This window comes from Sphingopyxis sp. GW821-FHT10B01 (genome assembly GCF_059415685.1).
In genome coordinates this window covers 57672-142207 of record NZ_JBWKNS010000001.1, presented here as the reverse complement: position 1 = coordinate 142207, position 84536 = coordinate 57672, and the positions used below count along the sequence as shown (strand labels likewise).

Here is an 84536-nt window from a genome sequence, read left to right as displayed (position 1 = left end):
GGTCGATACCGACCAGAGCCCCAATACGATCAGCTTCAATGTCGCGCCGGTCAACGACGCGCCGGTGCTCGATCTGGATGGCGCGACGGCTGGCAACAATTACGCTGCCAATTATGTCGAGGACGGCGCGCCGGTTGCGATCGCGACGGCTACCGCGAGCGTGACCGACATCGACAGCGCGAACATGCAGTCGGCGACGTTCGTCATCGCGAACGGTTCGGCCGGCGATATCCTGTCCATCGCGGGCGCGCTGCCGGCCGGAATTACCGCAAACTATAATCCGGCAACCTATACGCTGACATTGTCCGGCGCCGCGTCATCCGCCGCCTATGCGACCGCGATCGGACAGATCCGGTACGCGACCTCGTCCGATACACCCTCGACCGCCGCGCGGACGATCAACGGCACGGTCACCGACGCATCGGGGCTCGCCTCGGCGGTCGCGACGGCGACCGTCAATGTCACGGCCGCCAATGACCCGATCGTCAATACCAGCCGCAGCTATGTGGTTGCGGAAGATGGCGCGCTGACGCTGTCGGGCCTGTCGGTCGGCGATCCCGATGCGGGAAGCGGATCGATTTCGGTGACCTTGTCGGTTCCGGCCGGCGCCGGAACGATCAGCGCGAGCGCGGGCGGCAATGTCTCGGTCGCCGGATCGGGTACGAACAGCGTTGTCCTGAGCGGCACGCTCGCCGAGATCAACGCCTATCTGGCCAATGCTGCGACCCAGCCGGTTTTCCGCCAGACGGTCGGCGACTTCAACGGCACCGTCCAGCTGACCATGGTGTCGAACGACAACGGCAATACGGGAACGGGCGGGGCGAGCAGCGACAGCGATACGACGACCATCACGATCACCGCGGTCGCCGACATCGTCGCCGACACGGCGAGCACCAACGAAGACACGGCCATTACCATCTCGCCGCTGGCCAACGACAGTTTCGAAAATGCCTCGCCGCAGATTACCGCGGTTGCGGGGCAGGCCATCGCGCCCGGCGCAACGGTCAATGTTCCGAACGGCACGGTCATGCTCAATGCGTCGAACCAGCTGGTGTTCGCGCCCGCCGCGAACTTCAACGGCACCTCGACCTTCAGCTATACCGTTACCTCGGGCGGGGTGACCGAAACGGCGAATGTCACCGTTACGGTCAATGCGGTCAACGATATGCCGACGCTGACGGTGCCGGCGAATATTGCGACGAACGAGGATGCGCCGGTGGCGCTGACCGGAATCACATTCGGTGACATCGACGCGGGCAGCGGCGCGGTGCGCGTGACGCTCAGCGTACCTGCGGGCGTCCTCATCTGGACGACGGTGGCGGGGATCGGGGTCAGTGGCAACGGTACCGGAACCGTCACGCTAACGGGCACGATTTCGGCGATCAACGCGGCGATCGCGGGATCGGCGCTTACCTACACGCCCGCCGCCAACGCCAATGGCTCGGTGACGCTGACGACGACGATCAACGATCAGGGCAATAGCGGCATCGACCCTGGAACGTCGGGCGATACGGGTAGCGAGGAAGCGTCGGCAACGACGCTCATCACGATCGCGCCCGTCAACGATGCGCCGGTTGCGGTTAGCGACAGCTTTGCGACGACTGAAAATGCGGCCGTCACTTTCGCCGTGCTGGGAAATGACAGCGACATCGATTCGCCGGTCCTGACCATCACGCAGATCAACGGCACCGCGATCGCGGTCGGGGGCAGCGTAGCGGTCACTGGCGGCAGCGTGCGCCTCAATGCCGACGCCACGCTCACCTTTACCCCGACCACCGGTTTCAGCGGTACACCATCCTTCACCTATACGATATCCGACGGCGCGCTGACCTCGACCGCGACCGTCTTTGGCGCCATCGGTGCGATCAATCATGCGCCGGGCGGTACCGATGCGGTCCTGACACTGACCGAAGATTCCACTCACGTCTTCACCACGGGCAATTTCGGCTTCAGCGACGCGCTCGACGGCAACAACTTTACCGGCGTTGTGATCACGACGCTTCCCGCGGGCGGGACGATGCTGTTGAGCGGCGCTTCGGTCACCGCGGGCACATTCGTGACCGCAGCGCAACTTGCGGCCGGTCAGCTGACCTTCACCCCCGCCGCCAACGCCAATGGCAGCGGGCTTGGCGGCTTCACTTTCCAGGTTCGCGACGACGGCGGGACCGCGAATGGCGGGGTCGACACCGACCAGAGCCCGAACAGGATCAGCTTCACCATCACACCGGTGAACGATGCGCCGGGTGGCACCGATGCGGTGCTGGGCGCGACCGAAGACACGCCCTTTGTCTTCACCGCGGGCAATTTCGGGTTCAGCGATCCCGCGGACGGGAACGGCTTTGCCGGCGTGACGATATCGACGCTGCCGGCGAACGGGACGCTGACGCTGAACGGCGCCGCGGTTGCCGCGAACAGCTTTGTCACCGCAGCGCAGATCGCAGCCGGCCAGCTCGTCTGGACCCCCGCCGCGAACGCCAATGGCAGCGGGCTCGGCAGCTTCACCTTCCAGGTCCGCGACGACGGCGGGACGGCGAATGGCGGGGTCGACACCGATCAGAGCCCGAACATGATCAGTTTCAACGTCGCAGCGGTGAACGACGCGCCGGTGGCGGTCGACGACAGCTTTATCGTCGCCGAAGATACACCCGCGACGATCGAGGTGCGCGCCAACGACAGCGATGTCGACGCGGGTGCCGTGCTGACCGTTACCGCGGTCAACGGGGCGGCGATCAGCGCGGGCGGCCCCGGGGTCGCGGTTACCGGCGGCACTGTGACGCTCGATGGCGCCGGACGTCTCGTCTTCACGCCGGCGGCCAACTACAACGGTCCGACCTCGTTCAGCTACACCGTGCGCGATGAAAATGGTGCGACCGCGACCGCCAGTGTCAGCGGGACGGTCACGCCGGTGGCCGACCCGGTGGTCAACACGGTGCCGGCGTCGGCGACGGGTGCCGAAGATACAGCGATCCTGTTCAGCGCGGCCAACGGACAAATCATTGCGGTCACCGATCCCGACAACGGCGTTCTGACGGTCACGCTGACCGGCACCCGCGGCCTGCTGTCGCTGTCGACCGTAGCCGGGCTGACCTTTACGGGCGGCGACGGCATCTCCGATACGACCATGACGTTCAGCGGATCGACTGCCGCGATCAACGCCGCGCTCGATGGCCTGCGCTTCCAGCCCGATTCCGACTATAATGGTCCCGCGCAGATCAGCATCACGACCATCCGCGCGCCCGACGGGGCCAGCGACACCGACATCATCGCGCTAACCATCGCGCCCGTCGCCGACATCGTGGCCGATACGGTGACCACGTCCGAAGACACACCGGTCAGCTTCAATGTGCTGACAGGATCGAACGGCGCGTCGGCCGACAATTTCGAGGATGCGGGCCGTACGGTCACGGCCGTGACACAACCGCCAGCGGGGCAGGGTAGCGTGACGTTCGCCGCCAATGGCGCCCTGGTCTTTACACCCGCACCCGATTTCAATGGCACCACCAGCTTCACCTATACCGTCACCGCGGGCGGGGTGACCGAAACGGCGACGGTGACGGTCAATGTAACGCCGGTAAATGACGCGCCGGTGCTCGACCTTGACGGTAGTGCAGGCGGAACGGGCTATACGGCAACATATACCGAGAATGGCCCGGGGGTCGCGATCATTGCCGCCGACGGCGTCGTTGCCGATATCGACAGTCCGGCGCTGACCGGGGCGACGGTGACAATCGCCAATGGATCGGCGGGCGATATCCTGTCGGTCGCGGGTGGTTTGCCGCCGGGAATCACGGCCAGCTACGATGCGGCAAGCTTTACCTTGACCCTGTCGGGCGCGGCGTCACCGGCCGCTTACAAGACGGCGCTCGATGCCGTGCGCTATGCCTCGACGTCGGACAATCCCGCGACGGCTCCACGTGCAATCGATGTTACCGTCAGCGATGGCACGTCGAGTTCGGCGCCCGCTCGCGCGACCATTTCGATTGTCCCGGTCAATGATGCACCGGCGGGCACCGACGCGGTGCTGAACGCGACCGAAGATACGCCCTATGTCTTCACCGCGGGCAATTTCGGCTTCAGCGACGCTGCAGAGGGCGATGCCTTCGCGGGTGTGGTGATCTCGACGCTGCCCGCGAACGGGACGCTGACGCTGAACGGCGCTGCGGTTACGGCGAGCAGCTTCGTCACGGCGGCGCAGATCGCGGCGGGGCAGCTCGTCTGGACGCCCGCGGCCAACGCCAATGGCGGCGGACTTGGCAGCTTCACCTTCCAGGTCCGCGACACCGGCGGGACAGCGAATGGCGGCATCGACACCGACCAGAGCCCCAATCTGCTCAGCTTTACTGTCGCGAACGTCAACGATCCGCCCGTCTCGAGCGACCTTGCGGAAACCATCGCCGAGGACGGTGTGCTGACGGGGGCGCTGCCGGGATATAGCGATGCCGACGGCGATATTGCGACCTATCGCGCCGGCACGACCCCAGCGGCCCACGGCACAGTCACGATCAATTCCGATGGCAGTTACAGCTATACACCGGCGCCAGACTTCAACGGCACCGATATTTTCTCGTTCATCGTCGACGACGGCAACGGAGGGACGGTCGAGCAATATGTCACCATTACCGTGACGCCGGTCAACGACGCGCCGGTTGTGACGAGCCCGATCCCGGATCGCGCGCAACCGGACGGCGCCAGTGTCAGCTTCGATACGTCGACCTATTTTGCCGATGCGGCGGATGGAGATCCGCTCAGCTTCAGCGTCTCGGGCCTGCCCGCAGGCCTGACAATGGGGGCCAATGGCCTGATCAGCGGCACGATCGACCGGGCAGCCAGCCAGGGCGGAACCGGGGGTGTCTATACCGTCACGGTCACCGCGAGCGACGGTAAGGGCGGCACGGTCAGCGACAGTTTCACGTTCACGATTACCAACCCGGCCCCTGTCGCGGTGAACGATGCGGTGACGATCGCCGAAGATACACCCGTCACGCTCAATCTGCTCGACGGGACCGCCAGCGGGGGTACGCCCGACAGCGATCCCGATGGCGACCCGCTTGCGATCATAGCGGCCAGCGCAGGCAATGGCGCGGTCACGATCGGCGCCGGCGGCGTAATTACCTATACGCCAAATGCCAATTTCAACGGCACCGACACGATCGTCTACACCATTTCCGACGGCAATGGTGGCACCGCGCAAGCGGTGGTCAGCGTGACCGTGACACCGGTCAACGACGCGCCGGCGACGACGCCGATTCCCGATCGGCTTCGCAATGACGGCGACAGCGTTTCGTTGAACGCTGCGACCTTCTTCAACGATGTCGATGGCGACGCATTGACCTATACGGCAACCGGATTGCCTCCGGGGCTAACGATCGACCAGACGACCGGGGTGATATCGGGGACGATCGCACCGGGGGCTTCGGGGCCGACCGGAACGACCGTCTATACGATCACGGTAACCGCCGACGACGGCAAGGGCGGCCAGTCGTCGATCACCTATCGCAACACGGTGGTGAACATCGCGCCCAACGCCAACGATGACAGCGCGACCACCAACGAGGATACCCCGGTCGACATCGCGGTTCTGGCCAACGACAGCGACCCCGACGGTGACATGAACTTCATCGTGCGCGTTAACAATCAGGTGCTGACGGTTGGTGGACCCGCGGTCGATACGGCGAACGGCCGTGTCCAGCTTGTCGACGTCGGCGGGGTGACGATGCTCCGCTTTACGCCCGACGCGAACTATAACGGCACCGAATCCTTTACCTATACGATCGACGACGGAAACAGCGGCATCAACACCGCGATCGTCACGGTCACCGTCAATCCGGTCAACGATACGCCGATCGCAACGCCTGCGGTTCCCGACCGGGTGCGCGCCGACGGGCAGACCTTCACCTATGACATGGGCGATTTTTTCAGCGATCCCGATGGCGATGCGCTGAACTATGTCATCACGGGCCTGCCCCTCGGGCTGAGCTATAATCCGGCAACGGGTGTCATTTCGGGAACGATCGACCGGAATGCGAGTCAGGGCGGGCCGGCGGGTGACGGAATCTATGCCGTTACCGTCACCGCCTATGACCGTGCGGGCGCCACCGGACTCTCGCAAACACGCAGCTTCGCGCTAACGACGACAAACCCCGGTCCGACGGCGAACAACGATACGGCGACCGTCGCGGAGGATGGCAGCGTCACCTTCAATCCGGTCACCGGCGCGGGCACGACGAGCGGTGCGGCGGGGGTCGATGTCGATCCCGACAGCGATCCGCTGATCATCACCGCGGCGGCGGCCGGGCATGGTGCGGTCACCATCAACGGCGACGGGACATTGTCCTATATTCCCGATCCCGATTTCAACGGCACCGACACGATCATCTACACGATCGACGACGGCAATGGCGGGACGTCGAGCGCATCGGTGACGGTCACCGTCACCGCCGTGAACGATGCGCCCGTCGTAACCCCGATTCCGGCGATCCTGACCACCGACGACGCGGCCATCGATTTCGACGTGGGCAGTTATTTCGACGATGTCGATGCCGGCACCGACCTGACCTTCTCGTTCACCGGCCCGTTGCCGCCGGGACTGAGTTTTGATCCGGCAACCGGAAAAATCACCGGAACGCTGACCAACGATGCGTCGGCGAACACGCCTTATGTCATGACGATCACCGCCGACGACGGCAATGGTGGCACGGTTTCGACGACGCTGACGTGGAACATCCAGAACCTGCCGCCGCACGCCTTTGCCGATACGCTGCGGCTATTCGAGGATGCGGGGCCGACGAGCGGTACCAATGTGCTCGACAATGATGTCGATCCCGACAACGACGGGAAGGTCGTGTCGGCGATCAACGGCGATCCTGCGCGCGTCGGCCAGCCGGTAACGGGGTCGGCGGGCGGCACGTTCGTCGTCAATGCCGACGGGACCTACACCTTCGACCCGGGCACCGCCTTCGACGATCTTCAGGTGGGTGAATCGCGCACGACCGTGATCACCTATCTGCTCGATGACACCGACGGCGGTTTCGACACGGGCTTCATCACCGTCACCGTCGACGGGACAAACGATGCGCCCGTCGCCGCAGTGATCCCCAACTATTCGGGCGCCGACGGCCAGTCGATCACCGCCAACCCGATCGATGTTTCGGGCTTCTTCACTGATGCCGAGGGCGATACGCTGACGTTCTCGGTGGTAGCTAACAGCTTGCCGCCGGGGTTGAGCATGGATGCCTCCGGCCGCATCACCGGCACGATCGCTGCCAATGCCTCGGTGGGCGGTCCCTATACCGTCGTGGTCGAGGTTAGCGACGGCCGCACGACGACGCAGCAGAGCTTCCGGTTCGATGTTTCCAATCCCGCCCCGACGGCGGTGGACGACAATGCCTCGACGATCGAGGATCAGGCGATCGATATCAACGTCCTTGGAAATGACACCGACCCCGACGGCGATACGCTGACGATCGATCCCGCCTTTCCCCCGCAGGCGGCGAACGGCACCGTGACCGTCAACGCCAATGGCACGCTGAACTATGTGCCCAACCCCGACTATAACGGTGTCGACACGATTATCTATCGCGTCACCGACGGGCAGGGCGGCTTCAGCACTGCGGTCGTCAACGTCGATGTCGGTGTTGTCAACGATGCGCCGGTGGGTACCCCGATCCCCGACACCGAACGCAACGACGGCGCGTCGGTTTCGCTCAATGTTTCGGGCTATTTTTCCGACGTTGACGGCGACACACTGACCTATTCCGTCACGGGTTTGCCCGCGGGGCTGTCAATCGATCCGGGGACCGGGGTCATTTCCGGCACGATTGCGTCGGGCGCCTCGGGCCCGACGGGGCGTGCGGACTACAACGTCCAGGTCACCGCGAACGATCGCAGCGGTAGCGGCGGTCTGAGCGCAACCGTCTCTTTCAAGCTGACCGCAATCAACATTGCCCCAGTGGCGAATGCAGACAATGCGAATACGAACGAGGACACGGCGGTCAATATTGGGGTGCTGACCAACGACATCGATGCCGACGGGGACGCCGTGGCGGTGATCAAGGTCAACAATGTAACGCTGACGGTTGGCGGCGCGCCCGTAACCGTCACCGACGGCACGGTGCAACTCGTCGATGTTGGCGGGGTGCAGATGCTCCGCTTCACGCCCAGGCCCGATTTCAACGGCGCCACCACATTCAGTTACAGCATCGGCGATGGCAACGGCGGGTTCGACGATGCGGTCGTGAGCATCAATGTCGCCGCGGTCAACGATACGCCCGTTGCGACGAGTCAGGTTCCCGACCGGTCGCGCCCCGACGGTGCCAGCGTCAGTTTCGATATTTCATCCTATTTCAGCGATGTCGATGGCGACGATCTCGACTATATCGTCAGCGGATTGCCGCCCGGCCTGATTTACGATCCCGAAACGGGCCTGATCAGCGGCACACTTGCCTCGAACGCAAGCCAGGGCGGCGTCGGCGGCGTCTATAGCGTCGCGATCATAGCGCGCGATCCGTTCGGTGCCGAAGTTACGCAGAGCTTTGATTTCACGATCACCAATCCGCCGCCGGTCGCGGCAAACGATCTGGTGACCGTGGCCGAGGACGGGAGCGTGACCTTCAACCCGATCACCGGCGCGGGAACGGTCAGCGGCGCTGCGGGGGCGGATGTCGATCCCGATGGCGACACGTTGCGCGTGGTCACGGTCGCGGGCGGTCAGCCGATCGCGCCGGGCTCGCCGGTCGCCTTGTCGTCGGGCCTGTTGTCGATGAACGCCGACGGCACGCTGACCTTCGCGCCCGTCGCCGATTTCAACGGGCCGGTGACGATCACCTACACGATTTCCGACGGCAATGGCGGAACGGCGCAGGCGGTCATCACGATCAACGTGACGGCGGTCAACGATCCGCCGACGATCGATCTGAATGGTGCGGGTACGGGCGTCGACAATGCCGCCAGCTTTGTCGAGGGCGATGCACCCGTCCTGATCGTCGCTGCCGACGGTGCCGCATTCGATGTCGAGGACGGGATCGTCGGCCTCGACATCGCGCTCGCCGGCTTCGCCGATGCGGGGCAGGAAATCATCCACCTCAACGGCCGGATCGATTTTGTGGCCGGCGTGGCGTCTTCGGGTACCATCGGCTTCGGTACCACGACGTTCCGCTACAGCTATGATGGCGCGGCTGCGCTCCATGTCGAAAACGCGGCCGGACCGGGCACGCCGATGTCGCGCGATGCGGTCACCGCGCTGATCCGCGCGCTGCAATATGAAAATCGCAGCGACGATCCGATCGCCGGCGACCGGAGCCTGAGCTTTACGGTGACCGACGCGCAGGGGGCCACATCGGCGGCGGCAGTCGCGACCATCGCCGTGTCGCCCGTCAACGACGCGCCGACCTCGACCCCGATTACCAACCGTGCAGCGAATGACGCCGACCCGGTCACGCTGGACGTTTCGGGCAATTTTGCCGATGTCGACGGTACGCTGACCTTTGCCGTGACGGGCTTGCCGCCGGGACTGTCGATCGACCCGGTGACGGGCGTGATCTCGGGTACGATCGACCGGTCGGCCAGCATTGGCGGCCCGTATAATGTCACTGTCACCGCAACCGACGACGGGGGCGCTTCCACGCAGCAGGCCTTTGTCTGGACGGTTGCCAACCCGGGGCCGACGGCGATCAACGACGCTTTGACGGTCGGGCAGAACGCTATGGGCAGCGGCGACGTGTCGCCTGGAACCGCCGGACAGGACAGCGACCCTGATGGCGATCCGCTGATTGTCAGCGCGGTCAACGGTGCTGCGACGAATGTCGGCGCGGCGGTGAGCGGGTCCGCCGGCGGCAGCTTTACGATCGCGGCGGACGGAAGCTACAGCTTCGCCCCCGGCGGGGCCTTCGACGATCTGGGAGCCGGCCAGACGCGCGTCACGACCGCGACCTATACGATCAGCGACGGGCAGGGCGGAACCAGCACCGCGACCGTAACCGTAACTGTCACGGGCGCCAATGATGCGCCCGTTGGCGTTACGCTGCCGGCCCGGACGGCGAATGACGGCGACGCGGTCCGGATCGACACCGCGGCCGCGTTCAGCGACAGGGACAATGGAGATACGCTGAGTTTCAGCGCGACCGGCCTGCCGCCCGGGCTGTCGATCGATCCGGTGACCGGAGAGATACTCGGGACGTTGACGAGCGACGCCAGCCAGGCGGGCCCCTATTCGATCGTCGTGACAGCAACCGATTCCGGAGGGCTTGCCGCTTCGGCCGGTTTCACGCTCGCGGTTGCCAATCTTCCGCCGGTTGCCGTCGACGACAGGGCCTCCACGGCCGAAGATACTGTGCTTGCGGGCTCCGTCGCGACCAACGACAGCGATACGGGACCCGATGGCGACCCGCTCGGCTACAGCGTGGTGAGCCCCCCCGCGCACGGCACGCTGACCTTGCTCGCCGACGGGCGCTATACCTATGTTCCCGATCCGGATTTCAACGGGACCGACCGTTTCACCTATCGGGTCGACGACGGAAATGGCGGTACCGCAGAGGCGATCGTTACACTGACCGTGACGCCGGTCAACGACTGGCCGGTGGCGGCGAACGACAATTTCGTGACCGTCGAAGACACGCCCGTCACCTTCGATGTACGGGCCAATGATCTGGACGCCGACGGCCCGGCGTTGACCGTCACGGCTATCGACGGAACGGCAATTGCAGTGAATCAAAGCGTCGCCGTAATCGGTGGCAGCGTTGCGCTCAATCCGGACGGCACGCTGACGTTTACGCCCAATGCCGATTATAATGGCGCGCCGCAGTTCACCTACACCGTGTCCGACGGCATGTTCTCCGACACCGCGACGGTGCTGGGTATTGTGACGCCGGTCAATGACGCCCCACAGGCAAGTGCGCCACCGATTGTGACGAACGAGGATGTGCCGGCGATCGGGCAAGTGGCGTCGACCGACGTCGATGGCGATACGCTGACTTACACGCTGACCGAAGCGCCAGCCCACGGTACGCTGACGATCAACCCCGACGGCAGCTATAATTATACGCCCGATCCGGACTTTAACGGAGACGACAGCTTCATCGTGCTGGTCAGCGATGGCAATGGCCGCTCGGCTCTGGTGACGATCCCGGTTCAGGTTCTTCCGGTGAACGACGTGCCCGTGGCATCGGCACCGCCGGTCGCGACCGACGAGGATATGTCGGTAATCGGACGGGTGACGGCATCCGACGTGGACGGCGATCCGCTGACATACGCCGTTGCCGCACCGCCCGCCAATGGCACCGTTACCGTCAATACTGACGGCAGCTATACCTATACCCCCAACCCGAACTTCAACGGGACCGACCGTTTCACCATACTGGTTAGCGACGGCAAGGGGGGGAGCGTGCCGGTTACGATCCCCGTAGTCGTCAGGCCGGTGAACGATCCGCCGGTGGCGTCGGCGCAACCGCCGACGACTGACAAAGATACGCCGGTCAGCGGGCAGATCGTGGCGTCGGACGTGGACGGCGATCGGCTGACCTTTGCGGTTGCGACGCCACCAGCCAATGGCACGGTCACGGTGAGTGCGGATGGCAGCTATATATACACGCCGGCGCTCGGGTTCGTCGGCTCCGACAGCTTTACCGTGCTCGTCAGCGACGGCAATGGCGGCTCGGTAACGGTCACGATCCCGGTGACGATCCTTTCCGTCACTGATCTCGACATGAACGCGCTGCTCGATTCCGGCGACCCGTTCGGCCGCGATGCCGACCGTATCGATGCGGCGCCGCGCGCCGATCCGTCCGATTTCGGGGCGCCGCTTGTTGTTCTGGATGCGATCAATGGCGTGCGATCGCTGAACGGGACGCCGGGTCTCGACACGAATATTCCGGTGCTGACCGCGGTCAATGGCATCGACCGGCTAAACGGCACCGACGCGCTGTCCGATGTCGCGCATCCGGTCAACGCCGTGGTGCGCGCACTCGATCGTTTCACGATCTTCAAGTCTGACGTCGATCGCCTGTTCGACAATCGTTTCGACCCGTCGCAGGTGCAGGGAATCGAGGGCTTCTCGGCCCGCACGGTCGGCGGCGCGGATCGGCAACTGGTCGTGGAATCGATCGTTCGCGGCAATGTGATCTATCTTGAACTGCGCGACGAGGGCGCCGGGGATACGCCTGCGATCGTTGAATATCAGCTACGTACCCGCGACGGAAAACCGCTTCCCGACTGGATCCGGTTCGATGCGCGCGGGCTGGCTATTATCGAAAGACCGGTCGATGCCGAGCAACTGCGCCTGGTCGCGATCGGCATCCGCGCCGACGGAAGCCGTGTCGAAATACCGGTGATCGTGCAGGGGGCAACGGGGGAAATACAGCTCGACGCGCCGATTGACAGGCGGGAGAGCCGAGCCGCCGCGCCACTGGGAGCCATAATGGCCAGTGCTGGTGCATCAAGTTCTTCGGAAACCGCGCAGCTTTTGGGAGCATTCGGGAATTAGATGGAACGCGCCATCAGGATTTGGGTTTGTAACTTCGTTGATAGTTTGAGGTGGGAGCGGCGATGAAGATCAAATTTCTCCTCGGGGGGAGCTCGATGGCGGTTCTGCTGGCCGGGTGTACGGTCACACCGAAGCCGCTGACGGCAAACGAGATCGCGGCCACGGCCGATCGGAACATTCAGGCCGTCGATGCCGACCAGGAACCCGTCTCGGGCCCGATCGACCTTTATGAAGCGATGGCGCGAGCGCTGAAATACAACCTCGATTACAAGGTGGAGATGGCCCAGGAGGCGCTGCGGGGCCGCGAGCTCGATTCCGCGCGTTTCGACATGCTGCCGCAACTCGTGGCAAGCTCCGGATATGCCAGCCGCAGCAATTATTCGGGTGCCAGTTCGCTGTCGCTCCTGTCCGGCCGGCAATCGCTCGAACCGTCTACGTCATCGGAGAAGAATGTCTTTACCGCCGATCTTGGCCTCAGTTGGGATGTGCTCGATTTCGGTCTTTCCTATGTCCGGGCGCAGCAGAAGGCCGACGAAGTCCTGATTTCGATGGAGGCGCGCCGCAAGGTTGCCAATCGCATCATCGAAGATGTGCGGACGTCCTATTGGCGGGCGGTAAGTGCCGAACGTCTGCTGACGAAACTCGGTCAGCTCGAAACCTCGGTGACCACGACATTGGGCAATTCCGAGCGATTGGCCGAGCGGCGACTGTCCGCGCCTTTGACGGCGCTTACCTATCAGCGCGAGCTGGTCGACATCCAGATCCAGATCCGCCAGCTCCAGCGCGAACTGGTGATCGCGAAGGCGCAGCTGGCGGCGCTCATGAACCTGAAGCCGGGGACTGCGTTCACGCTGGTTCTGCCCGACCGTTCGGAAAAGTTGCCGGAGATCAGGCTCAGCGGTGAAGACATGATGATGACCGCGCTTCGCAACCGCTCCGAATTGCGCGAAGTGAGCTACCGCCAGCGTATCACGGCCAAGGAACTCGACGCCGTGCTGTTACAGGCCTTGCCGAACTTCAAGGCGGTGCTTGGCGTCAACTATGATTCGAACGATTTCCTCTATAACAACGACTGGCTGAACGTCGGCGCACGGGCGAGCTGGAACGTGCTGAACCTGTTCAAGATGCCGGCGCAGAAAAAGGCCGTGCAGGCGCAGCAGGAGTTGCTGCAACAGCGCGAACTGGCCTTGACGATGGCGGTGATCACCCAGGTCAATGTGTCGCGGGCGCGCTTTGGTCATCTTTCGGCCGAGCTTGAGTCCGCCGACCGTCAGTATCAGGTACAGGACAAGATCATGTATCAGATACGCTCGGGCTACAAGGCGGGCGCGATCAGTCAGCAGACCCTGTTGCGCGAAGAGATGAACTCGCTCGTCAGCGAGGTCAAATATGACATCGCTTATGCGGCCGCCCAAAACGCCTATGCAAATCTCTACGGCTCGATGGGTATCGACGATTTCGGTCCCGATGTCAGCGGTCGTGACGATGTCGCCACGCTTGCCGCGTCGCTCAAGCGGCTTTGGCAGGACCGTCAAACCGCCCTCAAACTCGACTGAAGGGTGATCGAATGACCGACGACAGCGAACAACCGGAGCCGGGTGGGGCGGGGAAGCGTTTGCCCTATGTCGCGGGCGGCGTGGCGATCCTCGTAGCGGCGATCGCCGTGGCACAAAGTGGCGTGCTGGACGGGCGGGTGCAATGGTCGGACGATCATCGCGCCGTCGAAGCGCCGTCGGTCCGCGTGACAGCGTCCCCGGCTCCTGCCGCCAGACAGCCGGATCCGGTCGGCGAGGTGCGCGGCATCGTCAAAGCCAAGCAGGAAGCGACGATCGCCTCGCGCATCACCGCGCGCATCACCGCAATGCCTTACGGCGAAGGCAAATCATTCGGAAAGGGCGTCTTGCTCGCCAGCTTCGACTGCTCGCAGACCCGGGCCCAGCTGAATGCGGCAAATGCCGCCGCCGCCGCCTATCGCAAAACCTATGAAACCAATGCCGAACTCGACCAGTATGAAGCCGTCGGCAAGAATGAGGTGGCGGTCTCGCATGCCAATCTCAACAAGGCAGTGGCCGAAGCCGCGGCGGTTTCGGCGCAGTTGAACGACTGTGCCGTCTATGCTCCCTTTGCCGGAACCGTGGTCGAAGAGATCGCGCATGTGCGCGAGGTTGCCGCCAGCGGCCAGCCGCTATTGAAGATTCAGAGCGGCGGAAGCCTCGAGATCGAGTTGATCGTTCCCAGCCGCTGGCTGACCTGGCTCAAGCCCGGGACACCCTTCCGGTTCAGGATCGACGAAACCGGCCAGGAAGCGGGCGGCGTTGTCACGCGCTTTGGCGCGGCGGTCGATGCGGTCAGCAAGACGATCCGCGTCACCGCCGATATCACCGAACAGGCGGGCATGGTCCTGCCCGGCATGAGTGGATCGGCCCTGTTTCCCGAGGCTGGCGCCGGCGCAGCAACCGCCCCGCCCAAGGCGCCGAATGACAAGTCGTCCTGAGCCCCGCGCACCGCCCACGATTCATCGCGCGATCCCGCCCGATCAGGGCAGTCTGGCAGCCTTGTTGCAGTTCGAGGCCGAGCTGCGTCGCTGGCCGACCATTGCGGAACTCGTATATCATATTGCGAATGAGACACGGCGTATCATTGCCTATGACCAGATGTTCGTTCTGCGCCATGCCCGCATCGGGGAAGGGTTTCAGGTCATCGCCGCATCGAGTGTGGCCACTGTAGATCGCAATGCGCCGCTGATCCAGGCGGTCGAACGGACGGTTGCGGTGCTGGCTGCGGATACGACACTCGACCAGCCCCGCGAATTTGACGCCGATGCGCTGCATGAAGACCCATCGCTCGCCGACTATCCTTTCAAGACATGGCGCTGGCAGCCGCTGCTCGATACCGAAGGCTCGGCGTTTGCGGGGTTGCTGATCGCCCGCGCCGAACCGATGCGCGAGGGCGAAACGATCCGGCTCGACCGTATCGGCGAGACGGCGGCGCACGCCTGGCGTGCGTTGGCGGGGGGTGTTCCGGTTCGCCGTATCCGGAAAATGACTGCGCGCGAACGCAGGGGATTGGGTGTTCTGTTGGCCGGCATCGTGCTTTTTCCTGTGCAAATGACGGCGCTGGCACCAGTCGAAGTGGTCTCGGCGCGCCCCTTTGTCGTCGCCGCGCCTTTCTCTGGTGTGATCGAAAGGATCGAGGTCGCTCCCAATGCAGCGGTCAAAGCCGGACAGCCTGTCCTGACGCTTGACGATACCAAGGTCCGCAATGAGCTGGAGCAGGCAACCGAGAAGCTAGAGGTCGCGCGCGCGCGCGTCGAACGGTCGACCAGCGCGGCCTTCGAGCCGGGTGACGAAACCCGGGACATCACGATCATGCGCGCGGAACTCGAGGTCGCGCAGGCCGACTATGCCTATGCCCGCGACCTGCTGTCCCGATCGCGCATCGTCGCGCCGCGGACGGGCATCGCGCTCTACAGCGATCGCCGCGACTGGGAGGGGCGTGCGGTCAGTGTCGGAGACCCCGTTCTGCAGATCGTCGATCCCGGGGATGTCGAGTTGCGCGTCGATCTGCCGACCAGGGAACAGATGGAGCTGGCGCCGGGCAATCGGGTCAAGGTCTGGCTCGATGCCCAGCCTTTGTGGTCGATCGACGCGCGGCTGGAAAATGTCAGCTATCAGTCGCGGCAGACTGCGAGCGGCGTTCTGGCTTTTACTGTGACCGCAAAGCCTCTCGGCGCCGCGCCGCGCATCGGCTCGCGCGGAACGGCCAAGGTCTATGGCCGCTGGGCACCGCTCGGCTATGCGTTGTTGCGACGCCCGATCTCCAGCCTGCGCCAGTATCTCGGCATATGATCGCCGCGGCCGTCCCCGCGCCCGCTTCGGTAACGATTCCGCCGCTTCGTCAGGAATTGCGGATCGAGCCCGGGCCACCGCTGGTCACCGGCGCGCCGAGCTGGACCTTGTTCGATCCGGTCAAACATGCCTTTTTTCAGCTCGGCAGGACGGAGTTCGCCATATTGTCCGCGTGGGCAAACGGAGCGCTCGATGGCATTCGCGACCAGCTGGCGAACGATGGGGTGGGCCCGGAAGAGGCGGGTGAGGCGGTCGGCCGCGTTGTCGAATTCTCGCTCGCGAACAACCTGACCGTGATGCCGATGGGTGATACCGTCGCCAGCTTCGCCAGCGCGCGCGCCGCCCAGCGCAAGGCTTGGTGGAAATGGATGGTCGACAATTACCTGTTCTTCCGCCTCCCGCTCGTCCGGCCCGCCGCATTTCTGGAGCGCACGCTTCCGCGCGTCGCCTCCCTGTGGTCGTTGCCGGTGCTCTGGGGCTTTGCATTGCTCGCCGCTGCAGGTCTCGTCCTCGTGTCGCGTCAATGGGACGCGTTCATGGCTTCCTTCCTCTATTTCTTCAGTTGGCAGGGGGTGATTGCCTATGGCATCGGCCTTTCGGCGGTAAAGGTCCTCCACGAACTGGGTCACGCCTACACCGCGACGCGCTTCGGATGCCGCGTGCCGTCGATGGGCGTAAGTTTTCTCGTGATGATGCCGGTCCTCTACACCGACACCACCGCCGCCTGGCGCCTAACGTCGCGGCGGCAGCGCCTGCTGATCGACTGCGCCGGGGTCGGTGCCGAATTGATGGTTGCCAGCGTCGCGACGATGCTTTGGGTCCTGCTGCCCGACGGCAGCCTGCGCAGCGTTGCGTTCATCACCGCGACGAGCAGCTGGGTGCTGAGTCTCGGCCTCAACCTCAACCCGTTCATGCGTTTCGACGGCTATTACATCCTGTCGGACCTGCTCGGCGTGCCCAATTTGCAGCCGCGCGCGTTCGCGCTCGGTCGCTGGCGATTGCGCGAGTTGTTATTCGACCTGGGCGAGCCGGTGCCCGAACAGGTGCCGACCTCGCTTCGTCGCCTGCTCATTCTCTATGCATGGGCGACATGGCTGTACCGGCTGGTGCTGTTCATCGGCATCGCGCTGCTTGTCTATCACATGTTTTTCAAACTGCTCGGGGTCATCCTGTTCGTTGTCGAAATGGGCGTGTTCGTCCTGCGCCCGGTGCTTGCCGAGCTGAAGCAATGGAACCTGCGGCGTACCGCAATCTTCCGCTCCGCGCGGGGCCGGATGCTGATCGGCAGTGCCGGTCTGTTGGCCGTTCTTGCAATCCTCCCGCTCGACCGGCACGTCACCGCGCCCGCGGTGCTTGCGCCGATCGGAGCCACTCCGATCGTCGCCGGCGATCCGGCGCGTGTGGAACATGTCTTCGTGAAGAACGGAGATCGCGTGAAGAAAGGCGTGGTGCTGGTCGAACTCACCGCGCCCGATCTGGTCAGCGCCGCGGCGGAAAGCCGGGTGCGTATTGCGCAGCTTCAGGCGCAGCTCGATCGCGGTGGCGCCGACGAAAAGGACCTGTCCGATCGCGCGGTAATCGAACGCCAGCTTGCAACCGAGCGCAACGCGCTGCGGGGACTGGAACGCCGACAGGCGCGATTGCAGTTGCGCGCGCCCTTTGCCGGAATTGTCGCTGATCTCGAAAATGATGTCCACCCGGGCCGCTGGCTGGGAGGTGCGGAGACGATCGCGCGCGTCGTCACGCCCGACAGCTATGACGTGCAGGCCTTTGTCGCCGAAGACGATATCGGCCGCGTCGTCGACGGAGCGCTGGCGCGTTTCATTCCGGACGATCCGCTCATGGCATCGCGCCCGGCCAAGCTTGTCGAGCGGTCTGCAAGCGCCGTGCAATGGATGGACCAGCCGATTCTCGCCTCTACCCAGGGCGGCCCGATCGCGGTCGATGAAGATCCGTCGCGAGCGCTGAAGCCGCACGAGGCACTTTACCGCATTCGCCTGATTGCAGCGCAGGGTGCGGGGCCGATGCAGCCCGTCGCGGGCAAGGTGCGGATCGATGCCGAGGGGCAAAGTCTCGCCGGCCGGTTCCTTGGCTATATGGCGCGTATCTTTCGGTCGGAAGCTTCACTGACGGGGTGAGGCGGTCACCCATTCCACCTTTGGATCGTTGAAATCGACGACGTCGGCGAGTTCGTGGATGTTGGGATAGCCATAGCCGACGAGGTTGATGAAGGTCTGGATATTGAGCGCGAGCGGGGCCGATTTACGCGGCACGGGGAAGCGGTTGTTCGAGAAATTATTGTTGCAATAGATAAGGATAGCGCGGTCGGGATTGGCACCGATGACCGCGGCAAGGCTCTCGGCGGTGAAGTCGGTGAGCGGCAGGTTGACCGCACCCTTGATGTGGCCACGCGCGAAGGCATCCTTTGAACGGGCGTCGAGGAGCAGGACCTCGGGTTTCGCGGCTTCGGCCTTGAAGGTGTCGAAGGCGATCAGGCGCGTCACGCGTTCGGGCGCGACCCGGGCGGTGAGCGCCTGGAACGCGGGATAGTCGATTTGCGGATTGGCTTGCGCCAGCGCGGGGGTGGCGGTGAAGGCAAGAGCAAGAAGCACGGTGCGGCGCATGAGAATCCTCCCTTGAAAGATGGGAAGATTATGCTGCGCGTGCTGGCTGGGCGATGAACCGAAAATGTCGCCGGACCGCGAGGCATGTCGCGGTCCGGCGTAGTGCAGGGGGCTTGAATCTCCATTTCGTCATTCCGGCGAAGGCCGGAATCTCGCCCTGGCGGAATGACGGAACGGAGAGATCCCGGCCTCCGCCAAGATGACAATGGAGGAAATGTTGGCGACAGGCTTCAGGCGGCTTCGCTCGCGTCGTCGTCTTCGTCCCACGGTTCGAAAACCTCGTCCTCGATCAGATTGTCGATCGCGTGAACGCGGACGGCGATGCACCAATCCTGTAGCGGGCCTTCCCATGCGGCCTCGACCTCGGTCAGCGCGTTGGCGCTGGCGTCGGAAGGGCGGTCGCCGACGAGATCGAAATCCTGCACGCCGTCTTCGGGCGGAGTAATATAGACATGCGGATCGAGCCGGACATTGGCCCAGCCGGCGGTGGGGGTGAGGCCCTCGGCCTCGACGATCAGCAGCGGATTTTCCTCGTCGCCGTCGATCGAGGCATTCACTTCGACAATTTCGCGTACCAGTTCGCTCATCACACGCGCTCCTGCGAAAAGGGGCGGAACCCGCGAAGGTCCCGCCCCTTTCTTACGCGGAGCGTGTGACAGATTGGCGCGTGCTTACTGCTTTTCGAACGCCGCGTGGATTTCGAGCTCGACGGCATCGCTGACATAGGGAATGCCCATATTGATGCCGAAATCGCTGCGCTTGATCGTGGTTTCGGCCTGGAAACCGATGGTTTCCTTCTTGTTCATGCCGACGCCCGCGCCGTGGAAATCGACGTCGAGGGTCACCGGCTTGGTCACGCCATTCAGCGTCAGATTGCCAGTGACCTTTGCCTCGTCGCCGTCGTCATCGAGGACGACCGAGGTCGAGACGAATTTGGCGTCGGCGGGCGCGGCGCCGAAGAAATCGGCCTTGCCGCCGTCCTTGCCGGCGCGGAGCAGGTGGCTGGTGAGGCCTGCGCTGGCGGTCGTGACCTTCGACACGGGGATCGTTACGTCGACCTTCGCTGCGGCGAGATTCTTGGGGTCGATGACGAGCGTGCCGGTCACGTCGCCGAAAATGCCGGTATATTTGCTGAAGCCGAGGTGATCGACTTCCCACACGACCATCGTGTGGCCCGCGTCGGCGGCGTATGTGCCTGCGGTCACGCGCGATTTGTCGGGGGCGCCAGGGGCACCGGCGCCCTGCGCGAGGACGATGGGAGTCGCCATGATGGCAAGTGCAAGAGCGGCGAGGGGGACGATGCGACGCATGGGGAAGTCTCCTGTTGGGGAAAGATCAGGCTAGGCGAGGGGGCAGGGCCGCGTCAATAAGCGCCGGAGAAACGCACTGTTTCGCTTTCCTGTTCGCCTCAGGGCGTGCGGCGTTCCTCAAACCAGTTGCGGAGCGCGGCGGCGGCGCAGCCGGTGAAACCGTAAGAGCCGACGGGTGAGCAACTGCCCGGGCGGGTGGCGCGAGCGACATTGTCATAGCCTTCGACCGCCGAGGCCCAGCTGCCGCCGCCGACGGGGGTGTCGTCTTTCAGCTCTTCGCGCAGTTCCTTGGGCACGCGATAACGTTCGGATTCGGGTTGCTGTGCGCAGACGACTATCTCGTCGCCCACAGGTTTGGGGCAGGGCTCGTCGCCATAGGTGTACAGCACCGAGGTGCGCTGTGGCGGGGTGCCCGACTGCGCAAGCGAGCTATCGTTCTGCGCGAGCGCGGGGGCGGCGAAAGCGACGAGCAGCGGGAACAGGAAGAGGGTCGGCCGTATCAAAATCGCATTCCTCCGCGCCAGCCCCTGTCATTCTGTCTATGCCGCGAAGATGAACCTCAGCCGAATGATGCGTCAAGCGAAGCCGATATCACGGTCCAGACCGCAGCGAGATCGTCACCGGTAATGCAATAGGGCGGCATGACATAGATGGTGTTGCCGAGCGGGCGTAGCAAGACCCCGTTATCGCGGTAAAAAGCGATCAGGCATGGGGCGAGGTTCGAAAGATAGCCTGCGTCCTTCACAACGATGTCGAGCGCGGCGATGGTGCCGAGACGGCGGGGGTTGGAAACGCGACTGTCGTGGCTGAGCATCGACAGGTGCGCAGCCTGCGCGTCGGCGAGCGCGTCGATACGCTGTTGCACCGGCTCGTCGCGCCAGATGGCGAGATTGGCGTTGGCGGCGGCGCAGGCGATCGGGTTCGCGGTGTAGCTGCTCGAGTGATAAAAGGTTTTGCTGCGGTCGGTCGAATAATGCGCGGCGAAGATCGGCTCGATGCACAGGGTGACCGCGAGCGGCAGGGCGCCGCCGGTCAGGCCTTTCGACAGGCAGACGATGTCGGGGATGACGCCCGCCTGATCGCAGGCGAAGCGCTTGCCGGTGCGGCCCCAGCCGGTCATCACCTCGTCGGCGATGAAGAGGACGCCGTGGCGCGCGCAGATGCTGCGCATTTCGGCGAGCACCCATGCCGGATAGATGAGCATGCCGCCCGCGCCGAGGATGAGCGGTTCGACGATGAAGGCGGCAGGGCGTTGTGCACAGGCGGCTTCGAGCGCGTCGAGTGTTTGCTGTTCGCGGCCTTCGGCAGGGAAGGGGATGGTGCCGACATCGAAGAGAAAAGGTTCATAGGGCTTGTTGAATACGCCGCGTTCGCCGACAGACATCGCGCCGATCGTGTCGCCATGATAGCTGTGTTCGAGGACGAGAATACGGCTGCGCGGCTCGCCGATATTGGCGAAATAGCCGAGCGCCATCTTCAGCGCGACCTCGACGCTGGTGGAACCCGAGTCCGAAAAGAAGACGCGGGTGAGCGGGGCGGCGGTGATGCGGATCAGCTCGGCAGCGAGGGTTTCGGCGGGCTCGTGCGTCCATCCGGCGAAGATGAGCTGGTCGAGCTTTTCCGACTGATCGCGGATTGCGGTCATGATGCGCGGGTGCGAATGGCCATGGGTGGTGACCCACCAGCTGGAGATCGCGTCGATCCAGTGACGGCCCTGTGCGTCGGTGAGGCGCGCGCCTTCGCCGCGCACGATCAGTGGAACGGGATCGCCGAGCCCGTGCTGGGTGAAGGGGTGCCAGACGGGGGATTCAGCCATATTTCTTTTCCGTTCGTGCTGAGCTTGTCGAAGCACTGCTTTTCTTTGGCGGCGGATAAGAGAAGGACGGCCCTTCGACAAGCTCAGGGCGAACGGTGCTGGACCTAAGCGAAGTCGGCGATTTGGAAGTTCGCTTTGAACGCGGCGGCGAGGGTTTCGTTCGTTAGTGGATCGACGATCGGCAGGCGGCCGAGGCGACGAACGCCCGAGATCCTGGAAATGATTGCCTCGCTGTCGGGCACGGCGTCGCCGAGGAAGGCGAGACCGTGGATCGGGACGCCGCGCGACTTGAGTGACTCGATCGTGAGCAGGCTGTGGTTGATCGTGCCGAGCGCAGTGCGTGCGCAGAGGATGACGGGAAGCTGCCAGCGCGCGAAGAGGTCGGCGTAGAGGGTGGTGCGCGTTACCGGGACGAGCGCGCCGCCGGCGCCTTCGACGATCAGCTTGCCACGCGGTGGAATGAGCAAATCGGGGTCGATGTTAACGCCGTCAATTTCGGCGGCCAAATGCGGCGAGGCGGGGGTGACAAGGCGGTGGGCTTCGGGGAAGATCGGCACGCCCGCGAGGCGTGCGACGACCTCACTGTCGGTCTCCTCTTCGAGCCCCGACTGGATCGGCTTCCAGTAAGGCGCCGCGGTCGCCTGCGCTAAGCCCGCAGAAAATATGGTTTTTCCGATACCCGTATCGGTTCCGGTTACGACGAAGCGCGTCACGCGGCCGCCATCGCATCGGCGAGCGCGTCGGCCATCGCGTCGATGTTATCTTCGTCAACATTGAGCGTGATGGCGATGCGCAGGCGCGCGGTCCCCTGCGCCACGGTCGGCGGGCGAATACCGCGGATGTCGAAGCCGGCGTCGCGCAGGCTGCCTGCGATGCGCATCGTGCGTTCGTTGTCGCCAATGATCACGGGCAGGATCTGGGTGCCGCTGGCTGGGATGCCGAGCGGCACAAGGCGTTCGGCGGCGTGGCGCACGACCGCGTGGAGGTGCGCCTGCCGTTCTGGCTCGTTCGCGACGATCTCGATCGCCTGACGGACGAGCCACGCCATCAGCGGCGACGGCGCGGTCGAGAAGATGAAAGGGCGTCCGCGGTTGACGATGAAGTCGGTGGCGATCGCGGGGGCGCAAAGCAGCGCGCCTTCGGCGCCGAGTGCCTTGCCGCAGGTGTGAAGCGTGACGAGATTGTCGCGGCGCGCAAGGCTGTGCGCGAGCCCGGCGCCGCCCGCGCCGAAAACCCCCGTCGCGTGCGCTTCGTCGACGACGAGTATGGCGTCGTGGCGGTCGGCGATGGCGGCGAGATCGGCGAGCGGGGCGCGGTCGCCGTCCATGCTGTAGACGCTTTCGACCGCAATCCACGGCGTTCCTGCGCCGCCGCCGGCGCGCCAGCGTGCGATGATGTCCTCGAACGCCTGCGCGTCGTTATGCGCCGCGGCGATGGAGCCGGCGCGGCCGAGCTTCATGCCGTCGTGCGCGCTCGCGTGGATCAGCGCGTCATGGACGACGAGGTCGCCGCGCTGGGGCAGCGCCGCGAACAGCGCGGCGTTGGCGGCGAAGCCGGTGGGGAAGAAGAGCGCGCTTTCGCTGCCATAATGGCGTGCGGCGTGCGCTTCGAGTGCCTCATGCTCCGCGTGATTGCCGCGCAGCAGGCGCGAGCCGCCCGAGCCTGCGGGCAGGCCGCGTTCGATGCCCGCGGTGAGCGCGGAGCGCAGCGCATCGGAATCGGCGAGGCCGAGATAGTCGTTCGAGGCGAAATCGCGACCGGCGCGCGGCGCGAGGGTGCGGCGGCGGCTGTCGTGCGCGAGCGCCGCGAGGTCGGCGTGGTGAGCGGAGAAGGGAGGTTTCGCCATGATGTCTTTTCAGCTTAGGGCGTCGGGCCAGTCGGGTTGCGATTGAGCGTTCGCCGTTCCTCGTCTGTCAGCCGGTGCGGGGTGGCGATCGGTTCGAATGTCTTTGCGTCGAAGAGCGCCGCTCGCCGCCGATCGCCCGAGACGATGTCCTTGATCGCGCGCATGAAAAAGCGCCGCATCAGCGTGACCATGCTCAATTTGGGCAGACCGCTCGTATCACCGGCGGCGTCCTGCGTGAAGATGTGGCCGCGCGGCGGACCGAGGAGCCGTTCGCGCGCCGCTGCATCGCACGCGCCGAGCTGGACCGTGATCAGGGGGAGCTTGCCGTTCGCATAGGTGTTGAACAGCGGTACGCGGCAGCAGGTGGCATACCAGCGCAGCGTCGGCGCGTCGGTCAGATGGATGCAGGCGAGCCGCTCGCGGCCGGTGTCGAGCCGCATGCGGGCGCAGCGCGTCTGATAAAGCGCGGTGCCGCCGTGCGCGTCGAGCAGGCGTTCGGCGTGGCCGAGATAATGCGTCAGATCCTGGCAATCGCTGCAATGGCATATCAGATGATCGCCACGCACCGGGCCGACGCCGAGCATCGCCCCCGAAACGGTCCCGCAGTCGCAGGCAAAGGAAAGGTCGGATGTCATCGCCCCGCCCTAGCTCCTTGCCCGCGATTGCGAAAGGCCGTCAGTTCTTCGCCTTGTCGACCAGCTGGTTCTTGGCGATCCACGGCATCATTGCGCGCAGTTCGGCGCCGGTCTTTTCGATCTGATGCGCGGCGGCGGCCTTGCGGCTCGCCTTCAGTTCGGGCTGACCGGCCTGGTTGTCGAGCACGAAGTCCTTGACGAAGCGGCCCGACTGGATGTCGGCGAGGACGCGCTTCATTTCCTTCTTCGTTTCGTCGGTGATGATGCGCGGGCCGGTCTTGATGTCGCCATATTCGGCGGTGTTCGAGATCGAATAGCGCATGTTCGCGATGCCGCCTTCATAGAGGAGGTCGACGATCAGCTTGGTTTCGTGGAGGCACTCGAAATAGGCCATTTCGGGGGCGTAGCCCGCCTCGACCAAGGTTTCGAAACCCGCCTGGATCAGGTGGGTGATGCCGCCGCAGAGCACGGCCTGTTCGCCGAAGAGGTCGGTTTCGCACTCTTCCTTGAAGGTGGTTTCAATGACGCCGCTGCGCCCGCCGCCGACCGCCGAGGCGTAGGAGAGCGCGAGCGCCTTGGCATAGCCGTTGCCGCTGTTGCCGCTGGCTTCCTGCGCGACCGCGATCAGGCAGGGGACGCCGCCGCCCTTCTGATATTCGCTGCGCACCGTGTGGCCGGGGCCCTTGGGCGCGACCATGAAGACGTCGATGTCGGGGCGCGCGTCGATCAGGCCGAAGTGGATGTTGAGGCCGTGCGCGAACGCGAGCGCGGCGCCGGGCTTCATGTGGGGGCCGAGATCGTCAGCATAGATTTTTGCCTGATGCTCGTCGGGCGCGGCGACCATGATGACGTCGGCCCATTCGGCGGCTTCCTTGTTCGACAGCACCTTGAAGCCGGCGGCTTCGGCCTTTTTTGCGGTGGCCGAGCCGGGGCGAAGCGCGATCGCGACGTCGGTGACGCCGCTGTCGCGGAGGTTCTGCGCGTGCGCGTGGCCCTGGCTGCCATAGCCGACGACGGCGACCTTCTTGCCCTTGATCAGATCCTGGTCGGCGTCGCGATCGTAATAAACCTGCATGTCATTCTTCCCCATCGGTTTTTCGTCATGCCGGCCTTGATCCGGCATCCATGGACCCCGGATCAAGTCCGGGGTGACGAGCGTTGAAACGTCATTCTGTAATTCTAAACCGCCTCCGGCCCGCGGGCGATGGCGACGACGCCGGTGCGGCCGACTTCGACGAGGCCGCATTCGCGCATCAGCGCGATAAAGCGGTCGACCTTTTCGCTGGCGCCGGTGATCTCGAAGATGAAGCTGGTCAGCGTCGTGTCGACGACCTTGGCGCGAAAGACGTCGGCAAGGCGCAGCGCCTCGATGCGTTTTTCGCCGCTGCCCGCGACCTTCACCAGCGCGATCTCGCGTTCGACATGCGCGCCCTGATCGGCAAGGTCGATGACCTTGTGCACGGGAACGAGGCGGTCGAGCTGCGCGATGATCTGGTCGATGATCGCGGGCGAGCCCGAGGTGACGATGGTGATGCGGCTGAGCGCGTGGTCGGAGCTGATGTCCGCGACGGTCAGGCTTTCGATATTATAGCCGCGCGCGGTGAACAGCCCGGTGATCTTCGCGAGCACCCCGGCCTCGTTATCGACGGTGATGGCGAGCACATGGCGCTCGCCGGCTTCGGTTTTGATTTTCATAGGATTACACCAGTGCCTTGGCTTCGTCGTCCATCGTGCCGGTAACGTCGCTCGGCTGGAGGAGCATTTCGGTGTGCGCGGCGCCCGACGGGATCATCGGGAAGCAATTGGCGAGCTGCGCGACGCGGCAGTCGACGATCACCGGTCCGGGGGTGTTGATCATCGTCTGGATGCCGTCCTCGAGCTCGCCGAGCGTGTCGATGCGCAGGCCCGTCCAGCCATAGGCATCGGCGAGCTTCACGAAATCGGGCAGGCTGTCCGAATAGCTGTTCGAATAGCGGCTTTCGTAGGTCAGTTCCTGCCACTGGCGGACCATCCCCATCCATTCATTGTTGAGGATGAAGATCTTCACCGGCAGGCGGTACTGGCTGACCGTGCCCATTTCCTGGATGTTCATCTGGAGCGAAGCTTCGCCCGCGATGCAGATGACGAGGCGGTCGGGGTGCGCGATCTGCGCGCCCACCGAGGCGGGGAAGCCATAACCCATCGTGCCGAGCCCGCCGCTGGTGAGCCAGCGGTTGGGGGCCGCGAAGCCGAAGTGCTGCGCCGCCCACATCTGGTGCTGGCCGACCTCGGTCGTGATGATCGGGTCCATGCCGCGGGTCGCGTCGAACAGCGCCTTGACCGCGCGCTGCGGCATGATTTCGGCACCGGCTTCCTTCTTTTCGGGGAAGTCGAGGCAACGCGTCGCGCGCCAGCCGTCGACGCGGCGCCACCATTCGCCAAGGTCGCGTCCCTTGTGGCCCGCGTCCTGCCAGCCTGCGATGATCGCATCGAGCGCACGCCCGGCGTCGCCGACGATCGCGAGGTCGACGGGCACGATCTTGTTGATCGAGCTGCGGTCGATATCGATGTGGATCTTTTTGGAATCGGGCGAGAAGGCGTCGAGGCGTCCGGTCACGCGATCGTCGAAGCGCGCACCGACCGCGATGATCAGGTCGGCGCGGTTCATCGCCATATTGGCTTCGTACGTGCCGTGCATGCCGAGCATGCCGAGCCATTTCTCGTCGTCCGACGGGAAGGCGCCGAGCCCCATCAGGGTCGAGGTGACCGGAGCGCCGGTGAGCGCGACGAGCTGGCGCAAAGCCGCGCTGGCATCGGGGCCGGCGTTGATCACGCCGCCGCCGGTGTAGAAGATCGGCCGCTCGGACGCGGCGATCATCGCGACCGCCTGTGCGATGGCATCGGCGTCGGGATCGACCTGCGGACGATAGCTTTTGTGCGCGATCTTTTCGGGGATCTCGTACCGGCCGGTCGCGACCTGCACATTCTTCGGGATGTCGATCACGACCGGGCCGGGGCGGCCGTGCGTCGCGATATGGAAGGCCTCGTGCAGGATCGGGCCGAGGCGATCGGGGTCCATCACGAGATAATTATGCTTGGTGCAGTGGCGTGTGATGCCGACCGTATCGCATTCCTGGAATGCGTCGGTACCGATCAGCGCGGTCGACACCTGCCCGGTCAGCACGACCATCGGAATGGAGTCGAGCAGCGCGTCGGTGATGCCGGTGACGGCGTTGGTCGCGCCGGGGCCAGAGGTGACGAGCACGACGCCAGGCTTGCCGGTCGAGCGTGCATAGCCCTCTGCCGCATGCGTTGCCGCCTGCTCGTGGCGGACGAGAATGTGCTGAATCGTCGGATGCTTGTAGAGCGCATCGTAAATCGGAAGGACTGCACCGCCGGGATATCCGAACACCGTATCGACCCCGAGGTCGACCAGTGCCTGAACCACCATGTCGGCACCACTCATTTCCGTCACGACAAAACTCCTTTCCGCAAAAATCGCGGCGCTTGTGCGCTGCAACAGGGCTGCGGGCAATAGGTGTATGATTCTATCTTGTCAACAGCTTATCACGTAATATTATTGCTAAATCATCGATAAAATCGATGTTTAATGACTCTTCGTGGCGTGACCAGTCGGCCGGCAGTTGGTGGCGGAACCACGTAAACTGGCGCTTTGCGTATTGGCGGGTGGCGGCCTGGGCGAGGTCGAGCGCCGCGGCGCGGTCGACCTCGCCCGAAAGGAAGGCCGCGATCTGCGGGACGCCGATGGCGCGCATGGCGGGAAGATCGGGATCGAGATGGCGCGCGAGCAGCGCCTCGGCCTCTTCGATGCCGCCGGACGCGAACATCCGGACGAGGCGCTGGTCGCAGCGGTCGCGCAGCCAGTCGCGCGGCGGCAGCAGGATCATCGGAGCGAGGGCGATCGTGTCGGCAATGCCGCCCTCGCGTGCCTCCTGCCATTGGGCAAGAGTGCGGCCGGTCGAACGGACGACCTCGAGCGCACGGGCGACGCGCGTAGTGTCGGCAGCATGGAGGCGCGCGGCGGCGTCGGGATCGGCTGTCGTCAGCGCGGCGTGGGCGTCGGCGACGGGCATGGCGCGCACCGCCTCGCGGATCGCTGGATCGATTTCGGGGACGGGGGCGATGCCGTAGAGCAAGGTCCGCATATAGAGGCCGGTGCCGCCGACAAGGATCGGCACGTCGCCGGCGTCGTGCGCCGCGGCGATGACGGCGCGGGCTTCGTCGGCCCAGCGTGCGGCGTTGTGCGCCTCGGCGCCGTTGACATGGCCGAAGAGATGGTGGGGGACGCCGTCCATCTCGTCCGCGTCCGGGCGCGCCGAGAGGACCCTGAGGTCGGCATAGACCTGACTGGCGTCGGCGTTGATGACGATCCCGTTTTCGAGCGTTTTTGCAAGCGCGACCGCCAAAGCGCTCTTGCCGCTGGCGGTGGGTCCGGCAATAAGCGCGAGAGGCGGCTTGTGCGCCGAAGAGATAAAAGGAGATGTCATGTTCGTCGCGACGCTGATAGCAGCCGGAAAGCTGACCGACGAGGTGGTTCGCGAAGGAATCGACCGGCTCGCGGCGACGGGGCACGATGTCGGCGCGCCGCACTGGCTCGACGAGCATGACGCGGCGGACATCGTCTTTCACGGCAGTCTGGTCAGCGCGCGCAAGGAGCTGGCGCTGATGGACCATGGCGCGCTCGACATCGTCGTCCAGCCCTTGGGCGACAGGACCAAGAAGCTGATCATCGCCGACATGGATTCGACGATGATCACGGTCGAATGCATCGACGAACTGGCCGACTATGCCGGGCTGAAGCCCGAGATTGCGGCGATCACCGAGCGCGCGATGCGCGGCGAGCTCGATTTCCGGGCGGCGCTGGAGGAGCGCGTCGGGCTGCTCGCGGGCATGCCCGAATCGACGCTGGCCGATTGCCGGATGGAGCGGGTGCGCCTGACCCGCGGCGCGCGGACGCTGGTGCAGACGATGAAGGCGCATGGCGCTTTTTCGATCCTGATCTCGGGCGGCTTCATGCCCTTTGCCGGGCCGGTCGGCGAGGCGATCGGGTTCGACAGGATCATCGCGAACGAGCTGGAGATTGCGGGCGGCAAGCTGACCGGCAAGGTGATCGAGCCGATCGTCGACAGCAAGGCCAAGCTGGAGACGCTGAAGGCCGAGGCGGCCAAGCATGGCCTGCCGCTCGCCGACACGCTGGCGGTCGGCGACGGCGCGAACGACATTCCGATGATCACCGCGGCGGGGCTGGGGATCGGCTATTATCCGCATCCCGCGGCAGCCGAAGCGGCGGCGGCGGTGATCCGTCATCACGATCTGACCGCGCTTTTGTGGGCACAGGGTTATCCGCGGCGGAGCTGGGTGCTGGGGTGAACAGGGACGTGGCCGTTTGGCGAAGGTAAGCAACATCCTGTTCGTGTGCAGCCAGAACAAGCTGCGCAGCCCGACCGCCGAGCAGATATTCGCTGGCCATCCGGGGCTCGAAACGGCTTCGGCGGGGACCAACAATGATGCGGAAAATCCGCTGACGTCCGAACTTGTGCGTTGGGCGGATATCATTTTCGTGATGGAAAAGGCCCATCGCAACAAGCTTCAGCGGCGATATCGGGCGGCGCTGAAAGACGCGCGAATTGTCTGTCTCGACATCCCCGACGATTATGAGTTCATGGACGAAGCGCTGGTGCAGCTTTTGAGGGTCAAGGTGTCCCGATACCTGCCGATGTAATGTGAGTGATGCCTTTGCGAATATCAGCGAGCGGAGCATGGCGCCGCCGCGGACAGCGGACGGCGGTCGCGATCCGGGGAACAGGGAGGATTTGAATGCCGGGCGAACCAATCCCCACCATCAGCACCGCGCGTCTGACGCTGCGCGCGCAGACAATCGACGATTTTGCGGCCTATTTCGACTTTCTGGCCTCGCCGCGCGCCGCGGGCATGGGCGGGCCGTTTGACGAGCATGGGGCTTGGGGGATGTTCTGCCACGATGCGGCCCAGTGGCAGTTTTTCGGGCATGGCGCGCTGATGATCGACCTTGCGGATACCGGCCTGTGCGTCGGACAGGTCGGCATCAACCATGGTCCGCTCTTTCCGGAAAAGGAGCTGGGCTGGCTCATCTATGACGGGCATGAGGGCAAGGGATATGCGAGCGAGGCCGCCGCCGGAATGCGCGACTGGGCGTTCGGCACATTGGGGCTCGCGTCGCTCGTCAGCTATATTGCTCCGGGAAATATGCGGTCGATCGCCGTTGCCGAGCGGATCGGCGGCGTTCGCGATCCGGCGGCGCGCGGTGGCGACCCCACGGATAGTGTTTATCGCCACATCCCACCGCCGGAATGAACAGCCGGTGCCTAGTGCCCGGGATAGAATTCGACGTAGAACGGTAGTCGAGGAAGTGGGCAGAGGCTCGCCGGCGACCCTTGTACGGCAGGTCGTGTTAACAGTGGTAACTTTTGGGCCGCGCGGCCACAATCTATGTTTACGACGTAAACACCGGGACGGTTTATCTGGCTGGAAACGCAGGTCGGTGCCCTGGATGGCAGCCAGACGCCGGACGTCAGTCCTTTGCCTTGACCTTCACCCACACATGCACCGTCGCGGCGAATTTTCCCGGGGCGGGCGGGGTGACGTCGATCCGCTCGCTGGTAACGAGCTCGCCGGTTTCGAGATTGAAGCTGGCCCATGGTTTCGGCATGCGGCCGAAGGTCATTTTCTGGATCGGCTGGCCGGTGGCGATGTTCATGATTGTTGCTGTGATACCCATGGGGCGCCGGTAGCGGCGGGGCGGTGATTCTGTCCAGTGCGAAGCGGCGCGGCGTGTCGGTTTTCGAGCTGTGCCCACCGATCGCTCAGCCCGCCGCCATCTCTTCGACGAGCCAGTCCCTGAAGCGTTGCATCGCGTCGCTTTCGGGGCGCGACATCAGGCGGGTGAGCCAATAGCGGCCGGCGTCGATCGTCGTGGCGAACGGCTGGACGAGCAGTTCGGCGGCGAGTTCGCGGGTGAACATCGCGGGCGGCGCGAGCGCGACGCCAAGCCCCGCGGCGGCGGCCGAGGCCATCAGCGCCGAGCTGTCGAAGATGGGGCCGCGCAATATGGGCGCGGGGACGCCTGCGGCGTCGAACCAGAGCGCCCATTCGTCGGCGCGATACGAACGGAGCAGGCGCTCTTGGACAAGGTCGGCGGGGGTTTTGAGGCGCGCGGCGACCGCGGGTGCGCAGACGGGCGCCATCGGCGCCGCCATTAGCGGTTCGGCGTGGGTGCCGTGCCAGGCGCCGTCCCCGAAACGGATCGCGTAATCGAGCGCTTCGCCGGCGAGGTCGACGCGGTTGTTGTTGGTCGAGATGCGCAGGTCGATCGAAGGGTGGGCGCGCGCGAAGGTGTCGAGGCGGGGGAGCAGCCAGCCGGTCGCGAAGGTGCCGACGACGCCGACCTTCAGCGCTTCGCGGAAGCGGCCGTCGGCATATTGGTCGAGCGTCGCGGCGACGCGGTCGAAGGCATCGGCGATGACGGGGACGAGCGCATGCCCCTCGTCGGTGAGCGCGAGTCCGCGCGGGAGGCGGTGGAAGAGCCGCGTGCCGAGGCGGCGTTCGAGCTGCGCGACCTGATGGCTGACCGCGCCCTGGCTGACGCAAAGCTCGATCGCGGCGCGAGTGAAATTAAGGTGGCGCGCTGCGGCTTCGAAGGCGCGAAGGGCATTCAGGGGGAGTTGGGCGCGGTCCATAGCGCGACATGAAATATTCTCATGGCTTTGTCGAGAAATCATGGCTTTTCGCGCGCGGCGTCGATGGGCATCCGGGCGCCGAAGGGAGAATGATATGATCGCAATGATGACAATCGCCGCCTGGCTGGCGGGTGTGAACCACGTTCCGCTGCCGCTCGTCGAGGCGGCGAGCGGGCAGGCGGCCGCGGGTGCCGTGGCGCCGGTGGCCGACGACCCGTTGACGCGGCCGATGGCGGTCGAGCGAGCCAAAGAGTGGCTCGCGCCGCGCCCGCCCGAGGCGATTTTCGGGACGAGTTATCTGGTCGGTTTCGGCGGGTTGAGTGTCGCGCTGATCGATACGGGCGCGGGGCTGGTGCTGGTCGACGGGGCTTTGCCGCAGGCCGCGCCCGCGATTCTGGCGAATGTCCGCGAGCTGGGGTTCGACCCGAAAGACATCAAATTTATTCTGAGCACCGAGCCGCATTGGGACCATGGCGGCGGGTTTGCCGCGCTGGCGCGCGACACTGGCGCCGCGGTGGTGGCGAGCGCGCGCGGCGCCGAAGGGCTGCGCGCGGGGGCGCTGGCGAAGGACGACCCGCAATTCAGCTATGGCGGGAGCTGGCCGGCGGTGACGCGGCTGCGCGTGATGAAGGACGGTGAGGTTCTGAAGCTTGGCCGCACGGCGATCACCGCCCACGCGACGCCGGGGCATACGATGGGCAGCATGAGCTGGAGCTGGCAAGCGTGTGAGGCCAAGGCGTGCAAGGCGATCGTCTTCGCGTCGAGCCTCAATCCGGTGTCGGGCGACGACTATCGCTATACCGCGGCGTCGAGCGCGCCGATCGTGAAGGGATTCGAGGCGAGCTACAAGCTGATGGACCGGCTGGCATGCGATGTCCTGATCTCGGCGCACCCCGACAATGCGGGCGAGGGGCGCTATAATGACAAGCCCGGTGCGTGCCGCGCCTATGCCGACCGCTCGCGCAAATTGCTCGCAAAGCGGCTTGCCGACGAGCGCGCGGGGATGAAATAGCCTTCCAATATTGTTGCTTTTCAACCTTGTAAGGCCCCGCAATCGCGCTAGTCTGGCTTGCGAAATTGCGGGGTCATTCACTATGGCGATATCGGGTTTTGGTGCGCTTCTTCTATCCGCTGCGGCATCGGCTGCCTGGGTTCCGCCGGTCGGCGGGGCGCAATCGGTTCAGCTGCTGTCGTGGAGTCCCGGCGAGGTCCGCTGCGACGGGGTTGCGGTTCCGGGCGGGGCGCTGCAGCGCCCCGCGGTCGAATTGGCGACGATGGACCCGCAACGGTTGAAGGCGACGACCTATCGCTTTGCGATCGATGCGACGGGGCGGACGCGCTCGATCGTCCGCGACGCCCATCCTTTTGGGCAGGATATCGGCCCGGCGCTGGCAGCGAGCCGCTTTCCTCCGGGCACGAAGCGCGAGAATTGCGAAATAGGCTATATGCCCAAGATTGATCCGTTGGCGAGCGCGCCGATTGCCGACCTGATCGCCTATTCGATCCATCCCACCGGCCAAAAGCTGCCGCAGGCGGGGTGGGACCGCTTTAGCACCGTCGGCGATTGCCGCGACAAGCCGCGGCCGGCGACGTTGGTGCGCGCCTATCCCGATTTTTCGAAGGTGACACCAACGCCGGGGAGCCGGGACTGGTCGCTAGTCGCATATGATACCGACGATAGGGGCCGACCGATCAACGCACGGATCGCGCACAGCACGGGCAGCGCCGAACTGGACGCCGCGGCGGTGGACGCGGTGCGCGCATCGGGTTTCACCGGCGGGGCGCGGACGGGGTGCCTCTATCCCTATTGGCGCGCGGCGACGAAGCTCACTCCGCCCAAGCGACCTGCGGAGGGGCAGAAGCGTCCCGCGAATGCCGTCTGTCCGGCGAAGGTCGAATGGGCGGTCTCGCCGACGACCCATTATCCCCCCGCTTATCGCAAGCGTGCGATCGAGGGGTGGGCGATCGTTTCCTTCGACGTCGCGCCCTGGGGCGAGATCGGCAATGTGAAGGTGCTTGACGCGCAGCCGTCGACCGATTTCGGGCAGCAGGCGACCTTCATCGTGCGCAGCGGCCGTGTCGTTCCCTCGCCGCAAGGCGCTTCGGGCTGTGTTAAAACGGTCAATTTCATGATGCCGGCCGACGATTTTTCCGTGGATGAAGAGTCGCCCGCGACCGATTGAGCCCCCGGGTTTTTATGAGGCGTGGGCAACAAGGGTGCGGACAGTCGAATGGTGTCGAAACTCATCTCTCCAACTGGCCGCAACGGGCGACTGAGGGCGGCCTTCGGTGCGTTGTTGATCGGCGCTGCGGCCTTGCCAGTGTCGGCGATACCACCACCGTCCGACCTGCCGATAGAACCGGATCGCCTTGCCGCAGCGGAGGATCTGTGGGCGACGCGGCCACTGTACGGCCCGTCTGTCGACTGGGCGCTCATAACAGCGGCTTCCGAACTGAGCTTTGCCCGGCTGGCCGCCTTCGAAAAACGCCGCGCCTATCCCAAAATGAGTGAGGCGTTGTTTGGGCGCATCCTCAAACGGGGGAGAGAGGGAAAGAAAGAGCTGGAGGAACGAGCGCGGCAATGCATGGCAAGAAGAATGGCGGCAGCATTGACCGTCCAGCAAATCCGGGACCTCCACGGTTTTGCCGAAACGCCGAGCGGCCAAGCCGTCTGGGATAATTATCTGGCCGGGATCAACGACAAAGGCCTCGACATTTGCGTGAAGGAAGGACTCGGATTCCTCACGCTGGGCCATCTGGCGCAGGATACGAACGACGTGCTGAGAATGCGTTGATCCGCGCCGCGGCTTTTGCTGGGATGCTCTGCGCTATTTATCGACCACGAGGCAGGCCTGACCGGCTTTGCTGACCGCGGCGCAGAATGCTTCGGCTTCCCCCTTGTTCGCAAAGCCGCCGGCCTGAAGGCGGGTGAGCTTGCCGCTCTTGACGAGATAGGGCTGACGGTCGGCGAAGGCGGGGTTTTTCTTTTCGAGCGACGCCCAGAGATTGCGGGCGTTGGCTTCGACCCCGAAAGCCCCGAGCTGGGCGCGCCAAGGGCTGGTGGTGGCGCTGTGGACGCGGACGGGAGTCGGGATCGCTTTGACGGGAGCGGTCGCGACCTTGACTGGGGTGGCCGCCGGCTTGGCGGGAACCGGAGCGACCTTCACAGGCTTCGCCGGTGTGTTGGCAGGCGGCAGCTGTCCGCTTTCGGGCGGTGCGGTATAGGTCGTGCCCGGCTGCGTCGTCGCGGCCACAGCCTCGGCGGTGGCTTCGGCCGCTGCAGTCGCTGCGGCGGTGGCGACGGGCGAGGCGGGCAGATCGACGCTGCGGATCGGCTGGGGGACGGTCAGCGACGGCCCCGGTGGCGGCGGCGGCAAGTGGTTGGGCCCGTGCGGCGGCGGCGGTATATTGTTGGGCACGCGCACCGGCGGCGGCGAATAGGTGGCGCCGGGGACCGAGACGGGCAGGCTGGCGGTTTTGATGGGCGAGGCGGGCGCGGGCTTGGCGGCGGCGGGCGGCGCGGCGGCATTCACCGCGGTGAGGCGCGCCTGCTGTTCGCCGCGTTCGATTTCGGGAAGCATCGCAAGGCCGCGCTGGCGCTGGTCGAGCGGGATCAAGCTGTCGAGTTGGGACAGACGGGCCGAGGCGATGCCGAGCCCGGCGTCGCTGGCACGCTTGGTCAGTGCATAAGCGCGCGGCCAATCCTGCGGCGCGAGATCGCCGTTGAAGTGCGCGGTACCGAGGACATATTGCGCGCGCGGTTCGCCGCGCGCAGCCGAAGCCACGATGAACGGCATGGCTTCGCCGCGGCGGTTTGCGGTGAAGAGGATGAGGCCAAGATTGTCCTCGGCCTGCAGATGCCCCTGTTTCGCGGCGCGGCGATACCAGCCTTCAGCCTGGACCAGATCGGTGGGGACGCCGCGGCCAAGCTTGTACGCCTGACCGAGGTTGAACTGGGCATCGGCGTCGCCGGCAAGCGCCAGCGGGCGCCATTCGGCAACCGCGGCCGGATAATCGCCGCGTTGCCATGCATCGACCCCGTCCTTGACGTCGGCAAAGGCGGGCGTTGTCAGCATCGATGCCGCGACGAGCGGCAGGACCAGCGAAACGGCGGTGCGGAATATACGCATCTTCTTCTCCAATGACTTCCGCCGGTCGAACGGCTGCAGTCCCCGGGCATCCCTTAGCGCGAAATGGCTAACACGACGTTAGCGATATGCGCGAGCCGTCAAAGCTGGTCCGTTATGGGACAAGTTGGCCTTAGGGGCTCGTTTACCATAATCGCGAGCAAGGCGTTCACCTTCTTTTTATCATCGTTAACTCAATTTTAGCGCCCCCCATGGCATTTCACCGCCAATTCGTGGTTTTTCAGGGGGACAGTCGTGCGCGTTCTGGCATTGGCTTCACAAAAAGGCGGGTCGGGTAAAACCACCCTTTCGGGGCATCTTGCGGTGCAGGCGCAGCTCGCGGGTGCAGGACCCGTCGTCCTGATCGACATCGATCCGCAGGGCTCGCTCGCCGACTGGTGGAACGAGCGCGAAACCGATCTTCCGGCCTTTGCACAGACCACGGTTGCACGGCTGGCTTCCGACCTCGAAATCCTGCGCCAGCAGGGCTTTAAGCTGGCGGTCATCGATACGCCCCCCGCGATTACCATGGCGATCCAGAGCGTGATTTCGGTCGCCGAACTGATCGTCGTCCCGACCCGGCCGAGCCCGCACGATCTGCGCGCGGTCGGCGCCACCGTCGACCTGTGCGAACGCGCCGGCAAGCCGCTGGTGTTCGTCGTCAACGGCGCGACGCCGAAGGCTAAGATCACCAGCGAAGCCGCGGTCGCGCTGTCGCAGCACGGCACCGTCGCCCCGATTACCCTGCACCACCGGACCGATTATGCCGCGTCGATGATCGACGGCCGCACGGTGATGGAAGTCGACCCCAAGGGCCGGTCGGCCGACGAGATCCGCCAGCTGTGGACCTATATGAACGACCGCCTCGAAAAGAATTTCCGCCGCACCGTCTTTGCTGCGCCGTTGCCGACGCAGGGCAATTATGGCGCGGTCCGCCCGATGGGTGGTGGCTTTGGCCGCCGCATCGCTGGCCAGTGACGGGAGGTATCGGAACCATGGGCGAACCCAAACCCCTCGCATCGCTGAGCGCCGGACTTCTTGCCCGCAAGGGTGGAGCGCGTCCCGCCATGCGTCGCCAACCGCTCGGCAGCGGCCCCGCACCCCTCAACCCCGGTGGCTATGACGACCTGGGCTGGAACGACATGGGTTATGATGTCGATCCCGACCAGTCGGGCGAACCCGCGCGGATGGTCGATCTGAAGCCGTTAATGACCGGATCGGTCCTCGCGCATAACATCGAGGCCGAACATGCGGTCGACGATGGCGCCGGCTACGCGCCGGCTCTGCAACCGACCGGCGAAATCACCGGGCTGACCGATGATTATGGTGCCGACCAGTTCGAAGCCGAAGCGCCGGAAGTCCCCGAAATCGTTCGCCAGCAGGAATCGCTGATCGAACGCGTCGCCGCGGTGGCGCGCAAGGTCGAGGCGCGTCCCGCGCCCAAGCCGAAGGTCGAAAGGGTGCCGCGTGCACTGCGGGCCCGCGAAAAGGCCGCGTTCACGCTGCGCCTCGACGCCGAGCGCCACCTGCGCCTGCGGCTCGCGAGCGCCGTGACGAACCGGTCGTCGCAGGTGATCCTGACCGATCTGCTCGACGAATATCTGTCCTCGCTGCCCGAAATCGACGCGATGGCGAGCCGTCTGCCTGCGGCGCGCCCGCCGCGCCGCGTACAGCGCTGAACGAAGCTTAGGGGAGGGACCCAGTCATGAACCGCAAGATGCTGATGAACTTGGCCGTTTCGGGATTTATCCTGAGCGTTGCCACGGGCTGCAGTGGCATGGGCAAGATGGCCGACGCGCCGTCGCGCGCCGCCGGCAAGCCCGCGCTCGCCGCCAAGTCCGCCGATCAGGCTCGCACCGCGCTTGCGGCGGGTAAGGTCAGCAAGGCCGTCGGCCTAGCCGAAGCGGCGGTTGCGGGAAGCCCGCGCGAGGCAAGCTATCGCGCGCTGCTGGGGCAGGCCTATCTGAACGACGGCCGCTTTGCATCGGCGACCGCGGCGTTGACCGAGGCGATGGAACTTGGCGCGACCGACGGCAACACGATCCTGTCGCTGGCGCTGTCGCAGATCGCGCAGGGCAAGAATCTCGACGCGGTCGCGCTGCTGACGCGGCACCGCGACACCGTGCAGGCGTCGGACATCGGACTGGCGCTGGCGCTCGCCGGCGACAGTGAAGGCGCAATCTATGTGCTGAGCGAAGCCGCCCGGGCCGAAGGCGCCGACGCGCGCACGCGCCAGAATCTGGCACTGGCCTTTGCCCTGTCGGGCCGCTGGGCGCAGGCGCGTATGCTCGCTTCGCAAGACCTGTCGCTCGCCAAGCTCGAGGCGCGGATGGCCGAATGGTCGAAACTGGCCGAACAGCCGGACGCACAGATCCGCGTCGCGAGCCTGATCGGCACCAAGGCGCAGCAGGATGCCGGCATGCCGGTCCGCCTTGCACTCGGCAATTTCAGCGACACGCAGATGGCCGCGGCCGAGCCCGCGGTTCAGCTGGCGAGCGCCGATCCGGCACCGGTCGCGGCCTATGCCCCGTCGCCGCCGGTCGTGCTGGCCGATGCGGGGGGCAGCATTCGCAGCGTCGAACTGCCGATGCCCGAACGCAATGCCGACGGTGCCGTGCCGGTGACCGAGTTGCCGCAGCCCAAGGCTGCGGGCGAAGTGATCCTTGCCGAAGCGGCACCCTATCGCGCCGCGCCGCGCGTCGCCGACGAAGGGCGTATCCGTCCGGTGCAGAAGCAGGCGCTGGAACTTGCGACCGTGCTGGTACCGAAAGCGATGGCGTTCGACAGCAAGAAGCCGACTGGCTGGGCCGTGCAACTTGGCGCCTATAACAGCCTGGGCATTGCCAGAGAAAAATGGAGCAGCCTGAAACAGCGCAATGGCGCACTGGCGGCTTTTCCGGCGTCAAGCCATACCGCGACGGTCAACGGCCGCACTTACTATCGCCTGACGGTGAACGGTCTTGCGTCGCAGGCCGACGCGATGAGCCTGTGCAACCAGTTGAAGGCGCAGGGTCAGACCTGCTTCATCCGCACGATGGGCGGTGGCGAGAACATCCAGTGGGCGTCGAAAGCCGAGCCATTGCGGCTCGCCTCGCGCTAAGCGGCCCCAATCCCAACACAAAGGGGCGTGGCCGCGAGGCCGCGCCCCTTTGTGTTGGGTAGCGGGTAATGGCAGGTTCATTTTCCCGATGGTCTAGCAGGTGGCGATGGAAAATCTTGTAGACTTGTACCGCCCGCTGAGTTCGGCTCTGGGCGAGAGCACCGGGGCTTCGGACAGCCTGCTCCATGTGCACGGCGGCATGGTCATCTTGTTTCTTGCCCGTATTGTGACCCGGCGTTCGCTCGCGACCTGGACACCGTTTCTGTTCGTTTTGGCGGCGGCGCTCGCGAAAGAAGGGGCCGATCGTATCGCCCACGGAGCATGGCGGATGCCGGACAGCGGATTTGATATCCTCAACACGATATTCTGGCCCTTCGTCCTGATGGTCGGGCTGCGGTGGCGCCGGGCGCGGCCTGACAATCGGTAGTCGTTCATTGTCGATGGGGCTTGTGACCGATTGCGCCCCACTCGTTTATGGTTGTCCGCGTTTACCCCAAAGCTGCCAACTGCGTCGCGACTTGCTCGCCTGCCGAAAGAGAACGTTCACAATATCGCTTGCCCGGCTCCGGTCTGGGAGATAGCCATACCGCCATGGATTTTTTCGACGACCTGTTCTGCTTCCTGCTGATGCCGGTGCTTTGCTGGCGGCTGGTGCGCGGGGCGGTGCCGATGGCGGTTCTGCCGATCCTGACCGGGCTCGCGGTTGCGATCGCGGCCGACCGGTTCGGTTTCGACAAGGCGGTGCTCGGCCCTTCAGCGTGGGGCGAGACGATCGGGTGGCTGGGCGTGCTCGCGCTGGCGTTCAGCGCCGGGCTGGAGACGCGCGTCACCGCCGATCACGCCCCGAAACTTGGTGGGCGGATAGTCGGGACGGCGCTGGCGGCGCTGGCCTTGCCGTTTGTGACTGGCTTCGCGGTTGTGCTGTCGGGGACCATGGATAGCGTGCTGGCGCGGCCGGAAGGTGTGTCGCCTTTGCTGTCGGCGGGGGCGATCGGGCTTTGTCTGGCGGTCAGTGCGCTGCCGGTGCTTGTCGGCATCGTGCGCGAACTGCCGATGGCGGACCGGCCGCTCGGCAATCTGTCGCTGCGGATCGCTGCGCTCGACGATGCAATCTTGTGGATCGGGCTGGCGGCGCTGCTGTTCCTGCACAAGGGCGAAGGCGGTGCGATGTTTTCGGGCGGTCTGGCGCAGATCGGCGCGGTGGGCGTCTTTGCGCTGATGATCGGGCTGCGCGGACGGCTGGTCCGGCCTTTGCCCGATCATATCGCGGTCACCGCAGGGCTGGGCATCGCCTGGCTGGCGGCGGGGGCGTGGGCGACGAGCGTGCTGGGCCTGCACGAATTGCTGGGTGCCTATTTCGCCGGGTTTCTGACGCCGAAACTGCTCGCCGAACGGCTGAGGCCGGAGATGCTGGGCAAGGTTGCGCTGTTCGGCCTGTCGCCTTTGTTCTTTGCGCATCGCGGGTTGAGCATCGACGGCGCGGTCGTGACGGCCGGGGCGCTCGGCGCGTCGCTGTTGCTGCTGGTCCTTGCGGGCGTTTCCAAACTCGCGGCGGTGCAGTTGGTGCCGCCCGAACCCGATATGCCCGCCGCCGAGCGCACGCGGCTGGGCCTGCTCCTCCAGTGCAAGGGGCTGATGGAGATTGTGGCGGCAACGATCCTGGTGCAGGCGGGGCTGATCACGCCAACGGTGTTTGCCGTGCTCGTGACGCTCGCGCTCGTGTCGACGACACTGACCGTGCCGCTGTTCCGTTTTGCCTCGCGCGCCAGAGCGGCGCGGCGCGGGCGGACTCCGGCGGGCGGTTAAGCCGCACCCGGCGCGGGCAGGCGCGCAAGCAGCGCGACGAGCTGCGCCTGACTGGTTGCGCCGGTCTTGCGGAAAATACCCTTCAGCAGAAAGCGGACCGCGTTCAGGCTGACCGCGCGCAGGGCGGCATAATCGCGCAGCGTGTCGCCCGCGGCGAGTGCGACGGCAAGGCGGGCCTCGGCCGGGGTCAGCCCGAACCATTGCGCGACGCGGTCGATCTCCAACACCGGGGTTTCGCCCGGTGCGCTGCCGAGCGTCACGATCAGCGAGGCGCCGAGGCGGACTCCGCCGAGTTGCTGCGCCGACTGGCGGGTGATGCGCGCGACGAGCACGGGGCATTCGTTGTCGGACGCGCCGACCGTCTGGAACGCGAGACCGGCGGGGTCGGGGCTTTTGACGAGATCGAGCAGCCGCTTCTGGCTGGCAGGATGGGCGAAGGCGAAGCGGTCGTGCGCGGTGCGGATGAAGCCTGCCTTTTCATAGCGCGCGGCGCGGCTGTTCGCGGCGAGGATATTGAGCTGATCGTCGAGGGTGAAGATCGCGAAAGGCGCGGCGTCGGCGGCTGCACGTGCGGCGCCGGCGGCAAGGTCGAGCATCGCGATGCGGTCGCTGATCCGCATCGCGCGCTGGATATGCGGGGCGAGCACGCGCAGGCCGCGCTTCAATCGCTGGACATCGCGGTCGCCAGGGCCTGGGATCATTAGCCCGAGCCGTTCGCCGCCGCGCTGGTCGAGCAGCACCGCGATCATCCGGTCGATTCCCCAAGGGGCCAGGAAGTTGCGGAAGAATTCGGTCTCGGCGAACTCCTCGCGCGTCATGATGTCGTTGCTGTCGACGACGCTGCCGTTGCCGTAGCGCATCAGTTTGCGCGACCAGGGATGGTTGCCGGCATAAACTGCGGCGTAGATTTCCTGCACTCCGGCGGCGAGGCCGGTGGCGGCGACAAAGCGCGCGGAAGGCGGGCTGATACCCTCCCACAGGATGAACGCCGCTTCCCAGCTGAGCGGGCACAGGGTGCCAGTAATCCGGGCGAGCGTTTCGTTCCAGCTTTCGGGATGGAGTACCGAGTCGTAGATTTGGCCAATCAGCGCGTTGAGTACATCCCATTCGGCCGGCGCATTATGGTCGGACGCAAAGGTCGGGACATTATCCGTCTGCATACACTTCCCCCCAGAAGTTCGGCAGTTATGGCATTTGATAGAAGAGAAATCGCGATGGCAAGCGCTATGCGACAAAGCGAAAAAAACGTGGGCGCTACCCAAGTGGGTAGCGAAACCGTTCGCCGAATCGGCCATTAAGTGGGTGCGACCCGAGTGGGGTGGTCCCAAGGCCATCTTGCTTTCTTGAAGTCCGTCGGCATGCCGGCGGACTTCATTTTTATGCGCGGCGGCTTTGGGGGCCGTCCGATCCCGGCAGGGGGGGGGCGGCGACTATTCCGTTTTGAGATAGACTTCGTGCCACAACGTCACGAGCCCGTCCGCATTGAAGGCGAGCAGCAACATCGCTTCAAAATGTTCGACGCTGTCGTCGATACGGCGGATCGTGGCGGTCATCGCGAGCACCGTCGAAGCCTGTTCGGTAACGGTCCGGTGAATGGCATAGTCGATGGCGGCAATGGTCGCGCGAAACCCGTTGAGAAATTCGAGGTAATTGGCGTGCGTTGCGGGGTGGACCCGGCCGTTCGCGCAGACCGTGAAGGCTGGGGCGAATTTTTCGCCGATCGCTGCTTCGCTGAGCGCCGCGTCGTGCAGCAGATGGCGCCTGTTCCAGTCGAGAAGGTCGCGGGCGAGTCGATCGCTGTTCATGGGGAGCAAAATACGGTTTCCTTGATCGGGCGGCGGCGGCACGGAGGCTAGCGGATACGCTGGCCGCCCTTCCACATCATCGTCGCGCGGCCCTGCACCGGCATGCCGTCGAAGGGGGTGTTGCCGGCCCAGGCCGCCATCTTCTTGGCGTCGACCTGCCACGGCGTGCCTTCGTCGACGAGGATGAGGTCGGCTTCCTTGCCCACCGCGAGCTTCCCCGCGTCGACGCCGAGCAGGCAGGCGGGGGTGGCCGCGAGCAGTTCGAACAGGCGGCCCGGCGAGATATGGCCGTCGCGGACGAGATTGAGGCCGAGCGCGAGCAGGGTTTCGGCGCCTGCCATGCCGGGCAAGGCCTCGGCGAAGGGCAGGCGCTTGTCCTCGGGGCCGCGCGGGTCGTGGCCCGAGGCGAGAATGTCGATCGTGCCGTCGGCGATTGCGGCGAGGCACGCGTAACGATCATCCTCCGAGCGGAGCGGCGGTGACAGGCGTGCGAAGGTGCGGAAATCGCCGATCGCGGTGTCGGAAAGCAAAAGGTGTGCGGGGGTGATGCCGCAGAGGACGGGCAGGCCCTTTGCCTTGGCGGCGCGGATCAGGTCGAGCCCGCGCGCGGTGGTCACCTGCCGGAAATGGACGGGCGCGCCGGTGTCCTCGACGAGCGCGAGGTCGCGCGCGATCGCGATAGCCTCGGCGATGGCGGGGGCGGAGGCGAGGCCGAGGCGTGTTGCCATCTCGCCATCGGTCGCGACCGCGCCCGCGGTCAGCCCTTCGTCCTCGGCATGGATGATCGTGACGAGGTCGAGCGAGGCGGCATAGGCGAGGACGCGGCGCATCACGCCGCTGTCGGCGATGCGCGCGCGGCCGGTGGCGATGGCGCGCGCGCCCGCCTGTTTCATTAGGCCAATCTCGGCGAGTTCCTTGCCTTCGAGCCGCTTGGTTGCGGCGGCGAGGGGGTGGACCCAGAGGTCGGGCTTGCCGCCTTTCGCGGCGCGCTCGACGAGCCCGGCGCCGTCGAGCGGGCCGTTGTCGGGCATCAGCGCGGCGCGGGTGATGCCGCCGAAGTGGAAGGCGGGCTTGTCGGTCGCGAAGACGCCGAGGTCGATGATGCCCGGGGCGAGCCACTGGCCCTTAGCGTCAATTGTCTCGGTGCCGTCGGGGGTTTCGGTCGGATCGAGCGCGGCGATGCGGCCGTCGACGATCAGCAAGCTGCCCGGTCGCGGTGTGTCGCCATCGATCAGCTGCGCGCCGGTGATGAGGAGCGGTTTCAGTTCCATCCGGCGACTCCCCGCTTGCGGCGCGTCAGGATGTCGAGGCAGGCCATGCGGACGGCGACCCCCATTTCGACCTGCTCGGTGATCGTCGAGCGCACCGGATCGTCGGCGACGCTGCTGTCGATCTCGACCCCGCGGTTCATCGGGCCGGGGTGCATGACGATCGCATCGGGCTTGGCCTTTTCGAGCCGTTTGGGGGTGAGGCCATAGAGCGCGTGATATTCGCGCGCGCTGGGCAAATAGGCGCCGTCCATGCGCTCGTTCTGGAGGCGGAGCATCATCACGACGTCGGCATCCTTGATGCCTTCGTCCATGTCGGTGAAGGTGGTGACGTGCATCCGCTCCATCGCGGGCGGGGTCAGCGTCGGCGGCGCGACGACGCGCACCTCGTTGCCGAGCAAAGTGAGCGCGAGGATGTTCGAGCGCGCGACGCGGCTGTGGAGGACATCGCCGCAGATCGCGATGGTGAGCCCCTCGACCTTGCCTTTGCGGCGGCGGATCGTGAGCGCGTCGAGCAAAGCTTGCGTCGGATGTTCGTGGCGGCCGTCGCCCGCGTTGAGCACGGGACAGTCGACCTTGTCGGCGATGAGCTGGACCGCGCCCGAGCTGCCGTGCCGGATCACCATCGCGTCGGCGCGCATTGCATTGAGCGTCATCGCGGTGTCGATCAGCGTCTCACCCTTCTTCACGCTCGACTGCGCAGCGTGCATGTTGACGACGTCGGCGCCGAGGCGTTTTCCGGCGATCTCGAACGACAGCAGGGTGCGCGTCGAATTTTCGAAAAAGGCGTTGATGATCGTGAGGCCCGCGAGCTGGTCGTCATGCTTGGCGGCGCTCGCCCGGTTCAGGTCGACCCATTGTTCGGCGGCGTCGAGGACGTAGCTGATCTCCCAGGGAGTCAGCTGGGCGATACCGATCAGGTGGCGATGGCGAAAGGCATCGCCGCCGGGCGGATAGTCGCTGGCGGGTCGGATTGTTGTGCTTGTCATTAAAGCCGAGCGTCTACGCAGGAGCGGTGAAAATCGCAAGTGCCGCAGTGATCAGCGGTTGTAAAATTCCGAGCGCCCAGAGTGCGAGCAGAATGAGTTCGAGGATCAGCATCGTCGCCATCTGCGCAGCGAAGGGCTGTTTGCGCGTCTTGTGGCGGACGAGGCGCGAGGCGGCGAAGGTGCCGATGGCGCCGCCGACGACGGCCCAGCCGAGCAGGGCGCTTTCGGAAATGCGCCGAGCGCCGCTTTCGGCGAATTTCTTGTCGAGGATCATCAGCGCGAACGCGATCAGGTTCGTGATGCCAAGCCAGATCAGGATATGTGGGCTCAACCGCGCGTCATCGCGTCGATCGCGCCTTGCAGGATGAACGCTGCTGCGGCGCTGTCGACGCGTTCGGCGCGTTTTGCGCGGCTGACGTCGGCGGCGATCATCGCGCGCTCGACCGCGGCGGTCGACCAGCGCTCGTCCCAGAGCAGCAAGGGGAGGGCGAGCGGTGCGAGGTTGCGCGCGAAGGCGCGGGTGCTCTGGGTGCGGGGGCTGTCGGTGCCGTCCATGTTGAGCGGCAGGCCGACGACAAGACCGACGACCGATTGCGCCGCGACGAGCGTTTTCAGCGTTTCGAGGTCGGCGGAGAATTTCTTGCGGATGATCGTCTTGTCGGGGGTCGCGAAGCTCCAGTCCACGTCGCAGAAGGCGACCCCGATCATCTTCGTGCCGACATCGAGGCCAGCGAGGCGGCCGCCGTGCGGGAAGAGGGCGGCGAATTCGGGGGTGGCGGTGGTGATCATGCTCCGGCCCTTATCCCCTAAATTCGTCATGCTGAACTTGTTTCAGCATCCATGGTCCGGTGCCGCGATGTCGGGCCATGGATCCCGGATCAAGTCCGGGATGACGAAGGTGGGGGAGCGGGTGCGGCCGGAGGAGGCGTCGGCGCCGCCGCCGGCGGTACCGGCGACGGCTTGCCCTCGTAGGTCGCGAGGCGGCGGAGCGCGTCGGCGCGGACGTTCGCCCAGAACAGCGTGATGTCGTAGACATGATAATTGTTGCCGGGAAGGACATAGCCCGCGACGACGTAATTCTTCGCGATCGCGGCGTCGCCGATCATCAGGAAACCGCGCGTGTCGTCGCATCGGGCGCCGATCTTGCCGGCGATCAGCGACCCGCTCTTGAACCCTTCGGTCGGCTTCAGCGTGCCGAGATTGGCCGCGGGCGCGGCTTCGGTGTCGGGGATGCCGGTGAGCGGGTTGGTGCAGAGCATCCGCGTTTCGGCGCGCGGGCGGCCGTCGAAGCCGATCGTGCCGTCATAGGCGGCGGTGACCATTGCGGGATCGGCGGGATCGGCGAAGGTTGCCCAGCCGAGGATGCAGCCCTTTTGCTCGGGGGTCTGGCACGCGGGCAGCCCGAGCCCGGCGATGTCGGTGTCGAGGCTGATCGGCCAGCCGATCACATAGGCCGCGACGATGCGCTTCGCGAGCGGGGTGCCCGCGATCCGGGTCTTGAGCAGGGTGGTGAGATGGAGCGCGCCCTGGCTGTGGCCCGCGAGGATGATTGGCTTGTTCTTCGGCTGTGCGGCAAGGAAAGCGTCGAACGCTTCCTCGACGTCGCGATAGGCAGAATCGATTGCCTTGCCCGCGGTTACCCGGTCTTCGGCGAGGAAAGCGCCGAGCGTTGCCTGCCGATAGCGCGGCGCCCAGATTTCGCCGGCATCGGCAAAGGCGCTCGCCATGCCCTGGACGAAGAGATTGGCGCGGTGGTCGGAATCGCGGTCCTCGAGCGGGGCGTTCCAGCTCGAGCGGCTGTAATAGCTGGTCGGGTGGACGAAGAAGACCGCGGCGTCGCCCTTGGGCGTCGCGGGGGTGGTTGCATTGGCGGGCGGAATGAGTTGGTCGCCGGTTGGCGCAACGGCGGCCTCTGTGCCGGGGGTTTCGCTGCCGTCGGCGGCAGGACGCCAGGCCGACGGATCCTTGTCCATGCCAGGCCGCGCGAACCACATCTTCGGATCGCCATAGGCGTTGGGCGCGACGGCGGCTTGCGGCTTGAATTCGGCGCTGGGGACAAAAGCGGTGCGCGCGATCCAACCGGGGAAGAGCTGGTAGACAACCCCGGCGGCAAGGATGAGGATGATGATCGCGGCGATGAAATAAAGAAATTTACGGGCCATTGGGGCTCCATGGGGGGAGATGGATTTTGCGTCTCTTTAGCGGCTAGCAAGCGTCCCGACAAACGACTCGTCGTGCCGGACTTGTTTCAGCGTCATGGCCTTAACTCGCGCCCATCGGCCTTGGATCCTGAAACAGGTTCAGGATGACGAAAATTGCGGTTAGGCCTGGGCCATGACCGAAATTGCCGCAACCGGCGCCGCCGCCGATTCGCCCCGGGTTTCTGCCCGTCTCGACGACAATGATCTGCCCTGGCCGCTGCGGCCGTGGATCATGGCGGCGATCTGCGCCGTTGCCGGTTTCGTCGTTCACATGCTCATCGACCGCGAATATGTCGCCGAACCGGCACCGTTGCTCGACGCGCTTGCGGCGTTCGTGGCGATTGCGACCGTCGTCTTCGTGCTGGGCGTCGAGCTGCGCCGATGGCTCTGGGCGCTGGGCTTTGCGCTTCTGTGGGGCGCGGTGATGGGGCTGATCACCTGGCATTCGGCGGGCTATAATATCGGCGGATCGCCGGTCGAATGGCCCTTCTGGTCGGGGCTGCTCGCCGTGCTCGTCGCGACGCCGCTGTTCCAGACGCGCCGCGACGTCGCCCCCGACTGGCGGTTCTGGAAGCTGTGGCAGATGCCGTACGAGCGATTGCACAGCCATGCGTGGACCGATGCGGTGATCGGCGCGGCGAGCCTCGCGTTCGTCGGGATTACCTTCCTGCTGATCGTGCTGATCGGGCAGATGTTCAAACTGATCGGGATCAATCTGATTCAGGATCTGCTCAACGACGAATGGTTCGGCTGGATGCTCGCGGGCGCAGCGTTCGGCGGTGCAGTCGGCCTGCTGCGCGAACGCGACAGGCTGGTGTCGACCTTGCAGCGACTGGTGATGATCGTGCTCGCGGTGCTGGCGCCGGTGCTCGCGGTCGCACTGGTGCTGTTCCTGCTCTCGCTGGCGGGGACGGGGCTGCAAAAGCTGTGGGACTCGGGTTTTTCGACCGCGGGGCTGATGATGGCGGCGGCCGCCTTTGCGGTGTTGCTCGCCAATGCAGTGATCGGCAATGGCAGCGATGATCGCGCGACGAACCCGATGCTGCGCTGGGCGGCGCCGGTGCTCGCGGTTGCGGTGCTTCCGCTGGCCGGGATCGCCTTTTATTCGATGCATTTGCGGGTGATCCAATATGGCTGGACCCCCGAGCGTATATGGGGCGTCCTCGCTGCGATCATCGCGCTTGCCTATGGCATTGCCGGCGTGTGGGCGGTGGTAAGGGGGCGGCGCGATTTCGACGATATGGTGCGGCCACTTCAGCAGAAGCTCGCGATCGGGCTGGCGCTGCTCGCGCTGTTCCTCGCGCTGCCGATCCTCGATTTCGGAGCGATCTCGACGCGCGACCAGCTCGCGCGGTTGAAATCGGGGGCGACGCCGGTCGAGAAGTTCGACTGGGCGGCGATGGCCTATGATTTCGGGCCGAGCGGGCGGGCGGCGTTGAAGGAGCTGGAGCGATCGCCGCAAAAGGTGCGCGCCGATGCGGCGAAAGCGGCGCTGGCGGCGAAGAATCGATGGGATTTGACGGGCCCCGAGGGACCGACGTTGCTGAAACCCTTCGCCGAACGCTTACGCACCCTTCCAGCCGGGCGTGCGCTGCCCGCCGAGGCGCTCGACCGGATTTCCGGCAGTTATATGTGCAGTCGCGCGGAGGCGTGCGTCGCGGTGTGGCTCGACGACAAAAGGATCGGGGTGCTGGGGCAGAATGCGCCGGGCGAGTCGCTCAATTTCGATTTCGTGACGCAGAATGATGCGGGGCAGTGGGTGCAGGGCGATTGGGCCAAGGCCTCGCCCGCGCAGAAGCCCGAGGTCGATCTGTCGAAAGCGCGGATCGAGGTCGAGACGGTTCAGCAACGCCGTATATTGGTCGATGGCGTGCCGGAATCGGGGGCTTTCGAATAGGCACGGCTTGAAGCGCACGGGGCGGGATGCTAGCGGCGCAGCTTCTCCCGCAAAGGCGACAAATATGGCAATCGATCAGGCAACAGTAAGGAAAATCGCGTCGCTGGCGCGCATCGCGATCAGCGATGCCGAAGCCGCCGCGATGGAAGGTGAATTGAACGGCATTTTGGGCTGGGTCGAGCAACTCGGCGAGGTCGATGTGACCGGGGTCGAGCCGATGACCGCGGTGATCCCGAATGTGCTGCGGCTGCGCGACGATGTGATCGACGCCGACCCGCTGACCGGCGGCAACCGCCGCGATGATGTGCTGGCGAACGCGCCGGCGGCAATGCACGGCTTCTTTGGCGTGCCCAAGGTGATCGAATAATGACTGAGTTGACCAACCTGACCGTCGCCGGCATCCGCGACGGGCATCGCGCGGGCGATTTTTCCGCCGTCGAAGTGGCGGAGGCGTTCAGCGCCAATGTCGCGGGCGCAAAGGCGCTCAATGCCTTTATCGTCGAGACGCCCGAGCATGCGCTTGCGGCGGCGAAGGCGGCCGATGCCGATCGCGCCGCGGGGACGCTGAAGCCGCTATCGGGCGTGCCGATCGGGATGAAGGATCTGTTCGCGACCAACGGCATCCAGACGACCGCCGCGAGCCACATGCTCGAAGGCTTTGTGCCGCGTTATGAATCGACTGTGTCGGCGAAGCTGTGGGACGCGGGCGCGGGGATGCTGGGCAAGCTGAACCTCGACCAGTTCGCGATGGGGTCGTCGAACGAGACGAGCTATTTCGGCAATGTGATTTCTCCCTGGCGGCGAAAGGATGGCGGCAATGCCGCGCTCGCGCCGGGTGGTTCGTCGGGCGGTTCGTCGACCGCGATCGCGGCGCGGCTGTGCCCCGCAGCGACGGGAACCGACACCGGCGGATCGATCCGCCAGCCGGCAGCCTTTGTCGGTATTTCGGGGATCAAGCCGACCTATGGCCGCTGCTCGCGCTGGGGCATTGTGGCGTTCGCGAGCTCGCTCGATCAGGCAGGGCCGATGGCGCGCGACGTCAAGGATTGCGCGATCATGCTCGAGAATATGGCGGGCTTCGATCCGAAGGACGCGACGAGCCTGAACCTGCCGGTACCCAATTGGGAAGCGGCTTTATCGAGCGATCTCAAGGGCAAAAAGGTCGGTATTCCCAAGGAGTATCGACTGGAGGGCATCGATCCCGACATCGACGCGATGTGGGATGCGGGCATTGCGATGCTGAAGGATGCAGGGGCCGAGGTCGTCGAGATCAGCCTGCCGCACACCAAATATGCGCTGCCCGCCTATTATATCATCGCGCCCGCCGAGGCGTCGTCGAACCTCGCGCGTTATGACGGCGTGCGGTACGGTTTGCGCGACCTGCCCGATGGAGCGGGGTTGCAGGACATGTACGCCGCGACGCGTGCCGACGGCTTCGGGCCCGAGGTCAAGCGCCGCATCATGATCGGCACCTATGTGCTGTCGGCGGGCTTCTATGACGCCTATTACACGCAGGCGCAGAAGGTGCGGACGCTGATCGCGCGCGATTTCGAGGCGGCGTTCGGGATATGCGACGTGATCCTGGCGCCGACCGCACCGTCGGCGGCGTTCGGGCTCGGCGAAAAGACCGCCGATCCGCTGGCGATGTACCTCAACGACGTGTTCGCGGTGCCCGCGAGCCTCGCGGGGCTGCCCGCGATGTCGGTGCCCGCGGCGCTGAACCGCGAAGGGCTGCCGCTGGGGCTGCAGATCATCGGCAAGGCGTTCGACGAGCAGGGCGTGCTGAACGCCGGGCTGGCAATTGAAGAGCGGGCGGGCTTTACCGCCCGCGCCGGGAAGTGGTGGTAAAATGAGCGATTATCGCATCAAGGGCGAAACCGGTGAGTGGGAGGTCGTGATCGGCCTCGAGGTCCACGCGCAGATCACGACCAACGCCAAGCTGTTTTCGGGCGCCGCGACGGCGTTCGGGGCCGAGCCCAATACGCAGGTGTCGCTGATCGACGCCGCGATGCCGGGCATGCTGCCGGTGCCGAACCGCGAGTGCATCCGCCAGGCGGTGCGCACGGGCATGGCGATCGAGGCGGAGATCAACAAATGGTCGCGGTTCGACCGCAAGAATTATTTCTACGCCGACCTGCCGCAGGGTTACCAGATTTCGCAGCTTTATCATCCGCTTGTCGGCGAAGGTTCGCTAACGATCGAGGTCGATGAAAAGGCCGGATTGCCCGAAGCCAAGGTAATCGGGGTCGAGCGTATCCATGTCGAACAGGACGCCGGCAAGCTGATGCACGACCAGCATCCGACGATGTCGTACGTCGACCTCAACCGCTCGGGCGTCGCGCTGATGGAGATCGTCTCGCGCCCCGACATGCGCTCGCCGGCGGAAGCTGGCGCCTATGTGCGCAAGCTGCGCTCGATCCTGCGCTATGTCGGCTCGTGCGACGGCAATATGGAAGAGGGCTCGATGCGCGCCGACGTCAACGTCAGCGTGCGCAAGCCCGGCGACGAATTCGGGACGCGCACCGAGACGAAGAACGTTAATTCGGTGCGCTTCGTGATGGCGGTGATCGAGGGTGAGGCAAAGCGCCAGGTCGAGCTGATCGAAAGCGGCGGCACTGTGGTGCAGGAAACGCGGCTGTACGATCCCGACCGCAACGAAACGCGCTCGATGCGGTCGAAGGAAGATGCGCATGATTACCGCTACTTCCCCGATCCCGATTTGCTGCCGCTGATCCTCGACGATGACTTCCTCGCCGAATGTCGCGACAGCTTGCCCGAACTGCCCGATGCCAAGCGCGCGCGCTATCTCGCGGCCGGGATTTCGCCGTATAACGCCGATGTTCTAACCGCCGAGGTCGAGGCGGCGCGCTGGTTCGACACGCTGCTCGACGCGGGCGTGAAGCCCGTTGCCGCGGCGAACTGGGTCACGAGCGAATTGTTCGGTGCGCTCAACCGACTGGGCCGCGATATTTCGGACTCGCCGGTCAGCCCGGCGCAGGCGGCGGAATTGCTCGGCCTGGTCGCCGACGGCACGATTTCAGGCACCATCGCCAAGGCTGTGTTCGAAAAGATGCTGGAAAGCGGTGATGCCGCAGGCGCGATCGTCGAGCGCGACGGGCTGAAGCAGACGAGCGACACCGGCGCGATCGAAGCCGAAATCGCCAAGATCCTCGCCGCCAATGCCGACAAGGTCGAGCAGTATAAGGGCGGCAAGGAAGCGCTGTTCGGCTTCTTCGTCGGACAGACGATGAAGGCGATGCAGGGCAAGGCAAACCCGCAGATCGTCAACGAACTGCTGAAAAAGGCGCTCGGCTGACGGTGTGTGAGTGATCCAATTCACAGAGAATTCAGAAGCTTCGGTGGCATAGGCACATTCATCAGTGCTTATGTGATGACGAAGGACAGGATGATGATGAAGCGGACTTTGGGTTTGGTTGGTGGTGCGCTCGTGCTGGCGCTGAGTGGCGCCGCGAACGCTGCGCCTGCAGTGAACGACGGCTATGACTGGGTGATGCGCGTCAATGACGAGGAGCGTTCGCAGAGCGCGATCCTTGCCTATGAAGTCGCCGACACCGACGACCAGCCGCTGAACTTCAGCTGCGAGGAAGGCGGCAATCGCATCTTCGCCGGGATTTCGGGTAATTCGCCCGATCTCACGGTGATCAATCTGGCAAGTGGCGATCAGAAACTGCGCCTGACCGGCACAACTGAAGCCGAAGATATTCCCTATTTCTCGTCGGAGGAAATCGCCGGCGGATCGCCCTTTATCCGCGCCTTTGCCGCGAACGGCTGGTTGCGGATGACCGCCAACGGCGCGACGAAGGACATGGCCGGAACCGCAAGCGGCAAGCAGGCGATCGCGCGCTTCGTCAAATTCTGCGCTGGCTGACGCGGCGCGCTACCGGCTGCCCTGAAGCTTTCGGCAAGCGGCCGGAATCGAGGCGTAATCCCGCTTGCGAAATTGCACGGCGCGGCGCATTCAGGGGCGGGTAAGGTTCCGGGGGGCGCCGATGAAATTGCTGTTGTGCATCGCTGCACCGATCGCTGCGCTGGTGCTGGCTTCGCCGGCGGCCGCGCGCGACTATTATTATTTCAACAAGCCCGGGGTCGACCGGCAGGCCTATCTGGATGACCGGCTGGCGTGCGATGCGCTGGCGGGCGGGGTCGCGCGTGTATCGACCAACACCGTCGCGATCGACCAGCAGATCTGGAACAACCGCAATTTGACAATGGGGCAGTCGGCCGCTGCGGCGGGGATCGCAACGCTGATGATCGCGTTGCTCGATGGCGGCGCGAACCGGGCCTTGCAATGGCAGGTCGAGCGCATCTGCCTCGCCGACAAGGGCTATCGCCGGTTCGAAATGGACAAGGCCGACTGGAAGGCGATCGACAAGACCGACGATGTCGCGGCGCGCATCGACAAATGGTTCGCGCTGGCGTCGAGCGAAGCGCCAAAAGGCAAGGAAATGTACGAATGACGGGGATGCGCTTGCCGCTGGCCGCGGCGTTGCTGACGATCGCGCCGGCGGTCGATGCCAAGATCGAGTCGGCGGAGGAAATGCAGGCGGCGAAGGCCTATCTTCTGGTGCAGGTCGATCCGGTCGAGATGAAGCTGCTCGGTACCAACAAGATTACCACGGGTATCCTGTTCGCGCCCTATGACCCGGCGACGAAGCAGGTGCGCGCGGGCGTGATGGCGCTGAAGGACCCGGTCGCAAAGGACGAGAAAAGGCGCCTCTATCTGATCGAGATCGATCCGGGAACGTGGGTGATCGCGGGAACGGGGGCGAGCGGCGCGTCCCTGGGATCGGCCGACACGAGCTTTTCGCTCGGCAGCTATCATTTCGAGGCGAAGGCCGGAGACCTCGTCGACCTTGGCGTTTTTGAGCCGAAGCGCGAGGAATCGGACAACCCCGATACCAAGATGAACGCCGTAAAGCTCTTCGGAGGTCCGCTCTTCGGTGGGCGGGTGGAGCCCGTGCCGAACCGGCTGGCGATCCGGCCGCGGGGCGACGGTGACGTGCCCGTGCCGGGCTGGCTGGCGGCGAAGCCGCTGGTCCATCCGGCGTTCGTCTATGGCGGGACGTTCGGCAACAGTCTGGGCGGGCTCGTCAACCGCGTGGACGGGAAGAATGGGCGAGGGCGGGCCCCGGGCGAGGCGGCCTATCTGTCGAAGCCGGGCCAGCCGCCTGCAACGGCGGCAGCGGACGAAACGGTCAAGGAGCCACCCGCGATGCCGTCTTCGCTTCCCTGATCGCGGGCAGCCGGTCCCGTCAGAAGCGTCGCTGTCCCGCGCCCCAGTCGCCGCTGTCGCACTGGCCGGAGAAGTTGGTGATCGCATTGATTGTAATGCGACCCGACCGGCGATCGACCGTCAGTTTGGGCTTGTTCAGGCCGTTGATCCGGTAGCTCGCGGTGATGCGATCGGGGGTGACTACCAGATTGTCGAGATCCCACCAGCCATGATCGTCGCCGCTGTGGATCGGCGCCACGAGCTTCGGCCCCAGGTGGATGCGGCCCTGATCGCCGTAAAGTTCGATCTGGACATCGCTGGTGAAGCCTTGCGCGCTATTGCCGACCTCGTTGCTCCATTCCCATTTATGATCCCAGGGATTCCATCTGTAGGTCGGCTTGACGTCGACGGTCGGCCGCGTGCCCGCGCCGTAGCAGACGAGGACCAGCGAACCGGGGTCGCGGTATCCCGGCTCGCTGCGCGGAACATCATGGTCGGCGGGCCGGGCATCATCCCGCACATCGGGACCGTTCTCGCAATTGGCGGCGGGAACGGCGGTGATCGCCGAATAGCGGCCGTCCGTCGTCGCGACCGAGATGCAACGGCCGGTGCGGGCGTTCCACCAGAAGACGAAGCGCGTCTCGCCCACCAGGTTCGACATGCGGCTTTCATAGCCGCGCGCTAGCAATTGCGTTTCGCCGCCCGCGCCGCGGGCGCCGACCAGATCGGCAACATCGGGCGCCGACTGCGCGGCAGCACCCAGCGGCAACGCGGCGGCGGCGAGGGCGAGAATGAGGACGGTCGAACGCATGGCGGCGGCTCCTGTTGACGGGCAGACGCCCCGATTAACAGCGAAAAGCTGGAGCCGGAAGCGCGATCTTGCCGCATCTGCGCAAGGCGATGGCTATGGTTTCGGTCGCCAGGCCGAACGCCCCTCTTTGATCGTTTCGAGGACCTTGATGCCCCTGATATTGCCGACGGGCGTCGTCAGCGGATTTTTGTCGAGGATCACGAAGTCGGCGAGCAGGCCAGCCTTGATCCGGCCTTTACGATCCTCCTCGAAGATTTGCCAGGCGGGACCGGTGGTGAGTGCCTGAAGTGCTTCATAGGCGTTCAGGCGTTCGTCGGAGCCGCTGACGGCACCGGTCGGCGAGACGCGCGCCATCGACGTCCAGAGCATGAAGCGCGTGTCGAGCGGGGTGACGCTGTAGTCGCTGTGGTTCGACGGGGTGAGTCCCGTCGCGCGCGCCGAGCGGAACGGGCTGATGAAATCGACGACCTCTGTGGGGAAGTTTGTGCGGTGGACGTCGCCCCAATACCAGCTGTGGTTCGAGAAATAGGCGGGGCCGACGCCGATACGGACATAGTCGGCGAGTTGGTCGCGGCGCTGGAACTGCGAGTGGATGACGATCGGGCGGCGATTGTCGGCGGCCTTGATACCCAGCGCGTCGAAGCCCCGGATCGCCATGTCGATCGCAGCGTCGCCGTTGGCGTGGACGAACAACTGCCAGCCGCGGTCATGGACCTTCTTCGCCTGTGCGATGAATTCGTCTTCGGAAAGCACGGGTTCGCCGTGCCAGGGGTGGTGGCCTTCGGGGCTGCCGCGTTTGTAGTCACGAGTGAAATAGCCGGTGCGGCCCTGCACCGATCCGTCGAGGACAAATTTGATTCCCTGCAGTTTGACGTGGCCCTGATAGCTGCCGAACGTCAGGCCGGGATTGGCGAGCAGCGCGTCGAGACCGGTCGAGAAGGGGAGGAGCGCGAGGTCGATTTTGAGCCGTTCGCGCGCGGGCGCGCTGGTCAGGAAAGCGACGTCGGGGGGCAGGGTGGCACCGTCCTGCGCATGGGTATAGCCCTCGGCAAAATAGGCATTCTGCGCGGCGTCGAGCGCGGCCAGTTTCTGCTCCGCGGTCGGCTGCGGCATTTTTGCGAGCATCAGGAACATCGCCTTTTCGAGCAGCACGCCGTTGAGATCGCCGGCGTCGTGGCGGAGGATCATGCCGCCGGGCGGAACAGGGGTGCTTTCGTCGATGCCCGCGGCTTTGAGTGCGGCGCTGTTCGCGACCGCGCCGTGGAGCGAGACGTGCAGCACGACGAGCGGGCGGTCGGGCGCGACGGCGTCGAGTTCGGCGCGGGTGATGTAGCGTTTCTCGGCAAGATTCTCCTGATCGAATTGCCAGACGGTCGTCCAGCTGCCGGGCTTGGCCGGCGCGCGCGCAATCTGGTCGCGGATGACAGCCTGAACGCCGGGGATATCGGTAACCGGGCCAAGCGATTTGTCGCGCAGGTCGATCCCGCCCGCGCTCATCGTGGCGACCGTGAAGTGCGAATGCGCGTCGATGAAGCCCGGGAGCAGGGTGGCGCCCCCCAGGTCGCGGATCGTGGCGTCCTTGCCCGCGGCCTTGCGCGCCTGTTTTTCGGTACCGGCAAAGGCGATGCGGCCGTCGCGGGTGGCGACCGCTTCGACGGTTTGCGGCGCGTCGCCGTCCATCGTGATGATCGGGCCGCCGCGATAGAGGGTGGCATCCTGAGCTATGGCGGGTGCGGTCGTTGCCAAGAGCAGCGCGACGGCGGCGGTCAATCTTTTCATAAAGTCTCTCCCCTGCGGCGCACCGTGCGGAGGGTGTGGGGAGAGGTCAAGTATCCCTGAGTAATCTAATTATCAGCATACCCGTTCTTGTAGGAATGACGATGATCGGCGATCAAACCTGTTGCGGCGGCATTTCGTCGGGGCCGCGGCCGGGCTGGTCGATATCGCCGCCGCCGGGACGGCCGGGGATTTCGCTGGGCTGGCCCGCGGGGTCTTCGAGCGGGGTCGGCTGGGCGGGGTGCTCAGGCGGTGCCATCGGTTCGATCGTGTCGGGCTTGGGCTTGGGAAGCGGGTCGGTGGCGTTGGTCATTGTCTCTCTCCTTATCTTAACCAACGAACGGCGACGGTGCATGTTCCGCCTGCGAAACAGGGGGCTTTGTGCCCTTGCCCTTGGCCGCGCGTCTGCTATAGCCCCGCGCGGCCCGCACGGGCGTGCGCGGCACCCCGCGCCTATCCGTGCACCCGGCCGAAGCTCTGAGCGGGCGTGGCGGAATTGGTAGACGCGCTGGTTTTAGGTACCAGTATCGCAAGATGTGGGGGTTCGAGTCCCTTCGCCCGCACCACCTTCGCGAGCAGCAGGCCGGGATAGGGAACTTCGCCGCAATGGCTGGGTTCGGATACGAGATTTTGAGCAAGGATAAGACCAAGGCAATGAAGACCGTCGAAACGCTGAACGAAGGCCTGAAGCGCGAATATCGCGTGACCATCACCGCCAAGGATATCGACGCACGCGTCGATGACGAAGTGAAGAGCATGGCTCCGACCGTCCGCATGCCCGGCTTCCGCCCCGGCAAGGTGCCGCCGAACCTGATCCGCAAGATGCACGGCCCGGCGCTGTCGGCCGACGCGCTGAACAAGGCGATCGACGCCGGCGTTCGCGACCTGATGGGCAAGGAAAAGCTGCGCCCCGCGCTGCAGCCTGCGGTAACGCTGGCCGAAGATTATGAAGCGGGCAAGGATGCCGAGATCACCGTCTCGCTCGAAGTCCTGCCCGACATCGAGACTCCGTCGATCGAAGGTCTGAAGCTGGAGCGCCTGACCGTTCCCGCCGACGACAAGGCCGTGATGGCCAAGATCGAAGAATTCGCCGCGCAGATGAAGCGTTTCGAAGACGCGCCGAAGACAAAGAAGGCCGCGACCGGCGATCAGGTCATCATCGACTTCGCCGGCAGCGTCGACGGCGTCGCCTTTGACGGCGGCACCGGCGAGGACATGGCGGTCGAAATCGGTTCGGGTCAGCTGATCCCCGGCTTCGAAGACCAGCTTGTCGGCGTCAAGGTCGGCGACGAAAAGACGGTCAAGGTCACCTTCCCCGACGATTATCCGGTCGCCGATCTGAAGGCTGCCAAGGCCGAATTCGCCGTCACGGTGAAGGAAATCAAGATTCCCGCCGAAGCGAAGATCGACGACGAGTTTGCGAAGACGCTCGGCCTCGAAAGCCTCGACAAGCTGAAAGAGCTGATGAAGGGCCAGGTCGAGCAGGAACTGAACGGCCTGACGCGCACCTATATGAAGCGCAAGCTGCTCGATCAACTCGCCGCCGCGCATGATTTCGACGTGCCGCCGACGATGGTCGAGGCCGAGTTCAACCAGATCTGGCAGCAGCTCGAGCATGAAGTCAGCCACGAGGAAGATCCCGAAGCGGCGAAGGCCGAACTCGAGAACGACCGGGACGACTATCACGCGATCGCAGTGCGCCGCGTCCGCCTCGGCCTGCTTCTGTCGGAAATCGGCCAGGCGCATGGCGTGCAGGTCAGCGGGCAGGAAATGCAGCGTCTGGTCTCGCAGGCCGCGCAGCAGTATCGCCCCGAAGATCGCCAGCGCTTCGTCGAATATGTCCAGCAGGACGCGCTCGCCGCTGCGCAGCTCCGCGCGCCGCTGTATGAAGACAAGGTCGTCGACTTCCTGTTCGAAAAGGCCGAGATCAGCGACCGCGAAGTAACGCGTGAAGAGATCGAAGCCGCGATCGAAGCCGACGACGACAGCGGCCATGTCCATGGTCCGGGTTGCGGCCATGACCACGACCACAAGCCGGCGAAGAAGGCCGCGGCGAAAAAGCCCGCAGCCAAAAAGGCCGATGTGACCGAGGACGCCGCCGAGGCTGCTCCTGCCAAGAAGGCGCCGGCGAAGAAGGCTGCTCCGGCGAAGGCCGCCGAGGACGCGCCCGCGGAAAAGAAGGCTCCGGCCAAGAAGGCCGCGGCGAAGAAATAAGCTTCAGCTGACGCACTACAAAAAGGCCGGGTGGAGAATACTCCACCCGGCCTTTTTGTTTTGGGTTGGGAGGAGGGAGCGCCTCCCGCTCTCAAATCACCTCCATATTATAGCAGTGCCAGCTGAAGATCGCTGCAGCGCCACGGTGCGGGCGCCAGGGTTCGGCGAGTTCGCGCGTCAGTTTCTCGCTCGGGCGCACGCCGAGTTGGAGGATGCGGCCGACGGCTTCCTGAACCGCGAGGTCGCCCGCGGGCCAGATGTCGGGGCGGCCTTCGGCAAACAGCAGATAGATTTCAGCCGACCAGCGGCCGATGCCCTTGACCTTGGTGAGCAGCGCGATCGCGTCCTCGTCGTCGATGGGGAGGGCGTCGAATTTCAGCTCGCCGTCGAGGATGAGCTGCGCGAGGCTTTTGGCATAGCCCTGTTTCTGCCCCGACAGGCCGCATGCGCGGAGCGTGTCGAAGTCGGCGGCGGCAACCGTCTCCGCGGGGCAGCCCTCACCGAACTGCGCCTCCAGCTTGTTCCAGATCGAGTTGGCGGCGGCGACGCTGACCTGCTGGCCGACGATGGTGCGCAGGAGGGTGGTATAGCCCGGCGGGCGGATGCGCGGTTCGGGATAACCGACATTGCCCAGCGCGCGCGCGAAGTCGGGATCGCGTGCCGCTAGCGCGTCGATTCCGCCGTTCAGCTGCTGCTGGCTCAGGTCCATCGCATATTCTCCTTTTGTTCCATCGGTAGCCAATAGCAACGCTTGATTTGCCGCGCAACGCGCGACATAGCGCCAGCGACAACGAAGATATGGGGAAGAGCATGGCCAAGCTGATTGTCGTGACGCGCGACGGGACCGAACATGAAATCGAAGGCGACACCAGCCTGACGGTGATGGAAAATATCCGCGACGCCGGGTTTGACGAATTGCTCGCGCTGTGCGGCGGTTGCTGCTCGTGCGCGACCTGCCATGTCCATGTCGAAGCCGGCGCGACCGACCAGCTGCCCGCGATGAGCGAGGACGAGAACGACCTGCTCGATTCGACCACCGACCGCGATGACAGCTCGCGCCTGTCGTGCCAGCTGCCCTTTACCGATGCGCTGGATGGCCTGAAAATCCGGATCGCCGCGGAAGATTGAGGCCGTGGCCCCCGCAAAGGCGGGCCCCGCTGCAGATGTAGTGTAAGGCCAACTGCGACCCCCGCCTTCGCGGGGGCGACGTTCAGCTTTGGGCCGTCGCCACCGCGTAGAGCGCAACGGCTGCAGCATTGGAAATGTTCAGGCTTTCCATGCGCGGCGAGATCGGCAGCTTGGCCAGCACGTCGCAATGTTCCATGACATTGTGGCGCATGCCGTCGCCTTCGGAGCCGAGCACCAGCGCAACCTTGCTGCCGTCGAGCGTTGAGCCGAGCGTCGTCTCGGTGTCGCCCATCAACCCGATGCGCCAATATTGCGCCTCGGCGATTTCTTCGAGCGCGCGCGACAGATTGACGACGCGGATCCACGGTACGATTTCGAGCGCGCCCGATGCCGAGCGCGCAATGACGCCGCTTTCGGGGGGGCTGTGGCGGTCTTGCGTGATGATCGCGGCGGCATCGAACGCGGCGGCCGAACGCAGCACGGCGCCGATATTATGCGGATCGGTGACCTGGTCGAGGACGACGAGCGGGCGCTTGCTGTCCGCGTCGACCTCGGCCTGCAGCAGATCGCCAAGAAACACGTCCTCGAGCGGATCGACTTCGATCACCAGCCCCTGATGCGGCGCGTCGCGGGCGACGAGTCGCGCGAGGTCGGTGACCTCGGCGTAGGAGATGGGAATCACCGGTGGCAGGTCGAGCTGGCCGAGCGCTTCGCGGGTACCCCAGATGCGCTTTACGGTGCGTTCGGGGTTGGCGAGCGCAGCCAGAACGGCGTGGCGACCCCAGAAGCGAATGGCTTGCCCGCGCGAGTTTTGGCTGGCGGGGCGGCGATGACGGGAAAATTGTCTCATAACGCCGCGCCTTTCCCATGACTGGCATTGACAGGCAAGCCTCGTTTCGCCATTGGACCGCTTCCCAAAGCGGACCCCATGGACAGGTGGCCGAGTGGTTAAAGGCAGCAGACTGTAAATCTGCCCGGGTTTCCGTACGCTGGTTCGAATCCAGCCCTGTCCACCATCCTCCCATCCGAGGATGTCCCCCAAACCCCCTAGAAATGGCAGAAAACCTAGCGTATTATCGCTGGGTTCGGTCCTCTGCATCCCATTCCATTTCACTGCAGCTCGGCAAAAACTGTGGGGGGAATGTGGGGGAAGATTTTTTGACCCTCCAGAATCGGCCTCCCAAGTGTGGGGGTAAAAATATGGGGTAACCCTATGAAAAAGCTCACAGCTTTGGCAATTAAGGCAGCTTTGGCGAATCCTGGTACCTATCAGGACGGCGACGGGCTGTTTCTGAAGGTCGACAAGCGAGGCGGCGCCTCTTGGCTGCTGCGCCTGCAACGCGACGGCAAGCGTCAGGACATCGGCTTGGGCAGCGCGAAGTTGCTCCCCCTCGTGGAGGCTCGGCAGAAAGCCTATGAACTTCGCAAGGCCATCAAGATCGACCGTCGCGATGTGCTGGCCGAAAGGAAAGATGAAGCGGCGGCCAAGGTGACGTTCCGCGACGCAGCGCGTCAATATCATGCAGAGAATGCGGGGGGCTGGAAAAGCGCCATTTATGCACGCCAATGGCTTGCCAGCCTCGAAAGCCACGCCTTCCCGAAGCTGGGCGATGTGGCAACCGGAGGAATCGCCGCGGCGGATATCATCGATGTGTTGTTGCCGATTTGGCAGGAGATCCCCGAAACGGCGCGTCAGGTACGCAACCGGATCTGCGTCGTTCTGGACTATGCGCACGCGAAAGGCTGGCGTTCCAGCGAAGCTCCGTCAGGCAATGGCAGCTTGAAGGCGGGGCGCGGATTGCCCCGGCAGGTGAAGTCGCGAGAGAATCGCAAAGCGATGCCTTACACCGCGCTTCCCGCCTTCATCGCCGCTTTGCGACAAAAGCCTGCTTTTGGCCGACTTGCGCTCGAACTGCTCATCCTGACGGGTATACGCAGTCAGGAGGTTCGGCTTGCGACATGGAGCGAGTTTGATTTCGAGGGGCGACTTTGGGTCATTCCTGCCGACCACATGAAGCGGGGTAAGGCACACATGGTCCCGCTGTCCGATGCGGCTCTCGCGGTATTGGCCAAAGCAAACGCGTTTCGGCTTCCGGACACGGATGTCGTTTTTCCGGGCGTGGCTGGAAAACCAATGTCCGACATGACGCTGTTAAAGGTGCTGCGCGATATGAAGCAGCCTTTCCATGTCCATGGCTTTCGTTCCACATTCACCGACTGGGCGGCCAACGAAGAGTTCGCCGACGCCGTGGTAGAGGCCGCGCTGGCTCATAAGACACCCGACGCTGTGCAGGCGGCCTATCGCCGCACAACCTATCTTGGCACGCCAAGCCAGCCCGGCGCACGCGTCAAACTGATGGAGGCGTGGGGGAGCTATTGTGCCGGCGGGCTGCCGGATCAAAAAATATAGTGGGACCAGTGGAAATGAGCACGGCCTAAATTGAGCGCACACTGGCGGCGTCGAACTGCCGCCGGTCGCATCTTTGCACGGTGGACCGCGCCGCGCTCTTGGCCGGAGCAGCGGCCAAGCCCATTTGCGGCGCGCGGGGCTTTGCCATGCTTCATCCTTATGCAGCCGCGCGCGGCAGGTCGGCCACCGTGAAGGTCATCGGGTTGTTCAGCCACAGGGTGACCTCGGACTCGCGCCAGCCGCAGCAGCGTTCAGCGAGCTTGTACTGCGGCGGGAACGTGCCAGCCTGGATTTTCCGGTAGAGCGTTGCCCGGCTTAGGCCCGTGCGATCGAGGACGGTGGTGAGGCGAAGAAAACGGTCGGTCGGTTGCGATGCCATGGCGATATTCTCCATTTTCCGGTGTGTCGTGGCGCTTCCCACGCCAGCCATGCAAAAACCGGCCTTCCGATCAATGTGGTGAGACGAGCGGGCGGCGCTCGCCGCCCTGTGGCGCCTGATCGCGCGCCAAGAGCGTACCCCGACCTTGGGTCGGGGATGCGGTCGCCGCTGCGCGGCGGCGTGCTGCGTTCCGGCCTGGAGCGTGCCGGTGGGCGTCATCCGCCTCTATCCCCGCCCGGACGCGCCGCAACCCGCTACGCGGGTCCTCCATTGCATTGCGGTCCTTGCGGATGCGGCCCGCCCGCTGACGCGGGGCTGCCGGCTCCTTCCTGCCGCCCACCGCCGCCCCTCCCGGGGCCGGGGTGCGGTGTTGGAGGAGGAGAAGGCACATGCAACAGGATCGGCTTCGGCGTCGGCGCATAATGCGCGCGATCCGCCGGATGTGCGGTATCGAGCGCAACATCTTTCTCGCGGTCCGGGTCGACGACATGGGCTATGATGCGATCGCCGCGCGGTTTGGCATCAGCGTCGCCGAGGTCGAGCGCCACTTCGCGGAGAGTCTGGGCACGCTCATACAAGCAATGCAGGAGAAGAATCCATGGTGGTGGCGCTTTTGGCCGTGGTGATCGACCGCTTGCCGGATCACACTTGCCATCCGTCCCAAGCGCTTACAGGGTGAGCAGGATGCGAACCGGTCTCGATCATCTTCCCGAAAGCAAGCGCGCCGAGCTTGCGCGCATCGTCGAAATCCTGTTCGCCGAATTCGAGGATGCGACTGCGCTCGCCACCCAAAAGTGGAAGAAGCAGGGCCGCATCCTCAAAGTCATTCTTTACGGCAGTCACGCGCGGGGCGACTGGGTCGCCGATCCCAAGGGCGGCTATTATTCGGATTATGATATCCTCGTCGTCGTCAACGACGAGCGGCTCACCGACCCGGTCGAATATTGGTACAAGGCCGAGGACCGGTTCCTCCGCGATTATGGCGTGACGAAGAAGCTGTCGGCGCCCGTTGGCCTAATCGTCCACAGCCTGACCGACATGAACCAGCAGCTATCGCGCGGCCGGCCTTTCTTCATCGATATCGTCCGCGACGGGATCGTGCTCTACGAACTGGGCACGCAGGCCTTCGACATGCCGAAGCCGCTGTCGCCCGAAGAGGCGAGGAAAGAAGCTCAGGCCTATTTCGATAAGTGGTTCACCAGCGCTGATGATTTCCTTGAGGCTGGGAAGTTTATGATTTCCCGAGGCTCTAACAGTCTCGCTGCTTTCCAGCTTCATCAGGCGACCGAGCACTTCTATCATACGGTTTTGCTGGTCCTGACACTCTACAGCCCGAAGTCGCACAAGATCAAATTCTTGCGCGACAAGTCGGAAGATATCGCGCGCGACCTGATCCCGATCTGGCCGCGCGACAGCAAGTTCGCGCGGCGCTGTTTCGAGCTTTTGCAACAGGCTTATGTCAATGCGCGCTACTCGCCGCACTACAAGATCACCGGACCCGAACTCGAATGGCTCGTTGAGCGCATCGAACTGCTCCAGGCTGAAGTGAAGGCTATTGCAGAACGCTGCTTGTCCTTACTCTGACAGCTTGCACGGGACGTTTTTTAGCGCGAAGACCTAATTTCCTGACAGCTGCCTGCCCGACATCCGCAGGTAAAAAGGGGTGAGTTATTCGCACGACCCCACGGTTGGGTACAAATTTTGAAATATAGATGTTGACAGAATCACCGGCCGGACCGCACTCCAGCCCGGAGGGCTTCTCCTCACGTATCACCCAAATGACGCAAGCCGAATGGCGCGCAATTTTTTGGCGATGAATCCGTGAGGCGAGAATGCAGAACAAGCCAGTTTCCCCTATCGATGAGCGCGTGCCGATCGATCCCGACGATCGGCCGATGATGAATCAGCACGAGGCCGAGACCGTCCAGTTTCTCGCTTTGCTCGAATTGCGTCGTCCTGTGCTGGCGACGATCCTTGCACTATGCCGCACACCATTTGCTCTTCGCGCGCTTTCGGTCATCGCGGCGATCCTTTTGGTCCTGCTCGACGTTCCCCGGCAATCGATCCGCGCGCTGCTGAGTGTCCTGTAGAATTGGTCGCGCTGGTGGCGGCTGCTGCCAACCAAATTCGCCTCCTAGCTAGACAGGCAGTTCGAACTGGCGTCGACCGCGCCGTCTCCACAGAATGATCTGTTGTTCACGCGCCTCGCCGCGCAGCTTCGCGGCGGCTTCGACGAGCAGTCCGAGGATGACGGCACGATCGTCGTTGGTGATCTCGATCAGATCGGCCTTGGCGATGAGCCCGCCGAGCTCAATCAGCTGGCGCGTGCGTTCGCGGCGCTTCACTTGCCACTCGCGCTTATCATGCCGCGCCGCCTTCGCCTGAAGGCGATTGCGAGCCTGCGTTACTCGCCGGTGCGCCGCTCGCGTTGCGGCCAGCGCCTTTACGAGTGCGGGCGCCGTCGCCACGAAAGAAGGCCACGCCGCTTTTGCGCCACGCCTCCTTCCGACTGGCGTCGGCCTTGACGGCATCGAGCAACGCGCCAGCAAGCTGCTCGATCGACAGGCCGTCGGCGCCGGTCGCGATCACCAACTCGCCGAGCTGGCATTGCTTTCGTGTCTTAAGCGCCTTCGCCTTGTCGGTGAGCGCCTGAAGTTCGGCGTCGAAATCACGAGGTTTGCGCATTGTCTGTCCTTCCTTGTTTGAGGGCCGGACGAACCAGCTATGGCAAGTCTCGCCGCCCGGCAAGGCGCTGAAATCTAACGAGACGCTGCGATCCCGAGCGCGATGAAATCGTGTGAGGGCGCGCTTATACGTCGTGCCGACGTGCCCGTTTTGCCGTAAATGGTACGCCGTCATGGCGATCTACCATTTCTCGGCAAAAGTCATTTCCCGCGCTGTCGGCAGCAGCGCGGTCGCGGCCGCCGCCTATCGCTCGGCCGACCGGCTGCACGATGAGCGGCTCGGTCGTGCCCATGACTTCTCCAACAAGGCGGGCGTCGTGCATAGCGAGGTGCTGCTTCCCGAGGGCGCCGACGAGCAGTGGCGCGATCGCGAACGGCTCTGGAATGATGTCGAGGCGGTGGAGATCCGCAAGGACGCGCAGCTGGCGCGCGAGGTCGAGTTCGCGATCCCCCGCGAGCTGACCGAGGAACAGGGCATCGAGCTGGCACGTGATTTTGTGCAAGCCGAGTTCGTCGACCGGGGCATGATCGCCGACCTCAACGTGCATTGGGACATCGGCGCCGACGGGCTGGCGAAGCCGCACGCGCATGTCATGCTGACGATGCGCGAGATCCGCATTGGCGAAGATGGCAGCGCCGAGTTCGGCGCGAAGGTGCGCGACTGGAACCGCACCGAGCTTCTCACCCATTGGCGCGAAGCCTGGGCAGCCCATGTCAACGAACGGCTTACCGCGCTCGATATCGGCGCGCGTGTCGATCACCGGACTTTGGAAGCGCAGGGCATCGACCTCGAACCGCAGCACAAGATCGGCCCGGCCGCCTCGCGCATGGCGGCGCAGGGGCTCGATTGCGACCGGGCTGGCGAGCATCGCGAGATCGCACGAGCTAACGGCGCGAAGCTGCTCGCCGACCCGGCGATCGCGCTCGACGCGATCACCCATCATCAAGCGACGTTCACGACCCGCGACCTTGCGATGTTCGTACACCGTCACAGCGACGGCAAGGAGCAGTTCGACGCGGTGATGTCGGCGATAAAGGCGTCGCCCGAACTGGTTCCGATCGGCAAGGACGGGCGAGGCGAGGACCGGTTCACATCGCGCGCGATGATCGAGACCGAAGAGCGGCTGGAACGCGCGACGGCCAGGCTCGATGCCCGCCGCAATCATGCCGTCGCCGACCGTCATCGCGGGCTTGCCCTGGACCGCGCGCGACAGCGCGGCCTTGATCTGTCGATCGAGCAGCGCGGCGCGCTCGAACACGTGACCGGCGCGCGCGGGATCAGCAATGTCATCGGCTATGCCGGGACGGGGAAGAGCGCGATGCTCGGCGTCGCGCGCGATGCCTGGGAGGCGGCGGGCTATCGGGTGCAGGGTGCAGCCTTATCGGGTATCGCTGCGGACGGGCTCGAACTGGGTTCGGGCATCGCCTCGCGCACGCTCGCGAGTCTTGAGCATCAATGGGCGAATGATCGCGAACGCCTGACCGACCGGCATATCCTCGTCATCGACGAGGCGGGAATGATCGGGACACGCCAGTTGGAGCGGATCGTCGGCGAAGCCGAGAAGCGCGGCGCCAAGGTCGTGCTCGTCGGCGACCCCGAACAGTTGCAGGCGATCGAGGCGGGCGCAGCGTTCCGTGCGACCGCAGAGCGGCACGGCGCCATCGAGATCATGGACATACGGCGCCAGCACGAAGAATGGCAGCGGCTTGCGACGTGCTGGCTGGCGACCGGACGGACCGATGAAGCGCTCGCGGCTTATGAGCACACCGGCCATGTTCATGCCACGGCCACGCGCGCCGACGCACGCGATGCCCTCATCGACCGGTGGGACCGCGAGCGCATGGCGCGGCCCGGCGATAGCCGCATCATCCTCACCCACACCAATGACGGGGTTCAGGCGCTCAATATGGCGGCGCGCGCGCGAATGCGCGATGCTGGCGCGCTTGGCGCCGACGTCGCGCTCAGAGTCGAGCGCGGCGACCGCATGTTCGCTGCCGGTGACCGCATCATGTTCCTGAAGAACGAGCGCGGCCTTGGCGTGAAGAACGGCTCGCTCGGAACGGTGGGTCAGCTCGATGCGCTTCGTATGTCGGTGCTGCTCGACGACGGTCGCAACGTCGCGTTCGACCTCAAAGATTATACCCATATCGATCATGGTTATGCGGCGACGATCCACAAGGCGCAGGGAATGACGGTCGATCGCACCCATGTGCTCGCGACGCCGGGCCTCGACCGGCATGCGACCTATGTCGCGCTGTCGCGGCATCGGGACCGAGTCGACCTTCACTATGGCCGCGATGATTTTGCCGACCGGTCAAAGCTTGCGCGCGCGCTCGGCCGCGAGCGCGGCAAGGACATGGCGAGCGATCATCGCGAACGCACGGTGCCGGCGCCGCAAACGAAGCGGCGCGACATATTTGCCGGTTTGAAGCTCCGTCCACCTGCCGAGCCGGTGAAGGCGCCGCCGCCGCCGAAAGCAGAACCGAGGCTCGATCCCTCCAGCCCTGTGCTCGGCGCTGCGGTGACGCGCCATGCCGGGATCGTCCGCGAGTTGCTGTTCGCGCAGTCGATCGGCGAGCCGGCGACGCCTGCGCAGAAGGCGTTGCTCGCGGAAAGCCGAAGGGTGCTCGATACGCTGCATCCTCAGGGTGCCGTTCACCTCGAAGGAGCGTTCGGGGCCGATCGCTCGCACATATCCGAGGCGATCAACGGGCGGACGCAGGCGGCGATCCGGGCGATGCAGCTCGAAGCCGACATGGCGAGGGACCCAACGCTTCGGGCCGATGTGTTTGTGCAGCGGTGGCAGGCACTCGATCGCACGCGGCGTAGATTGCTCGCCGACTACGAGGAGAACCGGGCCTACAAGGTCGCTGACCGGATGATCGGGATGGCGAAGAGCCTGGAGCGCGACCCGCAGGTCGAGAGCATCCTGCGCAACCGCAAGCAGCAACTTGGGCTGCCTCCGGTTATCGACCGCAGCGTCGGACAGGCCCTTGCCGAGATGATGGGGCGAGGCCGCAACAGAGAGCTCGGGATCGGGATGTGAACCGGCGGCTTTGCGCCCCATATCGGTCTTTCAATCGTCGTTTTCTAAACTCTAAAAGCAGAAGTTCGTTCTGCCGCTAATAATTTTGCTCGATTGTTGGGGAGGCGAGCCGGTGCCCATTGGGACGCATCGCTCGCAATAGCGCCTGAGCCTTAGCTGGTTTCAAAATCGTCGCTGAAGAACGGGGGCTTGAAGTCCGCTCCTTTTCGTACGGTCACTGGAATATCATCCTGCATCCACACCGAAGAGGGGGCGCTCGGGTTTCTGAATTCCATACAATGCCACCAGTTCTGGGGCATTAAATCTCTTATACGCTGTGCCACTCCACTACGAAAAACGCTAACCGTGACAAAATATGAATCGTAGAGTTTTCTACTTTGACGAAATGCCCCAATGACTTGTAGGTCCGCATAGTAACCGGTCTGCATCTCTCGGATCGCCAGAAGCATTGCGGGGCATGCATGTCGAATGACGGGCCAACTCAGATATTTGCGCAGCAGCGCCCAGAATCTCCTCCGACAGCTGTACTCGACATCATATTCGTCCACGGGCTTGGTGGCGACCGGATCGAGACTTGGCAAAAGACCGAAAGTGCATTCTGGCCACGCTGGCTAGCCGAGCAGTTCCCAAACTGCCGGATTTACATGATGGGCTATGACTCGAACAAGTTCGCTGGCATCCTCGCGGGCGAAGGTGCTTCGGTCCAAGATCTGGCGCTGGCTATGGCCGACCAAGTCGCCAGTCGTGAGGAAGGCGCGCCGCACGCGCTGTTTGTGGCCCATAGTTTAGGCGGTCTTGTCGTCAAACAGATGCTGCGACGGTTTGCGGAAAGCGCGAATCCCGATTTCAATGCCATCGGTCGATCGGTGGCGGGGGTGGCGTTCCTAGGCACACCGCATCAGGGCGCACATGTGGCGACGGCGCTCGATATCTTATTGCGAAGCTTCAAGAGCAAGCAAGTCAAACAGCTAGCATATAGCGACGATTCGCTGATCGATCTGAATGACTTTTTCCGCTCATGGGTGTCGCGCCAAAATGCAATGGTCCGCTCGTTCTATGAAACTGAGAAGACCGGCACTGTGCACATCGTCGATAAAGTCACCGCCAATCCTGGAATTGTGGGCAGCGACCCGGTCGCCGTTCAGGCCAACCACATCGATATCTGTAAGCCCGCCAGTAAAACGGCACCAGTTTACGCCTCAATGTGCGCGATGATCCGCCAGATACTCCAGAAGGTCTCGCGGGTTTCCGGGGCAGGCGTCGGTGGCTCCGGTGGCGAAGTAAACACAGATGGATCTCAAGGTGACGGCATCGACACGGTCGCGGCATCCGATATCGCGCCGGAGGTCCGCGCGGATTTCGAATATTATACAACCATGGCAGAGCATGACCGGCGCGATCTCGCACAGAAGCTGGCCGACGCCGGGCGATCCTACGCAATTGCAGGTGCAAAGCGAAAGAAAGAGCGATTCAATATGGAGCTTCAGCGGCATATTGCGCAGCCGTCCGCAGTGGTACGCTACACACAATTGTTGGCCGACGTTGAGAGCCGATTCCATCGGCATGTGGCGCGCGTCGTCGCGGCCGATGGTAGTGGCGCCGAAATCGATCAGGTGGTGCAGGACCAAGTGATCGGTCCTTGCACGGAGGCCCATTCAACAAGCAAAAACGAGATTACGGCGGGATTGGTAGACGGAGCGCTCTATTATCTCGCCGGCAATTGCCACTTGGCGTGGGACAATGGCTGATTTCCGTGTCTGGTACGCTTCGCGCGACCCCTATCATTGTATCTTTCGTATGATCCGTCTGATGACCGCGAAAGGTGAGCCCATTCCGTTGGAGCAACTTCGCGTCCTGGACATGTTCTTAATGTTTCCGATGCTACTCCACCGATTGTCGCTGCCAGCGGAGATCAAAGAGCGCTTCCGCGCGCTGAAGATTCCGGCGCCAGCCAACTTCTTCGTCCGGCTTCCTGGCACGGCATCGGTCTGGCAGGATCTGCAAATCTATCAATCTACGGCACTGAAGCGCTTAACGGGCCTGGGCCTTCTGAAGCGCGACGCACTCCGCGACCGTTATGCTAGCCTTGAAACGAAGATGATGCCCGAAGAGATCATGAAACAGGCCGTCGTTCAGAATGAGGTCGATAAAGCCCTGATACGGTTCTTGATAGACGACGTCTGTTCGCTGCCGATGACAGGTCGGAATGGCCTAATCAAACGCGCTGGCTTGCCGGCGCGGGGGCCGGTTGTATGAGCGCCTTCTTTCGTATTGAGCGCACGCTCGTCACGCGCGCCACTCATATCCTTTATGACGAAGTGTTTCATCAGGGTGTGAACATCATTCACGGCTCGAATGGATCAGGCAAATCGACGATTGCTGATTTCATATTCTTTGGTCTTGGCGGAGACCTCCGCGATTGGAAGCAGTCGGCTTCACGCGCTGAGCAGGTCTATCTTCAGATCATCACTCCGGCGGGCGTGTTAACTCTGCGGCGGGATATATCGACCGATGGCGGCCGGCCCATGTCGATTTTCTTCGGCACGCTCGACGACGCTCTCTCGTCGCCGGCTGAAGGTTGGCAGACACTTCCGTATCGGCGGCCAGATCATGGTTACAGCTTCAGCCAAGTGTTGTTTAAGGCAATTGGCCTACCAGAATCGATCAGTGATGGCGGTAGCAACATCACTATGCATCAGTTGCTTCGGTTGCTCTATGTTGATCAGCTGACGCCGGTGCAGCGGATTTTTCGGGTAGAGAATTTCGACACTTGGCAGACGCGTCAAGCCGTTGGTGATCTGCTTTCGGGGGTCGGGGGCTACGATCTGTTCGATAAGCAGATAGCGCTTAGAGAGACCGAAAAGCTCTACAATGCGGCGGTCACCGACTACCGTAGCCTCGTCGCAGTCGCGTCCGGCTATGGCGAAAACATTCTCTCCGAACATATCAGTGCAGCGATCACCAAGATGATCGAGGACCGCGGCCGCCTGCTGGCATCGATCGACGAGCTTGTTGGCGCATCTGAGCTGCAGCTCGAGCGCGCAGATCTCAAAAAGATGCGTTCTGATGCCATCAAAGAGTATAATGGCGCACGTAAGACGTTTGTGAATCTCAAGGAAAGCATCGAGGTGCTCGAATATGAAATCTCGGACGCCGAGGATTTCATCAAGCACCTCACCCAGTCGCTCGCAGATTTCGATGACGCCTCGACCACCTTCTTCGCGCTCGGCCATCTAGCCTTCGAATACTGCCCGTCCTGTTTTGCGCCGGTGGCCCCCAAAGAAGCGGCACACTGTCAGCTCTGCGATACTAAACGCGTAGATGGTGGTGACGATAGCCGTACGCTTGCCGTACGCCTCGACCTTCAAATGCAGCTGAAGGAATCCGAAGCACTTCAAGGCGAGCGCAACGCCGAGCTCATACAGATGAAGAGTGCGTTTCGTATCGCAGGCCAAGTGCTGCGGCGCGCGTCATCGACGATTGAGCTCGCTCAATCGGGGACGGTGACCGGGCGCGAGAGCGCGATCGCGGAGCTGAGCCGCAAGGTTGGCTTTATCGACAGCGAGTTGGAAAGCCTCCAGAAGCGGCTCGAACTTGCTAAGCGGATTCAAGCTGCGGCCGATGCCAAGGAAGATCTCAACACGCGCGTTACGCGGCTCAAGGCGGAAATAGACGCAATCCTACGCACCCAAGGAAAGCGCAAGTTGGAAGCCTATACGCTCATCTCTAACGAGACCAAGGTGCTCCTCGACAAAGACCTTCAGGAACATAGTGATTTTGGTGAAGTGACGAACGTCTCTTTCGAGTTCTCGGGCGATTGGGTCGCGATTAACGGCGACAAAAATCGCGCCGGCAGTGCGAGCGGAATGGTCATCCTCAAGAATAGCTTCGCGGCCGGAATTCTAAGTGCCTCACTGCGAGACCAGCGCTTCAACCTGCCGCGTTGGATGCTATTTGACAACGTCGAGGACAAGGGGATGGTCGAGGAGCGGTCGTGGAACTTCCAGCGACTGCTGGTAGCCCTGTCGAAGGCGTCACAGACCCCTCATCAGATAATCTTTACCACCTCCAAGATCGCGCCCGAGCTCGACCTCCCGGAATTGGTCGTTGGTCGGCATTACCACCGCGCGGCACGCTCGTTGAACTAGAGATGCGCTATCATTTACGACTATCGACGAGAAAAAGGGTGGCTCTTGATTTGCGTTCGGCGAGGGGCGTCTCGCTGCCTCGATAGTTTTAGATAGAACCGCGGGAGCTAGTTAGGAGGGGAGCGATTTGGAATCTATATTAATGTTAGAAAGCTCCCGAGCACGCGTTTAGATCCAGCCAAATCGAAATTCACCTCGATCTTGTTTCCATCGACCTCGGAAATTGTGCCGTCACCGAACTTCTCATGGTAAACCCGGACCCCAATCTGAAGATTGGGATCAATGGAGGGTGACAGCGCCTTGCCGATCAGGCGGTCAACATTGTCAGAAGCTACCGATGCGGTGGTTCTCGTTAAAGTTGAAAGGTCCATAGGGGAATTGATGATAGCGAGCCTGCCGTCCAACTTCGCGAGTTTGATATTCATCTCGTCTAGTCGATCAGCAATCGCCTCCTCGCCAGAGATTGTAACGTTTGTAGGCTTTACAGTTTCGAACTCGAAATGCTCTAAGTAGGCATGATATGTGCCGGACAAAGACGATTCCCGCGTGTCCAAAAGGATCTTCGTCAGCTTTTCGACAAAGGCTGCAATGTCCCCATATTTCAGCGTCGGATCGTAGAACTCAGTGTTGATTATGCTCGTGTCGAAGGGCAGCTTCGTGCCTGTTTCAGCAATAATGATGGTCGGCCGCTTCGTGGTCAGACGCATCCCCAATTCGAGCATCACATTTGGGTTTCTGGTGGAAACGTCGCAGACGATAATTTCGTTCTCGAACAAATTACGTAAAATCTTCGCGTGTATCACATCAAAGTCGGCGTTATGCCAGACTGGTTGAGCCGTCATCTCTGCGCGATCGATTGCTTCAGAAATGAAATTAAGAACCGATCTCCAGTGATCTTCCGTATGAGCATCATCTGTGTAGCTGATCGGCATGATAATTCCGCAGGTACACTTTGTTTTCGTCGTCTGATTCATGCCATACACTACCATGCTCTAGCGGGGTTGCGCCATAGGGCAGCGCGAGCACGCCCTAGAACACTTCAACCAAAGCTTTAGACAGGCAACGCTCGGCAATGCGATACAAATTTGCTCCGAATAGACGTGGCGCCTGAACGGGAAAGCGACGTCGCCGGAGCGGCTATCAACTCAATACTCGCACTTGGTTATGTCGCCAGTTGGTCGTCCGCTTTCGCCATTCTCGCGCCAAAAGCCGCATGTCCTGAACCGGCCAGGTCCCGCATTTATATTCTTCCTGCAGACACGCCTGGCGAAATATCTCCTGGGAGGGGCGGTCGGCTTTCCGGGGAGAAAAGCGGTTTCGCTGTCGTTCACTGCCTTCTTTACATTGTGGGACGTACTCGCTTATTGCCAGCGGACTCGCGTGACTGACGCTGAAAGATGGATACCCATCGGGAAGCGCGAGGACGTTTAGTCGCGCGTCTGGGCATCCTTCTCGAAATGGAGAAAGCAGATGCCAGAACTGACCAGCTTGCTCACCTTCGCCGCTATCGCACTGGGCATGGTCCTGACTCCGGGGCCTAACATGGTCTATCTTATTTCGCGGTCGATCTGCCAAGGCAGAACTGCCGGCCTGATCTCGCTCGGCGGGGTCGCGCTTGGCTTCATATTCTACATGCTATGTGCTGCGTTCGGTATTACCGCCCTCGTCCTGGCGGTGCCATACGCCTATGACGCAGTGCGCTTCGCTGGCGCCCTCTACCTGCTGTGGCTCGCATGGCAGGCTGTCCGACCCGGCGGGCGCTCGCCTTTTCAGGTCAAAGACCTCCCGGAGGATAGTCCGCGAAAACTCTTCTTCATGGGGTTCCTAACCAATCTGCTGAATCCGAAAATCGCTGTCATGTACCTGTCCCTGTTGCCGCAGTTCATTGATCCGTCAAACGGTAGCGTGCTGGGGCAGGCTGTTGTTCTCGGAACGGCACAGATCGTCATCAGTCTGTTTGTGAACGCCTTTATCGTAGTTTCTGCAGCGTCGATTGCAGCGCTCCTTGCCCGGCGCCCGACAGTTGCGCTCGTGCAGCGGTGGGTGATGGGGACGGTGCTCGCTGGCATGGCTGTCCGGATGGCGACGGAAGCACGCCGGTAGTTCGGTAAGGACCGCTTCCAGCGCCGCTGCTGTGACCCGCCAACGGCAACAATTGGTCGATGTTGTTGAAAAAGTCGGCCTTCGGAAACGGCTTGAATAATGGTGCGCTCTCGGCGGATGACGGGCACCATCGGTTCACAGTCGCGGGCAGATTTGACCCAAAGATTCATCGCATTGACAGAAAATTACAGGATCCGACTTTTTCAACAGCATCGGTCGATTCCGGTCATTGGATCTAGATCGGCAGCAGATGGTCGGAATGGGGTGGAGAACTGCCCTTCAAACTTCGTCATGCTGAACTTGTTTCAGCATCCATGGTCGGGCCTCTTGTCCAGCGCCGCGCCCAAGGAACCGGCAGGCCGTGGACCCTGAAACAAGTTCAGGGTGACGAAATAGGGATGGTCGGTTTGGGTCGTTTCCGGCCATTGCGGCCAGATCGGCCACAAACGGCGCAAATGGGATGGGAAAGCGGACTGGCGGGTTTGCTGGCGACCGAACGCCAAAGCGGCCAATGACGAATTAGCTGAGCGATTTCTGCAAGGCGGTGCGAGCGAACAATCTGTCAACATACTCAAGCGTTTTGGGATGCGTATCAGTGAGCAGTTGAAGCCACTTCGCTGAACCTAGTGTAAAGCCCATCATGATGTCAGCAGCCGTAAATTCGCTTCCGGCAATATAGGGTTGGGTGACGAGAGCCTTTTCAACCTTGCCAAACACCGTGTTTGCACTGTCACGAACCGCCCCGATGATTTCCTGATGTCTATCTGCATCATCTCGATAGACTGTCAGCCAAACGGTCGTGTTGATGGAGCTAGCGGCTGTGCCTTCCGCAAAGTGCAGCCAGTAGAGATAGGGGGCACGGTCCTTTGTACCGATCGGCGGCTCGAGCTGCCCATTTCCATACCGCTCCAAGATATATTGGACGATTGCCCCTGACTCTGAAAGAGCGATGTCTCCGTCTTCAATGTAGGGATAATTGCCTGAAGGGGTATCCTGCGCGAAGCCCCTGCTTCCGTCCCGATTATATTCTGTGGTTACCAGTTCATATGGAACACCAAGTTCCTCCAACAGCCATCGAACCCTGATAGATCGAGTGAGCGGCGCAAAGTGAAGCTTTATCATCGGTAACCTTCAGGCTTGGTCGATGTCGAAGTATGGCAGCTTCCGAAGGGTGTGCAATTAGGTTTCTCTGGCTGCAACTGGTCGTTCCCGTCATCGATAGTCGTCACATCGGGAAGGTCCGCTATTCCCCATTCGGCGCCCAGAAGCGGTCAGTCTCCTGCCGGCCACAAGCGCCTGGTGGCCTATGATTTGAGTTCCAGGCACAGTGGCGTGCGATTTGGCGTACCCTCGAGCAACCGCTTCATTTGCTATGGTCTCTGCTGCGCGCCTTGAAAGCAGGCTCCAGAGCGGGTGATCGATGTCCGATCCGTGGCTTCAATATTGCACAGTTCTCGGCCGCAACCGGTCGGCTTCCTTCGTGCCCGTGGAAGCGAACCGCAGCCATGTTGAAGGGCATTCATTGCAAAAACTGGATTGCAGCCAGAATCGATCGGATCTGAATATTAACGGGGACATCGAGTGGCAAAGCGGTGAGCGAATTTTGACTTTCAAGTAGACGCAATTGTGTATCGATCGCTCTTTCTGCCGCAGCCTCTGCCGAACGGAGGCGGCGATCGTCGTGGCGGGCGGATACCAGCCGGGCCAAATGTCCCAACATTGCAAAGGGGCGGAGGCTCGCGAGGCGCAGGGTCATGCTCATGCTGGCATGGACGTTGACGGGAAGCGGAACCGACCATGAGGCTTCGCCGGCGCCGAGCGGCTGGTCGCGCTCGAGCGGCGCCTTTTTATGTGCTTCCTCGATCGCGAGGAGTAGCGCCTGTTCGTCGGAGGTCTCGACGAGGCCGCGGAAGAGCGGCAACCATGTATCCAATATCTCCCTGATCCCCGCATTGGCGTCGCGATGCATGGCAAGAAGGTCCTTCAGCGTGAAGGGCGAGATGCTGGTATCGCGCAGGCGCGCATCGTCCCAGAGCGGCACCTCGGCAAGAAGGTTGAACGTGCCGTAGCGCTGGGTCGCATAATGCGCGCTGGACTCGCCCGCGGGCCACACCTCCTGGGGCGAAATGCCAGCGGCCTGCGCGTTCCGGATCACCTGATCAAAATGGGGCAGCGCGAAGATCCCGGGCATGTAGGACGGCATTTCCGTGAAGGGCTCGCCCACGGTGCTGAGCGTCAGGCCATGTTCCGTCGGCTGCTTTCGCAGGGTCTGGAACAACTCCGGCGCATCGCGGCTCGCGATATAGAAGACCCCTCCGGTATCGGCGCCATGAAGCGAGCATTGCAGCGTCGGCCGCGCGAAATCGATCGCGGCACGCCAGCATTTATTCTCTGGCGTTGGATGATCGAAACGATAGCCGTCGACCTCCAGCGGGAACGTATAATCGGGCTGCTGCGCGAAAGCCGGGCGGAAGAAGTTGCCGAGGTAATTTTGTAGCGTGCGCGGCTTTTTGAACCAGCCTTCGTTGAGTGCGACGCCGTCGATGTCGATCGCCTTGATGAAGTGCCAGCGATAGCCGCTTTGCTCGCGGAGCGCGGTGTCGCGGACGAGCCGGTCGAGCAGCCGCTCGATCATCAGGCAGCCTATGGGTTCGTTCGGATGCGGGGCGCCGACGATCAGTGCCGATTTTTCACCCTTGCCGATCGAAATCAGTTCGATCGGCCGCCCTGAGCGGCTCGCGCCCAGCGGGCGCGTCTGCACAAGGTCGGGGAAGGCTGCGACGAGCGCGCGGGTATGTGCGGTCATTTCCGCGATCGTCGGAAGCGTGTCGGCGGTTCGTGGCAGCGCCGTGGCTCCGATCCTGGAAGCGAGGCCCGCGGCAATGCCGCTCGCAATCAGTCCGCGCCGCGACAGGCACGGCATGGTGGGAATCAGGGTCATGGATGAAATCCTTTGATGATGGGGGAGGGGTCAGAAGCCGCCGCGCAGCGTCAGGCCGAAGGTGCGGGGACGAAGCCGTATCGCGGTTGCACCTCCCGGAAGCCGGAAGGCATTCTGGATCGCGCGGCTGTCGGTGAGGTTGTTCACATGGAGCGAGACGCCGAAGTGTCCGAAATCGACACCAGCGCGCAGATTGAAAATTTGATAGTTGCCATAGGTCAGCGCGGCCGGGTTGTTGAGGTCGCTGAATGCCTTGCCGAAATATTGATGCTCGCCGCGCAGATAGGCATTCGCGTCGCCGGAGATCGCGGTTTCGAACTGCAGATAATTGGATGCGGTAAAGCGCGGGGTTCCCGGCAGGCGGTCGCCGACCAGCGCGTCGACGCCGGGCGCAACCGCGGTAAGCCGCGTTGCCGTATAGGCGAGCGCGGTGCCTGCCTCGAAACCCGGCGCCGGGCGTAGTGTCAGTTCGAGTTCGCCGCCGCGCGAGCGCGCGTCACCAGCATTGGCGATATAGGCAAAACCCGTCGCCGACCGTGCCTGAAGCTGGATATTGCGGAAGTCGATCGCGAACAGTGCAGCGCTCGCCGAGAGCGCGCCGTCGAGCCAACGCCCTTTGAGTCCGACCTCATAATTCCAGAGCGTATCGGCATCGTAAGTGCCGGGGATCGCGGCCCCATCGGTCGGGTCGGCGAGCGGGGTCAGATTATTCTGGCCGACGCGATAGCCCTTGGCCACTTGCGCATAGATCCGCGCATCGTCGCCGATGCGATAGGAGAGCGCGAATTTGGGCGTTGCGGCGCTTTCGCTTTGCCGCCGGGCGATCGCGGTCGGGCCGCCATTGATTAGCCCGTCGGCGGTGCCGGCAAGGCGAATATGGTCGCGGAAATAGCGCAGTCCCGCGGTGGCGGTCAGCCGGTCGGCGACGGTATAGGATATTTCGCCGAACAGCGCGGCCTCGCGTGCCTTGATGATCGATCCCGAGCGCAGAAGGTCGTCGGAAGGAAAGCCGATCGGTGCCAATATCGCGCCGGCTCCCGGAATATGGATCAGCTCATTGCTGTCGCGATCGGTGTTCAGATAAATGCCGCCGATCAGCCATTGCAGCGCGGACCGCCCCCGCGAGGCGATCCGGACTTCCTGCGCAAAGCTCTTGGACGTGCCGAAGACCCGCGCCGGATAGGGGCCGCTGACGCCAAGGTCCGACAGTAGCGGGTCGAGACGCCTGGTGAAGTCGCGTATCGCAAGGTCGCTGCGGTCATTGTAGGTCGTGGACGCGGTGATCGTGAACGCCGGCAACGCATATTCGGCTACCAGATTATAGATCGTCGATTTTGTCCTGACCGGCTGCGCCACTGCACCCGAATAACTATAGCCGGGCGCGTCATAATCGCTGAAATTCGAATCCCGTGGCCGGTCGCGCTGATAGCTGATCGTGCCCATCAGGCTGAATTCGGGTGTGGCCTGCCATTTCAGCAGCAGGCGTCCGCCGATCGAGGTCTGGCGTTCGACATTCCGGTCACCGCGCGCGACATTGTCGACATGGCCGCCGTCGCGGCGGGCATAGCCGACAGCCCGCACCGCCAGCTTGTCGGCGACCAGCGGGATGTTGATCATGGCATTGCCGCCGAAGCTCATGTCGCCGCGGCGTGTGGCCTCGGCGGTCGCTTCGCCGCGCGCATCGAATGCTGCCGCGTCGGGCTTGTTGGTGATGATGCGGATTGCGCCGCCCGCCGCTCCCGAACCGAACAGGGTTCCTTGCGGGCCGCGCAGCACCTCGACGCGGCCGACGTCGAACAGCCGCAAATCGGGGGTGATGAGCGGGGCGAACATGTCGAGGGTGGGAAGGTCGTCGATATAGATGGCGACCGGCGATTGTGTGTTTCCGGCAAGCGAGCCGGTCGCGATCCCCCGGATCGCAAAGCTGCCCGAATTCGCGCCGCTCTGATTATAGACGAGGCCCGGCACCGTCCGGACATAGTCCTGAAACCGGTCGGCATTGATCCGCGCGAGCGTGTCTTCGTTCAGCGCGGTGATCGCGATCGGCACGTCGATCAGGCGCTGTTCGCGTTTGGTAGCCGTCACGATGATCTCGGGCGGCGAATCGGAAGCGGCGGCGTCACCGGTGCGCTGCGCATCCCGCGCCAGCGCCGGTTGCACTACGGCCAGGGCCGCCCCGGCCATCAGGCCCGCATATCTCGAACATTGTTCCATTGCTCCGCTCCCTCTCATATTTCTATATAATGACCGACTAGTCGGTTTTTTAAAACCATGCAAGACGGAGCTTGGGCGTTTAGGCTAAGGCCGGGAATAACCGGAGGAACTATGCCCAAACTGAGCGCAGGAAAAATGGCCGAGCGGCGCGAGCACATCATGTCAGCTGCGCTGGGATGTTTCGAAAATCATGGATTTTCCGCGTCCACGGTCGATGACATATGTGTCGAAGCGAGGATCAGCAAAGGTGCATTCTACACGCATTTCAAGAGCAAGGACGCGTTGATCCATGCTCTGCTCGAACAGCGTCACGATACACTCGCCGGAATTGCTGGGGAAACATTGGAAGATTTTGAGCAGTCGATTTTCGACGAGCTCATCGTTTCGACATGGAAAGAGGGGAGCGGGCGACTTGAGCTAGAAGCTATCGCTGCCAGTGCGTCGGACGGGGAATTGAACCTGCGCGTGTCCGCCAATATTGCACGCATCCACGCGCAACTTGCCAGCGGCCTGATCCGCCTTCGTGATAACGGGATCGTACACTTGCAGGGCGATCCGGAGGAGATCGCAGAGGTCATCCATGGCTTCGTCTTCGGCAAAATGGTAGCTCGGGTGGTTCAGCCGACGCTGTCTCCGGATGGGGCTCGTGCCGTGCTCCACGTGCTGATCAGCGGATTTGTGGTCCCGGCGCGGAAATAATCCGGATCGCAGTAGCCTTCATCCAGCGCACAAATTGTCTCTTCGCCGCTATGGCCGTTTTTCGTGAAACGGGATCGAAAGGCGACCGTTTGTTATCGGCCATGTCACGATTAAGGCGACCTGCCGGGTTCTAATTTTCACTGGCCCCTGAATTCGCCGCTTGTGCGCCCTCCAGGAACAAGCGGATCTTCAGCGCGATGATTTCGTGGTCGTGCGGTACCGGAAGACCGAAGACATGCTCGCGGATTCCGAGGAAGAAGATCGCAGCATGCAGCCCCCACACCGCTTCGATCTCGGCGTGCGTGGATGGCTGCGCGTCAAGCGTTGGCCTGCCGAAGCCAGCGCGTAACTCGGCAATCACCGCCGGATAAATGTCCTGACCGATGCGCGCAAACAGGCGCTTGTGAAAATCGACGTTGGCGAGGGCGGCATGGAGGAGCAGCCGCGTATAGTCATGATCGAGAATCAGACGCGCATAGTCGCGGTAGAAGGTGATCAGCCGTTCCTCCAGCGGCCTTGTCCTGTCGCGCAGCGCCTCAAAGTCGAGGTGCCAGTCATGGCCGAACACCTCCTCATAGACGCGCAGGAGAAGATCTTCCTTGGTCGGAAAATAGCGGAAGAGCAGGGCGTGCGAGACTCCAGCCTGTTTTGCGAGTTCGCGCGTCTGCCCGCTGAAGCCATGTTCGGCATAGTAGGCGATCGCCGCGCGGACGATCTCGCGCTCGCGGTCCTCAGGCGCAAGGCGTTTGCGCGTGCTTTGTTCGGCCATGACGTATCGCCCTTCTTCCGGCGGGGCCGGGCAGCTTCATTACCTCTCTCTTGACAGAGACTTCTCTATTGAGCAAATGCTCAATAGTTATCGCGCAGACGGATCAATGGGCGCGGAAGCTTTCTTCCTTCAGGCAGGACATTCGATATGCTGGAAATGGTTCCCTTCTCGACGGCCACTTATTGGCTGAACTATGCCGCGCATAATGCGACGTGCGCGGGAGCCTCGATGGGCGATGTCGCGCGCGCAATGCGGCCCTATCTGACGCATGTCGAAGCCAATCGGGAAGCGTTCGAACGCGCCAAGGCGTTGGCGCCGCTCGTCTTCGACGGAAAGCCCGCCTCGGTTCCCCCTGAAATTCTTCCCGTCCTGCTCGATGGCAATCCGATCTGGTGCCAGGGCTGGCTCGACGAAGGGGAGCGGCTCGCCGCGATAGCGGACGATTTTGCTGCGAAGGGCGCGCGGCTGACCTCCGGCGATATTTATCGCCGCGCGGCGGTGCTCACCACCTATGCCGAGTGGACGATGCTGCTCAGTCCCGAGAAATATGCGGCCTTCGACCGTGGGCGCGATCTCAGTCTCAAGGCGATGGATATGCTCGGCGAGCGCTTCGAGCCGGTGCGAATCCCTTATGAAGGCGTCGAACTCGAGGGCATGTTCTGGCCTGCGCCGGGTGAAGGGCGCAAGCCCGCCGCGCTGTGCTTCAATGGCCTTCATTCCTCGATGGAATGGTTCTGGCAGGTCGGGCTGATCCGCGAGCTCAACCGGCGCGGCATTTCGGTGATGGTATTCGATTGTCCGGGATCGGGAACGTCGCGTTTTCACCTCGGCGTCCATATGGAACCGGAAACCGAGCGCTACGCTCGGCCCGCGCTTGATGTCCTGCTCGCGCGCGACGATGTCGATCCCGACCGGGTCGCGGCGGTCGGATGCAGCTTTGGTGGCTATCGCACCGTGCGCGCGGCCGCGACCGATCCGCGATATCGCGTCTGTCTCGCTTGGGGTGCTCTTTACGGCTTCGCGCGATCGCAGGATGGCGGTTCGGGATCGTCGGGCATGAACGGTCTCGATGCGCGGACCACGGCCTGGTTCTTCGGCGTGACCGATGCGGAGGAGGGCGCGCGCAAATTGTCGAAGTTCACGCTCGCGCCGGTCATCGCCGATCTCGCCTGTGATCTCGTGGTCTTCCACGGCGCGGCGGACATGCAGGTTCCGGTGGCGCAGGCGCACCAGGTCATCGCCGAGGCGACCGGCGCGCGCAGCAAGGAACTGCATATCTACACCGCCGAGGATGGCGGCGAGCAGCATTGCCATCTCGACAATGTCGGAACGGCGCTTGGTCACATGACCGATCGGGTCGCGGCCCTGCTGGCGGCCTGACAGAAGAGCGGGCCGCCGCACGCATCGCAAAAGTGGGGTTCCACGCGAGGCGGCGTTCGTCGGGGCTTGCGCTCCGCTGTCCCTCCAATGCCGGTCAGCGACGGGTCGTGCCGCAGTTGGCGGCGAAGCTCGCCCCGAGCAGGAGTCCAAAATGGACTTCTTGCCCGGTGCGGGGGGGCGTTTCGGGCCTAGAAGACATTCGGGACAGGACGGCGATGGAGCCATGAATGATCGATAAAATCATCCCCGCCATCGACCGCGCGGTGGCGGAGATATGTGATGGCGCGTCCATCATGATCGGCGGGTTCGGGACGTCCGGGATGCCCGACGAACTCATCGACGCGCTGATCGCACGCAACGTCGGCGATCTCACGGTCATCTGCAACAATGCCGGAAATGGCGAGACGGGCGTCGCGGCGCTGATCCGCAACGGCCGTGTTCGCAAGATGATCTGCTCCTTTCCGCGTCAGGCGGACTCGCACCACTTTGATGCCGCCTATCGCGCGGGGAAGATCGAACTCGAACTTGTGCCGCAGGGCAATCTGGCGGCGCGCATGCACGCCGCGGGCTCGGGGCTCGGCGCCATCTTTACGCCGACCGGCTTCGGCACCTCGCTCGCCGAGGGCAAGCCTACCGCCGAGATCGATGGCAAACATTATGTGCTCGAATATCCGATCCGAGCCGACTTCGCGCTGATCAAGGCGCTGAAGGGCGACCGCTGGGGCAATCTCGTCTACCGCAAGGCGGCGCGCAACTTCGCACCCGTGATGGCGATGGCGGCAACGGCGACGATCGCGCAGGTCTCCGAAATCGTCCCGCTCGGCGCGCTCGACCCCGAAGTCGTCGTCACCCCCGGCATTTTCGTCCAGCGCCTGGTCGCTGTGTCCACGTCCGGCGGGATGGAGGGATAGACCCATGAAATTGTTCGATCGTGCCGAACTTGCTGCGCTGGTGGCAGCCGACATTCCCGACGGCGCCTATGTCAACCTCGGGATCGGCCTTCCGACCCTCGTCGCCGACCATCTTCCCGATGGCCGCGAGATCGTGCTGCAGAGCGAGAATGGGATTCTCGGCATGGGGCCGGCGCCAGCCAGGGACGACATCGACTGGGATCTGATCAACGCCGGCAAGCAGCCGG

At 63.7% G+C, this 84536-nt stretch carries 73 protein-coding genes, 2 tRNA genes and 1 riboswitch (1 of these 76 only partly in view); of the genes, 40 read left to right on the top strand and 35 right to left on the bottom strand.

Going from position 1 to position 84536, the window contains the following annotated elements:
- Positions 1-64: 64 nt before the first annotated feature.
- From AC07NV_RS00575 to AC07NV_RS00555, 5 genes are all read left to right on the top strand, one after another.
- Positions 65-12475 (top strand): beta strand repeat-containing protein, encoded by a 12411-nt coding sequence (locus AC07NV_RS00575; protein ID WP_495164395.1) that lies wholly within the window; start codon positions 65-67, stop codon positions 12473-12475.
- Between the two features lie 62 nt (positions 12476-12537).
- Positions 12538-14031 carry a TolC family protein gene (locus AC07NV_RS00570; protein ID WP_495164394.1) on the top strand — a complete coding sequence of 498 codons (1494 nt, stop codon included), beginning with the start codon at positions 12538-12540 and terminating at the stop codon, positions 14029-14031.
- A gap of 11 nt (positions 14032-14042) precedes the next feature.
- Positions 14043-14969 carry an efflux RND transporter periplasmic adaptor subunit gene (locus tag AC07NV_RS00565; RefSeq protein WP_495164393.1) on the top strand — a complete coding sequence of 309 codons (927 nt, stop codon included), beginning with the start codon at positions 14043-14045 and terminating at the stop codon, positions 14967-14969.
- Positions 14953-16323 carry an efflux RND transporter periplasmic adaptor subunit gene (locus tag AC07NV_RS00560; protein WP_495164392.1) on the top strand — a complete coding sequence of 457 codons (1371 nt, stop codon included), beginning with the start codon at positions 14953-14955 and terminating at the stop codon, positions 16321-16323. Before AC07NV_RS00565 ends, AC07NV_RS00560 begins: the two co-directional genes overlap by 17 nt.
- Positions 16320-18461 (top strand): site-2 protease family protein, encoded by a 2142-nt coding sequence (locus AC07NV_RS00555; protein ID WP_495164391.1) that lies wholly within the window; start codon positions 16320-16322, stop codon positions 18459-18461. The genes AC07NV_RS00560 and AC07NV_RS00555 overlap by 4 nt, the downstream gene beginning before the upstream one ends.
- On the opposite strand, the gene AC07NV_RS00550 is transcribed toward AC07NV_RS00555, so the two are convergent.
- From AC07NV_RS00550 to miaA, 12 genes are all read right to left on the bottom strand, one after another.
- Positions 18447-18947, bottom strand: a complete 501-nt coding sequence (locus tag AC07NV_RS00550) for a rhodanese-like domain-containing protein (protein WP_495164390.1) — start codon at positions 18945-18947, stop codon at positions 18447-18449. The genes AC07NV_RS00555 and AC07NV_RS00550 overlap by 15 nt on opposite strands.
- 230 nt (positions 18948-19177) lie before the next feature.
- Complete coding sequence (locus AC07NV_RS00545) at positions 19178-19534, bottom strand: hypothetical protein (RefSeq protein WP_495164389.1); 357 nt, start codon at positions 19532-19534, stop codon at positions 19178-19180.
- A gap of 84 nt (positions 19535-19618) precedes the next feature.
- Positions 19619-20257, bottom strand: a complete 639-nt coding sequence (locus AC07NV_RS00540; protein WP_495164388.1) for a YceI family protein — start codon at positions 20255-20257, stop codon at positions 19619-19621.
- A 98-nt stretch (positions 20258-20355) separates the two neighbouring features.
- Positions 20356-20760 carry a hypothetical protein gene (locus AC07NV_RS00535; protein WP_495164387.1) on the bottom strand — a complete coding sequence of 135 codons (405 nt, stop codon included), beginning with the start codon at positions 20758-20760 and terminating at the stop codon, positions 20356-20358.
- Positions 20761-20816: 56 nt separating this feature from the next.
- A complete protein-coding gene (locus AC07NV_RS00530; protein ID WP_495164386.1) occupies positions 20817-22073 on the bottom strand; it encodes an adenosylmethionine--8-amino-7-oxononanoate transaminase in 1257 nt (418 codons plus the stop codon).
- A gap of 104 nt (positions 22074-22177) precedes the next feature.
- Positions 22178-22786 (bottom strand): dethiobiotin synthase, encoded by a 609-nt coding sequence (gene bioD / locus AC07NV_RS00525; protein ID WP_495164385.1) that lies wholly within the window; start codon positions 22784-22786, stop codon positions 22178-22180.
- Positions 22783-23919 (bottom strand): 8-amino-7-oxononanoate synthase, encoded by a 1137-nt coding sequence (locus AC07NV_RS00520; RefSeq protein WP_495164384.1) that lies wholly within the window; start codon positions 23917-23919, stop codon positions 22783-22785. The genes bioD and AC07NV_RS00520 overlap by 4 nt, the downstream gene beginning before the upstream one ends.
- Before the next feature lie 14 nt (positions 23920-23933).
- On the bottom strand, positions 23934-24554 hold the full coding sequence (locus tag AC07NV_RS00515) for a DUF6151 family protein (RefSeq protein ID WP_495164383.1): 621 nt from the start codon (positions 24552-24554) through the stop codon (positions 23934-23936).
- 40 nt (positions 24555-24594) lie between these two features.
- Positions 24595-25629 carry a ketol-acid reductoisomerase gene (ilvC, locus tag AC07NV_RS00510; RefSeq protein WP_495165134.1) on the bottom strand — a complete coding sequence of 345 codons (1035 nt, stop codon included), beginning with the start codon at positions 25627-25629 and terminating at the stop codon, positions 24595-24597.
- Positions 25630-25733: 104 nt separating this feature from the next.
- A complete protein-coding gene (ilvN, locus tag AC07NV_RS00505; RefSeq protein ID WP_495164382.1) occupies positions 25734-26249 on the bottom strand; it encodes an acetolactate synthase small subunit in 516 nt (171 codons plus the stop codon).
- Between the two features lie 4 nt (positions 26250-26253).
- Entirely contained in the window at positions 26254-28008 is a 1755-nt protein-coding gene (gene ilvB / locus AC07NV_RS00500; RefSeq protein ID WP_495164381.1) for a biosynthetic-type acetolactate synthase large subunit, read from the bottom strand.
- A gap of 73 nt (positions 28009-28081) precedes the next feature.
- Positions 28082-29041, bottom strand: a complete 960-nt coding sequence (gene miaA / locus AC07NV_RS00495; protein WP_495164380.1) for a tRNA (adenosine(37)-N6)-dimethylallyltransferase MiaA — start codon at positions 29039-29041, stop codon at positions 28082-28084.
- Here miaA and serB point away from each other — a divergent pair.
- The 3 genes from serB (at position 29040) to AC07NV_RS00480 (ending at position 30887) form a co-directional block, all read left to right on the top strand.
- Positions 29040-29924 (top strand): phosphoserine phosphatase SerB, encoded by an 885-nt coding sequence (gene serB, locus AC07NV_RS00490; protein WP_495164379.1) that lies wholly within the window; start codon positions 29040-29042, stop codon positions 29922-29924. The genes miaA and serB overlap by 2 nt on opposite strands.
- Positions 29925-29940: 16 nt before the next feature.
- The gene (locus tag AC07NV_RS00485) at positions 29941-30276 is read left to right on the top strand and encodes a low molecular weight protein tyrosine phosphatase family protein (protein ID WP_495164378.1); all 336 of its coding nucleotides are present in this window, start codon (positions 29941-29943) and stop codon (positions 30274-30276) included.
- A gap of 95 nt (positions 30277-30371) precedes the next feature.
- Positions 30372-30887: a GNAT family N-acetyltransferase gene (locus AC07NV_RS00480; RefSeq protein WP_495164377.1), complete on the top strand. Its 516-nt coding sequence runs from the start codon at positions 30372-30374 to the stop codon at positions 30885-30887.
- Between the two features lie 217 nt (positions 30888-31104).
- Here the strand turns inward: AC07NV_RS00480 and AC07NV_RS00475 are convergent, their stop codons facing one another.
- Both AC07NV_RS00475 and AC07NV_RS00470 read right to left on the bottom strand, forming a co-directional pair.
- Positions 31105-31311 carry a hypothetical protein gene (locus AC07NV_RS00475; RefSeq protein WP_495164376.1) on the bottom strand — a complete coding sequence of 69 codons (207 nt, stop codon included), beginning with the start codon at positions 31309-31311 and terminating at the stop codon, positions 31105-31107.
- An 85-nt stretch (positions 31312-31396) separates the two neighbouring features.
- Positions 31397-32269 (bottom strand): LysR substrate-binding domain-containing protein, encoded by an 873-nt coding sequence (locus AC07NV_RS00470; protein WP_495164375.1) that lies wholly within the window; start codon positions 32267-32269, stop codon positions 31397-31399.
- Positions 32270-32363: 94 nt separating this feature from the next.
- On the opposite strand from AC07NV_RS00470, the gene bla reads away from it, so the two are divergent.
- The 3 genes from bla (at position 32364) to AC07NV_RS00455 (ending at position 35064) form a co-directional block, all read left to right on the top strand.
- Positions 32364-33281 carry a subclass B3 metallo-beta-lactamase gene (gene bla / locus AC07NV_RS00465; protein ID WP_495164374.1) on the top strand — a complete coding sequence of 306 codons (918 nt, stop codon included), beginning with the start codon at positions 32364-32366 and terminating at the stop codon, positions 33279-33281.
- Between the two features lie 82 nt (positions 33282-33363).
- Positions 33364-34452 carry a TonB family protein gene (locus AC07NV_RS00460; protein ID WP_495164373.1) on the top strand — a complete coding sequence of 363 codons (1089 nt, stop codon included), beginning with the start codon at positions 33364-33366 and terminating at the stop codon, positions 34450-34452.
- A 48-nt stretch (positions 34453-34500) separates the two neighbouring features.
- Positions 34501-35064 carry a hypothetical protein gene (locus AC07NV_RS00455; protein WP_495164372.1) on the top strand — a complete coding sequence of 188 codons (564 nt, stop codon included), beginning with the start codon at positions 34501-34503 and terminating at the stop codon, positions 35062-35064.
- Positions 35065-35097: 33 nt separating this feature from the next.
- Here AC07NV_RS00455 and AC07NV_RS00450 read toward each other — a convergent pair whose 3' ends face one another.
- Complete coding sequence (locus tag AC07NV_RS00450; protein ID WP_495164371.1) at positions 35098-36399, bottom strand: SPOR domain-containing protein; 1302 nt, start codon at positions 36397-36399, stop codon at positions 35098-35100.
- A gap of 252 nt (positions 36400-36651) precedes the next feature.
- Between AC07NV_RS00450 and AC07NV_RS00445 the strand changes: the two genes are divergently transcribed.
- The 5 genes from AC07NV_RS00445 to AC07NV_RS00425 all read left to right on the top strand — a co-directional run bounded on the left by AC07NV_RS00445 (position 36652) and on the right by AC07NV_RS00425 (position 41302).
- Complete coding sequence (locus AC07NV_RS00445) at positions 36652-37374, top strand: AAA family ATPase (protein WP_495164370.1); 723 nt, start codon at positions 36652-36654, stop codon at positions 37372-37374.
- Positions 37375-37391: 17 nt separating this feature from the next.
- The gene (locus AC07NV_RS00440) at positions 37392-38075 is read left to right on the top strand and encodes a hypothetical protein (protein ID WP_495164369.1); all 684 of its coding nucleotides are present in this window, start codon (positions 37392-37394) and stop codon (positions 38073-38075) included.
- A 26-nt stretch (positions 38076-38101) separates the two neighbouring features.
- Entirely contained in the window at positions 38102-39496 is a 1395-nt protein-coding gene (locus AC07NV_RS00435) for an SPOR domain-containing protein (RefSeq protein WP_495164368.1), read from the top strand.
- A 106-nt stretch (positions 39497-39602) separates the two neighbouring features.
- The gene (locus AC07NV_RS00430; protein ID WP_495165133.1) at positions 39603-39923 is read left to right on the top strand and encodes a hypothetical protein; all 321 of its coding nucleotides are present in this window, start codon (positions 39603-39605) and stop codon (positions 39921-39923) included.
- Between the two features lie 164 nt (positions 39924-40087).
- Entirely contained in the window at positions 40088-41302 is a 1215-nt protein-coding gene (locus AC07NV_RS00425; protein ID WP_495164367.1) for a cation:proton antiporter, read from the top strand.
- On the opposite strand, the gene AC07NV_RS00420 is transcribed toward AC07NV_RS00425, so the two are convergent.
- The 7 genes from AC07NV_RS00420 to AC07NV_RS00390 all read right to left on the bottom strand — a co-directional run bounded on the left by AC07NV_RS00420 (position 41299) and on the right by AC07NV_RS00390 (position 47526).
- Complete coding sequence (locus tag AC07NV_RS00420; protein ID WP_495164366.1) at positions 41299-42462, bottom strand: helix-turn-helix transcriptional regulator; 1164 nt, start codon at positions 42460-42462, stop codon at positions 41299-41301. The genes AC07NV_RS00425 and AC07NV_RS00420 overlap by 4 nt on opposite strands.
- A 270-nt stretch (positions 42463-42732) precedes the next feature.
- Positions 42733-43107 carry a hypothetical protein gene (locus AC07NV_RS00415; protein ID WP_495164365.1) on the bottom strand — a complete coding sequence of 125 codons (375 nt, stop codon included), beginning with the start codon at positions 43105-43107 and terminating at the stop codon, positions 42733-42735.
- Between the two features lie 47 nt (positions 43108-43154).
- Complete coding sequence (locus tag AC07NV_RS00410) at positions 43155-44378, bottom strand: dihydroorotase (protein WP_495164364.1); 1224 nt, start codon at positions 44376-44378, stop codon at positions 43155-43157.
- Positions 44369-45364, bottom strand: coding sequence for an aspartate carbamoyltransferase catalytic subunit (locus AC07NV_RS00405; RefSeq protein WP_495164363.1), 996 nt, complete (start codon positions 45362-45364; stop codon positions 44369-44371). The genes AC07NV_RS00410 and AC07NV_RS00405 overlap by 10 nt, the downstream gene beginning before the upstream one ends.
- A 13-nt stretch (positions 45365-45377) precedes the next feature.
- On the bottom strand, positions 45378-45695 hold the full coding sequence (locus AC07NV_RS00400) for a DUF1294 domain-containing protein (RefSeq protein WP_495164362.1): 318 nt from the start codon (positions 45693-45695) through the stop codon (positions 45378-45380).
- Positions 45692-46153, bottom strand: a complete 462-nt coding sequence (gene ruvX, locus AC07NV_RS00395) for a Holliday junction resolvase RuvX (protein ID WP_495164361.1) — start codon at positions 46151-46153, stop codon at positions 45692-45694. Before ruvX ends, AC07NV_RS00400 begins: the two co-directional genes overlap by 4 nt.
- 89 nt (positions 46154-46242) lie before the next feature.
- Positions 46243-47526, bottom strand: a complete 1284-nt coding sequence (locus tag AC07NV_RS00390) for a DUF3089 domain-containing protein (protein WP_495164360.1) — start codon at positions 47524-47526, stop codon at positions 46243-46245.
- 172 nt (positions 47527-47698) lie between these two features.
- Between AC07NV_RS00390 and AC07NV_RS00385 the strand changes: the two genes are divergently transcribed.
- The 7 genes from AC07NV_RS00385 to AC07NV_RS00355 all read left to right on the top strand — a co-directional run bounded on the left by AC07NV_RS00385 (position 47699) and on the right by AC07NV_RS00355 (position 54716).
- A complete protein-coding gene (locus AC07NV_RS00385) occupies positions 47699-49462 on the top strand; it encodes a DUF4153 domain-containing protein (protein WP_495164359.1) in 1764 nt (587 codons plus the stop codon).
- A 64-nt stretch (positions 49463-49526) separates the two neighbouring features.
- Complete coding sequence (gatC, locus tag AC07NV_RS00380) at positions 49527-49829, top strand: Asp-tRNA(Asn)/Glu-tRNA(Gln) amidotransferase subunit GatC (RefSeq protein ID WP_187140446.1); 303 nt, start codon at positions 49527-49529, stop codon at positions 49827-49829.
- Positions 49829-51310, top strand: a complete 1482-nt coding sequence (gatA, locus tag AC07NV_RS00375; RefSeq protein ID WP_495164358.1) for an Asp-tRNA(Asn)/Glu-tRNA(Gln) amidotransferase subunit GatA — start codon at positions 49829-49831, stop codon at positions 51308-51310. Before gatC ends, gatA begins: the two co-directional genes overlap by 1 nt.
- Position 51311: 1 nt before the next feature.
- A complete protein-coding gene (gatB, locus tag AC07NV_RS00370; RefSeq protein WP_495164357.1) occupies positions 51312-52778 on the top strand; it encodes an Asp-tRNA(Asn)/Glu-tRNA(Gln) amidotransferase subunit GatB in 1467 nt (488 codons plus the stop codon).
- Positions 52779-52853: 75 nt separating this feature from the next.
- A complete protein-coding gene (locus AC07NV_RS00365; protein ID WP_495164356.1) occupies positions 52854-53351 on the top strand; it encodes a hypothetical protein in 498 nt (165 codons plus the stop codon).
- A 121-nt stretch (positions 53352-53472) separates the two neighbouring features.
- The gene (locus tag AC07NV_RS00360; protein WP_495164355.1) at positions 53473-53940 is read left to right on the top strand and encodes a hypothetical protein; all 468 of its coding nucleotides are present in this window, start codon (positions 53473-53475) and stop codon (positions 53938-53940) included.
- Positions 53937-54716, top strand: coding sequence for a hypothetical protein (locus AC07NV_RS00355; RefSeq protein WP_495164354.1), 780 nt, complete (start codon positions 53937-53939; stop codon positions 54714-54716). Before AC07NV_RS00360 ends, AC07NV_RS00355 begins: the two co-directional genes overlap by 4 nt.
- A 19-nt stretch (positions 54717-54735) precedes the next feature.
- Here the strand turns inward: AC07NV_RS00355 and AC07NV_RS00350 are convergent, their stop codons facing one another.
- The 3 genes from AC07NV_RS00350 to AC07NV_RS00340 all read right to left on the bottom strand — a co-directional run bounded on the left by AC07NV_RS00350 (position 54736) and on the right by AC07NV_RS00340 (position 57595).
- The gene (locus AC07NV_RS00350; protein ID WP_495164353.1) at positions 54736-55506 is read right to left on the bottom strand and encodes a hypothetical protein; all 771 of its coding nucleotides are present in this window, start codon (positions 55504-55506) and stop codon (positions 54736-54738) included.
- A gap of 93 nt (positions 55507-55599) precedes the next feature.
- Positions 55600-57285, bottom strand: coding sequence for an amidohydrolase (locus tag AC07NV_RS00345; RefSeq protein WP_495164352.1), 1686 nt, complete (start codon positions 57283-57285; stop codon positions 55600-55602).
- A gap of 112 nt (positions 57286-57397) precedes the next feature.
- Positions 57398-57595, bottom strand: a complete 198-nt coding sequence (locus AC07NV_RS00340; RefSeq protein ID WP_495164351.1) for a hypothetical protein — start codon at positions 57593-57595, stop codon at positions 57398-57400.
- A 168-nt stretch (positions 57596-57763) separates the two neighbouring features.
- On the opposite strand from AC07NV_RS00340, the gene AC07NV_RS00335 reads away from it, so the two are divergent.
- Together AC07NV_RS00335 and tig are read left to right on the top strand one after the other, a co-directional pair.
- Positions 57764-57848: transfer RNA gene (locus AC07NV_RS00335), tRNA-Leu, on the top strand.
- 88 nt (positions 57849-57936) lie between these two features.
- Positions 57937-59496: a trigger factor gene (gene tig / locus AC07NV_RS00330; RefSeq protein WP_495165132.1), complete on the top strand. Its 1560-nt coding sequence runs from the start codon at positions 57937-57939 to the stop codon at positions 59494-59496.
- 91 nt (positions 59497-59587) lie between these two features.
- Here the strand turns inward: tig and AC07NV_RS00325 are convergent, their stop codons facing one another.
- Positions 59588-60205: a DNA-3-methyladenine glycosylase family protein gene (locus tag AC07NV_RS00325; protein WP_495164350.1), complete on the bottom strand. Its 618-nt coding sequence runs from the start codon at positions 60203-60205 to the stop codon at positions 59588-59590.
- A gap of 101 nt (positions 60206-60306) precedes the next feature.
- On the opposite strand from AC07NV_RS00325, the gene AC07NV_RS00320 reads away from it, so the two are divergent.
- Positions 60307-60624 (top strand): 2Fe-2S iron-sulfur cluster-binding protein, encoded by a 318-nt coding sequence (locus tag AC07NV_RS00320; protein ID WP_487790813.1) that lies wholly within the window; start codon positions 60307-60309, stop codon positions 60622-60624.
- Positions 60625-60706: 82 nt separating this feature from the next.
- On the opposite strand, the gene rlmB is transcribed toward AC07NV_RS00320, so the two are convergent.
- Positions 60707-61474, bottom strand: a complete 768-nt coding sequence (gene rlmB, locus AC07NV_RS00315; protein ID WP_495164349.1) for a 23S rRNA (guanosine(2251)-2'-O)-methyltransferase RlmB — start codon at positions 61472-61474, stop codon at positions 60707-60709.
- 80 nt (positions 61475-61554) lie between these two features.
- Here rlmB and AC07NV_RS00310 point away from each other — a divergent pair.
- Both AC07NV_RS00310 and AC07NV_RS00305 read left to right on the top strand, forming a co-directional pair.
- Positions 61555-61640 (top strand) — tRNA-Tyr (locus tag AC07NV_RS00310).
- A gap of 197 nt (positions 61641-61837) precedes the next feature.
- On the top strand, positions 61838-63034 hold the full coding sequence (locus tag AC07NV_RS00305; protein WP_495164348.1) for a tyrosine-type recombinase/integrase: 1197 nt from the start codon (positions 61838-61840) through the stop codon (positions 63032-63034).
- Positions 63035-63191: 157 nt separating this feature from the next.
- On the opposite strand, the gene AC07NV_RS00300 is transcribed toward AC07NV_RS00305, so the two are convergent.
- The gene (locus AC07NV_RS00300; protein WP_495164347.1) at positions 63192-63428 is read right to left on the bottom strand and encodes a helix-turn-helix transcriptional regulator; all 237 of its coding nucleotides are present in this window, start codon (positions 63426-63428) and stop codon (positions 63192-63194) included.
- A 407-nt stretch (positions 63429-63835) separates the two neighbouring features.
- Between AC07NV_RS00300 and AC07NV_RS00295 the strand changes: the two genes are divergently transcribed.
- From AC07NV_RS00295 to AC07NV_RS00285, 3 genes are all read left to right on the top strand, one after another.
- On the top strand, positions 63836-64039 hold the full coding sequence (locus AC07NV_RS00295) for a sigma factor-like helix-turn-helix DNA-binding protein (RefSeq protein ID WP_495164346.1): 204 nt from the start codon (positions 63836-63838) through the stop codon (positions 64037-64039).
- A gap of 58 nt (positions 64040-64097) precedes the next feature.
- Entirely contained in the window at positions 64098-64997 is a 900-nt protein-coding gene (locus AC07NV_RS00290) for a HEPN domain-containing protein (RefSeq protein ID WP_495164345.1), read from the top strand.
- 284 nt (positions 64998-65281) lie between these two features.
- Complete coding sequence (locus AC07NV_RS00285) at positions 65282-65503, top strand: hypothetical protein (protein WP_495164344.1); 222 nt, start codon at positions 65282-65284, stop codon at positions 65501-65503.
- A 48-nt stretch (positions 65504-65551) separates the two neighbouring features.
- On the opposite strand, the gene AC07NV_RS00280 is transcribed toward AC07NV_RS00285, so the two are convergent.
- Positions 65552-65758, bottom strand: coding sequence for a conjugal transfer protein TraD (locus AC07NV_RS00280; RefSeq protein WP_495164343.1), 207 nt, complete (start codon positions 65756-65758; stop codon positions 65552-65554).
- A gap of 16 nt (positions 65759-65774) precedes the next feature.
- On the bottom strand, positions 65775-66272 hold the full coding sequence (locus AC07NV_RS00275; RefSeq protein ID WP_495164342.1) for a conjugal transfer protein TraD: 498 nt from the start codon (positions 66270-66272) through the stop codon (positions 65775-65777).
- On the opposite strand from AC07NV_RS00275, the gene traA reads away from it, so the two are divergent.
- The 4 genes from traA to AC07NV_RS00255 all read left to right on the top strand — a co-directional run bounded on the left by traA (position 66271) and on the right by AC07NV_RS00255 (position 73292).
- Positions 66271-69144 (top strand): Ti-type conjugative transfer relaxase TraA, encoded by a 2874-nt coding sequence (gene traA / locus AC07NV_RS00270; RefSeq protein ID WP_495164341.1) that lies wholly within the window; start codon positions 66271-66273, stop codon positions 69142-69144. The two genes, AC07NV_RS00275 and traA, sit on opposite strands and share 2 nt — an antisense overlap.
- A 461-nt stretch (positions 69145-69605) precedes the next feature.
- Positions 69606-70892, top strand: coding sequence for an ABC-three component system protein (locus AC07NV_RS00265; RefSeq protein ID WP_495164340.1), 1287 nt, complete (start codon positions 69606-69608; stop codon positions 70890-70892).
- Positions 70885-71400, top strand: a complete 516-nt coding sequence (locus AC07NV_RS00260; RefSeq protein WP_495164339.1) for an ABC-three component system middle component 5 — start codon at positions 70885-70887, stop codon at positions 71398-71400. Before AC07NV_RS00265 ends, AC07NV_RS00260 begins: the two co-directional genes overlap by 8 nt.
- Positions 71397-73292 (top strand): AAA family ATPase, encoded by a 1896-nt coding sequence (locus AC07NV_RS00255; protein ID WP_495164338.1) that lies wholly within the window; start codon positions 71397-71399, stop codon positions 73290-73292. The genes AC07NV_RS00260 and AC07NV_RS00255 overlap by 4 nt, the downstream gene beginning before the upstream one ends.
- Positions 73293-73426: 134 nt before the next feature.
- Here the strand turns inward: AC07NV_RS00255 and AC07NV_RS00250 are convergent, their stop codons facing one another.
- Positions 73427-74266, bottom strand: coding sequence for a hypothetical protein (locus AC07NV_RS00250; RefSeq protein WP_495164337.1), 840 nt, complete (start codon positions 74264-74266; stop codon positions 73427-73429).
- 396 nt (positions 74267-74662) lie between these two features.
- A riboswitch (ZMP/ZTP riboswitch) is annotated at positions 74663-74744 on the top strand.
- Positions 74745-74762: 18 nt separating this feature from the next.
- Between AC07NV_RS00250 and AC07NV_RS00245 the strand changes: the two genes are divergently transcribed.
- Entirely contained in the window at positions 74763-75395 is a 633-nt protein-coding gene (locus tag AC07NV_RS00245) for a LysE family translocator (RefSeq protein ID WP_495164336.1), read from the top strand.
- 519 nt (positions 75396-75914) lie between these two features.
- On the opposite strand, the gene AC07NV_RS00240 is transcribed toward AC07NV_RS00245, so the two are convergent.
- The 3 genes from AC07NV_RS00240 to AC07NV_RS00230 form a co-directional block, all read right to left on the bottom strand.
- Positions 75915-76517, bottom strand: a complete 603-nt coding sequence (locus AC07NV_RS00240; RefSeq protein ID WP_495164335.1) for a glutathione S-transferase family protein — start codon at positions 76515-76517, stop codon at positions 75915-75917.
- 397 nt (positions 76518-76914) lie between these two features.
- Complete coding sequence (locus AC07NV_RS00235; RefSeq protein WP_495164334.1) at positions 76915-78336, bottom strand: M14 family zinc carboxypeptidase; 1422 nt, start codon at positions 78334-78336, stop codon at positions 76915-76917.
- A 30-nt stretch (positions 78337-78366) separates the two neighbouring features.
- Complete coding sequence (locus tag AC07NV_RS00230; protein WP_495164333.1) at positions 78367-80520, bottom strand: TonB-dependent receptor; 2154 nt, start codon at positions 80518-80520, stop codon at positions 78367-78369.
- Between the two features lie 141 nt (positions 80521-80661).
- Between AC07NV_RS00230 and AC07NV_RS00225 the strand changes: the two genes are divergently transcribed.
- Positions 80662-81249 (top strand): TetR/AcrR family transcriptional regulator, encoded by a 588-nt coding sequence (locus tag AC07NV_RS00225; RefSeq protein ID WP_495164332.1) that lies wholly within the window; start codon positions 80662-80664, stop codon positions 81247-81249.
- Positions 81250-81379: 130 nt separating this feature from the next.
- On the opposite strand, the gene AC07NV_RS00220 is transcribed toward AC07NV_RS00225, so the two are convergent.
- Positions 81380-82018, bottom strand: coding sequence for a TetR/AcrR family transcriptional regulator (locus tag AC07NV_RS00220; protein WP_495164331.1), 639 nt, complete (start codon positions 82016-82018; stop codon positions 81380-81382).
- A 147-nt stretch (positions 82019-82165) separates the two neighbouring features.
- Here AC07NV_RS00220 and AC07NV_RS00215 point away from each other — a divergent pair, with 147 nt between their 5' ends.
- The 3 genes from AC07NV_RS00215 to AC07NV_RS00205 form a co-directional block, all read left to right on the top strand.
- Positions 82166-83398 carry an alpha/beta hydrolase family protein gene (locus tag AC07NV_RS00215; RefSeq protein WP_495164330.1) on the top strand — a complete coding sequence of 411 codons (1233 nt, stop codon included), beginning with the start codon at positions 82166-82168 and terminating at the stop codon, positions 83396-83398.
- Between the two features lie 227 nt (positions 83399-83625).
- The gene (locus AC07NV_RS00210; RefSeq protein WP_495164329.1) at positions 83626-84309 is read left to right on the top strand and encodes a 3-oxoacid CoA-transferase subunit A; all 684 of its coding nucleotides are present in this window, start codon (positions 83626-83628) and stop codon (positions 84307-84309) included.
- 4 nt (positions 84310-84313) lie between these two features.
- On the top strand, positions 84314-84536 hold the start of the coding sequence (locus AC07NV_RS00205) for a 3-oxoacid CoA-transferase subunit B (RefSeq protein ID WP_495164328.1). Its footprint extends 428 nt past the window's final position; 223 of the gene's 651 nt are visible here — the first part of the coding sequence; it begins with the start codon at positions 84314-84316; its stop codon lies beyond the right edge, outside the window.

Excerpts from the sequence above, each read along its gene's own strand:
- AC07NV_RS00245 (WP_495164336.1), top strand. The coding sequence starts at position 74,763 with ATGCCAGAACTGACCAGCTTGCTCACCTTCGCCGCTATCGCACTGGGC.
- AC07NV_RS00480 (WP_495164377.1), top strand. The coding sequence starts at position 30,372 with ATGCCGGGCGAACCAATCCCCACCATCAGCACCGCGCGTCTGACGCTG.
- AC07NV_RS00565 (WP_495164393.1), top strand. The coding sequence starts at position 14,043 with ATGACCGACGACAGCGAACAACCGGAGCCGGGTGGGGCGGGGAAGCGT.
- AC07NV_RS00430 (WP_495165133.1), top strand. The coding sequence starts at position 39,603 with ATGGAAAATCTTGTAGACTTGTACCGCCCGCTGAGTTCGGCTCTGGGC.
- AC07NV_RS00475 (WP_495164376.1), bottom strand. The coding sequence starts at position 31,311 with ATGGGTATCACAGCAACAATCATGAACATCGCCACCGGCCAGCCGATC.
- serB (WP_495164379.1), top strand. The coding sequence starts at position 29,040 with ATGTTCGTCGCGACGCTGATAGCAGCCGGAAAGCTGACCGACGAGGTG.
- AC07NV_RS00340 (WP_495164351.1), bottom strand. The coding sequence starts at position 57,595 with ATGACCAACGCCACCGACCCGCTTCCCAAGCCCAAGCCCGACACGATC.
- AC07NV_RS00210 (WP_495164329.1), top strand. The coding sequence starts at position 83,626 with ATGATCGATAAAATCATCCCCGCCATCGACCGCGCGGTGGCGGAGATA.
- AC07NV_RS00215 (WP_495164330.1), top strand. The coding sequence starts at position 82,166 with ATGCTGGAAATGGTTCCCTTCTCGACGGCCACTTATTGGCTGAACTAT.
- AC07NV_RS00275 (WP_495164342.1), bottom strand. The coding sequence starts at position 66,272 with ATGACGGCGTACCATTTACGGCAAAACGGGCACGTCGGCACGACGTAT.
- ruvX (WP_495164361.1), bottom strand. The coding sequence starts at position 46,153 with ATGATCACCACCGCCACCCCCGAATTCGCCGCCCTCTTCCCGCACGGC.
- AC07NV_RS00390 (WP_495164360.1), bottom strand. The coding sequence starts at position 47,526 with ATGGCCCGTAAATTTCTTTATTTCATCGCCGCGATCATCATCCTCATC.
- AC07NV_RS00550 (WP_495164390.1), bottom strand. The coding sequence starts at position 18,947 with ATGCGCCGCACCGTGCTTCTTGCTCTTGCCTTCACCGCCACCCCCGCG.
- ilvN (WP_495164382.1), bottom strand. The coding sequence starts at position 26,249 with ATGAAAATCAAAACCGAAGCCGGCGAGCGCCATGTGCTCGCCATCACC.
- AC07NV_RS00355 (WP_495164354.1), top strand. The coding sequence starts at position 53,937 with ATGACGGGGATGCGCTTGCCGCTGGCCGCGGCGTTGCTGACGATCGCG.
- AC07NV_RS00405 (WP_495164363.1), bottom strand. The coding sequence starts at position 45,364 with ATGACAAGCACAACAATCCGACCCGCCAGCGACTATCCGCCCGGCGGC.
- gatC (WP_187140446.1), top strand. The coding sequence starts at position 49,527 with ATGGCAATCGATCAGGCAACAGTAAGGAAAATCGCGTCGCTGGCGCGC.
- tig (WP_495165132.1), top strand. The coding sequence starts at position 57,937 with ATGAAGACCGTCGAAACGCTGAACGAAGGCCTGAAGCGCGAATATCGC.
- AC07NV_RS00360 (WP_495164355.1), top strand. The coding sequence starts at position 53,473 with ATGAAATTGCTGTTGTGCATCGCTGCACCGATCGCTGCGCTGGTGCTG.
- AC07NV_RS00435 (WP_495164368.1), top strand. The coding sequence starts at position 38,102 with ATGAACCGCAAGATGCTGATGAACTTGGCCGTTTCGGGATTTATCCTG.
- AC07NV_RS00305 (WP_495164348.1), top strand. The coding sequence starts at position 61,838 with ATGAAAAAGCTCACAGCTTTGGCAATTAAGGCAGCTTTGGCGAATCCT.
- gatA (WP_495164358.1), top strand. The coding sequence starts at position 49,829 with ATGACTGAGTTGACCAACCTGACCGTCGCCGGCATCCGCGACGGGCAT.
- AC07NV_RS00300 (WP_495164347.1), bottom strand. The coding sequence starts at position 63,428 with ATGGAGAATATCGCCATGGCATCGCAACCGACCGACCGTTTTCTTCGC.
- AC07NV_RS00290 (WP_495164345.1), top strand. The coding sequence starts at position 64,098 with ATGCGAACCGGTCTCGATCATCTTCCCGAAAGCAAGCGCGCCGAGCTT.
- AC07NV_RS00230 (WP_495164333.1), bottom strand. The coding sequence starts at position 80,520 with ATGGCCGGGGCGGCCCTGGCCGTAGTGCAACCGGCGCTGGCGCGGGAT.
- AC07NV_RS00320 (WP_487790813.1), top strand. The coding sequence starts at position 60,307 with ATGGCCAAGCTGATTGTCGTGACGCGCGACGGGACCGAACATGAAATC.
- AC07NV_RS00450 (WP_495164371.1), bottom strand. The coding sequence starts at position 36,399 with ATGCGTATATTCCGCACCGCCGTTTCGCTGGTCCTGCCGCTCGTCGCG.
- AC07NV_RS00515 (WP_495164383.1), bottom strand. The coding sequence starts at position 24,554 with ATGACATCCGACCTTTCCTTTGCCTGCGACTGCGGGACCGTTTCGGGG.
- AC07NV_RS00470 (WP_495164375.1), bottom strand. The coding sequence starts at position 32,269 with ATGGACCGCGCCCAACTCCCCCTGAATGCCCTTCGCGCCTTCGAAGCC.
- traA (WP_495164341.1), top strand. The coding sequence starts at position 66,271 with ATGGCGATCTACCATTTCTCGGCAAAAGTCATTTCCCGCGCTGTCGGC.
- AC07NV_RS00260 (WP_495164339.1), top strand. The coding sequence starts at position 70,885 with ATGGCTGATTTCCGTGTCTGGTACGCTTCGCGCGACCCCTATCATTGT.
- AC07NV_RS00345 (WP_495164352.1), bottom strand. The coding sequence starts at position 57,285 with ATGAAAAGATTGACCGCCGCCGTCGCGCTGCTCTTGGCAACGACCGCA.
- AC07NV_RS00255 (WP_495164338.1), top strand. The coding sequence starts at position 71,397 with ATGAGCGCCTTCTTTCGTATTGAGCGCACGCTCGTCACGCGCGCCACT.
- AC07NV_RS00520 (WP_495164384.1), bottom strand. The coding sequence starts at position 23,919 with ATGGCGAAACCTCCCTTCTCCGCTCACCACGCCGACCTCGCGGCGCTC.
- AC07NV_RS00250 (WP_495164337.1), bottom strand. The coding sequence starts at position 74,266 with ATGAATCAGACGACGAAAACAAAGTGTACCTGCGGAATTATCATGCCG.
- AC07NV_RS00265 (WP_495164340.1), top strand. The coding sequence starts at position 69,606 with ATGTCGAATGACGGGCCAACTCAGATATTTGCGCAGCAGCGCCCAGAA.
- AC07NV_RS00220 (WP_495164331.1), bottom strand. The coding sequence starts at position 82,018 with ATGGCCGAACAAAGCACGCGCAAACGCCTTGCGCCTGAGGACCGCGAG.
- rlmB (WP_495164349.1), bottom strand. The coding sequence starts at position 61,474 with ATGAGACAATTTTCCCGTCATCGCCGCCCCGCCAGCCAAAACTCGCGC.
- AC07NV_RS00350 (WP_495164353.1), bottom strand. The coding sequence starts at position 55,506 with ATGCGTTCGACCGTCCTCATTCTCGCCCTCGCCGCCGCCGCGTTGCCG.
- miaA (WP_495164380.1), bottom strand. The coding sequence starts at position 29,041 with ATGACATCTCCTTTTATCTCTTCGGCGCACAAGCCGCCTCTCGCGCTT.
- AC07NV_RS00415 (WP_495164365.1), bottom strand. The coding sequence starts at position 43,107 with ATGAACAGCGATCGACTCGCCCGCGACCTTCTCGACTGGAACAGGCGC.
- AC07NV_RS00385 (WP_495164359.1), top strand. The coding sequence starts at position 47,699 with ATGACCGAAATTGCCGCAACCGGCGCCGCCGCCGATTCGCCCCGGGTT.
- AC07NV_RS00410 (WP_495164364.1), bottom strand. The coding sequence starts at position 44,378 with ATGGAACTGAAACCGCTCCTCATCACCGGCGCGCAGCTGATCGATGGC.
- AC07NV_RS00365 (WP_495164356.1), top strand. The coding sequence starts at position 52,854 with ATGACGAAGGACAGGATGATGATGAAGCGGACTTTGGGTTTGGTTGGT.
- AC07NV_RS00570 (WP_495164394.1), top strand. The coding sequence starts at position 12,538 with ATGAAGATCAAATTTCTCCTCGGGGGGAGCTCGATGGCGGTTCTGCTG.
- AC07NV_RS00455 (WP_495164372.1), top strand. The coding sequence starts at position 34,501 with ATGGTGTCGAAACTCATCTCTCCAACTGGCCGCAACGGGCGACTGAGG.
- AC07NV_RS00295 (WP_495164346.1), top strand. The coding sequence starts at position 63,836 with ATGCGCGCGATCCGCCGGATGTGCGGTATCGAGCGCAACATCTTTCTC.
- AC07NV_RS00225 (WP_495164332.1), top strand. The coding sequence starts at position 80,662 with ATGCCCAAACTGAGCGCAGGAAAAATGGCCGAGCGGCGCGAGCACATC.
- AC07NV_RS00235 (WP_495164334.1), bottom strand. The coding sequence starts at position 78,336 with ATGACCCTGATTCCCACCATGCCGTGCCTGTCGCGGCGCGGACTGATT.
- gatB (WP_495164357.1), top strand. The coding sequence starts at position 51,312 with ATGAGCGATTATCGCATCAAGGGCGAAACCGGTGAGTGGGAGGTCGTG.
- AC07NV_RS00460 (WP_495164373.1), top strand. The coding sequence starts at position 33,364 with ATGGCGATATCGGGTTTTGGTGCGCTTCTTCTATCCGCTGCGGCATCG.
- AC07NV_RS00540 (WP_495164388.1), bottom strand. The coding sequence starts at position 20,257 with ATGCGTCGCATCGTCCCCCTCGCCGCTCTTGCACTTGCCATCATGGCG.
- AC07NV_RS00325 (WP_495164350.1), bottom strand. The coding sequence starts at position 60,205 with ATGGACCTGAGCCAGCAGCAGCTGAACGGCGGAATCGACGCGCTAGCG.
- AC07NV_RS00240 (WP_495164335.1), bottom strand. The coding sequence starts at position 76,517 with ATGATAAAGCTTCACTTTGCGCCGCTCACTCGATCTATCAGGGTTCGA.
- ilvC (WP_495165134.1), bottom strand. The coding sequence starts at position 25,629 with ATGCAGGTTTATTACGATCGCGACGCCGACCAGGATCTGATCAAGGGC.
- AC07NV_RS00420 (WP_495164366.1), bottom strand. The coding sequence starts at position 42,462 with ATGCAGACGGATAATGTCCCGACCTTTGCGTCCGACCATAATGCGCCG.
- bla (WP_495164374.1), top strand. The coding sequence starts at position 32,364 with ATGATCGCAATGATGACAATCGCCGCCTGGCTGGCGGGTGTGAACCAC.
- AC07NV_RS00545 (WP_495164389.1), bottom strand. The coding sequence starts at position 19,534 with ATGAGCGAACTGGTACGCGAAATTGTCGAAGTGAATGCCTCGATCGAC.
- AC07NV_RS00555 (WP_495164391.1), top strand. The coding sequence starts at position 16,320 with ATGATCGCCGCGGCCGTCCCCGCGCCCGCTTCGGTAACGATTCCGCCG.
- AC07NV_RS00440 (WP_495164369.1), top strand. The coding sequence starts at position 37,392 with ATGGGCGAACCCAAACCCCTCGCATCGCTGAGCGCCGGACTTCTTGCC.
- AC07NV_RS00560 (WP_495164392.1), top strand. The coding sequence starts at position 14,953 with ATGACAAGTCGTCCTGAGCCCCGCGCACCGCCCACGATTCATCGCGCG.
- AC07NV_RS00530 (WP_495164386.1), bottom strand. The coding sequence starts at position 22,073 with ATGGCTGAATCCCCCGTCTGGCACCCCTTCACCCAGCACGGGCTCGGC.
- AC07NV_RS00425 (WP_495164367.1), top strand. The coding sequence starts at position 40,088 with ATGGATTTTTTCGACGACCTGTTCTGCTTCCTGCTGATGCCGGTGCTT.